Here is an 86,156-nt window from a genome sequence, read left to right as displayed (position 1 = left end):
GTGCTTTTGCCGTTACGCACCACCCCGTCAGTAGCTGAACAGGAGGGACAGCTGATAGAAACAGAAGCCACTGGAGCACCTCAAAAACACCATCATACACTAAATCAGTAAGTTGGCAGCATCACCCCCATAACCTATTTTTTCACGCAGGGATAATTTGTCGTCCTGGGCACGCTGTGCCAAATCAGATGTCGTAATCGGAGCCGAAGTCATAAATAACTCCCGGAGAGGATGTTCAGAAAGTATCCCGCTACGTTGCGGGTTATTTGTTTGTAATTTGCAAAGTACGTTATTTATTCTGCACGAAATGTTTGGGTCAACAAGGGAAGAGAAAAGTATAAAAAGATGACAATTCCGACTTCATTATAAAAATGTGATTTCGATCCAGCGAAAAGCAAGTTTATCGTGAATAATCAATAATAAAGAGCAGTTTAAATAATGCAAAAAGCGGGAATTTGAATATATATGCTCGAATTGTCCATGTCTCTTCCGATTAAAGTGCAAAATGGTGGGCTATTTATTTCCCGAGGTGTGGGAAGCCATCCGGCGCGGCAATTGCAATCCTGGGAAATCATCTTTGTCGAAAAAGGGACATTAACGATTTGCGAAGGTCAGACCGTTTTTTGCGTGAATGCTGGAGAAAGTTTGCTGTTATGGCCGCAGCGTTCGCATATTGGTGTGGGACAGTTTCCGGCTGATTTGAAATTTTACTGGCTACACTTTGAGGTGACAGCAGAAAACGATGCTTCACTTACAGAACCGTTGCTTGCGATTCCTCAGCATGCCCGGGTTAGCGAGCCACAATATATTATTTCGCTGTTTCGCCAGTTCTTACGCGAGCAGGAAAATATTCATCGCAGCGTTGCGCTGGAACTGATCCTACTGCTGATTTTGCAGCAAATCTCCGCGGCGGCTAGCGAGCAACCCGCAGATAGCCCCGGTAATGCGCTGGCATGGAAAGCGCAACAAATAATCCACACCCAGTTCCATCTGCCGATTAGTGCTTCAACTCTGGCGAAAGAGCTGCATTGCAATGCGGATTATCTGGGGCGTGTATTCCGTAGCGCTTTCCGGCTGACGCTAACTGAAGCATTGCATCGTCAGCGGGTAAGGGCGGCAGAAAAGCTGTTGATCAGTGACTCGCTGTCGCTTACCGAAGTGGCGATTAAATGTGGATTTAATGATGTGGGTTACTTTCGTAAAATCTTTCGTAAGCATACCAGCCTGACGCCTGCGGCGTGGAAAAGGCGCTACTGCAAAGAGCATATTAATTCGGCGTAAATGAGGATCGCCGGGTGGCGCTATGCTTACCCGGCCTACAAAAGTGCAGGCAATCCCCCAAAGTCGTTCAGGCACCTGACAATATTTAACCGTTTCCCCTGTCCGATCAAAGCGTCAGGGGCGGTCTCTCTGGCACTCTGTGGTTTTCACGCAGAGGGAGGGGGCAATGAACGCGTTTATTATGGCGGATGCGGCAAAATGTATTGGGTGTCGTACCTGCGAAGTTGCCTGCGTCGTCGCGCATCAGCAAAATCAGGACTGTGCTTCGGTCTCTTCTTCTGCGTTTATACCGCGGATTCGGGTCATCAAAGACGACGCCTTTACCACGGCGGTCGCCTGCCATCAATGCGAAGACGCTCCCTGTGCGAATGTTTGTCCAACTCACGCCATTCGTCGTGAACATGGGCATATCTTCGTTGAACAGGCACGTTGTATTGGTTGTAAAAGCTGTATGCTGGCCTGCCCGTTTGGGGCAATGAATGTCGTTGCCCGTTCGTCGCGGGTGCAGGCGATAAAATGCGATTTGTGCTGGCATCGCGAGGCGGGACCAGCGTGTGTCGAAGCCTGCCCGACCAGCGCGTTGCAGTGTATTGATGTCGTCAGTATTCAGCGCCAGCGCCTGCGTTCACAGCCGCTGTGAAGTGAGCCCGACCCGCACTTGGGTCGGGTTTGCGTTAGCCTTCCAGCCAGGCGCGTTCGATCTCTTCAGCCAGAATCTTCACGCCAGCTTCGATTTTCTCCGGCTCTGGCACGTAGTTCATCCGCATGCACTGATGGGTATGCGGCCAGGGTTTATCCAGCCCCGGGAAGAAGTAGTCACCAGGAACCATCAGTACGCCGCGCGCTTTCAGACGCTGATACAACAGTTCGGTGGTGATCGGTAAATCTTTGAACCATAGCCACAGGAAAATCGCGCCTTCAGGTTTATGGATAAGGCAGCGATCTTCAGACAAGTAGCGGCGAATAATCGCAATCGTCTCCTGAACGCGCTGATAGTAAAACGGCTTGATAACCGTTTCGGACAGGCGCAGCAGATCGTTACGTTTAATCATCTCGCACATCATCGCCGGTCCCATCCCGCCAGGTGCAAGGCTGATGATGCCGTTCATATTGGTAATCGCAGTGATGATTTTTTCATTCGCGATAATGATACCGCAGCGGGAGCCTGGCAGACCCAGCTTGGAAAGGCTCATGCACAACACAATGTTGGGGTTCCACAGTGGGCGTGCTTCGCTAAAGATAATGCCAGGGAATGGTACGCCATAGGCGTTATCAATCACCAGTGGGATCCCATGCTGGTTGGCCAGCCGGTCCAGCTTCATCAGCTCGTCGTCGGTGATCACGTTGCCTGTCGGGTTAGTGGGGCGCGATACGCAGATCATGCCCGTTTCTTCACCGATGTGCAGGTGTTCAAAATCAACGTGATACTTAAACTGGCCTTCCGGTAGCAGCTCAATGTTCGGACGTGCTGAGACGAAGAGATCATCTTCCAGCCCGGAATCGGCATAGCCAATGTATTCCGGGGCTAACGGGAATAACACTTTTTGCGTTGTTCCGTCAGCGCGGCGTCCGGCGAACAAATTGAATAAGTAGAAAAACGCGCTCTGACTGCCATTTGTCAGTGCAATATTTTGTGGCTCGATATCCCAACCCTGCTTCTCACGTAGCAGTTTCGCCAGTTCAGACAGTAGCTCGGTTTTCCCTTGCGGACCGTCATAATTGCAAAGCGCATCAGTGGCTTTGCCGTTTGCCAGCATATCTGTCAGCAGAGACTGGAAGTAATTTTGCATCTCTGGAATTTGCGCCGGATTACCACCGCCGAGCATGATGGCGCCTGGGGTGCGTAAACCGTCGTTGAGGTCCTCCATCAGGCGGGTGATGCCTGAATGGCGGGTAAATTTGTCGCCAAAAAGTGAGAATGTCATAGCAGGGGGTCTGTCGAACTGAGTAGTAAAGTGGCTAACCATAGCGCTACCTATGGCAGGGTGCAAATCAGGGGGAACGAGCTGGATTGATGTTTTGTGCTGCAGATGTTTGCCTGGCTGGTTTTTTATTTTGTGTTGGGCTTCCCGCTGTATGCACAGCGGGAAGCCTGTTGGGATCAGGGCTGACCGGCCCACACCACCATCACCTTATCGTCGCCATGCTCGCGGATAAATCCGTATCCCTGCTTCAATGTCAGCGTGGTCTGTTTACCAGCACCGATGGCGGGATGTCTGGCCCGGAACTGACTGATGCGCTGCCAGTGAGCGACGCTGGCGGCAGATTTCCCGGCCACATCCTGCCAGTTCATTTCTGAGCGCGTACCCTGCAATGGGTCTGAACCTGTTGGTCCAAAGGGCCGGGCCGACTCGTCTCCGTAAAAGAGTTGTACCGCGCCTGGCGCCAGCAGCAATAGCTCGGCGGCTTTGTCTCCACCTTCGCGGAACAGACGCGTATCGTGCGAGGAAAGATAGCTCAGGACGTTGAAATCCTGCAATTTCTCAGCCATCTGTTGCCAGGTGACATCCATATTTGCCAGACAATCGACGGCCTTTGCCGCCTGCTCCTGATAGTCGAAATTGATCATCGCATCAAAGCCGTGACGGTAATAGTCGCTTTGCATCACGCCGTGACCCCAGGCCTCGCCGGTCATCCAGAAAGGTTTGTCATCAAGCGCTTTATCCGGGTTCGCTTTCTTCCATTCAACCAGCGCCGCGCTGGCCTGTGTTTTTAACTGCTGCCAGGCGGGAAGTTCGACGTGTTTGGCGGTATCGACCCGAAACCCGTCAATCCCGTAATCACGCACCCACTGGCTGAGCCAGTGGGTCAGATAATCGCGGGGCGTATAACCAGCAATAGCTTTAGCGTGCGTATCCGGTTTGTGTTGATAAAAGTTTGGCAGCCCGGAAGGCGTGGTGGATTCGGTTTTCAGATCGGGCAGGAAAGCCAGCGACATGGTCAGGTCGTCAAAACCCGGATTGTCGTAATCGCCAATATCGGTGCGGATCCAGTTTTTCCCCCACCATTTTTCCCAGCCTGCTTTATCGCTGAAGTTGATGTAATCATTAAAGCTGTGCCAGCTTTGCCCGGCGGCTGGCTTCCAGTCCGTCCAGCGTTCACCGAGCGTGTTTTTCAGTTCATCGCCCGACAAGTACAGGGCCCCAAACTGATACTCCTGCATATCCGCCAGCGTGGCGTAGCCGGTATGATTCATGACGACATCAAACAGGATGCGAATGCCGCGCTGGTGCGCGCCGTCAACCAGCGCACGCAGGTCAGCTTCATTACCCATATTCGCATCGAGCGTGGTCCAGTCCTGAGTGTAATAGCCGTGGTAAGCATAATGGGGGAAATCGCCTTTGGTGCCACCGCCGACCCAGCCGTGGATTTGCTCAAACGGCGCGCTGATCCATAACGCATTGACGCCCAGTTGTTGCAGATAGTCGAGTTTGCTGGCAAGACCGCGTAAATCGCCCCCGTGGAAGGTGCCAATTTCCTGCATGCCATCGCTGCGCCGACCGTAGCTGTGGTCGTTGCTCGGGTCACCATTTACAAAGCGGTCTGTCAGGACGAAATACACCGTAGCGTTATGCCAGTCGAAAGCGGCCGGGGCATCGGTTTCCGCCCGTTCCAGCAGCAACAGCCCGTTGCTGGCTGCGGCAGGCTGTAGGGTAATCGACCCATTTTTTACCGTTGCCGTTTGCTGGCTGTAGAAATCACGCACCACGGCACCTTCCGGAAAGGTCTGGCTCACATCCAGTGTTAACGGCGAACCATCCCATTTCGGGCACTGGCGAATCTGGGTCGTGACAGGGTCTGCGGCGCTTTTTACCGAGAGCATCAACGTTGGCGTTCCGGAGCGGGTATCCACTTCCAGCGTGTAATCGCCGTCTTTGAATAAGCGCCACTGCGGCGGGGCGCCTTCACACGGTTTTAGCGACAGCATCTGGTTGAGTTTTATCGCATCAGCAGGCTGCCAGCACTGTTGGTCAAAATTTAGGATTAAAGGACGCGTACCCTTCGTCAACGCTGCATGGCTGACGAATTTACCCGTACCTTCCGCTTCGAAGGTGGGGAGTCCCTGAGAAGTCCATGATGAGGCGATGGCAATGCCGGGCATGAGCGCCAGCGCAACGGCGGCAAGTTTCATAATGCTGTCCTTGGTGCTGCGATTTTCGCCAGTTTGCCAGTGAAATCAGGCCGGAAACTCCTCCTTTGAGTCGATTCCGCCAGGAGGAGAAGTGAGGGTGAGCGATCGCGCGCAAAAAATGAACTCATTTTGCGATAACCTCCACATTTTCTTCGAATTAATAGCACCCTGAACCGTTAATGCGTGACATGGTTTCAGAATTGGACTATTCCTTTGGGTGCTCTTGACGGCTATTTTTGATATGATTTGAGATTCATCTCTCATTTTTGTGAAAAATATAAGGTGTTGGAATGTATAAATCCGACCAGGAGACCTAATGATATTGACTCCCATTCGACGATATGGGGCAATGATTCTTATGTTACTCACCGTTGCATTTTCTGGTGAGGTGCTGGCAAAGACACACACGGCGACAACGAGTCACAAGCCCCAGGTAATCAAGACAAGTAATACACAGGTAAGCAGTAAACAAGAGTATTCTCGCAATAGTGCAAAGAGTAGTTCACTTCCTGATTTGCGAAAATACCCTTCCGGAACACCAAGGAAAAAAGCGTTTCTCCGGACGGTTATGCCTTATATTACCAGTCAAAATGCTGCCATTACGGCGGACCGTAACTGGCTGATTTCAAAACAGTACCAGAACCGCTGGTCACCGACTGAGCGTACGCGTATGAAAGACATCGCGAAGCGCTACAAGGTGAGCTGGTCTGGCAACACGCGTAAAATCCCATGGAATACGCTGCTTGAGCGCGTAGACATTATCCCGACCAGTATGGTGGCAACCATGGCTGCGGCTGAAAGTGGCTGGGGTACGTCGAAGCTGGCGCGTAGCAACAACAACCTGTTTGGCATGAAATGTGGCAAAGGTCGTTGTAACAATGCCCCGGGTAAGGTGAAAGGCTACTCACAGTTTGAATCGGTGAAAGAGTCGGTGAATGCTTACGTCATCAACCTGAACACGCATCCGGCTTACTCTTCATTCCGTAAGTCACGTGCGCAGCTGCGTAAAGCCGATCAGGAAGTCACCGCTACCGCGATGATTCATAAGCTGAAGGGTTATTCCACTAAAGGACAGAGCTACAACAATTATCTGTTCGCAATGTATCAGGATAACCAGCGTTTAATCGCCGCGCATATGTAATTCTGTGTGCCGGATGGCGGCTTCGCCGCATCCGGCAATAATCCTCACAGCAACACTTCGCTGTTCACATCGCGATACTCTTTGGGCGTCGTGTCATACTCTTTCTTAAAGACCGAATAAAAATATTGCAGAGACGGATAGCCGCACATCTGTGAGATTTCGTTGATTGAAAGCGTGGTAGATATCAACAGGCTGCGCGCTTTTTCCAGCTTTTCGGCATGAATCACGGCGTGGATAGTCTCTCCGACCTCTTCTTTAAAACGCTTCTCCAGATTCGAACGAGAAATCCCCACTGAATCCAGCACTTGTTCAACCTTAATACCTTTACAGGCATGGTTGCGGATAAAGTGCATCGCCTGAATCACCGCCGGATCGGTTAATGAACGGTAGTCGGTTGATCGGCGTTCAATGACGCGCACCGGAGGAACCAGTGTACGTTGCAGCGGCAGCTCTTCATTTGCCAGTAAACGATGTAAGAGCTTAGCGGCCTGATACCCCATCTGCCTGGCTCCCTGGGCCACGGATGAAAGCGCCACCCGTGACAGATAGCGGGTCAGTTCTTCGTTGTCGATCCCAATCACACACAGCTTTTCCGGTACTGGAATATGCAGGTGCTCGCAGACTTGCAGGACGTGTCGTGCCCGCGCGTCGGTAACGGCGATAATACCGGTTTGCGGCGGTAGTGTTTGTAGCCAGTCCGCCAGACGATTTTGCGCGTGCTGCCAGTTTTCCGGTGCGGTTTCCAGCCCCTGATAGACAACGCCGCGGTACTTCTCTTTGGCAACCAGCTGGCAAAACGCATATTCACGTTCCGCGGCCCAGCGTTTGCCGCTTGACGATGGCAGACCATAGAACGCAAAGCGGTTAATCCCTTTTTCTTTCAGGTGCAGGAAAGCGCTTTCTACCAACGCGTGGTTGTCGGTGGCGATGTAATGTACCGGTGGATAATCTTGCTCCAGATGGTAGGAGCCTCCAACGCCGATGATGGGAACTTCAACATCGGCAAGTAATTGCGCAATATCATCATCGTCATAATCAGCAATAACGCCGTCGCCTAACCAGTCTTTAATATTATCGATACGGGCTCGGAAATCTTCCTCAATGAATATATCCCACTCGGATTGCGATGCCTGTAAATATTCACCCACACCTTCTACCACCTGGCGGTCGTAGGCTTTATTGGCATTAAATAGCAGAGTGATGCGGTGACGTTTATCAAACATAAGAACCTGTCCTGGAAAGGTTAACGTGGGCCTGTCGATACTAGCAAAACCGCAGGTACGACTGCTTGATGAAGCGTGACAAAATTCCTGATTGCCTGAGGCTACGCAAAATTTACATACTGGTCGCGGGATGACAATTGTCATTTTTTATCTGCGCATTACGGTTTTTTGTTTAATGACTAACCTTCGATCGCGATCGCTTTTTTATTTCTTTATTTAGCGCGTTTTTTTGGGAGCCAGCGCACGTTTGGGTATTCTCTTAATGGCGGTGTGAAATAACGTAATTGAGCAATAAATCAGGAAATTCCAGTATAGCCATATCGCAGTTTACTTGCCGTATTACCTGATTATGGAGCTTATTATGCCGGCTTATTTTGACCAACTCGATCGTGTTCGTTTCGAAGGCACTCAATCCACCAACCCGCTCGCATTTCGCCATTACAACCCTGACGAAATCGTATTGGGCAAGCGCATGGAAGATCATCTGCGTTTTGCGGCCTGCTACTGGCATACCTTCTGCTGGAACGGGGCGGATATGTTCGGTATGGGCGCTTTCGATCGTCCATGGCAGCAGCCTGGTGAAGCTTTGGCGCTGGCGAAACGCAAAGCGGATGTGGCATTTGAGTTTTTCCACAAGCTGAACGTGCCTTACTACTGCTTCCATGACGTGGATGTTTCGCCGGAAGGCGCGTCTTTGAAAGAGTACAAAAACAACTTTGCGCAGATGGTTGATGTGCTGGCGGCAAAACAGGAACAGAGCGGCGTGAAGCTGCTGTGGGGTACAGCAAACTGCTTCACTAACCCACGCTACGGTGCGGGTGCGGCCACAAACCCAGATCCAGAAGTGTTCAGCTGGGCCGCCACGCAGGTGGTTACGGCCATGGATGCCACGCACAAGTTAGGTGGTGAAAACTACGTTCTGTGGGGCGGCCGTGAAGGTTATGAAACACTGCTGAATACCGATCTGCGTCAGGAACGTGAGCAGATTGGTCGTTTCATGCAATTAGTCGTGGAACACAAACACAAAATCGGTTTCCAGGGCACTTTGCTTATCGAGCCGAAACCGCAGGAACCGACCAAGCACCAGTACGACTACGATGCGGCGACCGTGTACGGATTCCTCAAGCAGTTCGGTCTGGAAAAAGAGATCAAACTGAATATCGAAGCCAACCACGCTACGCTTGCAGGCCATTCGTTCCATCACGAAATCGCCACTGCTATCGCGCTGGGTCTGTTTGGCTCTGTCGATGCCAACCGCGGTGACGCACAGCTGGGCTGGGATACCGACCAGTTCCCGAACAGCGTAGAAGAGAATGCGCTGGTGATGTACGAAATCCTGAAAGCGGGCGGCTTCACTACCGGCGGCCTGAACTTTGATGCCAAAGTACGTCGTCAGAGCACCGATAAATACGATCTGTTCTATGGTCATATTGGCGCGATGGATACCATGGCGCTGTCGCTGAAAATTGCGGCCCGTATGATTGAAGACGGTGGCCTGGATCAGCGTGTGGCTAAACGTTATGCCGGTTGGAATGGTGAACTGGGCCAGCAAATTCTGAAAGGCCAGATGACGCTGACAGAAATTGCGCAGTACGCTGAACAACACAACCTGGCGCCAGTGCACCAGAGCGGTCATCAGGAATTGCTGGAAAATCTGGTAAACCATTATTTGTTCGACAAATAACGGGTCTCTGAGAACGTCCGTAAGCCCGGTCAGCTAGCGCTACCGGGCCTTTCTTTAAGGAACGATGCCTTATGTATATCGGGATAGATCTTGGCACATCAGGCGTAAAGGCCATTCTGCTCAATGAGCAGGGCGATGTGGTGGCTTCAAAAACGGAGAAACTCACCGTCTCGCGCCCGCACCCGTTATGGTCAGAACAAGACCCTGAGCAGTGGTGGCTGGCAACGGATCGCGCGGTAAAAGCACTGGGTCAGCAGCATTCACTCCGCGAGGTGAAAGCGTTGGGGATTGCCGGGCAGATGCACGGCGCGACGCTACTGGATGAACAACAGAAGGTATTGCGTCCGGCTATCTTATGGAACGACGGTCGCTGTGCTGAAGAGTGCGTGATGCTGGAGAGTCAGGTTCCGCAGTCTCGAGCCATCACTGGCAACCTGATGATGCCTGGCTTTACCGCGCCAAAACTGCTGTGGGTGCAACGCCACGAGCCGGAGATTTTCAACCAGATTGATAAAGTCCTGCTGCCGAAAGATTACCTGCGTTTGCGCATGACCGGTGATTTTGCCAGCGATATGTCTGATGCGGCAGGGACAATGTGGCTGGATGTCGCGAAGCGTGACTGGAGCGATGTCATGCTGGCTGCCTGTAAACTGACTCGCGCACATATGCCTGCGCTCTATGAAGGCAGCGAGATTACCGGAACTTTATTGCCAGACGTCGCTAAAGCCTGGGGAATGCAGGAGGTTGCGGTTGTTGCCGGAGGCGGTGATAACGCGGCGGGCGCGGTTGGCGTAGGCATGATGAATGCCGGTCAGGCGATGCTTTCGCTGGGGACATCCGGCGTCTATTTTGCGGTGAGTGATGGTTTCCTTAGCAAACCGGAAAGTGCGGTTCACAGTTTTTGCCATGCTTTGCCTGAGCGATGGCATCTGATGTCTGTAATGTTAAGTGCGGCATCGTGTCTGGACTGGGCGGCAAAATTAACCGGACTGGCGAGCGTTCCTGCGTTGATTGACGCTGCGCAACAGGCGGATGAACACGCGGAGCCGGTCTGGTTTTTACCTTATTTGTCCGGCGAGCGTACGCCGCATAACAATCCGCAGGCCAAGGGCGTATTTTTCGGTCTGACGCATCAGCATGGTCCGGCAGAACTGGCGCAGGCGGTGCTGGAAGGTGTGGGTTTTGCGCTGGCTGACGGTATGGACGTGGTACATGCCTGTGGCGTTCAGCCCGCCAGCATTACGCTGATCGGCGGTGGGGCACGCAGTGAATACTGGCGTCAGATGCTATCTGACATCAGTGGATTGCAGCTGGATTACCGTACCGGCGGTGACGTTGGCCCTGCACTCGGCGCGGCGCGCCTGGCGCAAGTTGCCATGAATCCGCAAACGTCGTTATCAGAGTTTCTGCCTCAGCTTACGCTGGAGCAGGCGCATTATCCTGACGCGGAGCGTCATGCTCGTTATCAACAGCGTCGAGAAACCTTCCGTCGTATCTATCAGCAATTACAACCGCTGATGTCCTGACCACTTTCCCCTCTGGCTAGCAGAGGGGAATTTGCCGCATACATATATCCACAAAAATAATAAATTACACGTATGGATGTATTCTGAAAGTCCTGTGTAGTCGCTTTTTTCTGTGTTGTCTTTAGCGGGTTATTCATATTGTATCCATGATGGATAAGGAGATCCCAATGAAGACAACCAGGCTGTTGCCATGGATACTATTCCTCTCAGGCATACTGACTTACAGTATCGGTTTATGGCGCGCATGCCCGTTATTGAGCGGCAAGGGGTATTTTTTGGGGGCGCTGATGACGGGGATGTTCGTAACGTATGCCTATCAGCGCGCAGTAAATCTCAATCAAAACGATGAACGCTTCACTTCCGTATGTCAGATGGTGGCGCTCATCACGGCAGGGTTGTTGCTGGTGGGGGTGTGGAATGCCCCGTTGGCGTCCTTCGAAATAGGGTTATACCCGGCAGCATTCTTCGTCTGTTTAATGGGGCAATTTTTACTGCAGCGTTCGCGTAAGAAGGCGCTGCCTGGAGACACCTAACTCACCAGCCTGCGCGTATCAATACGCTGCAACAGAATAGACAACAGTAAACTTCCTGCCAGCGTGGCGCTGAAAATCCACAGCATATCCAGCGGCGGCCAGTTTTTGAGTTCAATTCCGTTGGTACGTAGTGCGTGAATGATCAGCGCATGAAAACCATATATGCCCAATGAATGGCGAGAAATAAGGCCCAGTAGCGGCAGAGTACGTGCGCTGAGCGTATTTTTGACCAGCGTCAGGAGCGAGGTGGCGCAAATAAATACTGCTGGGCCGCAGTAGAGGTACCAGGTGTCGGCAAAATTGCCTCGCCAGCGCAGTTCATGCAACGTGCCCCGAGAAATAATAAACACCGCGGTGATGAACAACGCCGCACAGAGCCAGCTGAGCAAGCGCTTTTGCGTATCCATCATGCCAATCGCCCGGCCCAGCATGCCGTACAGGATGTAATAGAAAGTATCGCCACTGATGTACAGGTTGACTGGGAGCCACTCAAAGCCGCCGATTTTTTGCGAGACGGTGTTGGGATTGGCAATCACCCCAATCACAACCATGAGCGCCAGTAGCATCTTGCCGCTGATATTTTTCACCTGTATCAGCGGAGAAACCAGGTAGATGACGGCGATCGCGAAGAAAAACCACAGGTGATAGAACACCGGCTTTTGCAGTAGGTTCTTCAGCGACAGCTCAGCGTTGATCGAGGTAAACAGCAGAATATAGGCCAGCGCCACGCTGCTGTAAAACAGGATGCAGAGCGCGATGCGCAGGAAATGGCGCGGTTTGGCGCTACGCTCACCAAAGAACAGATAGCCCGAAATCATAAAGAACAGCGGAACGCTGACGCGAGAGGCTGAATTGAGCACGTTAGCCAGATCCCAATTCAACGGGCTGACGCTTTGCGCATTGGTGATGTACCAGGTTGTGGTGTGGATCATCACGACCATTAAACAGGCTATCCCGCGCAGGTTATCAATCCAGAAAATTTTGGGCTGCATCAGTTCCTCTGTGTCCATTAAAAAAAGTCTGACCGATATTTTGCGAACGTAGCTCACTGGAATAATCCGAGTTCTTACGCTAAAGCTTGAGATGGTCTGATGAGATTCTCAAAATAGGATCTGTTTCCAGACACTAATAATAAGACTGACCAGCAAACCAGGCGGTAATAAAATGATGATGAAGTATTTCTTTCCCGCGATCGCTGCCCTTTTGCTGGTAGCGTGCGCTGACACACAATCGTCTGCACCTGCGCAGAAAGCGCAAAAGGTTAAGGTCAGTGCCACACGTTCGCTGGATATGGAGTCATTGTGCAAAAATGAGGCGGCGCAACGCTACAACACTGGCGCGCAGAAAATTGATATCTCCGGCCTGGAGCAATTCCAGGGCAGCTATGAGATGCGTGGTTCTACCTTCCGTAAAGAGAGTTTTGTCTGCTCTTTTGATGCAGACGGGCAGTTTTTGCACCTTTCCATGCGCTAAGTTCCCCCTTTTTCCCGTTTCGTACTGTATATCTTGCAGCCAGCGGGTATACTGATCGCTTCCTTTAAATCCACACGTATCCAGCACGAAATAATATGCAAAAGTTTGATACCAGGACCTTCCAGGGCTTGATCCTGACCTTACAGGATTACTGGGCTCGCCAGGGCTGCACCATCGTTCAACCATTGGACATGGAAGTCGGCGCGGGAACATCTCACCCAATGACCTGCCTGCGTGCGCTGGGGCCGGAACCGATGGCGACTGCGTATGTGCAGCCTTCTCGTCGTCCGACCGATGGCCGCTATGGCGAAAACCCAAACCGCTTACAGCACTACTATCAGTTCCAGGTAGTGATTAAGCCGTCTCCGGACAACATTCAGGAGCTGTACCTGGGTTCTCTGAAAGAGCTGGGTATGGACCCGACCATTCACGATATCCGTTTCGTGGAAGATAACTGGGAAAACCCGACGCTGGGTGCCTGGGGTCTGGGTTGGGAAGTGTGGCTGAACGGCATGGAAGTGACGCAGTTCACCTACTTCCAGCAGGTTGGTGGCCTGGAATGTAAACCAGTAACCGGGGAAATTACTTACGGTCTGGAACGTCTGGCCATGTACATTCAGGGCGTAGACAGCGTTTACGACCTGGTCTGGAGCGACGGCCCGCTGGGTAAAACCACTTACGGTGACGTGTTCCATCAGAACGAAGTGGAGCAATCCACCTACAACTTCGAATACGCCGATGTGGACTTCCTGTTCACCTGCTTCGAGCAGTACGAGAAAGAAGCGCAGCAGCTGCTGGCGCTGGAAAATCCGCTGCCGCTGCCTGCGTATGAACGTATTCTGAAAGCCGCCCATAGCTTCAACCTGCTGGATGCGCGTAAAGCCATCTCCGTCACCGAGCGTCAGCGCTATATCCTGCGCATTCGCACCCTGACCAAAGCAGTGGCAGAAGCTTACTACGCTTCCCGTGAAGCCCTTGGCTTCCCGATGTGCAACAAAGACAAATAAGAGGCGGCCATGTCTGAGAAAACTTTTCTGGTGGAAATCGGCACTGAAGAGCTGCCACCAAAAGCACTGCGCAGCCTGGCTGAGTCCTTTGCTGCAAACTTTACCGCGGAGCTGGATAACGCTGGCATCGCGCACGGCAACGTTGAGTGGTTCGCCGCGCCGCGTCGTCTGGCGCTGAAAGTCGCGAATCTGGCGGAATCTCAACCCGATCGCGAAGTCGAAAAACGCGGTCCGGCCATTGCTCAGGCGTTTGACGCTGAAGGCAAACCGAGCAAAGCGGCAGAAGGTTGGGCACGTGGCTGCGGCATCACGGTTGATCAGGCTGAGCGTCTGACTACCGACAAAGGCGAATGGCTGCTGTACCGTGCGCATGTAAAAGGCGAAAGCGCAGAAACGCTGCTGCCAAACATGATCGCCACGTCACTGGCGAAGCTGCCTATCCCGAAACTGATGCGCTGGGGCGCGTCTGATGTCCACTTCGTGCGTCCGGTTCACACCGTGACCCTGCTGTTGGGCGACAAGGTGATTCCGGCAACGATTCTGGGCATTCAGTCCGATCGCGTGATCCGTGGACACCGCTTTATGGGCGAGCCGGAATTCACCATCGATTCTGCCGATCAGTACCCGGAAATCCTGCGTGAACGCGGCAAAGTAATTGCGGATTACGCTGAGCGTAAAGCGAAAATCAAAGCCGATGCTGAAGAAGCAGCGCGTAAGATTGGCGGTAACGCTGACCTGAGCGAAAGCCTGCTGGAAGAAGTCACCTCGCTGGTGGAATGGCCGGTAGTGCTGACCGCGAAATTCGAAGAGAAATTCCTCGCAGTTCCGTCTGAAGCGCTGGTTCACACCATGAAAGGTGACCAGAAGTACTTCCCGGTTTACGCGAACGACGGCAAACTGCTGCCGAACTTTATCTTCGTTGCCAACATCGAATCGAAAGATCCGATCCAGATTATCTCCGGTAACGAGAAAGTCGTTCGTCCGCGCCTGGCGGATGCCGAGTTCTTCTTCAATACCGACCGTAAAAAACGTCTGGAAGACCATCTGCCGCGTCTGCAAACCGTGCTGTTCCAACAGCAACTGGGTACGCTGCGCGACAAGACTGACCGTATCCAGGCGCTGGCGGGCTGGATTGCTGGTCAGATTGGCGCTGATGTTAACCACGCAACGCGTGCTGGCCTGCTGTCCAAGTGTGACCTGATGACCAACATGGTCTTCGAGTTCACCGACACCCAGGGTGTGATGGGCATGCACTACGCGCGTCACGATGGCGAAGCGGAAGATGTAGCTGTGGCGCTGAACGAACAGTATCAGCCGCGTTTTGCCGGTGATGATCTGCCGTCGAACCCGGTAGCTTGTGCCGTGGCGATTGCTGACAAGATGGACACCCTGGCGGGTATCTTCGGTATCGGTCAGCATCCGAAAGGCGACAAAGACCCGTTTGCGCTGCGTCGTGCTGCGCTGGGTGTGCTGCGTATTATCGTTGAGAAGAACCTGAATCTGGATCTGCAAACGCTGACCGAAGAAGCGGTTCGTCTGTATGGTGACAAGCTGACCAACGCCAACGTGGTGGATGACGTTATCGACTTTATGCTCGGTCGCTTCCGCGCCTGGTATCAGGACGAAGGTTATACCGTCGACACCATTCAGGCCGTGCTGGCACGTCGTCCGACTCGTCCGGCTGATTTTGACGCACGTATGAAGGCGGTTTCGCACTTCCGTACGCTGGAAGCCGCGTCCGCGCTGGCTGCCGCGAACAAGCGTGTATCGAACATCCTGGCGAAGTCTGAAGAGACGCTGAATGACCGCGTGAATGCGGCAACGCTGAAAGAGCCGGAAGAAATTGCGCTGGCGATGCAGGTGGTTGTGCTGCGTGATAAGCTGGAGCCTGTCTTCGCTGCCGGTCGTTACCAGGAAGCGCTGGTTGAGTTGGCGGAACTGCGTGAACCGGTTGATGCGTTCTTCGAGAAAGTGATGGTCAACGTAGAAGATAAAGATCTGCGTATTAACCGTCTGTCTATGCTCGAAAAACTGCGCGAGCTGTTCTTGCGCGTGGCAGATATTTCTCTGCTGCAGTAACGACCCTGCGCTGACTTAGAAAATGCCGGATGGCGGCTTCGCCTTATCCGGCCTACGAGAGAAACACCAGTAGGCCGGATAAGCATTGCGCTATCCGGCATTTTTTTATGTTATTAGCGCAACTGCAATTTTGTCAGACAGGTCTGGCTGTCTTCCATCGTCTTAATAGGATACTCCGCCGTTTTACCGTTGTAGCTCACTGCGATGGTGCCTTCCATATTGCGCGGTAGCCATACCCCGACAAAGCCATTACGGCCGCTCTTCATCGCTTTTTGTACCACCACATCACCCTTGTTATCCGTCACTTTGACATTGAATGTCTTCTCCGGCATTTCGCCCTGGCAGCCAGAAAGGCTGTGGTTGAAGCAAGGATGTGTTTGCCATTCATACGGGGCAAACGACAGATAAAACTTGTCACCGAGCGGCAGGGTATAAACCTGATCGCCCGAAGAGAGCTTCAACGCGGTGCTGGTGATGGACGCTGAGTACGGCAGCGGGCGACTCTGCGGTGACTGATCAATCGTCTCTACGATTTGTTCGACGGATTTCCCGCTAAGCCCGTGTTCGGCCAGAAAAGTAGCTTCCGGCGTTGCCGCGAACGCAGTACCTGTAGTGAGCAAACCTAAAATCAGCAGCAGTGAGGATTTCGACATAGCTTCAATTCCTTGTGAAAATTGTGGAATATAGACTGGCTCACTATAAAGCTTGCCCTTAGGGAAAGGTCAAAGGGGCGACGGGTAAAGTAATGCAAAGAAGCGTTTAGGTGGGATGTGCTGCGAAGTACAGATAAAAAAAATCCCCGCCGTTTGGCAGGGATTCAGAATTTTGAGCTTTTTAAGCTTACAGGCTGGTTACGTTGCCAGCTGCCGGGCCTTTAGCGCCGCTTTCGATGGTGAAGGAAACTTTCTGACCTTCGTCCAGAGATTTGTAGCCATCGTTCTGAATAGCAGAGAAGTGTACGAACACGTCTTTAGAGCCATCGTCAGGAGTGATGAAGCCGAAACCTTTGTCAGCGTTGAACCATTTTACGATACCAGTCATTTTACCGGACATAGTGTATTACCTTTTAAAAAATAAGTGTGCCTTTCGGCGATATGGCGTGCTTTACAGATTTTTTAACAGTAAAGGAAATGCTCACTACGAAGGGTATCAACGATAACTCTTGAAGGGACTTGCCTTACTAACTGCTGTAATGGTCTGTACGTCAAACCGTTGAGGGCATTAACTCATTTTACGCATGTGGATGCAACTACTATTTTCTTTTTTGTGGATAACCTTCGTAAGAGAACGGCCCTGAAACAGGACCGTTCTTAAGCAAAATTGAAAAATAGTTCAATCCATCAGTTGCTTACTTAACCTAGGGTCTGCCTGAATCAGGCGCATTAACTTCAATTCGGTAGTGGAAGGCTTTACGCGTTTAGACTCCCATTCATGAACCATCGCGACCGTCACGCCCATCACTCGGGCAAAATCATCTGTTTTTAAACCTGTCCCTCGTCGTAGCTGTTCAAATTCGGTGAAAGGGTTGGTTTTTTGCGGCAGAGTGACCGTCTGCGATACATCTTTAAAAACAATCTGCTCCAGACTGCTTAGCAGTTCAAACATAGGATCTTTGTATTCCATTGAGAACTCCTACAAATCACACAGCGGGATCGTGAATTTCTTCGAAGCTCATTAAGAGTAGTCGGAAAAAATGAAGCCGGATTTAAGGGTTGTGTGATGGATTCGTTTCAGCGGATCGCTGGTGACAATCTTTTGCTGGCTAACGAACTGATAAAGGTCGGGATCTCCGAACGATCGATTCCGATTGTAAAGATGACTAAAATATGACGCCGAGTGGTGAATGCAGCATTGTTTAGCAAAACGAACGGTGGCGGGAACGGTTATTTTCCCCCACAAGATTACGCGGAAAGGGTATCTTGCGGGGCTGACCTGGACTATCCTTGTCAACGTCAGGCACGCGGGTGTCGTTGTGCGCATTTTTGGGTGAAAGGAGTATTAAAATGGCGACAGGTAAGTCCTGCTCTCGCTGGTTTGCGCCTGTTTTGGCGCTCTTAATGGTAGTTGGCCTGAGTGGGTGTTTTGATAAAGAAGGCGATCAACGCAAAGCGTTTATCGATTTTCTGCAGAATACTGCAATGCGTAGCGGAGAGCGTTTACCAACGCTGACCGCCGATCAGAAAAAACAGTTTGGCCCGTTTGTGTCCGATTACGCGATTCTGTATGGCTATTCGCAGCAGGTTAATCAGGCGATGGACTCCGGTCTGCGTCCGGTGGTTGATAGCGTAAATGCGATTCGTGTTCCTCAGGATTATGTGACTCAGCGTGAACCGCTGCGTCAGGCAAATGGTGCGCTAGGTGTATTAGGGCAACAGTTGCAGAATGCGAAACTACAGGCAGATGCTGCGCATGGCGCGCTGAAGCAGGGCGAAGATCTGAAGCCGGTCTTTGATCAGGTCTACAACAAAGTTGTTACTGCACCAGCAGAGGCCTTACAGCCGCTGATCCCTGCCGCGCAAATTTTCACGCAGCAGCTGGTGCAGGTTGGTGATTTTGTGGCGCAGCAGGATACGCAGGTGAGCTTTGTCGCCAACGGTATCCAGTTCCCAACGTCACAGCAGGCAAGTCAGTACAATACGCTGATTGGCCCGTTGGCTGCTCAGCATCAGGCATTTAATCAGGCCTGGACTGCTGCGGTGAATGCCGCTCAGTAATTAAGATACGGTAATACATGAAAGGCCGGGTGAGCGTAAGCGCTACCCGGCCTTTTGTTTATGATGCGACTTGCGGGTTTACGCAGTTCTTCTCAACGTGTCCTTGCAGCGCATCGATTAAGTTATCCACCGCACAGGCCGCCATGTTGTAGCGCGTTTCGTGCGTGGCTGAACCAATGTGCGGTACGGCCACCACGTTGGGCAGTGACAGCAGCGGTGAGTCTACCGATAATGGCTCTTGCTCAAATACATCCAGGCCAGCGGCATGAATTTCGCCTTTTTGCAGGGCAGCAATCAACGCTTTTTCATCGACCACCGGGCCACGTCCGGCGTTAATGAAAATGGCGGAAGACTTCATTTTGGCAAACTGCTCGGTGCTGAACAGATGATGCGTTTCGTCGGTCAACGGCAGGATCAGGCAGACAAAATCAGACTCCTGCAACAGCGTATCGAGGTCGCAGTAACGTGCATTGAAGCGCTCTTCTGCTTCCTGATGATGACGGCGCGCATTATAGAGAATCGGCATGCTAAAGCCGAAATGCGCACGTTGTGCCAGCGCCAGCCCAATGCGGCCCATACCGACAATCCCCAGCGTTTTGTGGTGTACATCGGTACCAAACCAGTCCGGTCCGATACTTTTGGTCCATTCGCCGACCTTTACCCGTTCGGCAACTTCCACTACGCGGCGAGCGGTGCTTAACACCAGCGCCATTACCGTATCGGCGACGGTTTCCGTCAGCACGGTTGGCGTGTGCATCAACAGCACCTTACGCGCGTTGAGGGCATCGACGTCGAAGTTGTCATAGCCTACGGAAATCGTGGATGTCGCACGCAGCCTGGGCATTTTCTCCAGCAGAGCGGTATTGACGGCTTCACTGGAGCCCAGCAGACCTTCTGCATTGGCAAAAGCGTCGGCGTGCTGTGCGACCGTTTCCGGGCGCAGGTTAGGCACCTGAGTCACAGTAAAATGTTCTTCCAGGCGATGCAGTAAATCGTCAGGTAACGCTTTATAGAGAATAATGGACGGCTTCATGCGAATCTCCGTAAGTTAAAATTTAAGCGTGGCGTGCGCCAATAGGTAGCTGTTGATTATTAGCAGGCTTAACAATGAGAGTTAGCCACACTGAGACAAAAAGCGCTACCCCCATAAAAATGTACGAGGCAGACGGGCTGCCAGTAGCGCCATTGAGGTAGCCGACAAACCATGAACCAAAGAATGAGCCTAGCGCGCCCATGCTGTTGATCAACGCCATTGCCCCACCGGCGACGTTGCGCGGCAGCATTTCCGGGATGATGGCGAAGAAGGGACCATAGGGGGCATACATTGCCGCGCCTGCAATAACCAACAGCGTGTAAGAAATCCAGAAGTGGTCTGCGCCTACGGCCCAGGAGCCGATAAACGCGAACGCCGCGATCAGTAACAGTGGCCAGACAAACAGCTTACGGTTTTGTAGCTTATCGGACGCCCAGGAGACGAGGATCATCGCCGCCGTTGCCGCCAGATACGGTACGGATGACAGCCAACCAACTTCCACCATCCCCAGGTTTGCGCCGCCGTTGCGGATAATCGACGGCAGCCACAGGACAAAACCATAGACGCCAATACTCCAGGCGAAATACTGCATACACAGCAGGATGACGTTACGTGAGCGGAAAGCCTCGCTATAGTTACGTACGGCTTTGATGCCTTGCTGCTCTTTTTCCAGTTGTGCCTGAAGAGCGGCTTTTTCAGATTCTGACAGCCAACCGACCTGAGACGGTTTGTCTTTTACCAGCACCCACCAGCAGAACGCCCAGATGATGGCCGGGAAGCCCTCGATGATGAACATTTCCCGCCAGCCCAGCGCCTGAATCAGGTAACCGGAAACCACGGACATCCACAGAACGGTGACCGGATTACCGAGGATCAGGAAAGTGTTTGCGCGCGAGCGTTCAGATTTCGTAAACCAGTTGCTGATATAAATCAGCATTGCCGGCATCACGGCGGCTTCAACGACGCCAAGAATAAAGCGGATGGCGGCAAGCATTGGAATATTGCTGACCATGCCGGTTAACGACGCGCATGCGCCCCAGAGGATCAGACAGACAAAAATCAGTTTTCGTACGCTGCGGCGTTCAGCGTAAATTGCGCCCGGGATCTGAAAGAAGAAATAGCCGAGGAAAAACAGTGCGCCCAGCAGGGAAGAGATCCCCTTGGTAATGCCGAGGTCCTCGTTGATACCGGCGGCGGAGGCGAAGCTGAAGTTCGCGCGGTCAAGGTACGCCAGGCTATACGTGATAAACACGATTGGCATGATGTACCACCAGCGTTTTGCTGCATTAGTTGAGCTATTCATAGACTGCCCTCTGGTTATGCTGATACGCCGCCTCTGTATGTAGGGTACAGAGTTGGCCGGGAGTTTATTCCCCTAATTGTTCACGTGTGGGTAATCCTTCGCTGTCGCCCTGAACCTGAATGGCCAGAGCGCCAATTTTATTGCCGCGGGTCACCGCCTGATGCAACGAGCGGCCTTCCAGCAGGGCGCTAATAACGCCTACGGCAAAGCCATCTCCTGCGCCGACCGTATCGACCACATTGTCGACTTTTACCGGTGCCACGCAGCCTTGTTCGCCGCTGGTGGTTTTGTACCAGGCGCCATCAGCCCCGGTTTTCACGATCACGGCCTTCACGCCATGGCGCAGATAAAAGTCGGCGATGGCTTCAGGCGTTTGCTGACCGGTTAAAATCATGCCCTCTTTTAACCCTGGTAAAACCCAGTCTGCCTGGAATGCCAGGCGGTTCAGTTTTTCCACCATTTCGGCTTCGCTTTTCCACAATACCGGGCGCAAATTCGGGTCGAACGAGATGGTCTTCCCCTGGGCCTTCATGGTGCGGGCGGTATGCGCCAGTAGTTCATAAGAGCTGGCAGAAAGCGCTGCCGCTACGCCACTCAGGTGCAGGTGGCGCGCGCTGGCGAAATAGTCCTCGTGATAATCTTCAATGCTGAGGTGGCTGGCAGCGGAACCTTTACGGAAATATTCCACAATGGGATCGGTTCCATTTTCGACCTTAGATTTAAGCTGAAAGCCAGTAGCGTAACGCCCGTCCTGGGTGACTCCCTGCGCATCAATCCCTTCTTTTTCCAGCGACTTAACGATAAAACGTCCAAAACTGTCGTTGCCTACACGGCTCACCCAACCGACCTTCAGGCCCAGACGGGCAAGACCGGTCGCCACGTTGAGCTCCGCGCCTGCAACGCGCTTGATAAACTTCTCCACATCCGCCAGTTCGCCGGTTTGCGTGGCGACAAACATCGCCATCGCTTCACCAATAGTGACCACATCCAGTGAATTTTTCATGCGTTACTCCTCGCGTAACAGCTCGACGTAGTGGCGGGTAACCGCCGTCAGATCCTGCCCTTCCAGGGGGAACTCAATGCCGCGCGGGACGTCGTTGGGCAGCGTTTTTAGCAGCGCCATCCAGCGCGAGTCTGTTGCATCTGGCGGTACGGCGCGGTAGCTGTCGCGATGTGTGACAGCGGCTTTGACATGGATATAGCCAACGGTTGACGCCAGGTTTTGTGCTGCTTCTTCCGGGGAGTCGCCCACCCACAGCCAGTTGCCCATATCGAAGGTTAAAGATATCGGCAGGTTTTGCGTCTGACAGGCTTCGTTAAAGCGTTGCATCGGTTGCAGGCGTCCGCAGGCGGTTTGATCGTTCTCAACAACCAGCTCCATTCCGCTGTTGTCGAGCCATTCGCGTAAAACGTTGAACTGTTCGGTATGGGAAAAATGGCCGAGAGAGACTTTTAACCACAGCGCCTGCAGGGCCTGCGCTTCTTCAAGTAGCGCGGGAAGTTGGGGGTTGAGGTTACCGTTCGCAAGGAACAATGGCTCAGGTGCTGAGTAACAGGCCAGCAGGCCGAAGATTTCGATAGCAGAAGCCATCGTAGGGAGCGTTTTCAGCTCGGTATCGGTTAATAACTCGCGGCGGATTTCAACGCCGTCAGCACCGGCTTCAGCGATGATGGGCAGCATTGCCGTTTGCCCGCCTGCGGCCCGTACCTGGTCGTGGCCGTAAGCGGCGGTGACCACCATAATTTTTCTTTTCATGGAAACTCCAGACTAGCGTTCTTGTCATAACGCTAGATGGAACCGGTTCCAAAGAAAAGCCCATGATGTCGAATTTATGATCACCATCACGAAGGTAATTTAACGGCAGGTAGAGCCGCGCACGATCAGCTCGCCGGAGAAGACCTGCTCCTGAATGGCCGCAGAGCCGCCATCGATCCGGCGCACAACCTGCTCAACGGCGGTGTAACCAATCTGCCAGGTGGGTTGTTTCAACGTGGTAATACCAACGCCCGCCAGCTCGGCCCATTCCAGCTCGTCAAAACCGAGTAGGCCAATGTCGCTCCCCCAGTTGAGGCCAATGCGTTTCAGGGCGCGGGCTACTTGTAGCGTGAGGGCACCGTTGGCAGAGATAACAGCTTTGCGCATTCCACGATGCTGCTGGTGAAACTGGCGCAGGGTGTCGTCCAGTTGCGTATTGTCCGTGAGCGGGACTTCGGCATTTTGCGCGATAACGCCAGGGTATTGCGCGAGCGTGGCACGAAAAGCGCTCAGGCGTTCGCGGCGGGTATTCACCATGCCGAGTGGTTCGCTGAGGAACAGGATGGCTTCAAAACCTTGTTCGACCAGATGTTCGGTGGCAACCGTTGCCGCCTGGGTGTTATCCAGCCCGACCATATCACAGGCGAAATCGGGAATTTTACGGTCAATCAGCACCATCGGCAGCGCAGACTGTTGCAGGCGGTTCAGCCCCTCTTCGCGCATCCCGACGGCGTTGACCACAATCCCTTCGACCTGGTAGCTGCGCAGCAGGTCGAGATAATGCAGTTCCTGATCCACTTCGTTGTTGGTGTTACACACCAGCGGGGTAAAGCCTTTATCGCGACAGGCGGCTTCAATACCACTTAGCACGTTGACGGAGTAGGGATTAGTAATATCGGCGATGATCAGGCCAATCAGGCGGGTACGACCGTGTTTCAGGCCTCTTGCCATCAGGCTGGGACGGTAGTCGAGATCGGCAATGGCTTGTTCAATGCGGGCCAGCAGCGCGTCGGAAAGCAGGTGCTTTTCACCGTTGAGATAACGTGAAATGCTGGTCTTGCCGGTTTTTGCAGCTTTCGCCACATCGCTGATGGTTGCCCGTGTTGATTTGCTCATCGCTGATTTCCCTGAGTTTGGTGACAACACCTTAACGCGAAAATCAACGATGGCAAGTGCTTCATGCCGGATGGACGCGGACTGTCTCCATCCGGCACAAAACGTTACTGGATCGGGCTTAAGGTAATTTCTACGCGACGGTTTTGCGCTTTACCTTCCGCTGTGCTGTTGCTGGCGATCGGATTTGCCGGGCCCATACCCTGAGTGCGGATGCGGTTAGCTGCGACCCCTTGAGTGATCAAGGCGCTGGCTACGGAGTCTGCGCGCTGCTGTGACAGACGCATATTCAGATCCTGGCTGCCGGTGCTGTCGGTGAAGCCCAGCACGTTGACGGCGGTTTTATTGTACTCTTTCAGTACCATCGCCACGCCGGTCAGGGTGTTAGCACCCGCAGGCTTCAGGTTGGCACTGCTGCTGTCGAAGGTGACGTTGTTTGGCATGTTCAGAATGATGTTATCGCCACTGCGCGTCACGCTGACGCCCGTTCCCTGCATTTTTTCGCGCAGTTTCGCTTCCTGCACGTCCATGTAATAGCCGATACCACCGCCAACGGCCGCGCCAGCCGCTGCGCCAATCAGTGCGCCTTTGCCGCGATCTTTCTTCGAAGAAGAGAGTGCGCCAATGCCCGCGCCGACCAGAGAGCCAATACCTGCGCCAATGCCGGATTTACCCGCTTCGCGTTCGCCGGTGTAAGGGTTTGTTGTGCAGCCAGAAACCGCCAGGGCGCCGCTCACGATGGCAGCAATAACAAATACACGTTTCTTCATCTTAATTCCTTAATGACTTTTTCTTCTTTGCCACAGCGACCGTGGCGGTTGATTATGACGTGTGAACATGAAGAAAATTCCAGGGAAGACTCTGAAATTTGTAAGTAACATTGAACGGCATAATAAATAATCCGTCACATCGCATTCAGGAGCGCCATCTTGGCTAATTCACCCGCACATTACTCAGTGTTAACCGCCGCCCACTGGGGACCAATCCTCGTCGACACTGATGGTGAGACGATTTTCTCCTCGCGTGGCGCGCTGCCCACCGCTCATCCCAACTCTTTGCAAACCGTGGTGCGCGACCAGGTTCACAGTAAAACGCGGGTACGTTTTCCGATGGTGCGTAAAGGGTTTCTCGCCTCGCCGGAAAACCCACAGGGCGTACGTGGGCAGGATGAGTTTGTTCGCGTCAGTTGGGACGACGCGCTGAATCTTATCCATACGCAGCATAAACGCATCCGTGACAGCTACGGCCCGGCCTCAATTTTTGCCGGTTCGTACGGCTGGCGTTCCAACGGCGTGTTACACAAAGCGGCGACCCTGTTACAGCGTTATATGGCGTTGGCGGGCGGTTATACCGGGCATCTGGGGGATTACTCGACGGGGGCTGCGCAGGCGATCATGCCGTACGTGGTGGGCGGGAACGAAGTTTACCAGCAGCAAACCAGCTGGCCGGTGGTGCTGGAGAACAGCGAGGTGGTGGTGTTGTGGAGCGCCAATCCGCTGAATACCCTGAAGATTGCCTGGAACGCGTCCGATGAGCAGGGCCTCGCGTACTTTGAGGCATTGCGCGACAGCGGTAAACGGTTGATCTGTATCGATCCGATGCGATCGGAAAGCGTCGATTTCTTTGGCGATAAGATGGAATGGATTGCCCCGCATATGGGGACCGACGTAGCGCTGATGCTGGGCATCGCGCATACGCTGGTGGAAAACGGCTGGCATGACGAGGACTTTCTCGCCCGGTGTACCACCGGATATGACCGTTTTGCCGACTATCTGCTGGGTAAATCTGACGATGTTGCAAAAAAGGCAGAATGGGCGGCAGAGATTTGTGGCATTCCGGCGGCGAAGATACGCGAACTTGCGGCGATATTTCACCAAAATACCACCATGCTGATGGCCGGATGGGGCATGCAGCGCCAACAGTATGGCGAGCAGAAACACTGGATGATTGTCACCCTGGCCGCCATGCTCGGACAAATCGGGACGCCAGGCGGCGGTTTTGGGCTGTCGTACCATTTTGCCAACGGCGGCAACCCAACGCGCCGGGCTGCGGTGCTGGCTTCAATGCAGGGCAGCGTTAAAGGCGGCACCGACGCGGTAGATAAAATCCCGGTGGCGCGAATTGTCGAAGCGCTGGAAAATCCCGGCGGTTTTTACCAGCACAACGGCATGGACCGCCATTTCCCGGACATCCGTATGCTGTGGTGGGCGGGTGGCGCTAACTTCACCCATCATCAGGACACTAACCGTTTAATTCGCGCCTGGCAAAAACCGGAGCTGGTGGTCATCTCGGAGTGTTTCTGGACCGCAGCAGCAAAGCATGCCGATATCGTGCTGCCAGCAACCACCTCCTTTGAGCGTAATGATTTGACCATGACTGGCGATTACAGCAACCAGCACCTGGTGCCGATGAAGCAGGTCGTACCGCCGCAGGACGAAGCGCGAAATGATTTTGATGTCTTTGCCGAGCTGAGTGAGCGCTGGGAAAAGGGCGGATATGAACGGTTCACCGAAGGTAAAAGCGAACTGGCGTGGCTGGAGACTTTTTACAATATTGCCGGGCAACGTGGGGCCAGTCAGCAGGTGACATTGCCGCCTTTCGCCGAGTTTTGGCAGCGCAACGCCCTGATCGAAATGCCGGAAAACGCCGCCAGCGCACAGTTTATCCGTTTTGCGGATTTTCGCCGCGACCCGCAGGCGCATCCGCTGAAAACGGACAGCGGCAAAATTGAAATCTACTCCGCGAGGATTGCAGGTTACGGCTACGCGGACTGCGCGGGACACCCGATGTGGCTGGAGCCGGATGAGTGGTTCGGTAACGCTGAACCGGACCAGCTACAGCTGCTTTCCGCCCACCCGGCGCACCGTTTGCATAGTCAGCTTAACTACAGTGCGCTACGTGAGCAGTACGCGGTAGCGGATCGTGAGCCGATAACGATTCATCCGCAGGACGCCCACGCGCGCGGCATTGCGGATGGCGATACGGTCAGGGTGTGGAACCAGCGCGGGCAAGTTCTGGCGGGCGCGGTGGTGACGGCGGGTATTAAACCCGGCGTCATCTGTATTCATGAAGGCGCCTGGCCTGATTTGGATCTCGCAGCGAACGGTATTTGTAAAAATGGTGCCGTCAACGTGCTGACCAAAGATCTCCCCAGCTCGAAGCTGGGGAATGGCTGCGCGGGCAACACCGCGCTGGCGTGGCTTGAAAAATATAGCGGACCAACGTTGGCGCTTACGGCGTTTGATCCGCCTGCCAGCCCATAATCCACGTGGGGTGGTGAGTCTCTTCCTGCCATGCGCCGTCTTCAATACGAAAACCCAGCGCATGGTAGAAGTTCACCGCTGATTGATTCTTCTGGTAGACCTCAAGGCTGAGTATCGAAAAGCGCTGCTGGACATGCTGCACCAGCGCTTTGCCGATCCCGCTTCTGATGGCGGCAGGTGCGACAAACAGCGCGCCGAGAAAGCGGTCGTCAATCACGCTGGCAAAGCCTTTGATCTCGCCTTCTTCTTCCCAAACCCAGGTTTGCGCGGCTGGCAGATAAACATCCCGCACCACGGATTCACTTTCGCGCCAGTAGCGCTCTTCGATAAATGGATGGGCATGGATTGTGCTTTCCATCCACAGCGCCAGAATTGACGGCAGATCGTCAGCCTTGGATTCACGAATCATGTTGTTCTCCCGGATAACAGATGCAGCTGGTGACATGGTCGTTGACGAGGCCGCACGCCTGCATAAAGGAGTAACAAATGGTGGTGCCGACAAACTTAAATCCGCGTTTTTTTAACGCTTTAGACAGCGCGTCTGACGCAGGCGTGGAGGGGGGAATATCGCTCAGGTTGGCGGCGCGAGTCACTTGCGGTTGGTTATCAACAAATGACCAGACGAATTCGCTAAACGACTCTCCGTTTTGCGCCATCGTCAGAAAAGCACGAGCGTTGCCGATAATGGCCTGAATTTTTCCGCGATGACGAATAATGCCTGCATCCAGTACCAGCCTTTCCACATCCTCTTCGGTCATGGCCGCCACTTTTTCCGGGTCAAAATGGTGGAAGGCGTGGCGATAGTTTTCCCGTTTCTTGAGCACGGTAATCCACGATAACCCGGCCTGCTGGCCCTCAAGGCAGATCATTTCGAACAGCTTTTTACCATCGGTTTCGGGGACGCCCCATTCCTTGTCGTGGTAGGCAATGTAAAGTGGGTCCTGGCTGACCCATCCGCAACGCTGCATATTCTTCCTCGCTGTTTTTACTGGCGTAAAAATTTCATTCGGCCCGCCTTGACGCGCCAGCTAAAAAGACAATATTTAATACAGGGCCTGATGGGCCCAATATCCTTCACACAATGACAATAATATCGCCGAATTCGGCTCTTTTCTGGAGTCGCGTTGATGATTATAAGAAACAGTAGTGGTCGCCAAAGGTTAACTCTGGCGAGCGTCGTAGTTTGTGCGCTGTCCATCAATACAGCATATGGCTGGCAACAAGAATATATCGTTGATGCGATGTCAGGGCATACGGCTGAACGTTATACATGGGACAGCGATCACCAACCACGTTATAACGACATTCTGGAAGAACGTATTCGTTCCACTCAGAACGTGGCGGGTCCCGTGGTGAATCTGGCGGATGAGACGCCTATGGATGCGACCAGCGGCATGAGTATGGGCTGGAACTTCCCGCTTTCCGGGCAGGTGACAACTGGTCCGGTTGCCGCTCTGCATTATGACGGTTCAACCACATCTACTTACAACGAATTTGGCGATAGCGCGACGTCGGTAACGCAGAACGATCCGCTGTGGCATGCCAGCGTGAGCTCGTTGGGCTGGCGAGTCAATTCGCAGTTCGGTGATGTGCGACCGTGGGCGCAAATCAGCTATAACCAGCAGTTTGGCGAGAATATCTGGAAGGCGCAGTCAGGTCTCAGCCGCATGTCAGCAGCGGGTCAGGGCGGTAATTGGGTGGATGTCACCGTCGGTGCGGATATGCTGTTGAACCCGCACATGGCGGCTTACGCAGCGCTTTCGCAGGCGGAAAACAGTACCAACAACAGCGACTATATGTACACCATGGGAGTGAGCGCCAAATTTTAACGTAAGTAATCAGCATATAAACATCTTGATTACATGTTGAGATCAACAATCACACGCACTCCAGCGATAGCGTGTACTAACTCATGCGATAAAATTCAGTAACCCGACTTTTTGTCTCGTCATTCATTCCGCATTCCAGGCATTTCATTCCGTCCTGGCGGCATTTCATGCCGTTTTCTCCTGCTCATAAAAGTGCTTCGGTATGGTTGTTGGCAGAGAATTTCCCATTTTGTTTATGCAGGAAGACTGCCATGAAAACTTCTGATTATCAGCGTACCCGCTGGCTGACACTGATCGGCACCATCATTACCCAATTTGCTTTAGGTTCTGTTTATACCTGGAGCCTGTTTAACGGTGCGCTCTCTTCTAAGCTTGATGCGCCGGTGAGTCAGGTTGCCTTTTCCTTTGGCCTGCTGAGCCTCGGGCTGGCAATTTCTTCTTCCGTCGCCGGGAAACTGCAGGAACGTTTTGGCGTGAAACGCGTCACCATGGCCTCCGGTATTTTACTGGGTGTCGGCTTCTTCTTAACCGCCCACTCTGACAGCCTGATTATGCTGTGGCTGAGCGCCGGTGTATTGGTCGGTCTGGCGGATGGCGCAGGCTACCTGTTAACACTTTCCAACTGTGTAAAATGGTTCCCTGAGCGTAAAGGGCTGATTTCCGCCTTTGCCATCGGTTCTTACGGTCTTGGCAGCCTCGGTTTTAAATTCATCGACAGCCAACTGTTGAGCACTGTGGGTCTGGAAAAAACCTTCATGATTTGGGGCGCGATTGTGCTGGTGATGATCGTCTTTGGCTCCACGCTGATGAAAGACGCGCCGAATCAGGAAGTGAAAACGAAAAATGGCGTGGTTGAGAATGACTACACCCTGGCGCAGTCCATGCGTAAACCGCAGTACTGGATGCTGGCAGTGATGTTCCTGACGGCGTGTATGAGTGGGCTGTATGTGATTGGCGTGGCGAAAGATATTGCACAAAGCCTGGCGCATATGGATGTGGCAACGGCGGCAAATGCGGTTACCGTCATTTCTATCGCTAACCTGTCAGGTCGTCTGGTTCTGGGGATTCTGTCCGACAAAATCTCTCGTATTCGCGTTATCACCATTGGGCAGGTCGTTTCGCTGGTCGGTATGGCGGCACTGCTGTTCGCCCCGCTGAATGATGCGACCTTCTTCGCGGCGATTGCCTGCGTAGCATTTAACTTTGGCGGTACCATCACCGTGTTCCCGTCACTGGTGAGCGAGTTCTTCGGTTTGAATAACCTTGCTAAAAACTACGGCGTCATTTACTTAGGTTTCGGTATCGGCAGCATTTGTGGCTCCATTATCGCCTCGCTGTTCGGCGGTTTCTATGTGACCTTCTGCGTTATCTTTGCGCTGTTAATTATCTCGCTGGCACTCTCCACCACCATCCGCCAGCCACAGCGTAGCGTATATACCGAGGCGCACGCCTAAACCTATTAGTAGTCTGATTAATACCTGGCGCATATATTTACAAAAATATATGCGCCATTTGCATTCTCCATAAGCACTTTTTCACCCTCCTGTGGTCTACTTACCCGCGCCCGTAGACATTTCACCTCTGCTGTTGTCGCATTTTCCCCTGCCTGGTCTGTTTGACTACTGCACAGGGTGTTTTTATCCCGATTCCCAGGGTTTGTTTGCATGAGATACATTAAGTCGATGACGCAGCAGAAACTCAGTTTCTTGCTGGCAATCTATATCGGTTTGTTTATGAACTGTGCTGTATTTTTCCGTCGCTTTAGCGGATATGCGCACGAGTTTACCGTCTGGAAAGGACTCTCCGCGGTTGTTGAATTGGCCGGCACTGTGCTGGTGACCTTCTTTTTACTCCGACTTCTCTCGTTATTTGGCCGACGCGCCTGGCGTGTGCTGGCAACCTTTGTGGTGCTGTGTTCTGCCGGCGCCAGTTATTATATGACCTTCCTGAACGTGGTAATTGGCTACGGCATTATCGCCTCCGTTATGACCACGGATATTGATTTATCGAAAGAAGTCGTCGGCTGGCATTTCATCGTGTGGCTGGTTTCGGTCAGTATTATCCCATTGGTGCTGATCTGGAGTAACCGCTGCCGCTATACCCTGATGAAACAGATACGTACGCCTGGTATGAGATGGCGCAGCGTGGCGGTAGTTTTACTGGCTGGTCTGATGGTATGGCTCCCGATTCGCCTGCTGAGTATGCAACAGAGAAGCGTTGAGCGAGCAACGGGGATCGATTTGCCCAGCTATGGCGGGGTAGTGGCGAATTCCTATCTGCCGTCAAACTGGCTCTCCGCGCTGGGTCTGTACGCCTGGGCACAGGTGGATGAATCCTCAGATAACAAATCGTTGATGAACCCGGCGAAGAAGTTTACCTATGTTGCCCCCAAAAACCTCGACGACACCTATGTGGTCTTTATTATCGGCGAAACGACCCGCTGGGATCATATGGGGATTTTTGGCTATGAGCGTAATACCACGCCAAGGCTCGCCCAGGAGAAAAATCTGGCCGCCTTCCGTGGATATTCCTGTGATACGGCAACCAAACTTTCGCTGCGTTGCATGTTTGTGCGTGAGGGTGGGGCAGAAGAAAACCCGCAGCGTACTCTGAAAGAACAAAACGTCTTCTCCGTGCTCGGCCAGTTAGGGTTCAAGACCGATCTTTACGCGATGCAAAGCGAGATGTGGTTCTACAGTAATACCATGGCGGAGAACATCGCCTATCGTGAGCAGATTGGCGCAGAGCCACGTAACCGTGGCAAGAACGTTGACGATATGCTGCTGATTACCGAGATGCAGCAGTCTTTACAGAATAATGAAGATGGTGACAAGCATCTGATTATTCTGCACACCAAAGGCTCGCATTTTAACTACACCCAGCGCTACACCCGCGAATATGCGCAGTGGAAGCCGGAGTGTGTCAATGTTGATAGCGGTTGCTCGAAAGCTGAGATGATCAACTCATTCGATAACTCGGTAACCTATGTTGATCACTTTATTACCAAAGTGTTTGATCAACTACGCGATAAGAAAGCGATCGTGTTTTACGCCGCCGATCACGGTGAGTCGATTAACGAGCGCGAGCACCTGCACGGTACACCGCGTAAAATGGCGCCACCTGAGCAGTTCCGCGTTCCTATGATGGTGTGGATGTCTGACAAGTATCTGGAAGACCCCGACCATGCGAAGGCGTTTGCACACCTTAAGCAAGAAGCTGATATGAAGGTGCCGCGTCGTCATGTGGAACTGTACGACACCATTTTGGGTTGCCTCGGTTATACCTCGCCAAATGGTGGTATTAACGAGAATAACAACTGGTGTCGTATCCCGGACGCGAATAAGGCTACAGCCCAGTAACTGAGCTGCTGACTTTCTCGCCGATCAAATGGCATTTTGATACTAAGGGATTGACGGGCGCGCAGCTGAGCAGTAAGATGCGCCCCGCATTCGGTGATTGGCGCAGCCTGGTAGCGCACTTCGTTCGGGACGAAGGGGTCGGAGGTTCGAATCCTCTATCACCGACCAAATTAGAAAAGCCCGCTCTCAGAGCGGGCTTTTTGCATTTGTGGCTTTTGTAGGCCTGATAAGCGAAGCGCCATCAGGCAAAACATCACGCTATAACAGACACTGCCGGATGCGGCGCAGGCGCCTTATCCGGCCTACAGGCGAAGCGCCATCAGGCAAAACATCACGCTATAACAGACATTGCCGGATGCGGCGCAAGCGCCTTATCCGGCCTACAGGCGAAGCGCTGGCAGGGCGTATTTTTTGTTTTTCCGACCCCACGTTTGACCTTCATTTTATCTGCAAAAATTGTGCACCACTTCCCACTGACTGTTAACGATTCTGTGACATATTCCATTGCCTTTTTTTATATTTGCTTGAAACTTTTTTTGCGCTACTTATGGCTGAAGCTGGCATTTTCCGCTGTGCGCTTTAACGTTCATGGTATTAATCGCTCAGATATGCAGCATTAATTTAGAAAGTTTGAATAAATTGCATAAATGTTAATCACCAAATGTTGCGAAATATGAAGATGTTTATTCTGGCATAGTACGCGTAGCACAAATTTCCCTGCTGAAAATGTCCTTCCGCACTTTTTTTAATCTTTGTTTGTGAATTCTCACCGTTGGCGTAAATCACGGTGACCTGTATTGACGTTTTCACATTCTGTTGACAGATTGTAGGGTATGAGGGGCATTTCATGGAGAATCCGCACTGCAACTCAGTCGCTTATGTGAACGGAATCCCCATCCTCTTAACGCCGACCCGGCCGGGTAAAAAACAAAAAAGGCCAGGCGGTGCAAACCCACTGCAAAGGGTAAAACAACAAACATCACATTGGAGCAGAAGAATGAGTATTTCCTTGAAGAAGTCAGGGATGCTGAAGCTTGGTCTGAGCCTGGTGGCTATGACCGTCGCAGCAAGCGTACAGGCTAAAACTCTGGTTTATTGTTCAGAAGGATCTCCTGAAGGCTTTAACCCGCAGCTTTTCACCTCTGGCACCACCTATGATGCCAGCTCCGTACCGATCTATAACCGCCTGGTCGAGTTCAAAACCGGTACGACTGAAGTGATCCCGGGCCTTGCTGAGAAGTGGGAAATCAGCGAAGACGGCAAAACCTACACCTTCCACCTGCGTCAGGGCGTGAAGTGGCAGGACAACAAAGAATTTAAACCGACGCGCGATTTTAACGCCGATGACGTGGTGTTCTCTTTCGATCGTCAGAAAAATGCCCAGAACCCGTACCATAAAGTCTCTGGCGGCAGCTATGAATACTTCGAAGGGATGGGTCTGCCGGATCTGATCTCCGAAGTGAAAAAAGTGGACGATAAAACCGTTCAGTTCGTGCTGACTCGCCCGGAAGCGCCGTTCCTGGCTGACCTGGCGATGGACTTCGCTTCTATTCTTTCCAAAGAATATGCTGACAACATGCTGAAAGCCGGTTCTCCGGAGAAAGTGGATCTGAACCCAATTGGTACCGGTCCGTTCCAGCTGCAGCAGTACCAGAAAGACTCCCGTATTCTGTATAAAGCATTCGAAGGTTACTGGGGCACCAAGCCGCAGATCGACCGTCTGGTCTTCTCCATTACGCCTGACGCTTCCGTGCGTTACGCCAAACTGCAGAAGAACGAGTGCCAGGTGATGCCGTACCCGAACCCGGCAGACATCGCGCGCATGAAGCAGGATAAAAACATCAACCTGATGGAGCAGGCGGGTCTGAACGTGGGCTACCTCTCTTTCAACACCGAGAAAAAACCGTTTGATGACGTGAAAGTCCGTCAGGCGCTGACCTACGCGGTAAACAAAGAAGCGATCATCAAAGCGGTTTATCAGGGCGCTGGCGTTGCCGCGAAAAACCTGATCCCGCCGACCATGTGGGGCTATAACGACGACGTTAAAGACTACACCTACGATCCTGAGAAGGCCAAAGCGCTGCTGAAGGAAGCTGGTCAGGACAAAGGCTTTACCGTTGAGCTGTGGGCTATGCCGGTACAGCGTCCATATAACCCGAACGCACGTCGTATGGCAGAAATGGTTCAGGCTGACTGGGCGAAAATTGGCGTTCAGGCCAAGATTGTGACCTACGAGTGGGGCGAGTATCTGAAACGCGCCAAAGCGGGTGAGCATCAGGCGGTGATGATGGGCTGGACCGGTGACAACGGGGATCCGGACAACTTCTTCGCGACCTTGTTCAGCTGTGCGGCAGCGAAAGACGGTTCCAACTACTCTCGCTGGTGCTACAAGCCGTTTGAAGACCTGATCCAGCCGGCGCGTGCGACCGACGATCACAACAAACGTATTGAACTGTACAAGCAAGCTCAGGTTGTTATGCACGACCAGGCTCCGGCTCTGATTGTTGCTCACTCCACCGTGTACGAACCAGTGCGTAAAGAAGTGAAAGGCTATGTGGTTGATCCATTAGGCAAACACCACTTCGAAAACGTCTCTGTCGAATAATTAAAAGCAATTAAGGAAGCGCTGCGCCCCGGTGTTGTTTAGGCCGGATAAGCGCAGCGCCCTCCGGCGTAATGCTTTACCCGCGATGCAGTTTGCGTGGGATAAGATTTGTGAGCAATACAGACTCACGGTTCCAGGCCGTGCGTCATTAGAGAGAATCCGGGTTATGTTGCAGTTCATTCTCCGACGTTTGGGACTCGTCATCCCCACGTTTATCGGTATCACTCTTCTCACCTTTGCCTTTGTCCATATGATCCCCGGCGATCCGGTTATGATCATGGCGGGTGAACGTGGGATCTCCCCTGAGCGTCATGCTCAACTGTTGGCTGAACTCGGTCTGGATAAGCCGATGTGGCAGCAGTACCTCCACTATATCTGGGGGGTTATGCATGGTGATTTAGGTATCTCACTGAAAAGCCGCTTACCGGTGTGGGAAGAGTTCGTACCTCGCTTCAAAGCAACGCTGGAACTCGGCGTCTGTGCGATGATTTTCGCCGTCGCAGTGGGTATCCCAGTGGGTGTACTTGCTGCCGTTAAGCGCGGCTCCATTTTCGATCACACGGCAGTTGGCCTGGCGCTGACCGGTTACTCTATGCCGATTTTCTGGTGGGGCATGATGCTGATCATGCTGGTTTCCGTGCAGTTGAACCTGACGCCAGTTTCTGGGCGGGTGAGCGACATGGTGTTCCTTGATGATTCCAATCCGCTAACCGGCTTTATGCTGATCGACACCGCCATCTGGGGTGAAGAGGGTAACTTTATTGATGCGTTGGCGCATATGGTCCTGCCTGCGATGGTGCTGGGTACCATTCCTCTGGCGGTCATTGTGCGTATGACCCGTTCATCGATGCTGGAAGTGCTGGGTGAAGATTACATCCGTACCGCGCGCGCCAAAGGCCTGACCCGTATGCGCGTCATCATTATTCACGCTCTGCGTAACGCGATGCTGCCCGTGGTGACCGTTATCGGCCTGCAGGTTGGTACGTTGCTGGCCGGGGCGATCCTGACCGAGACCATCTTCTCGTGGCCGGGACTGGGGCGCTGGCTGATCGATGCGCTGCAACGCCGCGATTATCCGGTGGTGCAGGGCGGGGTGCTGCTGGTCGCGACGATGATTATCCTCGTCAACCTGCTGGTAGACCTGCTGTACGGCGTGGTGAACCCGCGTATTCGGCATAAGAAGTAAGGGGCCATCATGTCACAGGTTACTGAAAATAAAGTTATTGCTGCACCGGTGCCGATGACTCCGCTGCAGGAGTTCTGGCACTATTTTAAACGCAACAAAGGTGCGGTTGTTGGGCTGGTGTACGTTGTGGTGATGATCCTGATTGCGGTCTTTGCCAACGTCCTCGCACCCTACAACCCGGCAGACCAGTTCCGCGATACGCTGCTGGCTCCTCCCGCGTGGCAGGAAGGCGGAACCATGGCCCATCTGTTTGGTACTGATGATGTGGGCCGCGACGTGCTGTCCCGCCTGATGTACGGTGCGCGTCTGTCGCTGTTGGTCGGCTGTCTGGTGGTAGTACTCTCCCTGCTGATGGGCGTGGTTCTTGGGCTGATCGCCGGTTACTTTGGCGGGATTGTCGATAACGTCATCATGCGTGTGGTCGATATCATGCTGGCATTGCCGAGCCTGTTGCTGGCACTGGTGCTGGTGGCTGTATTTGGCCCCTCGATTGGCAACGCCGCGCTGGCGCTGACGTTCGTGGCATTGCCGCACTATGTCCGTTTGACGCGCGCCGCCGTGCTGGTGGAGGTTAACCGCGACTACGTCACCGCATCTCGCGTGGCGGGAGCCGGCGCGATGCGCCAGATGTTCGTCAACATTCTTCCTAACTGTCTTGCGCCGCTGATTGTTCAGGCGTCGCTTGGCTTCTCTAACGCCATTCTCGATATGGCTGCCCTCGGCTTCCTGGGGATGGGCGCACAGCCGCCTACGCCGGAATGGGGCACCATGCTCTCTGACGTTCTGCAGTTTGCCCAAAGCGCCTGGTGGGTTGTGACCTTCCCGGGGCTGGCGATCTTGTTGACGGTGCTGGCATTTAACCTGATGGGTGACGGTCTGCGTGACGCGCTCGATCCCAAACTGAAGCAGTAAGAGGTTCGAGATGGCGTTATTAAATGTAGATAAATTATCGGTGCATTTCGGCGACGTAGGTTCCGAATTCCGCGCCGTAGACCGCATTAGCTACAGTGTGAATCAGGGTGAAGTGGTTGGCATTGTAGGAGAGTCCGGCTCTGGTAAGTCCGTCAGTTCGCTGGCGATTATGGGACTGATTGACTACCCAGGCCGCGTTATGGCCGAAAATCTGGAGTTTAATGGTCGCGACCTGAAGCGCATCTCTGAGAAAGAGCGTCGCCAGTTAGTGGGTGCGGAAGTGGCGATGATCTTCCAGGACCCGATGACCAGCCTTAACCCCTGCTACACCGTCGGCTACCAGATTATGGAAGCCATTAAAGTGCACCAGGGCGGCAACAAAAAAACGCGTGTTCAGCGGGCAATAGACCTGCTGACGCTGGTGGGGATCCCCGATCCGGCCTCGCGTCTTGATGTATATCCGCACCAGTTGTCCGGTGGGATGAGTCAGCGCGTGATGATCGCGATGGCGATAGCCTGTCGTCCGAAACTGCTGATTGCCGACGAACCGACAACGGCGCTGGATGTGACTATTCAGGCGCAGATCATCGAGCTACTGCTGGAATTGCAGCAAAAAGAGAACATGGCGCTGGTCTTAATCACGCACGATCTGGCGCTGGTGGCTGAAGCGGCACACAAAATCATCGTGATGTACGCCGGCCAGGTGGTAGAAACCGGAGCCGCGCAGGATATTTTCCGCGCGCCGCGTCATCCTTACACCCAGGCGCTGCTGCGCGCGCTGCCTGAGTTTGCTCAGGATAAAGCACGTCTGGCCTCGCTGCCGGGCGTGGTTCCCGGGAAATACGACCGCCCGAGCGGCTGTTTGCTGAACCCACGCTGCCCCTATGCGACCGACAAATGCCGCGCTGAAGAACCTGAACTGAACCTGCTAGAAGGCGGTCGTCAGTCGAAATGCCACTACCCACTTGATGATGCCGGGAGGCCTGGGCTATGAGTACGCAAAAGGCCGCTTTGCCACAGCCGCTGTTGCAGGCTATTGATCTGAAAAAACACTACCCGGTGAAAAAGGGCATGTTCGCCCCGGAGCGCCTGGTGAAAGCGCTGGACGGCGTCTCCTTTACCTTAGAGCGTGGTAAAACGCTGGCGGTGGTAGGCGAGTCGGGTTGTGGGAAATCCACCCTTGGCCGCCTGCTGACGATGATTGAAGTCCCGACCGGCGGTGAGCTGTATTACCAGGGACAGGATCTGCTTAAGCACGACCCGCAGGCGCAAAAGCTGCGTCGGCAGAAAATCCAGATTGTATTCCAGAACCCGTACGGTTCCCTGAACCCGCGTAAAAAAGTGGGACAGATTCTGGAAGAGCCGCTGCTGATCAACTCCACGCTCAGCAAAGAGGAACGTCGTGAAAAAGCGCTGGCGATGATGGCGAAAGTGGGGCTGAAAACCGAACACTACGACCGCTATCCGCATATGTTCTCCGGCGGTCAGCGTCAGCGTATTGCCATCGCTCGCGGTCTGATGCTTGATCCGGACGTGGTGATTGCCGATGAACCGGTCTCAGCGCTGGACGTTTCGGTGCGTGCGCAGGTGCTGAATCTGATGATGGATTTGCAGCAGGAACTGGGGCTGTCATACGTCTTTATCTCGCACGACCTGTCGGTGGTCGAGCACATTGCCGATGAAGTGATGGTGATGTATTTAGGCCGCTGCGTGGAGAAAGGGACGAAGGACCAAATCTTCAATAATCCGCGTCATCCGTACACGCAAGCGCTGCTCTCCGCAACGCCGCGTCTGAACCCGGACGATCGCCGTGAGCGTATCAAGCTGACCGGTGAACTGCCAAGCCCGCTGAATCCGCCGCCGGGCTGCGCGTTTAACGCCCGCTGCCGTCGCCGCTTTGGTCCGTGTACCCAGCTTCAGCCGCAGTTGAAAGATTACGGCGGTCAACTGGTGGCGTGTTTTGCCGTTGACCAGGATGAGAACCCACAGCAATAAACCTGGGTTATGACCCGATAACCGGAGCCTTGTGCTCCGGTTTTTTTATATTTTCTCTTTACGTCCACAATGTGAGTCCTTTGGCAGAACATTATTCCACAGCGTCTAGAATGTAGTCAGATTCCCTCTAGTCACAGAAATATCTATTTCGCAGTTGCTAACTACCAGGAGCAAATGTGGTCACGATACGCTGGGATATTAAAACAATTGATCGTCTGTCGATGGTTGAGGATGTCCTGAAGGAATTTTCCTGCTGTGATATCAATATCATCTCCATGAAAGTCACGCCTGGGCGGATCCTGATTAAATCCTGGTGCCGCCAGCTACAGGATATTTCCTGTGTGCAATCCTGTTTAAGCCAGCGCGCCGATATTATTCATGTCGCTTACCTCTGTGAGGAGATAAGCGAACTGTCAACGCCGGAGCCGGAACGCCCGCGCTATTTCTCTGACATTATTTGCAGCAGCCAGAGCATGCACGCGCTTATCGAAAAGGCGATAAAAATTGCCGACAGCAAATATACCGTTCTGATCCGTGGCGATACGGGGACCGGTAAAGAGCTGCTGGCCCGGGCTATCCATAATTCCGGGCAGCGACGTTTTTATCCGTTTATTCCGGTCAACTGCTCTGCGCTACCTGAGTCGCTAATGGAGAGTGAATTCTTTGGCTATGAGAAAGGGGCTTTCAGCGGCGCGGATTGTAAAGGCAAAAAAGGGCTGTTTGAAATGGCCGATAAAGGCACCCTTTTTCTCGATGAGTTTGGCGAAATGTCGCTGAGCTTACAGGCTAAACTCCTGCGCGTGCTTCAGGATGGCGGGATTCGGCGCGTTGGCGGAGCGCATATTATTCCGGTCAATGTGCGTATTATTGTGGCAACCAATGCCAATCTGGAAGAGATGGTAGAACAACGTCTGCTGCGCGCCGATCTCTATTACCGCATCAACGTGCTTTCACTGACCATTCCACCTTTGCGCGAGCGTCCACAGGATATCAGCCTGCTGATTCGCCACTTTGTGCAGAAATACGCAAAGGAATTCCAGCGGCGGATCATTCTGGATAAAGCCTGTTTTGATGCCCTGCACCATCACACCTGGCCGGGAAACGTGCGCGAACTGGAAAATACCATTATTCGCCTGATGCTGATGGCGGAATCCGATGTTATTACGCGGGAAGAATTAGGGATGGTGAATTTGCCTGCCGTTGAGCGGGGCCCGACAGAACGTCCTTTTAAAGAGCAGGTTCTGTGTGCTGAACGCCAGCTCATTGAACAGATGGTGGAAGATAATGTGTCGTCACGGCATATCGCCAAAGCGCTGGGCGTGTCGCACACCACGGTGCTGAATAAAATTCGCGGCTATCAGCTGGAGAGTGTGAGTTAAGCGCCGCCAGCGTCTGACGGCGCGATATACGTGGGTTATTCAATCAGCTTCAATAAGGGCGACAGGCACAGCAGAATTCCGTACAGCAGGATCAACCAGGTTTTCAGTCCGCGCAGTTTTTCCAGTTGCGTTACTTTATAGATCAGGAAGAACGGAATAATACACGACACAATCCCGTAAAGCGGACTACCTAGCTGGAAGAACACCAGTACCGATACGCGAAATGACACCCAAATGACCAGGGTGATAACAATAAAGGTGCAAATACCCAGCGTAAGCACCAACGGATTAATTTTCTCAATGTCAATGACGCGGCTCAGAACGTTGAGAATAATACCTTTGATCGCTTCGTGGAATCCCAGATAAATACCAAAGAACGCGGTTAATACGGCGAAGATATTTAATACCGTTGAGGTGATATGAATAATCTGCCCAGGAATGACCTGAGCCGCCAGCGCCAGTGCTGAAATATTTTGTTCGAAAGCCGAAACGGCCTCTTCATGGCTAATGGAAAAGGTAAAAGAGAAGGAGAAAAACAGAATGACAGCAATCAGAGTAATGTAACTGATGCGATGCGTACGGATTGCCATACGCGTAGCCAGCACCCGGTCCGCCACCCGTTTGCGGTAGGCGATGTTCATTGGGTTCAACACCTGAATAAACACCGCCGAGAAGAAGCAGAACGGGATGGTTAGCAGTACATCACGAAAGAAGACCGATGCTTCAGGGAAGGCGCTGATATTAGCGAAGTTCCAGTGCGGAACCATCGCAAAACCAAATACGATGATGATACCCACTTTGACCACCACCATCGGGCCGGAGATTTTGAACAGCAGCTTTTCTCCCCCGGAAGCAATGGCGACCAGCACGGCAAAAATGGCCACTTTATAGATTATCGACTGCGAAAGATCGGCCTCGGTCAAGCCGAAGGTTTTGATATATGAGGCGCTGTCAAAAACCACGGATAAGGAATAAATAAATATGCCGTGAATAATCATCAGAAAATAGATGACGCCAAGAAATACGCCCCAGTTTTTTCCCAGATAATGACTTATAATATCCGTGTAGTCATTACAGGTTTCGCTTTCTGATAATGTTTTTAAATAAATATCCTGCACAATATAAGTTGCCGGATAAGCAATAATAAAGGCAACGATAAATACCCAAATGCCTGTTAAGCCAATTTGTACCGGCATCAGTACCGTTCCGGCACCAATGGCCATGCCGATGCACAGTAATACCCAGCCAAAATCGTATTTCGTAAACGGTATTTTTTTTGAGAATGGTACGGCGGTTGCTGTATTGTTGCTTAATTGTAATGTGTTGTCCTGCATAGAACCCCCTGCCCAAAATACACGTTCTCCCCGAAAGAGGATCGCGTGTATTGCCAGACTGTTGTGCCTTGATTCTCAACAACCTGAACCGAACGGCGTCGGTTCAGGCCATATTGGTCAGAATGTTGCCTTTCTGATGGCGTGTTCAAGGTCGTTAATAATATCTTCTGGATCTTCAAGACCCACAGAAAGACGGATAAGCCCGTCGGTAATACCTGCTTTGAGCCGTTCCTCAGGTGCAACGGGCGAATGTGTCATAGACGCTGGGTGCTGAATGAGGGTTTCGGTATCACCGAGACTGACCGCGAGGAGGCACAATTCTACAGAATTGATCATCCGCCTACCAGCCTCGAGGCCGCCGGCGATTTCGAAGCTGATAATTCCACCTGGCAGGCTCATTTGCCGCTGGCCCAGCTCATACTGCGGATGCGAAGTCAGGCCAGGATAATACACCCGAGTAATAGATGGATGCCCTTCGAGGTAGCGGGCGATTTTCAGCGCATTTTCACAGTGGCGTTCCATACGAATGCCCAGCGTTTTAACGCCGCGCAGTGTTAACCACGCATTGAAAGGACTCATGCAGCCGCCGGTGATATCTTTCAGGCCTACAAACCGCGCCTGGTCGATAAACTCCTGCTTACCAACAATGATGCCGCCAATCACATCCCCGTGACCGTTGATATATTTGGTGACGCTGTGAACCACAATATCCGCGCCCAGTTGCAAAGGCTGCTGACAGTACGGCGACATAAAGGTGTTATCCACCACCAGCAATGCGCCCTGTTGATGGGCGATACCGGCAACCGTTTCAATGTCGACCAGCGACAGCGTTGGGTTGGCGGGCGTTTCGATATACACAACTTTGGTTTCTGGTCGCATGGCGGCGCGGATTTCTTCAGGCTTTGCCGCGTCGACAAAGCTGACGTTAATCCCAAACTTCGGCATGCTGTGCGACAAAAACGCGTGGGTGCAGCCGTAAATCGCGCTGGCGGAAACGATATGGTCACCCTGCTGGCAAAGCGTCAACAGCGTTGTGGTGATAGCAGAAATACCGGACGCGGTTGCCAACCCGGCTTCACCTCTTTCCAGTACAGCCAGCTTTTTCTCCAGCGCATCTGTGGTGGGGTTACCCAAGCGGGTGTAAATGTACCCGGACTCTTCGAGCGCAAAGCGGGCGGCACCTTGTTCGGCGCTGTCAAAAACAAACGTTGAGGTCTGGAAAATAGGCGTACTAAGCGCGCCAGTTGAAGGGTCGGGTTGTTGCCCCGCGTGAACGATCTGGGTGTTGAATCCGTAAGTACGACAGTCAGACATGATATCTCCTTTAATTCGGAACAGAACAGCTCACAGTCAAATAGCAATCGCTGTGCCAGAAAATGAACTGATAGATATCAATGTGTTATGTTTTTGTCTGAACTAATGGTCGGCAGGAATATTGCCAACTGGAAAGAATCTTTCCAGCGTGCTGGTAAGAAAATGGGTGAATTGCGAGGCGCTACGCAGAGCGCAATATTGCGCAGTGATATGGCAAGTGGGCTGCCGTAGAATCAGCGGCAAGCCGGGAATTCCCGGTGAGGCGCAATGTTGCGGGGGCTTGATCCCCGGCGGCATCGGTTGCTGGAAAGAGAAAACCCCCGCACGTTGTTCGGTATAAACCAGGCAACAAGACGGGGGCTAACTTGACTCCAGACAAGTTAAGGATAGCCGCGAACAGTTGCCATTGCAACACAGGCGGCTATATGACGCTCGCACAGTTAGGCGTGGCCTTCTGGCACGATTTAGCGGCTCCCATCATCGCTGGCACCATTGCCAGCCTGATTGTGAGCTGGCTGCGTAACAGGAAGTAATGCGCTTTGTGGGCGTCTGCCTGCCGTGATGGCAACATGCGCCCGAACCAGGCCGCAGGGGGCGACCTTGCGGCCTTTTTCGGCTTAAATGCAGATAAATCTCGTCGCCAGGTGCCTATCCTGTCGCGATAATGCACGCTGGGAAGTTTTCAGATACCGCCTCTCTTAATACCGCTACGATCGGGTATACTCTGACGGCAGTTTCGTCTATCCGTGGAGAGTCAGTTTGCGTGTCAGTCGCTCGTTAACAATTAAGCAGATGGCAATGGTTGCGGCCGTTGTTATGGTGTTCGTTTTTATTTTTTGCACCGTTTTGTTGTTCCATCTGGTCCAGCAAAACCGCTATAACACGGCTACGCAACTGGAAAGTATCGCTCGCTCCGTCCGTGAGCCTCTGTCGGACACTATCCTGAAAGGGGATATTCCCGAAGCGGAAGCCATTTTAAAAAGTATTCGGCCAGCGGGCGTGGTAAGTCGCGCCGATGTGGTGCTGCCCAATCAGTTTCAGGCGTTGCGGATGAGCTTTATCCCTGAACGCCCCGTTCCTGTTACGGTGACTCGCCTGTTTGAGCTTCCGGTACAAATTTCGCTGCCGATCTATTCTCTTGAGCGTTCAGCTAACCCGCAACCGCTGGCGTATCTGGTACTGCAGGCGGATTCGTACCGCATGTACAAATTCGTGATGAGTACGCTCTCGACGTTAGTGACCATTTACTTACTTTTGTCGTTAATACTGACCGTCGCCATCTCCTGGTGCATTAACCGCTTGATTGTGCACCCCTTACGTAAAATTGCCCGTGAGCTGAACGACATCCAACAGCAGGATCTGATTGGCTATCAACTGGCATTGCCGCGTCTACATCAGGATGATGAGATTGGTATGCTGGTGCGTAGCTACAATCTTAATCAGCAGTTGATTCAGCGACATAGCGAAGAGCAAAGCGACTTTGCAATGCGTTTCCCGGTTTCCGAACTGCCCAATAAGTCGTTTTTAATGGGGTTGCTGGAGCAGGTTGTTACCCGCCAGCAGACGACGGCGCTGATGATTGTCACCTGCGAAACCCTACGTGACACCGCGGGGGTGTTAACTGAAACTCAGCGGGAAATCCTGCTGCTTACGCTGGTCGAAAAACTCAAGTCGGTATTAGCCCCCAGGATGGTGCTTTCCCAGGTGAGTGGCTATGACTTCGCCATCATCGCCCATGGTGTAAAAGAACCCTGGCACGCTATTACTCTAGGTCAGCAAGTACTCACTATCGTTAACGAGCGATTACCTATTCAGGGTATTCAACTGCGTCCTACCTGCAACATTGGGGTAGCGATGTTCTATGGTGATTTGACCGCAGAACAGCTTTACCGCCGCGCCCTGTCGGCCGTGTTAACCTCGCGCCATAAGGGTAAAAATCAAATTCAGTTCTTTGATCCGTTACAGATGGAAGAGGCGCAGCAGCGTTTGACGGAAGAGAACGATATTCTCAGCGCGCTGGATAACCAGCAGTTCGCGCTTTGGATGCAGCCGCAGGTGGAAATGTCCAGCGGTAAGGTATTGAGCGCAGAAGCATTATTGCGGATGCAGCAGCCGGATGGAAGCTGGGAGCTGCCCGAAGGGTTAATCGACAGGATTGAGTCCTGCGGCCTGATGGTGACGGTTGGTTACTGGGTGTTGGAAGAGACGTGTCGCCAGCTGTCAGCGTGGCAGGAACGGGGTCTGATGCTGCCGCTGTCGGTGAATTTGTCCGCACTACAGCTGATGCACCCGAGTATGGTCTCGGACCTGCTGGAGTTGTTAAACCGCTATCGTATCAAGCCTGGTACGTTGATCCTGGAAGTGACTGAAAGCCGACATATCGATGATCCCCACGCCGCGGTGGTCATTTTGCGCCCATTGCGTAATGCGGGAGTACGTATCGCACTGGATGACTTTGGCATGGGGTATGCGGGCCTGCGACAGCTGCAGCACATGAAGTCGCTACCGGTGGATGTCCTCAAAATCGATAAGATGTTTGTCGACGGAGTACCTGAGGATTGCAGCATGATCTCCGCCATCATTCAGTTGGCCCACAGCCTTAATTTGCAGATGATCGCCGAAGGTGTCGAAACCGAAGCGCAGCGTGAATGGCTATCACAAGCCGGGGTGGAAGTGGCACAAGGGTTCCTGTTTGCCAGACCGGTTCCGGCAAATATCTTCGAAGAACGTTATCTGGCGCCGGAAAGCGCTGATTACAAAAGTTAAAAAAGGTCTCGCTTGTGCGAGCCAGCTCAAAATTTTTAACATTTTTGTATCAATTATGATCCAGGTACATTTCTGTCAAGTTGTGTGGGTGTTACTTTAAGGCCGCAGGTTAAACAAAACCTTACAAGACCTGTGGTTTTTACTTTAAGGACACCCTATGAAAACCTCTATATTCAAAAGCCTTTACTTTCAGGTCCTGACAGCGATTGCCATTGGTATTCTCCTTGGCCATTACTACCCTGAATTAGGCGCCCAAATGAAACCGCTTGGTGATGCCTTCGTTAAGCTCATCAAGATGGTCATCGCACCTGTCATCTTCTGTACTGTCGTTACCGGCATTGCAGGCATGGAAAGTATGAAAGCTGTAGGCCGCACCGGTGCGGTTGCACTGCTTTATTTTGAAGTGGTCAGTACGATTGCGCTGATCATCGGTCTTATCATTGTTAACGTGGTGCAACCCGGTGCCGGGATGAACGTCGATCCGGCGACGCTGGATGCCAAAGCGGTTGCGATTTACGCCGAACAGGCAAAAGACCAGGGGATCGTAGGTTTCCTGATGGATATTATCCCGGCGAGCGTCATTGGCGCGTTTGCCAGCGGTAACATCCTGCAGGTATTGCTGTTTGCAGTAATGTTTGGTTTTGCGCTGCATCGTCTGGGCAGCAAGGGCCAGATGATTTTCAACGTGATTGAAAGTTTCTCGCAGGTTATTTTCGGCATCATCAATATGATCATGCGCCTGGCGCCTATCGGTGCTTTCGGTGCTATGGCCTTTACCATCGGTAAATATGGCGTCGGAACGCTGGTGCAACTGGGTCAGCTAATCATCTGCTTCTACATCACCTGTATTCTGTTTGTGGTGCTGGTGCTGGGTTCAATTGCGCGCGCAACCGGCTTCAGTATCTTTAAATTCATCCGCTATATCCGTGAAGAGCTGCTGATCGTTCTAGGTACTTCTTCTTCCGAGTCTGCGCTGCCGCGTATGCTCGATAAGATGGAAAAACTGGGCTGTCGGAAGTCGGTTGTCGGATTGGTTATACCCACGGGCTACTCGTTTAACCTTGATGGGACATCAATCTATCTGACGATGGCGGCGGTGTTTATCGCTCAGGCGACCAACAGCCACATGGATATCTTCCATCAGATAACCCTGTTGGTGGTGCTCCTGCTCTCCTCAAAAGGTGCAGCGGGTGTGACCGGGAGTGGCTTCATTGTTCTGGCCGCGACTATCTCTGCGGTGGGGCATTTACCGGTTGCAGGCCTGGCACTGATTCTTGGTATTGACCGCTTCATGTCTGAAGCCCGTGCGCTGACCAACCTGATTGGTAACGGTGTTGCAACTGTCGTTGTGGCTAAATGGGTGAAAGAATTGGATACCAAAAAGCTGGATGACACGCTGAATAATCGTGCGCCGGATGGCAAAACGCACGATTTATCCTCTTAATCTCGTCACTTATGCCCGTAGTCCCTTCCAGGACTGCGGGCGTTTGCGCATAATTACCCCCTGTGCCTGAAACCGTCGATTCGGCGGCTCGGGATTTTTTCACTTCTTCCGTGACATTTTTATGTTCTCGCGGTCTAACACGAAGTGTTTTTAACGTCATATTCAGAGAGTCCTTTCGAGGGCTGTCTTTTTATTTCCAGGATAGTTGATCAGGGGTTCACATGCAGGGCACAAAAATTCGACTTTTAGCGGGCGGCTTGCTGATGATGGCCACTGCCGGCTATGTGCAGGCAGATGCGCTCCAGCCTGATCCAGCGTGGCAACAGGGCACGCTGGCAAATGGTTTACAGTGGCAAGTGTTAGCCACTCCCCAGCGTCCGAGCGACCGTATTGAGGTTCGCTTGCTGGTCAATACCGGTTCACTCACCGAAAGTGCGCAACAGAGTGGTTTCAGCCATGCGATCCCGCGTATCGCGCTGACGCAAAGCGGTGGCCTCGATGCCACGCAAGCCCGTTCACTGTGGCAGCAGGGGTTCGATCCCAAACGTCCCATGCCGCCGGTTATCGTTTCCTATGATTCAACGCTGTATAACCTCAGTCTGCCTAACAGCCGTAACGACCTACTGAAAGAGTCACTTTCTTATCTGGCAAATATCTCCGGTAAACTGAGCATCACCTCTGAAACGGTCAATCATGCGCTGAATAGCGAAGACATGGTTGCAACCTGGCCGTCAGATACCAAAGAAGGGTGGTGGCGTTACCGTCTGAAGGGATCGACCCTGCTGGGGCACGATCCCGCCGATCCGCTGAAAACGCCGGTAGACGCGTCGAAAATTCAGTCTTTCTACCAGAAATGGTATACCCCGGACGCGATGACGCTGATCATCGTCGGTAACGTTGATGCACGCAGCGTAGCTGAGCAAATCAATAAAACCTTTGGCGAGTTAAAAGGAAAACGCGAAACGCCTGCACCGGTTCCCACGCTCTCTCCGCTGCGAGCAGAAGCCGTGAGTATTATGACCGATGCGGTACGCCAGGATCGCCTGTCTATTATGTGGGATACGCCGTGGCAGCCGATCCGTGAATCTGCCGCGCTGTTACGTTACTGGCGCGCTGATTTAGCTCGTGAGGCGCTGTTCTGGCACATTCAGCAAGAGCTAACCAAAAACAATGCCAAAGACATTGGCCTCGGATTTGACTGCCGGGTGCTGTTCCTGCGCGCGCAGTGCGCGATTAACGTTGAGTCGCCGAACGATAAGCTGAACGCCAATCTGGGTACGGTTGCGCGTGAGCTGGCGAAAGTGCGTGATAAGGGACTGCCGGAAGAAGAGTTCAATGCGCTGGTAGCGCAAAAGAATCTGGAACTGCAGAAGCTGTTTGCCACCTATGGTCGTACCGATACCGATATTTTGATCAGCCAGCGTTTGCGCTCGCTGCAAAATCAGGTGGTGGATATTGCGCCTGAACAGTACCAGCGTTTACGCCAGAGCTTCCTCAACAGCCTGAGCGTTGAGATGCTGAATCAGGACCTGCGTCAGCAGCTGTCGCAAGATATGGCGTTAATTCTGCTGCAGCCGAAGGGTGAACCTGAATTCAATATGAAGGATCTGCAGGCGACGTGGGATAGCATTATGGCGCCCGTTACCGCAGCGGCAACGTCTGTTGAAACGGATGAATCACACCCTGAAGTGACGGATATCCCGCCTGTACAGTAAAGGGTATCGTAACCTGTAAGCCGGGCAAGTGAAGCGCTCCCGGCTTACCCAGTGCCGGATGCGGCGTTAACGCCTTATCCGGCCTACAGGAACAATAAATTATTGCGGCATGGCGTCGCGGGGGATAATCGCCCCACGATGCTGAATGACGGTGCTTGCCGTCAGGTGGCCGCGTTTTGCGGCTTCGGCGGCATCGCCACCGGTCAGACGGACCGCCAGATACCCGGCGCTGAAGGAGTCTCCGGCCGCAGTGGTATCGATCACTTTCTCTTTCGGCAATTTAACGGCCGGAACGTCGATCAGTTCTTCGCCTGCAATGGAAACCAGGCAAGAGTCTGCGCCGCGCTTCACTACCACTTCCTGAACGCCAGCTGCGTGAGTACGGGCAATCACCTCGGCAACGGGTTTTTCACCCCACAGTGCGTCTTCATCGTCCAGCGTCAGGAATGCGATATTGGTGCATTCCAACATCTGCTGATACACCTGCTGGGTTTCTTCTTTGCTGCTCCACAGACGTGGGCGGTAGTTATTGTCAAAAATGACCTTTCCGCCGTTGGCACGGCATTCACGCAGCAATGACAGCAGCTTGTCACGGCTTGCCGGGCTTAAAATCGCCAGGCTGATTCCGCTCAGATACAAGTAGTCAAATGTTGCCAGCTCTTCGCAAATCGCGGCAGACTGCTCGCTCTCCAGCCAGAATTTTGCGGCGGCTTCATTACGCCAGTAATAGAAGGTGCGCTCGCCAGTGCTGTCGGTCTCAATGTAGTAGAGACCTGGCAGGCGGTTTTCCATGCGCTGGGTTAATGAAGTGTCTACGTTTTCACCCTGCCAGGACTCCAGCATTTGTTGGCTAAAACTGTCGGTACCCAGTGCAGTCACATAGTGTACGGAAAGTGCCGCCGCATCGACCTGACGGGCGATATAAACGGATGTATTCAACGTGTCGCCACCGAATCCGCGCTGAACGTCAGCGCCTTTCTGTGACAGCTCAATCATGCATTCGCCAATCACGGCAATCTTTCTGGACATAGTCGTAACCTGCTCTGAAAAAAATTAGCGTTAGTGTGCGCTGTGGGTGTTAAGTGGTCAACTATATTAAAACATCGTTCCATTATTTTTTTGAGCCAGCACGTGTTCTGCGTTGTTTTTGCCGCTTAGTTTTTATTTTTGCGCACAGCTGAACGTAAAGTTCTTCGTCTGAGCGCCGATAACCTTTGACGAGTCCGGTCAGTCACACTCTTATTTACAGGACATCTCAGATGATAAAGCAGGTTACCCAGCAGCTCATTACGCCCGATGCGAGTATTGAAAGCTTGCTGGAAAGACGCTATTGGCTGCAGTGCGAGCGTGCTTACACCTACCAGCCAATTTACCAGACCAACGGACGGCTGATGGCCGTTGAACTGCTGACCGTCGTGAGCCATCCTGATAACCCTTCCCAACGTATTGCACCAGACCGCTATTTTGCTGAAGTGGCTGTACGGCATCGTGTTGATGTAGTGAAAGAGCAACTTCTGCAGCTTGAGCTGAAAGGGGGCTTTTTCAGAGCCAACAACCTGCTGGCTTCAGTGAATGTCGATGGACCAACACTCATTGCGATGCGTCAGGATCCCGAAATCCTGAAAATAATTGAAGGCCTGCCGTGGCTGCGTTTTGAGCTGGTGGAACATATCCGCTTGCCGAAGGGGTCGTCGTTCGCCTCAATGTGCGAGTTCGGCCCGCTCTGGCTGGATGACTTTGGTACCGGAATGGCGAACTTCTCGGCGCTAAGTGAAGTGAGTTATGACTATATCAAAGTGGCGCGGGATCTGTTCGTCATGCTGCGCAAGACGCCGGAGGGACGTAATCTCTTCACACTACTATTACAGCTCATGAACCGCTATTGCCGCGGTGTCATTGTCGAAGGCGTTGAAACGCTGGAAGAGTGGCGCGATGTGCAAAACTCACCGGCTTTCGCTGCGCAAGGCTATTTTCTCTCTCGTCCAGTGCCTCTGGATACGCTTGAAGAGGTGATCCTGTCGCTTTGATGAGGGCGTAGTGCACCTCCTTTTCATCCTGCTGGACTATCTTTAGGACAGGCAAGGAAGGAAGTAAGGAGGTTAGACATGACGAGAACAGGTAAAATAACCACTTCAGTAATAGGGGTTTTCTTGTTGTTGATCGTCGTACTCATCATTGTGATTGCGACATTTGACTGGAACCGGCTCAAACCGACCATCAACCAGAAAGTCTCTACAGAACTCAACCGGCCCTTTGCTATACGGGGTGACCTGGGCGTGGTTTGGGAACGCCAGAAGCAGGAAACTGGCTGGCGTAGCTGGGTTCCGTGGCCGCATGTTCATGCTGAAGATATTATCCTCGGCAACCCGCCGGACATTCCCGACGTCACCATGGTGCATCTTCCGCGTGTTGAAGCTACGCTCGCCCCGCTGGCACTGCTGACAAAAACCGTCTGGCTCCCGTGGGTCAAGCTGGTCAAACCCGATGCGCGGCTGATCCGCCTGTCGGAGAAAAACAATAACTGGACCTTTAACTTAGCTGGGGACGAAAACCGCGATCCTGATGCGCCGCCATCAGCATGGTCTTTCCGGCTGGATAACATTCTGTTCGACCAGGGACGTATCGCCATTAACGATAAGGTGACGAAGTCGGAGATTGAGATCCTGGTCGATCCGCTGGGTAAACCGTTGCCCTTTAGCGAAGTGACCGGCGCAAAAGGTAAAGAGAGCAACGCCCGCGTCGAGGACTACGTGTTTGGGCTGAAAGCGCAAGGGCGATATAACGGCGAACCGCTAAGCGGTAGCGGAAAAATAGGCGGAATGCTGGCGCTGCGTGGCGAAGATACGCCTTTCCCGATTCAGGCTGATTTCCGTTCGGGCAATACGCGCGTAGCGTTTATCGGCACGATAAACGATCCGATGAATATGGGCGGGGCGGATCTGCGGCTTAAATTCTCGGGAGATTCGCTAGGGGATTTGTACGATTTGACCGGCGTACTGCTCCCGGATACGCCGCCGTTTGAAACCGACGGACGTCTGGTGGCGAAAATTGACCCGGAAAAATCCTCTGTTTTTGATTATCGCGATTTCAATGGCCGCATTGGCGACAGCGATATTCACGGAACGCTGGCCTACACCACCGGTAAGCCGCGACCCATGCTGAAGGGCGATGTGGAATCACGCCAGCTGAGGCTGGCCGATTTGGGGCCGCTGATCGGGGTGGATTCAGGCAAAGGGGCGGAACGGGCAAAACAATCTGAACAGCGCAAAGGTGAGAAGAGCGTTCAGCCAGCGGACAAGGTCTTGCCGTATGACCGTTTTGAAACCGATAAATGGAACGTGATGGACGCTGACGTGCGTTTCAAAGGACGGCGTATTGAGCATGGCAGTAGCCTGCCGATCAGCGATCTCTCCACTCATATCATCCTGAAAAATGCTGACCTGCGCCTGCAACCGCTGAAATTTGGTCTTGCGGGAGGCAGCATTGTCTCCAGCATCCATCTGGAAGGGGATAAAAAGCCGATGCGGGGGCAGGCGGATATTCAGGCGCGGCGGCTGAAGCTAAAAGCGCTGATGCCCGATGTGGAACTGATGCAGAAAACGCTCGGTGAAATGAACGGGGACGCCCGGTTTAGCGGAAGTGGAAACTCGGTAGCGGCGCTGCTGGGTAACAGCAATGGCAACCTGAAACTGCTGATGAATGACGGCTTGATCAGCCGGAATCTGATGGAAATTGTGGGCTTGAATCTGGGGAACTATCTTGTCGGGCAGATATTTGGTGATGACGAAGTGCGGGTGAACTGCGCGGCGGCGAATCTGGATATTGTTAACGGCGTGGCGCGTCCGCAGATTTTTGCTTTCGACACGGAAAACGCAGTCATTAATGTCACTGGTACGGCGAGCTTTGCGTCGGAGCAACTGGATTTAACCATCGATCCGGAGAGCAAAGGGATTCGTATTATTACTCTGCGTTCGCCGCTGTATGTTCGCGGCACCTTTAAGAATCCGCAGGCTGGCGTGAAGGCCGGACCGCTGATTGCGCGCGGTGCGGTTGCTGCCGCATTAGCCACGTTAGTTACTCCCGCGGCAGCCTTGTTGGCGCTGATTTCGCCGTCAGAGGGTGACGCGAATCAGTGCCGGACGATCCTGTCACAGATGAAGAAGTGATGTCTGGCCGGATGTTTATCCGGCCTGGATTTCATGCTCAACCCAGGCCGGATAAGGTGGTTACGCCGCATCCGGCAAAAGAATTACAACGACTGATGGCGGGTTTCGTGGGTCAACAGCAGTGCAATCAGCGTTAATGCCGCCATCGATGCCAGATACGTACCAACAGCCGCCAGACCATAATTCGCCTGCAACCATGCAGCAATGTATGGGGCAACCGATGCGCCGAGAATCGACGAAACGTTGTATGAGAACGACGCCCCCGTGTAGCGCACTTCGGTCGGGAACAGCTCCGGCAGCAGTGCGCCCATCGGGCCAAATGTCAGACCCATCAGGCTTAAGCCCAGCAACAGGAAGGCGAACACCAGCACCGGATTGCCAGAGCCGAGCAGCGGTTTAAAGGCAAAAAGCGCAAACAGAATGATCAGCGTGGTGATGATGAGCATGCTCTTGCGGCGACCAAACGCATCGGCCAGCAGGCCCGCCACCGGCACCATGACGCCAAAACCAATGACCGCCATCATCAGCATCCACAACACTTCATTACGCGGCAGGCCAAGCCCTACAGGCGCTGCGGCGGTACTGAACGTCATCGAATAGACGGTCATGATATAGAACAGCGTATAGGTCGCCAGCATGATGAACGTGCCGAGGATCGTCACGCGAACATGTTTTGTCAGTAGAGTACCCAGCGGGATTTTCACCTGTTTTTTCGCCGCGGCTACTTTGGCGAAGACCGGGGATTCATGCAACGAAACGCGGACGTACAGACCGATAATCACCAGCACCGCGGAGAAGATAAACGGTACGCGCCAGCCCCAGCTCATGAACTGTTCGTCGGTCAGCAGCCAGGAGAGCAGCAGAAAGGTACCGTTGGCGAAGAAGAAACCGATAGGCGCGCCCAGCTGCGGAAATGATCCGTACAGCGCGCGTTTGCGCGGTGGCGCGTTTTCCGTCGCCAGCAACGCTGCGCCGCCCCATTCACCGCCCAGACCTAAACCCTGACCAAAACGCGCCAGCGCCAGCAGCAGTGGGGCGAAAATGCCGATAGTTTCATAGCCCGGCAGCAGGCCAATGACGACTGTCGAGATCCCCATGGTAAGCAGTGAAGCAACCAGCGTGACTTTACGGCCGACACGATCGCCGAAATGTCCGAACACCGCGGAACCGATTGGTCGGGCCACAAAGGCGATAGCAAAAGTGGCGAGGGACTGTAGCGTAGCCGCGGTCGGATCCCCCTGCGGGAAGAAGATATGCGGGAACACGATCACCGCGGCGGTGGCGTAAATATAGAAGTCGAAGAACTCAATGGCGGTGCCAATGAGCGAGGCGACGACAACTTTATTGCGCGAGTTGACCGGGGTGTGTTCCTGTTCGATGTCGAGTGTTGTGGCTGTTGCTTGCATAATATTTTCTTATTTTTGGCCGAACGAAAGGTCATATTACGCACAGCAAAAGAGACATTTCAATCTGTAACAAACTTTGAGATCGGTCAAAAATAGAGCAAAAAGGGGATAATTTTTAGGCTTGAGATTTCACTTCCATGAAATGCTTCACACAATTTAAAACTTGGATGATAAAACTGGTTTTTGGTTAAATAAAAGTTACGGGTTGGATTTATTCACTAAATCAGTGAGAGCAGGCGGCATTATAATTGCCGGATGGCGCTGCGCTTATCCGGCCAACAAAACTCTCCCGTAGGCCAGATCAGCGCAGCCCCATCCGGCCAGTTAACAAAGATTAGCGGTGTGTTTTCCCCGGCATACGCGGGTCGTCTTTGTATTCCGCCGTGGCAATCCAGGCTGCGCAAAACAGGGTCAGACGAGCGAAGAAGTAGAAGAACGCCATCAGTCCAAGCACGGAACCAAATGCCGCGCCCGACGGCGACTGCACCAGTGATGGCAGCGTATACGTCATGATCATTTTGATGACTTCAAACCCCAGCGCCGCGATAAAGGTACCTCGAATGAGCGCTTTCTTACGCGGTCGGTGACGCGGTAGCCGCCAGAAAATCCAGAAGAACAGCAAGTAGTTGGCGAAAATAGAGATGGTCAGGCCGATCAGCCGCCAGGCGGGCTTCAGCCATTCGATGCCGTCGAGATACAGCGCAGAGATAATCATCTGCTGGGCGGAACCGGCGATAGAGGTAATGGACAGAGTAACAATCAGCGCAACCAGTAAGCCAATCAAGGAAACAAAATCACGCAGATATTTGACCCAAATTTTTTCCTGATCCTGCGGCGTACGTTCCCAAACATCCCGCGACTGGGCACGAATCGCTTCGCGCAGGTTCCCCATCCAGTTAATGCCGGAATAGAGCGCGATACCCAGCCCAACCAAACCTACGGTCGTACGCTGCTGAACGGCGGTATTGATGGTGTTTTTCAGCGTAGAGGCGAGCGTCGGATCGCTGACGTTCAGCAGAATCTTGCTGAAGATATCCTGCAACAGCGTAGGGTGCGAAGCGAGAATAAAACCCGCGGCGGCAAACGACACCATCAGGATTGGGATCATCGACAGAAACGAGAAGTAGGTAATGGCGGCGCCAAACTGATTTCCCATACGATCGTTAAACCGCTCTGCGGCACGAATAAGATGGGCGATGATGGGCTGGCGTTGAATTTTATCGGCGAAGGTCAGCGCGGTTTTCAGCGCCTGGTTCGCTTTAGCGTTTTTCTCCGGCGAGGCGGAGGCTGATTTATGTTCTGGCGTAGGGTGTTTTGCGTCTTGTTCCTGCGTCATCCGATCGGTTGTCCTTATTTTGTTCACTCATGACATTATAGCCTGCTCAGGGGCGCATCCTGAAAAATGGACTAATCCACATAGTCTTTCATCACGCCAGTCAGCCATTCCATAAACAGATGTACCCGGCGGGAGAGGTTGCGCCGATGCGGATAAAGCAAAGAGACTGGCATTGGCTCGGCGCGATATTGCGGCAACACTTCGACCAGCGTACCGGCGCGCAGGGCATCACGCATGCCAACGCGCGGCACCTGAATAATGCCCAGACCGGCAAGGCATGCCGCGTGATAGGTTTCGGTACTGTTTACCGTTAGCATGCCGCCGGTTTTAACCCATTGCGTGCCGTTTTCTGTCGCCACTTCGAAACCTTGCGCACGCGTTCCCAAATTGACCGAGTAATGCACCACTGCATGCGAGGCAAGATCCTCCAGATTTTCCGGATAACCAAAGCGGGCGAGGTATTGCGGGCTGGCGCAGTTAATCTGCGTGAGTTTCCCCAGTGGGCGCGCAATCAGCCCTGAATCTTTCAGCGTACCCACGCGTACCACACAGTCGAAACCTTCGCGGATCAAATCCACCAGACGGTCGCTGCTGCTGAGTTCGAGTTCCAGGCCTGGATACTGATGCAAAAAGCTCGGTAAGCGGGGCATCACCAGGTTTCTTGCTACACCGACCGGCATATCAACGCGCAGCTTGCCGCTGATGCTGGACGGATCGTGATGGAACAACCCATCCAGCTCATCCAGATTACTCAACAGATCTTTCGCGCGTTCGTAATAGATCATGCCGTCTTGCGTGAGCTGAACGCGGCGTGTTGTGCGGTGCAACAACTGCGTGCCCAGATGATTTTCCAGAGCCTGGATCTGGCGCGATACGCTACCTTTAGGAAGTCCGAGGGTGTCTGCGGCACGCGAAAAGCTCTCCAGTTCTGCGACGCGGATGAACAACTGCATTGCGTGAATTTTATCCATTCTCATGCCCTATTGTTGTTCTAAATGAAACAGTAATGCGCAGTTAGCAGTATTTATTGTTCTTCTATCACCTAATAAGCTTTGTCTCAATCTTCACAACACCTGAAATGAGGTTTCTTATGACGCAACGTATCGCATTGTTGACTGGCGGCGGCCGTGGACTCGGTAAAAACGCGGCGCTGAAGCTGGCGAGTAAAGGAATCGGTATTATCCTGACGTGGAACAGTAATGAAAAAGAAGCGCAGCAGGTTGTGGATGAAATACGCCAATCTGGCGGTAAAGCAGCGGCATTACCGTTGAATGTCGGTGATATTTCTACATTCCCTCAGTTTGTTCAACAGGTGCAGGGAACGTTACAAACGCAGTGGCAAAGTAACGTGTTTGATTATTTATTGAACAATGCCGGAATCGGCATTAACGCACCGTATCCGGCATTTACTGAAGCGCAATTTGACCAACTTTTGAACATCCATTTTAAGGGCCCCTTTTTCCTGACGCAGAGCCTGCTACCGCTGATGAATAAAGGTGGTCGCATCCTCAATGTCTCGACCGGACTTGCCCGCTTTGCGCTACCGGGTTACAGCGCATACGCAGCCATGAAAGGTGCGATGGAAGTGTTAACCCGTTATCAGGCAAAAGAGCTGGGAGAGCGCGGTATAACGGCGAATATTATTGCGCCAGGCGCAATAGAAACGGATTTTAGCGGCGGAAATGTGCGGGATAATGCGCAATTGAATGCGTACATTGCATCGCAAACGGCGCTGGGACGCGTTGGTTTGCCGGATGATATCGGCGATGCCATTGCTGCGCTGCTCAGCGATGAACTGGCCTGGATGACGGCACAGCGTATCGAGGTATCCGGCGGAATGTTCCTGTAAACCCATAAGGTGCTTATTCAACAGGTCACGGCATGCGTTGAATAAGCACTTAATGCTAGATTGTATTTTGTAACAGATTTATCCATTGTCGTAGATATCTTATTTTTAGCTAAAAATATAAAATCATATTAATTAATATTCATTGTCTTATCATGAGCGTCGAATATTAAGACTTTCCCTAATTTTCGAACCTGTTTTTGCTCCTTTGTATGATCCTTCGGGTTGAGCTGTAACTATTCATAACTTCTGCTTCTTTCTTCTCCGTCTATCGGTAAAATGGCCCCCTGCCAAATGGTGACTTCTTATTTTACCCTATGGGTAATACCCTTCCGCATGTTAAGGCTAATATCCTATTCGGATGGAGATAAATAATGCAGGTAGTAATGTTTGACAGGCAGTCAATATTTATTCATGGAATGAATGTAAGTTTGCAGCAACGTATTCCAGGAGTGGATGTTCAGGGTGTCAGTCAGGCAGATGAACTTTGGCTGACGCTGGAAGATAAACCCGAGGCATTAGTTATATTGGATGGCGACCTTGATGCTGAGTTCTGCTGTAGCTTGCTGCAACAGATAGCAGAGCGCTTTGCGATGGTGAAGGTGCTGGTGACCGCAACGGACTGCCGTAAAAAATGGCTGCAAGAGGTCACTAAACTGAACGTGCTGGCCATTGTTCCGCGCGATTCTGACGTGGAAACCTTTACGCTGGCCCTCAATAGCGTCGCGATGGGTATGATGTTTATCCCCAGAGACTGCATAACCGCTACCGAAAGCGGTGGGCAAAATATCAGATTGCTCAGCGCGCGTCAGCGGGAGATTTTGACCATGCTGGCCGCCGGAGAATCTAATAAACAAATTGGTCGACTGTTAAATATCAGTACCGGAACGGTAAAAGCCCATCTTGAATCGTTGTACCAGCGCCTGGAGGTAAAAAACCGTACGCAGGCGGCAATGATGTTAAACAACACCATTTACTAGGAACATATTTCACAGTCAGAATGTTTCTGGCTGTGAAATAGACACTGGCCAGATATTTTTAGCGCAAAATTGGGTAATTCCCACACTGAATATCCACGTAATTAATGCTTCCAGCTGAAACCTGTCTTTTATTTGCGTCATTTCCTTATGAATGAATGCCTCGCAGATCCTCATATCTGCGAGCAGCAATGTTTCTGCCTGCATCACCGTAATTGGGGTATCAAAGGATTCATTGGCGGTGATTTCGTGTCCGTAGCCAATGACCCAGATGCCTTTTTTGTCCTGATACTTTTCCAGCGACAAGCCCTGCCATTGCTTAATAAATGCAATACAAGCGGGCGTGAAATGCGTCGAACGCAGCGGCATAATAGTCTCTGTGCAAAGAGACCTATTCTAAAAAAAACACGCCGTTACGCTAGTTGCCTGACAGCCAGTATTTACCGCAAAACGACCTATGCCGTGGGCGGCTGATATTCCTGTTTTAACAGACCAAAAATCCAGTCATCGTGCCAGGTATGATGTAGCCAGTAGCTTGCGCGTAGCGTGCCTTCATGAATGAACCCGACCTTTTCCAACAGACGCCGTGAGGCTTCGTTTCCTGCGGTGACACAGGCGGTCAGTCGCCGCAGACCGCCGCTGGCAAATGCGTATTCACACACGGCATGCAGAGATTCAACGCCATACCCTTTACCCTGCGCCTCTGGGGCGAGCAGAAAGCCAACCTCGGCACACTCATTGCTCTCCTGAATGTATCCTGTCACGCCAAGCGGTGCTCCCGATGTCTTATCGCACAGGAGCAAACATAGCCAGTGCGGGCTGCCGGGAAACCATTCAGGCAGGCGGGAGTCGAAGGCTGTCCGTATTTCCTCTTCAGTACGTGCGTCAGCGACAAACCGCATCACATCTGGGTTCTGCTGTAGCGTTAAGAAGAACGTCCAGTCATTTTCTGTCAGTGGGCGGCAGAGCAGACGTGATGTTTGCAGTACAGGCACAGGCTTATCTCCAGAATAATTTTCAATGATTGTGCGGAAGTCACTGTAAAACTTATTTATTTGCTATATGAATGTGTTCTAGTCTACATCGGCACAACGTTGCGTTTAAAAAAGATAATTACATACCATGGTGAGGCCGCACGTTTTGGGTCCTTTTAGGGAAGATGATGACCAATAGCGCGTTACAAGCGACATGTACACCCTTTGAACATTGTCTGGGGATTATCCGCCAGGCGTCGGTAGAAATATTACTGCTGCTAGGCGTACATGCCGCAGAAGGCAAAGACCCACGGTGGTTTCTCGAACAACTGGATCAGGCACGACTGAATCTGGGCGGCTGGGGGGCTGTCGCCAGACGGTTGCAGATGAATGATGCGCAATTGAGCCAGTTCACTCTGCGGCTACGTCATCTTCAACAGAGTGTACCCCAATATGAAAATGGCCAGGACGTCAGTGAAAACCAGCTGATTTCAGCGCTGCGCTTTGTGGCTTCTCTGGAACAATTACGCCAGCAACAGCCCATCCTGAAGTATCAAACCGAAATTGCACCTGTGGAGCCGGATGCTCAGATGCGGGCGCAGCGTCAACTTCGCGCAATAGAATTAACCCTCAAATCTCTGATTGCACGGGTATGGCCGGATCAACATCCTCTCAACAGCTTTCTGAAACAGCACTTTGGTGGTGAACGTCTGCGTCGCTGGCTAAAGTTGGGCGAAGGACGAGATGCGCTGGACGGTATGATGTTTAGCGAGCTGGCGCTGATGGTCGTCGATAAGAAATTATTCGTTCGCCACTTTACGCAGATTTTTAACGATACTTCGGTGCTCATGTCATTTGTTGAGCCGCGTATCACGCTACGCATGTTTTTGGATGATTGCCGCCTGGCTCGTAACTGCGTTATCGCGCAGCAGCCGCTGACGTCGGTACAACTGATGTTGCTGGACTACCAGTACCGACAGATAACTCATCCTGTGCAACGGGCATTTGAAGAACGGCGTACGCGCATTAATCCTGCGTCGTATCTGGAATCTGATGAGGCCATGGTCCGCCAGTTTTGGGAAACAGCAAAGCAAAAAGACGAGCAAGCGGGAGGCGATAAGCATGAAATCGCAGACAGTATTGATCCGCCGGAAAAGCGGGCCAAGCGCACGGCGGAAGAACGTGAACAGCTGATTTCCGGTATGTTGTGGGTAGCGGTCGGCGTGATGGTGCTGGCGATTTCGCTGGGTGCGTTCTGGTTATTCACTTCGCCGGCGCCACAGTCGTCTTCCGGACAATCCGTTGAAATTGTGCAGGAGGAACCGCGACGCGATGCCCCCAGCGCACGGGAGGCGGTGACCCGAATGGGCATCACCTGGGATGCCTTTAACATGCGGGCGGCTATCGATCGCAATGACACCCGCGTGACGTCACTGTTCCTGCAGGGCGGGATGGACTGGAAGCTGGCGTGGACGGAGCAGGCATTTTCGGCGGGCAATACTGAGGTGTTGAGACTGCTGCTGCGTTACCCTTCGCAGATGGATGAAAGCAAACCATGCCGACAGTTTATGACTACGCTCAGCCATGCGATGTCGAATGGGGCATCGCTCACTTCGCTGCATAAAAGTTATCTGCAAAGTTTTTGTTCCGTGCCTGCGGTCGTTGCGCGTCAGCAATATGATCTTGAGCAGGCCGAGCTGCGTGTTCGCGCCCAGCCAAGCCCTGAGAACAAGAAATGGCAGAAAATTCACGCCGAGCTGTACGATGCGATTAACTGAAAGCCTGATGACTCAGACCGTCAGCTGCTAGGGTTCGCCATACAAACCGATGAGTCGGCGCACCACGCCATTGGTCCAGCCAAAGCCGTCCTGCAACGGATATTCCCCGCCGCCGCCTTCACGCGGCGCGGCGTCGGCTATGTGGTATTTTTCGATAAGCTTGTGGTGTTCCTGATAAAAGAGATTCACCGTTTTCAACCAGTTACGGGCAATTTCATCCCCGAGATGGTCGTCACCGTACAGTTTGAAGCCCTGGATCGCCATCCACTGCAGCGGCGCCCAGCCGTTGGGTTTATCCCATTGCTCACCGGTTTCATGCTCCGTGGCTAAAATGCCACCGGGCGTGAGCAGGCGACTGCGAACTGCGTTAGCAAGCCGATCGGCTTGTTCATGCGTTGCCATACCGACATACAGCGGCACAATACTGGCGGCAGAGAACAGGGCCATTTGTTCGCGCCGCCAGTCGTAATCGCGATAGCAGCCGTTTTCATCGTCCCAGAGATAGCGGTTTACCGCATCACGACGATCGCTGGCTTTCTGGCGAAACAGCGCTTCCGTTTCTTTGTCACCTTTCAGCGCGGAAATATTGGCGATAGTGCTTTCCAGCTTGTAGAGGAATGCGTTCAGGTCAATTGGGATGAACTGCGTGGTGCGTATGCTGGCAAGGCGGCCTGCGTCGCGCAGCCAGCGCGATGAATAATCCCAGCCAGAAGCCGCGCCCGCGCGTAAATCCCGATACACTTCATTGGGCGGGCGACCCGAATGCTTGGCGGTCTCGACGTCTTCAAGCCATGACTCATCGCGCGGCGTATCACGATCGTCCCAATAGCGGTTAAGTAGAGAGCCGTCCGACATTCTGATCACGTGGCGGTAGGCCTGGTTGAGTACCAGGGAATCGGCGCCATCCATCCAGAACGCGTACTCCATTTTTAGATGATCAAGGTAACGACGCGCGCCGCGTACACCATCTTCTTCAAACAGCTCCACCATCAGGGCAAAAACGGGCGGCTGTGAGCGGCTCAGATAGTAAGTACGGTTGCCGTTCGGGATGTGACCATAGTTTTCAATCATCCAGGCAAAGTTATCTGCCATACATTTCAGCAGATCTTCGCGGCCGCTCTCTGCCAGACCCAGCATGGTAAAGTAGGAATCCCAGTAGTAGGTTTCGCTAAAACGCCCGCCTGGCACAATGTATGACTGCGGTAACGCCAGCAGCGAGGACCAGGGTATGTGATCCTGCGGCTCGCGCGTCAGCACCGGCCACAGTTGATCGATATGTTCTTTCAGCGAACTTTCCGGGTCAGAAACGTATTCGCTGGAGGGCGTTTCCGGGAGCCAGAAATGGTTCTCGACGAAGCGTCGCAGATCGAAGTCCCGATGGCGTTTAACCTTGCGATAGCGAATTAAAATGTCGAGCGGGTCCATTTTGGGCGCACAATCTGGGAAGGTTTTACTATCCGCAAACAGTTTGGATGACTGGACGTGTTCGAACAGTTCGAGATAACGATCGGCAGGGGTTAACGCATCTGAAGCGGGAAGTCCTTCAATCATCTCCGGCTCAGGCTCCGCCTCAATCATTTCATCCAGCTTTAACTCGCACGGATCCATTTCATAAAGCAGATCGATGTCGATCGTCATTTCTTCAGAAGGGGCGTGGGGTAGTTTCTGGTTGAGCATAATGAGAAAGACCTCCGATGGACGTTGAAAGATGAAGGCTATTGCCCGGTCGTCAGTTAAGCGTAGACATTCGCTTCGGTGTCGGGTGAGTAAAGCGTGCGGTTGATCACGTTTTAATGCTGAGCAAAATTTAAAGAATCAGACTATCCCAATGAAAATAATGGATAATTCAAAATTCTGCATGATCTGAATATATTCCATTTTCAGAGCATTCGATTGCAACGAGGTGTGAACAGAGACAGGTAACGCCTTATCTCTATAATAGGCGCAGGCTATTCTATTGATAGTTCTCCTCCATGTAATTGCTTGATACTTATCAAAATAGTAATCCCCTTATTTCCTATGATGGTCAGGTCTGACAAAGACTGTGCATTAATTATTCTAATTTTTCTGGGTCACAATAACTCACAACGGTGAGGGTAAAATAATGAAAATCATTACCCGTCTTACCGCGATTGCCATAGCTGGCATCGTGATTTGTTATTTTGGATTATCCGGTTATGTGTGGTATCACGATAATCAACGTAGCAAACAGGCTGATGTTCAGGCCTCTACGCTGGAAGAAAATAATAAGGTATTAGGATTTTTACGCGAAAAAGGATGCGATTATTGTCACACGCCTTCAGCTGAATTACCTTTCTATTCTTCTTTTCCTGTCGCTAAGCAGTTGATGAATTATGATATTCAACTGGGATACAAATCATTCAATCTTGAAGCCGTTCGTGCGGCGCTGGTCGCAGATAAACCCGTTTCGCAAAGCGACCTGAATAAAATTGAATGGGTGATGCAGTACGACACCATGCCGCCAACGCGATATACCGCGCTGCACTGGGCCGGGAAGGTCAGCGATACGGAGCGAGCCGAGATCCTGGGCTGGATTGCGAAACAGCGTGAGCAGTATTACGCCAGTAACGATACCGCCGCGCAGCATCGTAATGAACCGGTACAACCGATACCGGAAAGCATCCCAACCGATGCCCGCAAAGTAGCGCTTGGCTTTACGCTTTACCACGACCCGCGTATTTCAGGTGACAGCACGATTTCTTGCGCGCATTGCCACGCCCTGAATGCAGGCGGCGTGGATGGCCGGAAAACGTCGATCGGCGTAGGCGGCGCCGTTGGCCCGATTAATGCGCCGACGGTGTTTAACTCGGTCTTCAACGTTGAACAATTCTGGGATGGTCGTGCGCCAACATTGCAGGCGCAGGCAGGCGGCCCGCCGTTGAACCCTATCGAAATGGCGTCTAAATCCTGGGATGAAATTATCCAAAAACTGGATAAGGATCCACAACTCAAGCAGGAGTTTATCGCGGTTTATCCGCAGGGATTCAGCGGGGATAATATTACCGATGCGATTGCTGAGTTTGAGAAAACGCTAATTACGCCAAATTCGCCGTTTGATAAATGGCTACGCGGCGATGAAGCGGCGTTAACTGCTCAGCAGAAACATGGCTATCAATTGTTTAAAGATAATAAGTGTGCGACCTGTCATGGCGGTATTATTTTAGGCGGGCGCTCATTTGAGCCATTGGGGTTGAAAAAGGACTTTAATTTCGGTGAGGTCACTGCCGCAGATATTGGCCGCATGAACGTCACTAATGAATTACGTGACAAGCTGCGTCAAAAAGTCCCGGGCTTGCGTAACGTTGCGCTGACCGCGCCTTATTTCCATCGCGGTGATGTGCCTACGCTCGATGGCGCGGTAAAACTGATGCTGCGTTATCAGGTGGGTAAAGAACTGCCGCAGGAAGATATCGACGATATCGTGGCGTTCCTCGAAAGCTTAAACGGCGTGTATACGCCATATATGCAGGGTAAATAACCTCTGGCGTTATCCAGCCTGACGCGTTTTGCAGGCTGGATAATTCTTCTTTACCTGGCGAGTATTTACCTCTGCTCATCCACAAATATTCCCCACAATTCTTCTACTGCTCTGGACATTCTGCCCGCAGGCCGAAACAGTCGGATATCAATGGGTATCCATAACCCGCTCTTCTGTGAAGCCGCCGCGGCGATCGTCCCGGCCTGAACGTCCGGGGCCGCCAGACTTTCCGGCAGCCAGGCAATGCCGTCCCCGGCTTTGACCATTGCCAGCAGCGTGGCGGCCAGATCGGCGGTGAATGCGATGTCCATACCGCGTCGGGCATGATTCACCGATGACGTGTTCGAGAGGATCCTCCCCAGACCGGATTCTGCAGAGAAGGAGAGAAACGGAAATTTTTTGCCCCCCGTAGCCTGCCAGAGCGGCTGATGAGAGCGGGGATCGCATTTGGAGTAAGGTAATAACATTTCTCGACCGAGACGGACGCTAAGATATTTCGTCTGATCGAGGTTGATGTGCATGTGAGGGTGGTAATAACACAGCAGAAACTGCGCATCCCCTTTTTCAATCATCCGTTCACAGGCGCTGAGCGTGTCTGACAGCAGGCGAAATGAGCCGAAACGGGCGATTTTTTCATTATTGCGCATCAGCGCCGGAAAAAATGAGAACGACAGGGAATGCGTTGCGGAGAAAATAACATCCGGTCGGGAATTTCCCGCCGCTTCGATGGTTTCATTTCTCAGGGTGTATAGCGCCCGGATCAGTTCGGGCACCTGAGCGACGAAAACTTCCCCCGCACGAGTCAGGCTGACGCCACGGCGGTTACGTTCAAAAATCGGCGTTCCAAGCCACTCTTCCAGTGAAACAATGCGCCGACTGAATGCGGGCTGCGTCACATATCGGGAAGCGGCTGCGCGGGAGAAATTGAGTGACTGCGCCAGCGCAACGCAGTCTTCAAGCCAGGTGAGTTCCAGGTGATGCCGATTTTGCATTACAGCCAGCCTCTTTGGCATTAGATCAGTAAATAGGCACTGCTTAAGATGGAGAAATACAGGACGATGGCGTCCTTAAATGCTGCCTGAGTGCATTATGCCAATAATAAACCGGCATGAGTTATCACTTTTTACAGGCGCGTAAGTGCAAGCATAACTGACCAAGAACCCGCCGGAGAAAACATGCGTATCCTCGATGTTGTAGAAATTACCAAACCCATCGCTTCCCCTATTCGTAATGCCTATATCGATTTCAGCAAGATGACGACCAGCCTGGTGGCCGTTGTGACTGATGTTGAGATAGAGGGCCGCCGTGTGGTGGGATACGGATTTAACTCTAATGGCCGTTACGGCCAGGGGGGATTGATCCGCGAACGCTTCCGTAACCGCATTCTGGACGCTGACCCGGAAAGTTTGTTGAATGCCGAAGGCGATAACCTGGATCCGCATAAAATCTGGGACGTCATGATGAGTAATGAGAAGCCGGGGGGCCATGGTGAGCGTTCGGTGGCTGTGGGTACGCTGGATATGGCTATCTGGGATGCCGTTGCCAAAATTGCCAACAAGCCGTTGTTCCGTCTGCTGGCTGAGATGAAGGGTGTTGAGGCGAATCCACGCGTCTTTGTCTACGCGGCGGGGGGTTACTATTATCCGGGTAAAGACCTGAGCGCGCTGCGTCAGGAAATGCGAGGCTACCTGAACCGCGGCTACAACGTGGTTAAAATGAAAATCGGTGGCGCATCGTTGGAAGAGGACCGTCGCCGTATCGAAGCGGTGTTGACTGAAATTGGCGATGAAGCGCGTCTTGCCGTTGATGCCAATGGACGCTTTAATCTGGAAACCAGTATTGCCTATGCCAAAATGCTACGAGATTATCCATTGTTCTGGTACGAAGAAGCTGGCGACCCGCTGGATTATTCTCTCCAGGCCGCGCTGTCAGAATTTTACCCAGGTTCGATGGCGACGGGTGAAAATCTCTTTTCTCATCAGGATGCGCGCAACCTGCTGCGCTACGGCGGCATGCGCCCGGATCGCGACTACCTGCAATTTGACTGTGCGCTTTCCTACGGTCTGGTCGAATATCTGCGTACCCTCGACGTACTGGCGCAGTTTGGCTGGTCCCCATCACGCTGCATACCGCATGGCGGTCATCAGATGTCGCTGAACATTGCGGCGGGTCTTGGTCTCGGTGGGAATGAAAGTTATCCGGATCTGTTCCAACCGTACGGCGGTTTCCCGGATTCAGTTAAGGTGGAAGAGGGTCATATCGTCATGCCAGAACTGCCGGGCATAGGGTTTGAAGGTAAATCTGACCTGATTAAAGAGATGCGCGCGTTGGCCGAATAGCGCGGGCGGCGGTGACATAACACCCCTCCGGTTGCCGGAGGAGTGTTACTTAAGCGTGTAGTGAATAACGTCTACACATGGGCAATTAGCGCATAGTGACGAATTCTTCTGCCGCAGTCGGGTGAATAGCGACGGTGTTATCGAAGTCTTTCTTAGTCGCGCCCATTTTCAGCGCCACCGCGAAGCCTTGCAGCATTTCGTCCATGCCAAAACCGATGCCATGAATACCAACAATCTTCTCTTCCGGACCCACGCAAACCAGCTTCATGCGGCACGGCTGGCGGTGTGAAGTCACGGCAGTGTACATCGCGGTAAACGAGGATTTATACACTTTCACCTGGTCATCGCCGTGCTGTTCGCGAGCCTGCTGCTCGGTCAGGCCCACGGTGCCAATTGGCGGGTGGCTGAAGACCACGGTCGGGATGTTGTTGTAGTCCAGATGCTCGTCCGGCTTGTTGTTAAACAGACGCTCGGACAGGCGACGGCCCGCGGCAACGGCAACCGGCGTCAGCTCAACGGCACCGGTATTGTCGCCGACGGCATAAATACCCGGCACGCTGGTGTTCTGGAATTTATCAACGACGATGTAGCCTTTTTCGTTGGTTTTCACGCCGGTAACAGCCAGATTGAAGTTGTCCGTTTCTGGCTCACGACCAATCGCCCAAATCAGGCAGTCTACCGTTTCGCTACGACCATCTTCCAGTTGCAGGGTCAGGCTGCCGTCAGCGTTTTTAACAACCGCTTTTGGAATCGCGTGAGTATGCAGAGTCGGGCCTTCGGCGTTCATCACCTCAACCAGCGTGTCGACGATCATCGGATCAAAGCTACGCAGCGGCGCGTGTTTGCGTACGAACAGGTGCGTTTGGGCACCCAGGCCGTTAATCACACCAGCCAGCTCAACGGCAATGTAGCCTGCACCAACAACAGCCACGCGTTCTGGTAACGCTGGCAGCTCAAAGAAACCATTAGAATCAATACCGTATTCCGCGCCAGGGACAGCCGGGCGACTCGGGCGACCACCAGTGGCAATCAAAATATGATCGGCAGTGATGATTTCACCATTCACTTCAACGGTTTTTGCATCAACGAAGCGCGCAAAACCTTTAATCACATCGACATTATTTTTGCCCAGCACGTTGTCGTACGAGGTATGAATACGATCGATATAAGCGGTACGCGTGGCGATCAGTTTATCCCAGTCGAACTTATTGATGGTGGTGTCGAAACCGTAATCCGGACCGTACATGTGGATCGCTTCGCGGACCTGTGCGGCATGCCACATCACTTTCTTCGGTACGCAGCCAACGTTAACGCAGGTGCCGCCTAACTCTTTGGCTTCAATCAGTGCGCATTTTTGACCGTACATTGCTGCACGGTTAATGGAGGCAATACCGCCGCTGCCGCCGCCAATAGCGATGTAATCATAGTGCTTGGTCATGACCGCTCCTTTATGTTCATTGTAGGGCGGAGAAGCGTTACGCCATCCGCCAAAATATTCGCGATTGTATACCTGATATTAAAAGGTTCCACCGATGGCTGCGATTACTCCGGCACTATCCAGCTTACGGAAGTATGCCCGGTTCCTGTCGGAACCAGTTTGCTGTGCAACCACGGCAGGACGTTGTTCATCTGCTGCTCCAGCTTCCACGGTGGGTTAATCACAATCATGCCGGATGCCGTCATGCCGCGCTGATCGCTGTCCGGGCGTACTGCCAGCTCAATTTGCAGAATTTTGCGGATGCCGGTGTCTTCCAGTTCGTGGATCATGCGCTTGATTTGTTGGCGCAGAACCACTGGATACCACAACGCATAGGTGCCGGTCGCGAAACGTTTGTAGCCTTCGTTAATACCGGTCACTACTGCCTGGTAGTCGCTTTTGATTTCGTAGGGTGGATCGATAAGGATCAACCCACGACGGGAAACCGGCGGTAATTTTGCTTTCAGCTGCTGATAACCATCGGCTTTGGCCACGCGAGCGCGCTCATCTTTCTGGAATTCGCCGCGCAGCAGAGGGAAGTCGCTCGGGTGCAGTTCAGTTAATTGCAGGCTGTCCTGTTCGCGCAGCAGCTGGCGAGCAATTAACGGAGAGCCCGGGTAGTAGCGCAGCTGACCGCTACGGTTGAAGTGTTGCACCACGCCAATGTAGGGTTCCAGCTCGGCAGGCAAATCGTCCTGCTGCCAGATACGCGCGATCCCTTCCAGGTATTCACCGGTGCGTTCGGCATGCTCACTGCTCAGCTGATAACGGCCAGCACCAGCATGGGTGTCCAGATAGAGAAACGGTTTTTCTTTCTCTTTGAGCGATTCAATGATCAGGCTCTGAACGGTGTGTTTAAGGACGTCGGCGTGGTTGCCTGCGTGATAACTGTGGCGATAACTGAGCATGGGTAATGAAATTCCGCTGAAATGACGATTTGCCACAGTTTACAGCAGATCGACACGGATTACCCGTAGGCCCGGTAAGCGTAGCGTCACCGGGCGTCTTTCCATCACGGTTAGCATTGAAATCCTCTACACTTAACCCCATTGTACAAATTAATATGCACAGCGCCGGATACGCGCTTCATTCACTCTTTTCAACAGGACCGCGCTAATGACCAATCCATTGCTGACTCCCTTCGAACTGCCGCCGTTTTCTAAAATTCAGCCAGAGCACGTTGTGCCTGCCGTCACTAAGGCGCTGAACGATTGCCGTGAAAATGTTGAGCGCGTGGTTGCGCAGGGCGCGCCGTACACCTGGGAAAATCTCTGCCAGCCGTTGGCGGAAGTCGACGATGTGCTGGGGCGTATTTTCTCTCCTGTTAGCCACCTGAATTCGGTGAAAAACAGCCCGGAACTGCGTGAAGCCTACGAACAAACGCTGCCGCTGCTGTCTGAATACAGTACCTGGGTTGGACAACATGAAGGCCTGTACAAAGCGTACCGCGACCTGCGTGATGGCGATCATTACGCCACCCTGAACACCGCACAGAAAAAAGCGGTTGATAACGCGCTGCGCGATTTTGAGCTTTCTGGTATTGGTCTGCCGAAGGAAAAACAGCAGCGCTATGGTGAGATTGCCACCCGCCTGTCTGAGCTCGGCAACCTGTACAGCAATAACGTCCTCGATGCTACGATGGGCTGGACCAAGCTGGTGACCGACGAAGCGGAACTTGCCGGGATGCCGGAAAGCGCGCTGGCCGCCGCAAAAGCGCAGGCTGAAGCCAAAGAGCAGGAAGGCTATCTGTTAACCCTGGATATCCCAAGCTACCTGCCGGTGATGACCTACTGTGATAACCAGGGGCTGCGTGAAGAGATGTATCGTGCATACTCCACGCGCGCATCTGACCAGGGGCCAAACGCGGGCAAATGGGACAACAGCCCGATAATGGAAGAGATCCTCGCGCTGCGCCACGAACTGGCACAACTGCTGGGCTTTGAGAGCTACGCCTTTAAATCTCTGGCTACCAAAATGGCGGAGAACCCGCAGCAGGTACTCGACTTCCTGACTGACCTGGCGAAACGTGCCCGTCCGCAGGGTGAGAAAGAGCTGGCTCAGCTGCGCGCCTTCGCGAAAGCGGAATTTGGTGTTGATGAGCTACAGCCGTGGGATATCGCTTACTATAGCGAGAAACAAAAACAGCACCTCTACAGCATCAGCGACGAGCAGCTGCGTCCTTACTTCCCGGAAAACAAAGCCGTTAACGGTCTGTTTGAAGTGGTTAAACGTATTTATGGCATCACCGCCAAAGAGCGCACCGATGTTGACGTCTGGCATCCGGAAGTTCGTTTCTTCGAGCTGTACGACGAAAACAACGAGCTGCGCGGCAGCTTCTATCTTGATCTGTATGCCCGTGAACACAAACGCGGTGGGGCGTGGATGGACGACTGTGTCGGCCAGATGCGCAAGACAGACGGCACATTGCAAAAGCCGGTCGCTTACCTGACCTGTAACTTTAACCGTCCGGTGAACGGTAAACCTGCGCTGTTTACCCACGATGAAGTGATCACCCTGTTCCACGAGTTCGGCCACGGTCTGCACCATATGCTGACCCGTGTCGAAACCGCGGGCGTTTCCGGTATCAACGGTGTGCCATGGGATGCGGTCGAACTGCCGAGCCAGTTTATGGAGAACTGGTGTTGGGAGCCGGAAGCGTTGGCGTTTATCTCTGGTCACTTTGAGACCGGTGAGCCGCTGCCGAAGGAACTGCTGGATAAAATGCTGGCGGCGAAAAACTACCAGGCAGCGCTGTTTATTCTGCGTCAACTGGAGTTCGGTCTGTTTGATTTCCGTCTGCACGCGGAGTTTAACCCGCAGCAAGGGGCTAAAATCCTCGAGACGCTGGCGGAAATTAAAAAACAGGTCGCCGTGGTGCCGGGCCCAACGTGGGGCCGCTTCCCGCATGCTTTCAGCCACATTTTTGCTGGTGGCTACGCAGCGGGTTACTACAGCTATCTGTGGGCAGACGTACTGGCGGCAGATGCCTTCTCTCGCTTCGAAGATGAAGGGATTTTCAACCGTCAGACCGGACAATCGTTCCTCGATAACATCCTCACCCGTGGCGGTTCTGAAGAGCCGATGGAACTGTTCAAGCGCTTCCGTGGCCGCGAGCCACAGCTGGATGCAATGCTGGAGCATTACGGGATCAAAGGCTGATTATTCACGTGAAAATCTGCTTAGTAGATGAAACAGGCGCCGGAGACGGCGCCTTATCTGTTCTTGCCGCCCGCTGGGGACTGGAACACGATGAAGATAACCTGATGGCACTGGTGATGACGCCGGAACATCTGGAACTGCGCAAACGTGATGAACCCAAACTCGGCGGTATCTTCGTGGATTTCGTGGGCGGTGCGATGGCCCATCGGCGCAAATTTGGCGGTGGACGCGGTGAAGCGGTGGCGAAGGCGGTTGGCATTAAAGGCGATTACCTGCCGGATGTGGTCGATGCAACCGCAGGGCTGGGGCGCGATGCGTTTGTACTGGCCTCGGTAGGCTGCCGCGTACGAATGCTGGAACGTAATCCGGTGGTTGCGGCACTGCTCGATGATGGCCTGGCGCGCGGCTATGCCGACCCGGAAATCGGTCCGTGGCTGCAGGAACGTTTACAGCTGATCCATGCGTCGAGTCTGACGGCGTTAACCGATATCACGCCGCGCCCGCAGGTGGTGTACCTCGATCCGATGTTCCCACATAAGCAGAAAAGCGCGCTGGTGAAAAAAGAGATGCGGGTGTTTCAGTCATTGGTGGGGCCGGATTTAGATGCGGATGGGCTGCTGGAGCCTGCGCGTCAGTTGGCCACCAAACGTGTGGTGGTGAAGCGCCCAGACTACGCGCCGCCGCTGGCGGATGTCGCCACGCCGAACGCGGTAGTCACGAAAGGGCATCGGTTTGATATCTACGCTGGGACAGCATAGTTTGTAGATCTGTGCGCTGTGCTGCCTGATGCGCTGCGCTTATCAGGCCTACGGCAGCGTGTGGTTTGTAGGCCGGATAAGGCGTTAGCCGCATCCGGCTTGGTGCGCTGTGTTGCCTGATGTGCTGCGCTTATCAGACCTACGGCAACGTGTGGTTTGTAGGCCGGATAAGGCGTTAGCCGCATCCGGCTTGGTGCGCTGAACTGCCTGATGCGCTACGCTTATCAGGCCTACGGCAGCGTGTCTTTGTAGGCCGGATAAGGCGTTAGCCGCATCCGGCATAACCTATTAAACAAACGGTGCCAGCGGGTCGGCAATCTCAAATGCTACTGCTCGGTCTGCTTTCGGTGGGTAAATCAGCTCGCTGACAATCGACACCTTCAGCTTCTTCGCTTCTGCGCGCGTCAGTTTCACCTGTTGATCCCATCCTTCGCTATACACTGCACCCCAGGCACCAAGATCCAGGCAGGTGACGTAGTTTTCCTGACGATATGGCAATGGCGTTACGTCTAACAGATCTGCCGCAGCGTTATTACCGGCAAATTTACCCAACAAAATCGCGTGCTGACAGGTCATTAACGCATGGTTGCCTTTGTCGTCGGTGGCGGCATAGGCTACATCGCCAGTGGCGTAGATATCATCGTGACCCACAACCTGCAGATTGGCATTCACATGCAGACGGCCCTGGCGATCGCGCGGGGCATTAATCTGTGCTGTCAGGTTATTAGCCTGCACGCCGACGGTCCAGATAACCGTCTGAGAGGCAATCACCTGCCCATCTTTCAGCGTGACGCCGGAGGCATCCACACACTCTACTTCCGCATTGACCAGCCACTCGACGCCCAGCTCAGCAGAGGCTTCGATAATCACGTCACGTAATTCCTGGCTCCAGCGTCCGCCCGGCTGAGCACCGCGTTCAACTACGACAACTCTGGTCTTAGCATCAGTGCCCAATATTTCACGCAAACGACCCGGTAATTCCAGCGCCATCTCTATCCCGGTGAAACCACCACCACAGACCACCACAGTATTACGAGCCTCACTTTCCGGTTGTAATGCCAGATTGTTAATGTGCTGCTCCAGTACGGCGGCGCTCTCGAGTTGGTCGAGGTCAAACGCGTGCTCGGCGGCACCGGCAACGGCGTCGCGGTTTACGTGACTTCCGCTGGCGAGCACCAGGCGGTCATAGCGACGCAGATGAGTGTCACCGTTGGCATCTTTCCAGCTCACCTCTTTAGAGTCCGGGAGGATTTGCTCGACGTGACCTTGCAGGAAGTTGACGCCGGTAACGTCAAACAACGGTTGCAGTGGTGCGACCAGCGTATGAACGGCACTTTCATAAAAGCGTGGGCGGACACGCAGCTCCGGTTGTGGCGCAATTACTGTAATATCAATGGCCTGCTGATGTTTATCCGCCAGTCGTGCGGCGCTTAATGCTGCCCACATACCGGCAAAGCCGGCGCCCACGATCAGAATTTGTTTACGCATTGGGGTTTTCTCACTGGTGACTACGAATCATTTACTCGGATTTTATTTGTCGTAGTTATGAATTGCAATGCGATCGAGATCCTTTTTGCCTCAAAGGGTGGTGTTTTTTGATTATCTGATTGATAAATATGCATTTAAAGTTCTGTTGTGAAAAGGGGTTACTTTGCTGTCTGGAATGAATGAGATGAAAAAGCTACAATAAACTCAGATTCATTTTGGCTGAGATAAGAGGATGGCATTCTACAGTTCGGGAGTTGAGTACGGCATTCATAGCCTGATGTGTATGGTCGACAGTAAGGGCGACGCGCGGGATATGAGCGTGCGGGAAATAGCCGAACTGCAAAGCGTACCGTATGACTATCTGGCAAAAATTTTCACCCGTCTGTCCAAAGCGGGTCTGGTGCGCAGCATTGAAGGCAAAGGTGGCGGTTTCCAGTTAGCTAAACCCGCTGAACACATCACGGTGCTGGATGTGGTGAATGCTATTGATGGCGATAAGCGCATCTTTGAATGTCGTGAAATTCGCCAGCGGCTGGCGGTATTTGAGGAGCATCCACCCGAGTGGGCCTGTGAAGGCATTTGTGGTGTGCGTTCGGTAATGGACATGGCTCAGCAGCGAATGGAAGAAGCGCTCGGCCAGCATACGATTCTGGACTTGGCGCGCAAAATGTACCGTAAAGCACCGGATACCTTTGTGGTGGAAGTGCAGGAGTGGATAGACGCGCGTAAAGGGTAGTGAGTGAAAATGCCCGATAGCGCAAGGCGATCGGGCATGTTGAATGTAGGCCGGATAGGGGCAATAGCCGCCATCCGGCACTGAAGGTTATTGCTCGGTACTCGGCGTATTAATCATGCGGTTCAGCCATGGCACCATAATCGCCATCACAACCGTTACGGCCAGGGTGACAAGGCCAATCTTACTGAAGACGTTGGTATAGATAGGCAGCGTTTGCAGCGGGTCGGTGATGTTCTCTGGTACGGCGGTGAACGTAGCGACATAACCCCCCATCAGGAAGGCTGCGGCTTGTGTCAGGAACCACATCCCAAGAATGAAGCCCATCAGGTGTTGTGGCACGAGAGCGGCGACCATAGCCAGTCCCAGGGCGCTAATCAGCAGTTCACCCAGGCTCTGGAACAGATACACCAGCACGATAAACCACGGCGACGTCAGCCCTTGTGCATCGGCAAACCACATCCCGGCAGCGGCGGCCGTCAGGAAGCCCAATGAGCACAGGAACATACCGAGCGTAAATTTCATCGGCATGGTCAGGTCTTTGCCTTTGTTGCCCAGACGGGTATAGATTGCGGCCAGTACCGGACTCGCCAGTACCACCCAGAACGGGTTCAGCGCCTGGAAGCTCACCGGGTTGATGGCGAAACCAAGAATTTCATGGTGTACGTTATTGATCGCAAAGAAGTTCAGCGATGTCGGCATCTGCGCGTACAGCACGTAGAACACCACCGCTTCCAGCATCAGGATAAAGGCCACGAACATCTTGTTGCGCCCGGTTTTATCCAGTTTGAATGCCTGACGGAAGAAGATGATGGTCACGACAATCGACAGGACGATCAGCACCAGGTTGGCAATCTGCACGTTGTGCATCAGCCAGGCGCAGATAAATACCATCACTACCGTACCGGCCAGCACGTACAGCAGGTTACGGAAGTTCAGTGGCTTATGGTCTGGCTCAGAGCCGATATTTTTCACCATTCCGCGGCAGGCAAAGTATACCAACAGCGCGACGATTAGTCCGGCTCCGCACAGGTTGTAAGTCACAGCGTAGCCAAACTTATCGGCAATCACCGGCGCCAGCGACAGTGACAGCAGCGAACCGATGTTAATCGACATATAAAACAGGGTGAAAGCACCGTCCAGACGGGCGTCTTTCGGGGGATAACATTTTGACAGCAGGCTTGCCGGGTTGGCTTTAAATAGCCCGTTACCAACGGCAATGGTACCCAAAGCAATAAAGATCAGATCCGGCTTAAGCAGCGACATCCCGGTCATGAAGTAGCCGATTGCCAGCACAATGGCACCGAGTACCAGCGTGCGCTTGGTGCCTAACAGGTGGTCGCCGACGTAGCCGCCGATCGAGATCAGGCCGTAAACCAGTGCGGCAAAGGCACCAAAGGTGACAAATGCCTGTTCTTGTGAAAATCCGAGCTGCTTAACAAAAAATACCGCCAGGATGCCCTGTACGCCGTAATAGCCAAATCGTTCCCATAATTCCACAAAGAAGATCATGAAGAACGGACGAGGTTGCTGCAGCAAGCCCGTAGGTGCAGTTTTATTCATATTCCATCGCCTTTCAAAGCCATCCCGAAAAGTATGAACGCGTATGCTTAAACGCGCCGAAAAAGTCTTATTTTGTTATAGACTGCGGTTATTGGCCGCAAGGGTAGAGTATTATAGAGATAGTTTTCGATCCAATTAGTTGATCACACTAATTATGATTTATTTGTTGGATTGATGTACTAATTGTGACCGAGTGATAAAAACAAAAACGCCCGCGAAGGCGGGCGTTTACAGGCTTAACGACTTGCAGTGGGCCGGGTTAACTTCCGGCGGCAAGCATTTTATGCTTCTTCGTCGTCACGCAGCGGAACAATCAACATGTCGACGTGGACGGTGTTGATCAGTTGGCGCGCGGAGGACATCAGTTTGCTCCAGAAATCCTGGTGGTGACCACAGACGACCAGATCCATGTCGTATTTTTTGATGGCATCAACCAGAACCTGACCCAGGTCGCCGCTACCGCTCAGGGTTTCGGTGATAGGGTAGCCTGCATTGGTGGACAGCTCGGTTAACGCGTGGTGGGTTTCTTCAGAAATGCGTTTCTGCATGTCGCCCAGATTCACGTCGATAAGCCCGGTGTACAGGTCGGAATAGTTTACGTCAACGTGGATAAGGGAGACTTTAGCATTGTAAGGTCGCGCCATAGAAACCGCTTTTTCAACCAGAACTTTGCTTTCCGGAGAAAGATCAACCGCGATAAGAATGTGTTTATAAGCCATAGTGTTACTCCTTCCATAAGTTGTCGATGACTAGCCTGCTGGCGTTATATGCCGCCGCGTCATCCGCGTCCTGCGAACCTTGTGCGCGGGGCTAGCCCAGTCGTAAAAAACGTACCATATAAGGACTATCCTTACATTATAGCGACCAGGATAATCCGTCAATCCGCCTTGCTTGCCAAATAGTTAAACAAATTTTTTAGTTAATTGCATTGATAGCGATTAACCTTATGGCAAAAAAATTAACTAATCTCCTACACTATCTAAAGAGGCGTTCGGATGCGTGATACTAACACGAACGGTTTCGGCTGCACTCTTCATTGAATGGTTTGGCAGGGTATCGGGGAGCGGTAGTCCCGGAAAGGAGTTCCGTGGGCGGGTCGCCGGGGAGGAGGTATGATAAGCACCATTGCATTATTCTGGGCTTTATGTGTCGTTTGCATTGTTAATATGGCGCGCTATTTTTCTTCGCTACGCGCACTGTTAGTGGTACTTCGTGGTTGCGATCCATTACTTTACCAGTATGTAGATGGAGGGGGCTTTTTTACCTCGCATGGGCAACCGAACAAGCAGATGCGTCTGGTGTGGTATATCTACGCTCAGCGTTACCGCGATCATCATGATGATGAATTTATTCGCCGCTGTGAGCGGGTTCGCGGTCAGTTCATTCTCACCAGCGCGCTATGCGGCCTGGTGCTAATCAGCATGGTTGCGCTGATTATCTGGCACTGATGCCAACAACAGATACAAAAAAAGCGGGTCAGCTTCCTGACCCGCTTTTTTACTGTGCATTCGCTTAGATAAGCTTCAGGGAGAGCCAGTACAGCACCCCGGAAAGAATAATCGCAGCTGGCAGGGTGAAGACCCAGGCCATCAGAATGCTGGTTACCGTTTTACGCTGCAATCCGCCGCCATCAACAACCATCGTCCCCGCAACGGAAGAAGAGAGAACGTGGGTGGTGGAAACGGGCATACCGGTGTAGCTGGCGAGACCGATAGAGACTGCGGCGGTCATCTGAGCCGACATCCCCTGGGCATAAGTCATGCCTTTCTTACCGATTTTCTCGCCGATGGTGGTGGCAACGCGACGCCAGCCAATCATCGTACCAATACCCAGCGCCAGTGCGACGGCCATAATGATCCAGATAGGCGCGTACTCAATGGTGCTCAGCATGTCAGCTTTCAGTTTTTTCAGCAGACGCTGATCGTCAGCGCTTACGCCAGGCAGCTTAACCACTTTATCGGTGGTATCAGAGATGCACAGCATAATACGGCGCAGCTGACCACGCTGTTCGACGCTTAATTTGTCGTAGGTTTCCAGGTTCGCCAGCATACCTTTCGCACGTTCCAGCGCGTTGATGGTATTCGCCGGGTGGCAATGGAACTCTGTCGTCGTCGCGGGTGCCGCGTCCGTCGGGGACGGAATCAGCTGGTCTACGCCTGTGGCCTGTTTAAGCAGGTCAGGGCGCTGCTGGAAGAAGACTTCGACGTTATTGATTGCATCACGGGTACGGGTAATCTCGTAACCGGAAGCATTCATATTCACCACGAAGCCTGCAGGCGCTACGCCAATCAGCACCAGCATCACCAGACCAATGCCTTTCTGCCCGTCGTTAGCGCCATGAGAGAACGCTACGCCGATAGCGGAGAGGATCAGTGCAATACGGGTCCAGAACGGCGGCTTTTTCTTGCCATCTTTCTTTTCACGTTCTGCTGGCGTCAGGTGGATACGGGCACGTTTTTTTGTACCGCTCCAGTAACGACGCAGAATGAAAATAAGACCGCCTGCAACCACCAGACCAACAATTGGCGAGATGATAAGCGAAGCAAAAATACCGATAACTTTCGGAATGTTAAGTGCGTCCACCACCGAGGTACCGGTCATCAGTGCATTGGTTAAACCAATACCGATAATGGCGCCAATCAGCGTGTGGGAGCTGGATGCAGGTAAACCAAAGTACCAGGTACCCAGGTTCCAGATAATTGCCGCCAGCAGCATGGAGAACACCATGGCAAGGCCATGTGACGATCCCATATTAAGCAGCAGATCCGTTGGTAGCATATGCACGATGGCATACGCCACGCTGAGACCACCCAGCAAAACACCAAAGAAGTTGAACAACGCAGCCATGACCACCGCCAATTGCGAACGCATTGCACGGGTATAGATCACGGTTGCGACAGCATTGGCTGTGTCATGGAAGCCGTTAATTGCTTCGTAGAACAGCACAAAAGCCAGAGCAAGCAATAGTAAAAGCCCGGTATGTAAATCCAGGCCAGCAAACAAATGTAGCATAGGACGTTACGCCATTTTGAGGACATGAACGCGGCGCATTATCAGTGACTTTGGCGGCGCGGGCAAAGTGAAATATAGAGTTTTTTTGATTTGTCTCCTGCTTTGTTTTACACCACTAAAGAATTATCCTATATATTTCAGTTAAATACCCTTTATCGGTAGTTTGGTGCTGGTGCGACCACTGAGGAATCTTTACAATTCACACCCGCTTTTTAGAGAGGATCGCAACGTGGAAAGGTTTGATACCGTTATTATAGGCGCTGGCGCAGCGGGTATGTTTTGTGCCGCGCAGGCAGGACAAGCAGGTAGTCGAGTACTGCTTATTGATAATGGTAAAAAGCCAGGACGCAAGATTCTCATGTCTGGCGGGGGACGCTGCAACTTTACCAATCTTTATGTCGAACCGGCCGCCTATTTGAGCCAAAACCCCCATTTTTGCAAATCGGCACTGGCACGCTATACGCAGTGGGATTTTATCGACCTGGTGGGCAAACACGGTATTGCCTGGCACGAAAAAACGCTGGGTCAGCTGTTCTGCGATGATTCCGCTCAGCAAATTGTCGATATGCTGGTAGACGAGTGTGAAAAAGGTAACGTAACTATGCGGTTACGGAGCGAAGTCCTGAGCGTGGTGCAGGATGATGAAGGTTTCACCCTCGAACTGAACGGCATGACGGTCGGCACGAAAAAACTGGTTATCGCTTCCGGTGGGCTTTCCATGCCGGGTCTGGGGGCAACGCCGTTTGGTTATAAAATTGCCGAACAGTTTGGTCTGAAGGTGTTGCCAACGCGCGCGGGACTGGTGCCCTTTACGTTGCATAAGCCACTGCTGGAGCAGCTTCAGGTGCTCTCTGGCGTGTCGGTCTCCTCCATTATCACCGCCGAAGACGGCACCGTATTTCGTGAAAATCTGCTCTTTACACACCGAGGACTTTCGGGGCCAGCTGTTTTGCAGATTTCAAGTTTTTGGCAGCCAGGCGAATTTGTCAGCATTAATTTGTTGCCGGATGTTGACCTGACGAGTTTCCTCGACGAACAACGTAGCGCACACCCTAACCAGAGCTTAAAGAACACCTTAGCAATGCAGTTGCCAAAGCGTCTGGTGGAATGCTTGCAGCAGTTAGGGCAAATTCCTGACGTGTCTCTGAAGCAGCTTAACGTGCGCGATCAGCAAACGCTGGTTGAAACGCTGACCGAGTGGCGGGTGCAGCCGAACGGTACGGAAGGGTATCGTACCGCTGAAGTCACGTTGGGCGGCGTCGATACCAACGAGCTGTCATCGCGCACGATGGAAGCCCGCAAAGTGCCAGGGCTCTACTTTATCGGCGAAGTGATGGACGTCACCGGCTGGTTGGGAGGCTATAACTTCCAGTGGGCATGGTCGAGCGCCTGGGCATGTGCGCAGGATTTGGTATCTGTCCGAGGACAATAAAGTTGTACACAAAGCACTAAAGTTGTAACCATTCTCAAAAAACGACGCTAATGTTGTATACTTACTGAATGTGTGGTTATAGGGTTGGAGACTATAAAATGCACATATAGGTACGTATCAATGTCGTTTTTAGGGTACGATCATGGCTAGGGGTAGGCGTCTCAAATCCTATTTGGATTATGAAAATGCGCTAGGTGATGGCATAGGAGTGGGCTATGGCCAAAGTTATCAGCCCTGGCTTAGAGCTCAGGACGTTAAATCCCGTGGAAACCGTTCGATAGTCTTTGGCCTTAAGACGTTTCGAAACCATCATCTCCTTTCTTCTGTCGAAAGTAACTTTTTCTATCTGGCTGAGTTTAATGACTCGGTGATTGATATCCGGGAACAATTCCCACTCTTTCCTCTCCGGCTTACCCAACAAATAGCAAATCATCTACATTTTCAACATCCTATGGTGAGGGGAGTAAGAGGAGTACCTGTCGAAGTTCTGAATGTTATGACAACCGATTTTTTACTGACCTTGAGAACTCCTGAAGGCGGACTTCGATACAAAGCTATAGCAGTAAAACATAACGAGAGCATACCTGAACGCGAAGCCCAAAAACTTGAAATAGAGAGGATGTTTTGGCAGTTGATTGATGTTGAGTTTCAAATTTATGTTGGCTCGGAACTCAATAACGTCGTCGGTAAAAACATTTGCTGGGCTACTTCTGTATTAAGAGATGGTTCTGAATTTTATGATAAATATCCTCTTGATAAAATCCTATGGAAGCTTAAACCAGATGTTTATCCCATAGTAGGACTACGTGCAATGATTTCATCAATCTTTGGGGTAGATGCACAAGAAGCGATGATGTTATTGCAGGCAATGATTGGATTAAAAATGATAAATGTTGATTTATCATATCCAATACTCGAAACCGGTCTGATAAAGATAATTTCCAATGACCACTATATAGGACTGAACGCAAATGGATATTATTAGGAATTCAGTCTGGCTCTCTCAAGGCACTGATTTGCTTGCAGAGGGACTTTACCGTGTTTTGGATTTTGACAGAAAGGTCGATTTGTTAATTTTGTTTAAAATAAAATCAGAAAGAACGGGTAAGCCAATCCCTTTCTCATTTTCAATGTTTAAATATTATATTGAATCAAATAGCATAACTTGTAAAGATTATATATATCCTTCATATATGTTAGTAGATGAGAAAGAATTAACAGATAAAGACAGAGGAAGGCGAGATGAAAATTACAATATCATTAAAGATCTTGTAGATGACAGAATGTTTCTGTTCGACTATGCATTACATAAAAAGTCGCACCTTTTAATGGATTACTCAAGAAATAAAAAAATATCACAATATACTATCAGAACGCTTCTGGCGTTGTATTGGCGACATGGGCAGGATATTTATGCATTGCTACCCGCATTCTCGAACTGTGGCGCCGCTGGGAAAAGTAGAATCAAACATGAAATTAAACTTGGGAATTCCAAAAAAAACAGAGCATTACCTAATGAACGATCACGTGTTTTCATTCTTAATGAAAGAGATATAAATAATATTAGAAAATCTCTCATTACGTATCATTATAAAGTTAACGGAGATACGATAAAGAAAACATTAGAGAGACATATTGATTTGTATTTTAGGGATGAAATTAAAACAGCAAACCTAGAAAATAGAGCTCCATATGTTCCTTCTTTAAAACAATTTTCATACTGGAATAAAAAACTCTTCACTAAAGATTTCTCGATAAATAAGAAGAACACGAAAAAAGAAATAGACCTCAAAATGCGGGCGCTTTTAGGTAGTGTGGCTAATACAACTGTTTTGCCGGGTGATGTTTTCGAAATAGACTCAACTGTCGCTGATGTACATCTTATTTCGAGTTTAAACAGACGAAAAGTCATTGGGCGTCCTACTATTTATACAGTGGTGGATCGTGCAACAAGAATGATTGTTGGCCTTCATGTTTCTTTATACCATGCTTCATGGCGAGCCGCCCGACAAGCGTTAGCAAATTGCTTTATGCCAAAAAAAGAATATTGTAGATTATTTGGAATCTCTATTACTGATGATGATTGGCCTTGTTCTCACATTCCATTAACATTGATGTGTGACAACGGGGAGATGATTGGTCTTAAACCTCAGGAAGAGATGACCCCCCTGACAAAACTTGAGTTTGCGCCAGTCGGTAGAGGCGACAGAAAAAGCATTGTTGAACGCTGTTTCGGCATTCTGAATGATGAGGTTATTCATAGGCTTATTGGAACAACACGAAGGGGAAAGATTGTTAAAGGAGAGCCAACACCGCAATCCAGGGCTTGTTTAACGATTCAGGAGGTCACGTCTTTACTGATTCGGGAGATACTTGCACATAATCAGAGAACGTATGAGGAACTGGCTTATATCAATCCCTTACTGATTGAAAATGATCTCGTAATATCACCAAAAAATAGTTGGATGATAAGCTTAAAGCACGGGAGATTCAGCGCAAGAGCCGTTGGGGCCGACGAAGTGATCGCACGATTGTTAATCCCTGTGAACGCTAACATTACCGCCGGTGGGATTCAGTACAATAATCTTTTTTATGAATGTGATCCTGAAATTGCATCAGGTGTCAGAGTATTTGGAAGAACCACTTGTGAAGCAAGAATAGATGACAATTGCGTAGATTATATATATGTAAGATTTGACAAAAATAGCATTTTCAAAAAACATTACCTACTTAAGAAAAGAGATGTATTTAAAGGGAAAGCTCATCTTGATACAGATGTAATGGCTGATTGGGTAGATACTCAAAAAGAAATTAATTTATTTACTCTGGATTCGCTCAGCAATATCAATAATAAAGATGAATTTAACAGGAAAGGTAACGAAAGATTAAATGAAATATACGAATCTCGCCGGGTACATGGTAAAGATATTAAAAAGAACAGGAAAAATGAACTTGATTCATTAGGGCGAACTCATGTTGCTAATGGAAGATCTGAACCCCTACTTCCTTCATCCAGTAATGTTCTGCTTTTGCCTGGCCGGGAGGAGAAACAAAGATGGTTAAAAGGTAAGAAGAAGACTGAGGACGCAGAATAATGAATCTTATACGGCGCGTTTCAGCGATATATAAAGAACAGGAGTTACCTGAGTATCGTGGCAATCCCTTAATTGAAGCACTTCCTGAAGCGCTTACGGAAGATGAAGTACTTCTGGAAATGAGTTATTTCCCCGAAATTGACGAAAAAATCCGCTGGACTGCCCCGGCGAATGTTAGAGAGCAGTATGTCGAACGTATAAAGAAATTCCGTTGCCCTCAAACCAATCTTATCCAGGCTTATAAGATGATCTTACGGGCACTTAGGGAAAGCTATGCAGCTCGTAATCCTTTAAAAAGCGGAACAATTCAATATCTTCATTACTATGGAAATGAGCGTCCTGATATTGAGCCAGAAAGTGGATATTTTAAATCCCAGGCTGAAACTATTACGATAGTTGGAATGAGTGGTTCTGGAAAAACTACCATGATTGAGCAAGTCATGGATCATTTCCCTCAGATTATAGAACACAGCAGCTATAAAGGAGTTTTTCCCGGCTTCAGTAAGCAAATTGTATGGGTAAAGATTAATTGTCCATACAATTCAAGTGTGAGAGACCTTTGTGAAGAGATTTTACAAAAATTAGATGATGCAATTGGTATTGAACGAACTACACCTGAGATTAGAAATGGTGCTCTGGCTCGCCAGATTGCACAAAGAATTAAATCATCATTTTTGGGTATCCTTGTTATTGATGAAATGCAGAGGCTTAAATTTTCAAGAACCGGGGGTGAGAGTAAGTTGATTGATTTTTTACATGAAATTGTAGATTCCATGGGGGTATCTATGGTTTTTTGTGGAAATCATCCTTTTGACGAGACGCTGACAAAGAAAATGAGAATTGCCAGGCGGGCAGAGTCTGGTGGTTACATGAAAATTAAGAATGTTAGATACGATTCACAAGACTGGCAATCGTTTATTCATTATTTATGGCCATTACAATGGACAAATGTTGAAACTCCATTAAATGATGAGTTAAACGAAAAATTATTCATTTTATCTAAAGGCAATATTGGATTGGCTCAGATGATTTATCGGGGGGCACAATTAAAGGTTATCGGTAGCGGCAATGAAATCATCACTGGCGCAGTCTTGTCGGCCTCTGTACCGGTACTCGTGAGTCATACGGAGGAATATAAGGATACTCCACTCCCGGGGGCCGCGACTGAAGATGAGGAAGCTAAATGGCTCTCTGCATCTAATGAGGGTGATGCTTCGGCTAAAATCATGGCAGAGAAGTCCCTAAAGTCTTTGATCCCTGGGGATATAGACAGGCCACAGCACAAGGAATTCGTAGGAAAAATAGACGAGGTTTTGCGCAATTTCGACGAGAAAATACTGTCTCTTGACCACGATCTTGTTATCAACAGAACAGCTGAAAAGAAAAATACCTACGATGCTCTTCAGCGTTGCGGGCTTATAAATATAGATCCACTTAATAAATTGTAATGAGGTAACAGTTCGTAACGGTCAAAGAGAGGTGTGGGAAATGAGAATGTTGCCTGTTTTGCCTGATGAATCCTTGTTCAGCCGGTTTTGTCGGACAACTACCGTGTACGGTATGTCCCTATCTTCTCTGTTAACGATCATTTTCAACAAACCTGATATGAACGTCCATCCAATTCTCAATTCAGGATTAAAGGCTATTTCTCTTCATACATCCGAAAGTGCAGATCAGCTCTGGCATGAACAGACTTTACTCCCTCTTTTTGCCTGGGCACTACCAATCAGTCGTAATGAAATTATGGATTTCAACACGACCCCTGCCAGGCTTAATCGATTGTGCCGCCTTAGTAATTTTTCACTAGGGCAGCGCACACTATTGAAGTTTTGCCCGGTTTGCGCTCGTGAAGATACTTTTCATTATGGTGTTACTTATTGGCATCTGGCGCATGGTAATGACTCCAACTTATTGATAGTGTTTTATGTTCAGATAATGCCCGATGACTTTGTCATGCAGCTCCACCGATTTTGAGAACGACAGCGACTTCCGTCCCAGCCGTGCCAGGTGCTGCCTCAG

At 52.0% G+C, this 86,156-nt stretch carries 72 protein-coding genes, 1 tRNA gene and 1 pseudogene; 41 read left to right on the top strand and 33 right to left on the bottom strand.

All coding sequences use genetic code 11. From position 1 onward, the window contains the following. Positions 1-71 (bottom strand): IS1 family transposase (locus ACHHZ7_RS18875; protein ID WP_001568368.1); only part of this gene is annotated, 71 nt, incomplete at its 3' end. A gap of 394 nt (positions 72-465) precedes the next feature. On the opposite strand from ACHHZ7_RS18875, the gene ACHHZ7_RS18870 reads away from it, so the two are divergent. Together ACHHZ7_RS18870 and ACHHZ7_RS18865 are read left to right on the top strand one after the other, a co-directional pair. Continuing rightward, positions 466-1,281, top strand: coding sequence for a helix-turn-helix domain-containing protein (locus tag ACHHZ7_RS18870; RefSeq protein WP_060682938.1), 816 nt, complete (start codon positions 466-468; stop codon positions 1,279-1,281). A 166-nt stretch (positions 1,282-1,447) separates the two neighbouring features. Further along, positions 1,448-1,921 (top strand): 4Fe-4S dicluster domain-containing protein, encoded by a 474-nt coding sequence (locus ACHHZ7_RS18865; protein WP_060682937.1) that lies wholly within the window; start codon positions 1,448-1,450, stop codon positions 1,919-1,921. Between the two features lie 34 nt (positions 1,922-1,955). On the opposite strand, the gene avtA is transcribed toward ACHHZ7_RS18865, so the two are convergent. Beyond that, on the bottom strand, positions 1,956-3,206 hold the full coding sequence (gene avtA / locus ACHHZ7_RS18860; protein WP_060682936.1) for a valine--pyruvate transaminase: 1,251 nt from the start codon (positions 3,204-3,206) through the stop codon (positions 1,956-1,958). A gap of 176 nt (positions 3,207-3,382) precedes the next feature. Beyond that, positions 3,383-5,413 carry an alpha-amylase gene (gene malS / locus ACHHZ7_RS18855; RefSeq protein ID WP_060682935.1) on the bottom strand — a complete coding sequence of 677 codons (2,031 nt, stop codon included), beginning with the start codon at positions 5,411-5,413 and terminating at the stop codon, positions 3,383-3,385. 316 nt (positions 5,414-5,729) lie between these two features. Here malS and ACHHZ7_RS18850 point away from each other — a divergent pair, with 316 nt between their 5' ends. Then, positions 5,730-6,554 carry a protein bax gene (locus tag ACHHZ7_RS18850; RefSeq protein ID WP_008786441.1) on the top strand — a complete coding sequence of 275 codons (825 nt, stop codon included), beginning with the start codon at positions 5,730-5,732 and terminating at the stop codon, positions 6,552-6,554. Between the two features lie 44 nt (positions 6,555-6,598). Here the strand turns inward: ACHHZ7_RS18850 and xylR are convergent, their stop codons facing one another. After that, positions 6,599-7,777, bottom strand: coding sequence for a D-xylose utilization transcriptional activator XylR (xylR, locus tag ACHHZ7_RS18845; protein ID WP_008786439.1), 1,179 nt, complete (start codon positions 7,775-7,777; stop codon positions 6,599-6,601). A 361-nt stretch (positions 7,778-8,138) separates the two neighbouring features. Between xylR and xylA the strand changes: the two genes are divergently transcribed. The 3 genes from xylA (at position 8,139) to yiaB (ending at position 11,520) form a co-directional block, all read left to right on the top strand. After that, positions 8,139-9,461 carry a xylose isomerase gene (gene xylA / locus ACHHZ7_RS18840; protein WP_048236992.1) on the top strand — a complete coding sequence of 441 codons (1,323 nt, stop codon included), beginning with the start codon at positions 8,139-8,141 and terminating at the stop codon, positions 9,459-9,461. 71 nt (positions 9,462-9,532) lie between these two features. After that, positions 9,533-10,987, top strand: a complete 1,455-nt coding sequence (xylB, locus tag ACHHZ7_RS18835; RefSeq protein WP_192464011.1) for a xylulokinase — start codon at positions 9,533-9,535, stop codon at positions 10,985-10,987. A 167-nt stretch (positions 10,988-11,154) separates the two neighbouring features. Next, entirely contained in the window at positions 11,155-11,520 is a 366-nt protein-coding gene (gene yiaB, locus ACHHZ7_RS18830; RefSeq protein ID WP_008786436.1) for an inner membrane protein YiaB, read from the top strand. Here yiaB and ACHHZ7_RS18825 read toward each other — a convergent pair. After that, on the bottom strand, positions 11,517-12,512 hold the full coding sequence (locus ACHHZ7_RS18825; protein WP_008786435.1) for an acyltransferase: 996 nt from the start codon (positions 12,510-12,512) through the stop codon (positions 11,517-11,519). The two genes, yiaB and ACHHZ7_RS18825, sit on opposite strands and share 4 nt — an antisense overlap. Positions 12,513-12,684: 172 nt before the next feature. Here ACHHZ7_RS18825 and ACHHZ7_RS18820 point away from each other — a divergent pair, with 172 nt between their 5' ends. From ACHHZ7_RS18820 to glyS, 3 genes are all read left to right on the top strand, one after another. Next, positions 12,685-12,993, top strand: coding sequence for a YsaB family lipoprotein (locus ACHHZ7_RS18820; protein ID WP_020996059.1), 309 nt, complete (start codon positions 12,685-12,687; stop codon positions 12,991-12,993). Between the two features lie 95 nt (positions 12,994-13,088). After that, the gene (glyQ, locus tag ACHHZ7_RS18815) at positions 13,089-14,000 is read left to right on the top strand and encodes a glycine--tRNA ligase subunit alpha (protein WP_001168551.1); all 912 of its coding nucleotides are present in this window, start codon (positions 13,089-13,091) and stop codon (positions 13,998-14,000) included. 9 nt (positions 14,001-14,009) lie between these two features. After that, on the top strand, positions 14,010-16,079 hold the full coding sequence (gene glyS, locus ACHHZ7_RS18810; RefSeq protein WP_008786433.1) for a glycine--tRNA ligase subunit beta: 2,070 nt from the start codon (positions 14,010-14,012) through the stop codon (positions 16,077-16,079). Between the two features lie 113 nt (positions 16,080-16,192). On the opposite strand, the gene cueP is transcribed toward glyS, so the two are convergent. From cueP to ACHHZ7_RS18795, 3 genes are all read right to left on the bottom strand, one after another. Beyond that, on the bottom strand, positions 16,193-16,732 hold the full coding sequence (cueP, locus tag ACHHZ7_RS18805) for a copper-binding periplasmic metallochaperone CueP (RefSeq protein WP_032945331.1): 540 nt from the start codon (positions 16,730-16,732) through the stop codon (positions 16,193-16,195). Between the two features lie 187 nt (positions 16,733-16,919). Further along, a complete protein-coding gene (cspA, locus tag ACHHZ7_RS18800) occupies positions 16,920-17,132 on the bottom strand; it encodes an RNA chaperone/antiterminator CspA (protein WP_000014594.1) in 213 nt (70 codons plus the stop codon). Positions 17,133-17,411: 279 nt separating this feature from the next. Beyond that, a complete protein-coding gene (locus tag ACHHZ7_RS18795) occupies positions 17,412-17,702 on the bottom strand; it encodes an HTH-type transcriptional regulator (protein WP_003827383.1) in 291 nt (96 codons plus the stop codon). A 380-nt stretch (positions 17,703-18,082) separates the two neighbouring features. Between ACHHZ7_RS18795 and ACHHZ7_RS18790 the strand changes: the two genes are divergently transcribed. Continuing rightward, on the top strand, positions 18,083-18,793 hold the full coding sequence (locus tag ACHHZ7_RS18790) for a DUF3053 domain-containing protein (protein WP_003827386.1): 711 nt from the start codon (positions 18,083-18,085) through the stop codon (positions 18,791-18,793). Positions 18,794-18,851: 58 nt separating this feature from the next. Here the strand turns inward: ACHHZ7_RS18790 and ghrB are convergent, their stop codons facing one another. The 6 genes from ghrB to ACHHZ7_RS18760 all read right to left on the bottom strand — a co-directional run bounded on the left by ghrB (position 18,852) and on the right by ACHHZ7_RS18760 (position 24,768). Further along, a complete protein-coding gene (gene ghrB / locus ACHHZ7_RS18785; RefSeq protein WP_003827388.1) occupies positions 18,852-19,826 on the bottom strand; it encodes a glyoxylate/hydroxypyruvate reductase GhrB in 975 nt (324 codons plus the stop codon). Between the two features lie 22 nt (positions 19,827-19,848). Then, positions 19,849-21,129: an MFS transporter gene (locus ACHHZ7_RS18780; RefSeq protein ID WP_003827389.1), complete on the bottom strand. Its 1,281-nt coding sequence runs from the start codon at positions 21,127-21,129 to the stop codon at positions 19,849-19,851. A gap of 64 nt (positions 21,130-21,193) precedes the next feature. After that, on the bottom strand, positions 21,194-22,132 hold the full coding sequence (locus tag ACHHZ7_RS18775) for a sugar kinase (RefSeq protein WP_060682933.1): 939 nt from the start codon (positions 22,130-22,132) through the stop codon (positions 21,194-21,196). A gap of 3 nt (positions 22,133-22,135) precedes the next feature. Continuing rightward, positions 22,136-22,885, bottom strand: a complete 750-nt coding sequence (locus ACHHZ7_RS18770; protein ID WP_060682932.1) for a sugar phosphate isomerase/epimerase — start codon at positions 22,883-22,885, stop codon at positions 22,136-22,138. Positions 22,886-22,984: 99 nt separating this feature from the next. Then, positions 22,985-24,001, bottom strand: a complete 1,017-nt coding sequence (locus ACHHZ7_RS18765; RefSeq protein WP_048215331.1) for a LacI family DNA-binding transcriptional regulator — start codon at positions 23,999-24,001, stop codon at positions 22,985-22,987. 104 nt (positions 24,002-24,105) lie between these two features. Beyond that, positions 24,106-24,768, bottom strand: a complete 663-nt coding sequence (locus tag ACHHZ7_RS18760) for an OmpA family lipoprotein (protein WP_003827397.1) — start codon at positions 24,766-24,768, stop codon at positions 24,106-24,108. 159 nt (positions 24,769-24,927) lie between these two features. Between ACHHZ7_RS18760 and ACHHZ7_RS18755 the strand changes: the two genes are divergently transcribed. Further along, complete coding sequence (locus ACHHZ7_RS18755; protein WP_060682931.1) at positions 24,928-27,261, top strand: molybdopterin guanine dinucleotide-containing S/N-oxide reductase; 2,334 nt, start codon at positions 24,928-24,930, stop codon at positions 27,259-27,261. On the opposite strand, the gene ACHHZ7_RS18750 is transcribed toward ACHHZ7_RS18755, so the two are convergent. Beyond that, entirely contained in the window at positions 27,230-27,670 is a 441-nt protein-coding gene (locus ACHHZ7_RS18750; protein ID WP_060682930.1) for an N-acetyltransferase, read from the bottom strand. The genes ACHHZ7_RS18755 and ACHHZ7_RS18750 overlap by 32 nt on opposite strands. Further along, complete coding sequence (gene tag / locus ACHHZ7_RS18745; protein WP_060682929.1) at positions 27,660-28,229, bottom strand: DNA-3-methyladenine glycosylase I; 570 nt, start codon at positions 28,227-28,229, stop codon at positions 27,660-27,662. The genes ACHHZ7_RS18750 and tag overlap by 11 nt, the downstream gene beginning before the upstream one ends. A gap of 159 nt (positions 28,230-28,388) precedes the next feature. Here tag and ACHHZ7_RS18740 point away from each other — a divergent pair, with 159 nt between their 5' ends. From ACHHZ7_RS18740 to ACHHZ7_RS18695, 10 genes are all read left to right on the top strand, one after another. Next, entirely contained in the window at positions 28,389-29,090 is a 702-nt protein-coding gene (locus tag ACHHZ7_RS18740) for an autotransporter outer membrane beta-barrel domain-containing protein (RefSeq protein ID WP_060682928.1), read from the top strand. A 251-nt stretch (positions 29,091-29,341) separates the two neighbouring features. After that, a complete protein-coding gene (locus tag ACHHZ7_RS18735) occupies positions 29,342-30,544 on the top strand; it encodes an MFS transporter (protein ID WP_020996062.1) in 1,203 nt (400 codons plus the stop codon). A 210-nt stretch (positions 30,545-30,754) separates the two neighbouring features. Continuing rightward, complete coding sequence (eptB, locus tag ACHHZ7_RS18730; RefSeq protein WP_008786420.1) at positions 30,755-32,449, top strand: kdo(2)-lipid A phosphoethanolamine 7''-transferase; 1,695 nt, start codon at positions 30,755-30,757, stop codon at positions 32,447-32,449. Positions 32,450-32,540: 91 nt separating this feature from the next. Then, positions 32,541-32,617 (top strand) — tRNA-Pro (locus ACHHZ7_RS18725). An 829-nt stretch (positions 32,618-33,446) separates the two neighbouring features. Further along, entirely contained in the window at positions 33,447-35,054 is a 1,608-nt protein-coding gene (gene dppA / locus ACHHZ7_RS18720) for a dipeptide ABC transporter periplasmic-binding protein DppA (RefSeq protein ID WP_003827414.1), read from the top strand. Positions 35,055-35,220: 166 nt separating this feature from the next. Beyond that, entirely contained in the window at positions 35,221-36,240 is a 1,020-nt protein-coding gene (gene dppB / locus ACHHZ7_RS18715; protein ID WP_060682926.1) for a dipeptide ABC transporter permease DppB, read from the top strand. A 9-nt stretch (positions 36,241-36,249) separates the two neighbouring features. Then, positions 36,250-37,152, top strand: coding sequence for a dipeptide ABC transporter permease DppC (gene dppC / locus ACHHZ7_RS18710; protein ID WP_003024315.1), 903 nt, complete (start codon positions 36,250-36,252; stop codon positions 37,150-37,152). 10 nt (positions 37,153-37,162) lie between these two features. Continuing rightward, positions 37,163-38,146: a dipeptide ABC transporter ATP-binding protein gene (dppD, locus tag ACHHZ7_RS18705; protein WP_048236981.1), complete on the top strand. Its 984-nt coding sequence runs from the start codon at positions 37,163-37,165 to the stop codon at positions 38,144-38,146. Further along, entirely contained in the window at positions 38,143-39,147 is a 1,005-nt protein-coding gene (gene dppF, locus ACHHZ7_RS18700) for a dipeptide ABC transporter ATP-binding subunit DppF (protein WP_003827418.1), read from the top strand. The genes dppD and dppF overlap by 4 nt, the downstream gene beginning before the upstream one ends. Before the next feature lie 176 nt (positions 39,148-39,323). Further along, positions 39,324-40,526 carry a sigma-54-dependent Fis family transcriptional regulator gene (locus ACHHZ7_RS18695; protein ID WP_057067482.1) on the top strand — a complete coding sequence of 401 codons (1,203 nt, stop codon included), beginning with the start codon at positions 39,324-39,326 and terminating at the stop codon, positions 40,524-40,526. A 35-nt stretch (positions 40,527-40,561) separates the two neighbouring features. Here the strand turns inward: ACHHZ7_RS18695 and ACHHZ7_RS18690 are convergent, their stop codons facing one another. Next, entirely contained in the window at positions 40,562-41,860 is a 1,299-nt protein-coding gene (locus ACHHZ7_RS18690; RefSeq protein ID WP_008786415.1) for an amino acid permease, read from the bottom strand. A gap of 117 nt (positions 41,861-41,977) precedes the next feature. After that, the gene (gene megL, locus ACHHZ7_RS18685; protein WP_060682924.1) at positions 41,978-43,174 is read right to left on the bottom strand and encodes a methionine gamma-lyase; all 1,197 of its coding nucleotides are present in this window, start codon (positions 43,172-43,174) and stop codon (positions 41,978-41,980) included. 425 nt (positions 43,175-43,599) lie between these two features. Here megL and ACHHZ7_RS18680 point away from each other — a divergent pair, with 425 nt between their 5' ends. The 4 genes from ACHHZ7_RS18680 (at position 43,600) to ACHHZ7_RS18665 (ending at position 49,099) form a co-directional block, all read left to right on the top strand. Further along, the gene (locus tag ACHHZ7_RS18680) at positions 43,600-43,707 is read left to right on the top strand and encodes a type I toxin-antitoxin system toxin Ldr family protein (RefSeq protein WP_003827426.1); all 108 of its coding nucleotides are present in this window, start codon (positions 43,600-43,602) and stop codon (positions 43,705-43,707) included. A gap of 226 nt (positions 43,708-43,933) precedes the next feature. Continuing rightward, positions 43,934-45,940, top strand: coding sequence for a biofilm formation regulator HmsP (hmsP, locus tag ACHHZ7_RS18675; RefSeq protein WP_071845232.1), 2,007 nt, complete (start codon positions 43,934-43,936; stop codon positions 45,938-45,940). A gap of 157 nt (positions 45,941-46,097) precedes the next feature. Then, positions 46,098-47,384: a C4-dicarboxylate transporter DctC gene (gene dctA, locus ACHHZ7_RS18670; protein ID WP_008786411.1), complete on the top strand. Its 1,287-nt coding sequence runs from the start codon at positions 46,098-46,100 to the stop codon at positions 47,382-47,384. 221 nt (positions 47,385-47,605) lie between these two features. Beyond that, positions 47,606-49,099: a pitrilysin family protein gene (locus tag ACHHZ7_RS18665; protein WP_032945317.1), complete on the top strand. Its 1,494-nt coding sequence runs from the start codon at positions 47,606-47,608 to the stop codon at positions 49,097-49,099. A gap of 99 nt (positions 49,100-49,198) precedes the next feature. Here ACHHZ7_RS18665 and ACHHZ7_RS18660 read toward each other — a convergent pair whose 3' ends face one another. Beyond that, positions 49,199-50,128 (bottom strand): sugar kinase, encoded by a 930-nt coding sequence (locus ACHHZ7_RS18660; RefSeq protein WP_008786409.1) that lies wholly within the window; start codon positions 50,126-50,128, stop codon positions 49,199-49,201. 230 nt (positions 50,129-50,358) lie between these two features. Here ACHHZ7_RS18660 and pdeH point away from each other — a divergent pair, with 230 nt between their 5' ends. Both pdeH and ACHHZ7_RS18650 read left to right on the top strand, forming a co-directional pair. Then, entirely contained in the window at positions 50,359-51,126 is a 768-nt protein-coding gene (pdeH, locus tag ACHHZ7_RS18655; RefSeq protein WP_008786408.1) for a cyclic-guanylate-specific phosphodiesterase, read from the top strand. Positions 51,127-51,204: 78 nt separating this feature from the next. Further along, on the top strand, positions 51,205-53,265 hold the full coding sequence (locus ACHHZ7_RS18650) for an AsmA family protein (protein ID WP_032945315.1): 2,061 nt from the start codon (positions 51,205-51,207) through the stop codon (positions 53,263-53,265). Positions 53,266-53,348: 83 nt separating this feature from the next. Here the strand turns inward: ACHHZ7_RS18650 and ACHHZ7_RS18645 are convergent, their stop codons facing one another. From ACHHZ7_RS18645 to ACHHZ7_RS18635, 3 genes are all read right to left on the bottom strand, one after another. After that, the gene (locus ACHHZ7_RS18645; protein ID WP_060682922.1) at positions 53,349-54,671 is read right to left on the bottom strand and encodes an MFS transporter; all 1,323 of its coding nucleotides are present in this window, start codon (positions 54,669-54,671) and stop codon (positions 53,349-53,351) included. 334 nt (positions 54,672-55,005) lie between these two features. Next, the gene (yhjD, locus tag ACHHZ7_RS18640; RefSeq protein ID WP_020996065.1) at positions 55,006-56,007 is read right to left on the bottom strand and encodes an inner membrane protein YhjD; all 1,002 of its coding nucleotides are present in this window, start codon (positions 56,005-56,007) and stop codon (positions 55,006-55,008) included. A gap of 71 nt (positions 56,008-56,078) precedes the next feature. Next, a complete protein-coding gene (locus tag ACHHZ7_RS18635) occupies positions 56,079-56,978 on the bottom strand; it encodes a LysR family transcriptional regulator (protein ID WP_060682921.1) in 900 nt (299 codons plus the stop codon). A gap of 119 nt (positions 56,979-57,097) precedes the next feature. Here ACHHZ7_RS18635 and ACHHZ7_RS18630 point away from each other — a divergent pair, with 119 nt between their 5' ends. Then, positions 57,098-57,856, top strand: a complete 759-nt coding sequence (locus ACHHZ7_RS18630; RefSeq protein WP_192464010.1) for an SDR family NAD(P)-dependent oxidoreductase — start codon at positions 57,098-57,100, stop codon at positions 57,854-57,856. A 371-nt stretch (positions 57,857-58,227) separates the two neighbouring features. Next, positions 58,228-58,833, top strand: a complete 606-nt coding sequence (locus ACHHZ7_RS18625) for a response regulator transcription factor (protein WP_060682920.1) — start codon at positions 58,228-58,230, stop codon at positions 58,831-58,833. A 15-nt stretch (positions 58,834-58,848) separates the two neighbouring features. On the opposite strand, the gene ACHHZ7_RS18620 is transcribed toward ACHHZ7_RS18625, so the two are convergent. Both ACHHZ7_RS18620 and ACHHZ7_RS18615 read right to left on the bottom strand, forming a co-directional pair. Then, positions 58,849-59,199, bottom strand: coding sequence for a glycoside hydrolase family protein (locus tag ACHHZ7_RS18620; RefSeq protein WP_060682919.1), 351 nt, complete (start codon positions 59,197-59,199; stop codon positions 58,849-58,851). 86 nt (positions 59,200-59,285) lie between these two features. Continuing rightward, entirely contained in the window at positions 59,286-59,825 is a 540-nt protein-coding gene (locus ACHHZ7_RS18615) for a GNAT family N-acetyltransferase (protein ID WP_060682918.1), read from the bottom strand. 167 nt (positions 59,826-59,992) lie between these two features. Here ACHHZ7_RS18615 and ACHHZ7_RS18610 point away from each other — a divergent pair, with 167 nt between their 5' ends. Beyond that, complete coding sequence (locus ACHHZ7_RS18610; protein ID WP_060682917.1) at positions 59,993-61,582, top strand: STY4199 family HEPN domain-containing protein; 1,590 nt, start codon at positions 59,993-59,995, stop codon at positions 61,580-61,582. A 27-nt stretch (positions 61,583-61,609) separates the two neighbouring features. Here the strand turns inward: ACHHZ7_RS18610 and ACHHZ7_RS18605 are convergent, their stop codons facing one another. Continuing rightward, entirely contained in the window at positions 61,610-63,259 is a 1,650-nt protein-coding gene (locus ACHHZ7_RS18605) for an alpha,alpha-trehalase (protein WP_003827453.1), read from the bottom strand. A 427-nt stretch (positions 63,260-63,686) separates the two neighbouring features. Here ACHHZ7_RS18605 and ACHHZ7_RS18600 point away from each other — a divergent pair, with 427 nt between their 5' ends. Next, positions 63,687-65,081, top strand: coding sequence for a cytochrome-c peroxidase (locus ACHHZ7_RS18600; RefSeq protein ID WP_008786400.1), 1,395 nt, complete (start codon positions 63,687-63,689; stop codon positions 65,079-65,081). 65 nt (positions 65,082-65,146) lie between these two features. Here ACHHZ7_RS18600 and ACHHZ7_RS18595 read toward each other — a convergent pair whose 3' ends face one another. Next, positions 65,147-66,073, bottom strand: coding sequence for a LysR family transcriptional regulator (locus ACHHZ7_RS18595; protein WP_020996067.1), 927 nt, complete (start codon positions 66,071-66,073; stop codon positions 65,147-65,149). A 183-nt stretch (positions 66,074-66,256) separates the two neighbouring features. Between ACHHZ7_RS18595 and ACHHZ7_RS18590 the strand changes: the two genes are divergently transcribed. Then, positions 66,257-67,420: a mandelate racemase/muconate lactonizing enzyme family protein gene (locus ACHHZ7_RS18590; RefSeq protein ID WP_008786398.1), complete on the top strand. Its 1,164-nt coding sequence runs from the start codon at positions 66,257-66,259 to the stop codon at positions 67,418-67,420. An 85-nt stretch (positions 67,421-67,505) separates the two neighbouring features. Here ACHHZ7_RS18590 and gorA read toward each other — a convergent pair whose 3' ends face one another. Then, positions 67,506-68,858, bottom strand: a complete 1,353-nt coding sequence (gorA, locus tag ACHHZ7_RS18585) for a glutathione-disulfide reductase (protein ID WP_008786397.1) — start codon at positions 68,856-68,858, stop codon at positions 67,506-67,508. Positions 68,859-68,962: 104 nt separating this feature from the next. Then, positions 68,963-69,805, bottom strand: a complete 843-nt coding sequence (locus tag ACHHZ7_RS18580; protein WP_048236971.1) for a 23S rRNA (adenine(2030)-N(6))-methyltransferase RlmJ — start codon at positions 69,803-69,805, stop codon at positions 68,963-68,965. Positions 69,806-70,013: 208 nt separating this feature from the next. Here ACHHZ7_RS18580 and prlC point away from each other — a divergent pair, with 208 nt between their 5' ends. Next, a complete protein-coding gene (gene prlC, locus ACHHZ7_RS18575; RefSeq protein WP_060682916.1) occupies positions 70,014-72,056 on the top strand; it encodes an oligopeptidase A in 2,043 nt (680 codons plus the stop codon). 8 nt (positions 72,057-72,064) lie between these two features. Further along, on the top strand, positions 72,065-72,814 hold the full coding sequence (gene rsmJ / locus ACHHZ7_RS18570) for a 16S rRNA (guanine(1516)-N(2))-methyltransferase RsmJ (protein ID WP_003827462.1): 750 nt from the start codon (positions 72,065-72,067) through the stop codon (positions 72,812-72,814). Positions 72,815-73,102: 288 nt separating this feature from the next. Here rsmJ and ACHHZ7_RS18565 read toward each other — a convergent pair whose 3' ends face one another. Then, positions 73,103-74,302, bottom strand: coding sequence for an NAD(P)/FAD-dependent oxidoreductase (locus tag ACHHZ7_RS18565; RefSeq protein WP_032945295.1), 1,200 nt, complete (start codon positions 74,300-74,302; stop codon positions 73,103-73,105). Positions 74,303-74,534: 232 nt separating this feature from the next. Between ACHHZ7_RS18565 and ACHHZ7_RS18560 the strand changes: the two genes are divergently transcribed. After that, entirely contained in the window at positions 74,535-75,038 is a 504-nt protein-coding gene (locus ACHHZ7_RS18560) for an Rrf2 family transcriptional regulator (RefSeq protein ID WP_003023361.1), read from the top strand. An 87-nt stretch (positions 75,039-75,125) separates the two neighbouring features. Here the strand turns inward: ACHHZ7_RS18560 and dtpB are convergent, their stop codons facing one another. Beyond that, a complete protein-coding gene (gene dtpB / locus ACHHZ7_RS18555; RefSeq protein WP_003827469.1) occupies positions 75,126-76,598 on the bottom strand; it encodes a dipeptide/tripeptide permease DtpB in 1,473 nt (490 codons plus the stop codon). A 281-nt stretch (positions 76,599-76,879) separates the two neighbouring features. Then, the gene (gene uspA / locus ACHHZ7_RS18550) at positions 76,880-77,317 is read right to left on the bottom strand and encodes a universal stress protein UspA (protein WP_003023368.1); all 438 of its coding nucleotides are present in this window, start codon (positions 77,315-77,317) and stop codon (positions 76,880-76,882) included. A gap of 393 nt (positions 77,318-77,710) precedes the next feature. On the opposite strand from uspA, the gene uspB reads away from it, so the two are divergent. Then, complete coding sequence (gene uspB / locus ACHHZ7_RS18545; protein WP_003023371.1) at positions 77,711-78,046, top strand: universal stress protein UspB; 336 nt, start codon at positions 77,711-77,713, stop codon at positions 78,044-78,046. A 64-nt stretch (positions 78,047-78,110) separates the two neighbouring features. Here uspB and pitA read toward each other — a convergent pair whose 3' ends face one another. After that, a complete protein-coding gene (pitA, locus tag ACHHZ7_RS18540; protein WP_003827471.1) occupies positions 78,111-79,610 on the bottom strand; it encodes an inorganic phosphate transporter PitA in 1,500 nt (499 codons plus the stop codon). Between the two features lie 229 nt (positions 79,611-79,839). On the opposite strand from pitA, the gene ACHHZ7_RS18535 reads away from it, so the two are divergent. The 5 genes and pseudogenes from ACHHZ7_RS18535 to ACHHZ7_RS18515 all read left to right on the top strand — a co-directional run. Further along, positions 79,840-81,042, top strand: a complete 1,203-nt coding sequence (locus tag ACHHZ7_RS18535; RefSeq protein WP_060682914.1) for an NAD(P)/FAD-dependent oxidoreductase — start codon at positions 79,840-79,842, stop codon at positions 81,040-81,042. 142 nt (positions 81,043-81,184) lie between these two features. Beyond that, a complete protein-coding gene (locus ACHHZ7_RS18530) occupies positions 81,185-82,027 on the top strand; it encodes a TnsA endonuclease N-terminal domain-containing protein (RefSeq protein ID WP_000090707.1) in 843 nt (280 codons plus the stop codon). Next, the gene (locus ACHHZ7_RS18525; RefSeq protein WP_000351437.1) at positions 82,014-84,137 is read left to right on the top strand and encodes a transposase; all 2,124 of its coding nucleotides are present in this window, start codon (positions 82,014-82,016) and stop codon (positions 84,135-84,137) included. Before ACHHZ7_RS18530 ends, ACHHZ7_RS18525 begins: the two co-directional genes overlap by 14 nt. Further along, positions 84,137-85,585, top strand: a complete 1,449-nt coding sequence (locus ACHHZ7_RS18520) for an ATP-binding protein (RefSeq protein WP_001049180.1) — start codon at positions 84,137-84,139, stop codon at positions 85,583-85,585. Before ACHHZ7_RS18525 ends, ACHHZ7_RS18520 begins: the two co-directional genes overlap by 1 nt. Before the next feature lie 40 nt (positions 85,586-85,625). After that, positions 85,626-86,030 (top strand): annotated as a pseudogene (locus tag ACHHZ7_RS18515) (TniQ family protein); the annotation flags it as partial. Between the two features lie 15 nt (positions 86,031-86,045). Here ACHHZ7_RS18515 and ACHHZ7_RS18510 read toward each other — a convergent pair. Beyond that, the coding region (locus ACHHZ7_RS18510) for an IS1 family transposase (protein ID WP_001691633.1) at positions 86,046-86,156 on the bottom strand (111 nt) is incomplete at its 5' end.

Origin of the sequence: Citrobacter freundii complex sp. 2024EL-00216 (genome assembly GCF_043945515.1) — a bacterium.
In the GTDB taxonomy this organism is placed as follows: domain Bacteria; phylum Pseudomonadota; class Gammaproteobacteria; order Enterobacterales; family Enterobacteriaceae; genus Citrobacter; species Citrobacter portucalensis.
Note: the sequence above shows the minus strand (reverse complement) of the source record. Positions and strands in the feature narration are given on the sequence as shown.

Excerpts from the sequence above, each read along its gene's own strand:
- ACHHZ7_RS18665 (WP_032945317.1), top strand. The coding sequence starts at position 47,606 with ATGCAGGGCACAAAAATTCGACTTTTAGCGGGCGGCTTGCTGATGATG.
- xylR (WP_008786439.1), bottom strand. The coding sequence starts at position 7,777 with ATGTTTGATAAACGTCACCGCATCACTCTGCTATTTAATGCCAATAAA.
- ACHHZ7_RS18740 (WP_060682928.1), top strand. The coding sequence starts at position 28,389 with ATGATTATAAGAAACAGTAGTGGTCGCCAAAGGTTAACTCTGGCGAGC.
- ACHHZ7_RS18760 (WP_003827397.1), bottom strand. The coding sequence starts at position 24,768 with ATGAAGAAACGTGTATTTGTTATTGCTGCCATCGTGAGCGGCGCCCTG.
- xylA (WP_048236992.1), top strand. The coding sequence starts at position 8,139 with ATGCCGGCTTATTTTGACCAACTCGATCGTGTTCGTTTCGAAGGCACT.
- dppA (WP_003827414.1), top strand. The coding sequence starts at position 33,447 with ATGAGTATTTCCTTGAAGAAGTCAGGGATGCTGAAGCTTGGTCTGAGC.
- dppC (WP_003024315.1), top strand. The coding sequence starts at position 36,250 with ATGTCACAGGTTACTGAAAATAAAGTTATTGCTGCACCGGTGCCGATG.
- ACHHZ7_RS18870 (WP_060682938.1), top strand. The coding sequence starts at position 466 with ATGCTCGAATTGTCCATGTCTCTTCCGATTAAAGTGCAAAATGGTGGG.
- ACHHZ7_RS18820 (WP_020996059.1), top strand. The coding sequence starts at position 12,685 with ATGATGATGAAGTATTTCTTTCCCGCGATCGCTGCCCTTTTGCTGGTA.
- ACHHZ7_RS18530 (WP_000090707.1), top strand. The coding sequence starts at position 81,185 with ATGGCTAGGGGTAGGCGTCTCAAATCCTATTTGGATTATGAAAATGCG.
- ACHHZ7_RS18560 (WP_003023361.1), top strand. The coding sequence starts at position 74,535 with ATGGCATTCTACAGTTCGGGAGTTGAGTACGGCATTCATAGCCTGATG.
- ACHHZ7_RS18735 (WP_020996062.1), top strand. The coding sequence starts at position 29,342 with ATGAAAACTTCTGATTATCAGCGTACCCGCTGGCTGACACTGATCGGC.
- ACHHZ7_RS18775 (WP_060682933.1), bottom strand. The coding sequence starts at position 22,132 with ATGAAAAATTCACTGGATGTGGTCACTATTGGTGAAGCGATGGCGATG.
- pitA (WP_003827471.1), bottom strand. The coding sequence starts at position 79,610 with ATGCTACATTTGTTTGCTGGCCTGGATTTACATACCGGGCTTTTACTA.
- ACHHZ7_RS18680 (WP_003827426.1), top strand. The coding sequence starts at position 43,600 with ATGACGCTCGCACAGTTAGGCGTGGCCTTCTGGCACGATTTAGCGGCT.
- malS (WP_060682935.1), bottom strand. The coding sequence starts at position 5,413 with ATGAAACTTGCCGCCGTTGCGCTGGCGCTCATGCCCGGCATTGCCATC.
- gorA (WP_008786397.1), bottom strand. The coding sequence starts at position 68,858 with ATGACCAAGCACTATGATTACATCGCTATTGGCGGCGGCAGCGGCGGT.
- yiaB (WP_008786436.1), top strand. The coding sequence starts at position 11,155 with ATGAAGACAACCAGGCTGTTGCCATGGATACTATTCCTCTCAGGCATA.
- cueP (WP_032945331.1), bottom strand. The coding sequence starts at position 16,732 with ATGTCGAAATCCTCACTGCTGCTGATTTTAGGTTTGCTCACTACAGGT.
- ACHHZ7_RS18660 (WP_008786409.1), bottom strand. The coding sequence starts at position 50,128 with ATGTCCAGAAAGATTGCCGTGATTGGCGAATGCATGATTGAGCTGTCA.
- ACHHZ7_RS18630 (WP_192464010.1), top strand. The coding sequence starts at position 57,098 with ATGACGCAACGTATCGCATTGTTGACTGGCGGCGGCCGTGGACTCGGT.
- glyS (WP_008786433.1), top strand. The coding sequence starts at position 14,010 with ATGTCTGAGAAAACTTTTCTGGTGGAAATCGGCACTGAAGAGCTGCCA.
- glyQ (WP_001168551.1), top strand. The coding sequence starts at position 13,089 with ATGCAAAAGTTTGATACCAGGACCTTCCAGGGCTTGATCCTGACCTTA.
- ACHHZ7_RS18795 (WP_003827383.1), bottom strand. The coding sequence starts at position 17,702 with ATGGAATACAAAGATCCTATGTTTGAACTGCTAAGCAGTCTGGAGCAG.
- ACHHZ7_RS18620 (WP_060682919.1), bottom strand. The coding sequence starts at position 59,199 with ATGCCGCTGCGTTCGACGCATTTCACGCCCGCTTGTATTGCATTTATT.
- yhjD (WP_020996065.1), bottom strand. The coding sequence starts at position 56,007 with ATGACGCAGGAACAAGACGCAAAACACCCTACGCCAGAACATAAATCA.
- eptB (WP_008786420.1), top strand. The coding sequence starts at position 30,755 with ATGAGATACATTAAGTCGATGACGCAGCAGAAACTCAGTTTCTTGCTG.
- ACHHZ7_RS18770 (WP_060682932.1), bottom strand. The coding sequence starts at position 22,885 with ATGAAAAGAAAAATTATGGTGGTCACCGCCGCTTACGGCCACGACCAG.
- megL (WP_060682924.1), bottom strand. The coding sequence starts at position 43,174 with ATGTCTGACTGTCGTACTTACGGATTCAACACCCAGATCGTTCACGCG.
- ACHHZ7_RS18790 (WP_003827386.1), top strand. The coding sequence starts at position 18,083 with ATGGCGACAGGTAAGTCCTGCTCTCGCTGGTTTGCGCCTGTTTTGGCG.
- ACHHZ7_RS18520 (WP_001049180.1), top strand. The coding sequence starts at position 84,137 with ATGAATCTTATACGGCGCGTTTCAGCGATATATAAAGAACAGGAGTTA.
- dtpB (WP_003827469.1), bottom strand. The coding sequence starts at position 76,598 with ATGAATAAAACTGCACCTACGGGCTTGCTGCAGCAACCTCGTCCGTTC.
- ACHHZ7_RS18605 (WP_003827453.1), bottom strand. The coding sequence starts at position 63,259 with ATGCTCAACCAGAAACTACCCCACGCCCCTTCTGAAGAAATGACGATC.
- ACHHZ7_RS18645 (WP_060682922.1), bottom strand. The coding sequence starts at position 54,671 with ATGCAAGCAACAGCCACAACACTCGACATCGAACAGGAACACACCCCG.
- dppB (WP_060682926.1), top strand. The coding sequence starts at position 35,221 with ATGTTGCAGTTCATTCTCCGACGTTTGGGACTCGTCATCCCCACGTTT.
- avtA (WP_060682936.1), bottom strand. The coding sequence starts at position 3,206 with ATGACATTCTCACTTTTTGGCGACAAATTTACCCGCCATTCAGGCATC.
- ACHHZ7_RS18650 (WP_032945315.1), top strand. The coding sequence starts at position 51,205 with ATGACGAGAACAGGTAAAATAACCACTTCAGTAATAGGGGTTTTCTTG.
- dppF (WP_003827418.1), top strand. The coding sequence starts at position 38,143 with ATGAGTACGCAAAAGGCCGCTTTGCCACAGCCGCTGTTGCAGGCTATT.
- ACHHZ7_RS18865 (WP_060682937.1), top strand. The coding sequence starts at position 1,448 with ATGAACGCGTTTATTATGGCGGATGCGGCAAAATGTATTGGGTGTCGT.
- prlC (WP_060682916.1), top strand. The coding sequence starts at position 70,014 with ATGACCAATCCATTGCTGACTCCCTTCGAACTGCCGCCGTTTTCTAAA.
- cspA (WP_000014594.1), bottom strand. The coding sequence starts at position 17,132 with ATGTCCGGTAAAATGACTGGTATCGTAAAATGGTTCAACGCTGACAAA.
- ACHHZ7_RS18600 (WP_008786400.1), top strand. The coding sequence starts at position 63,687 with ATGAAAATCATTACCCGTCTTACCGCGATTGCCATAGCTGGCATCGTG.
- ghrB (WP_003827388.1), bottom strand. The coding sequence starts at position 19,826 with ATGAAGCCGTCCATTATTCTCTATAAAGCGTTACCTGACGATTTACTG.
- ACHHZ7_RS18565 (WP_032945295.1), bottom strand. The coding sequence starts at position 74,302 with ATGCGTAAACAAATTCTGATCGTGGGCGCCGGCTTTGCCGGTATGTGG.
- ACHHZ7_RS18635 (WP_060682921.1), bottom strand. The coding sequence starts at position 56,978 with ATGGATAAAATTCACGCAATGCAGTTGTTCATCCGCGTCGCAGAACTG.
- pdeH (WP_008786408.1), top strand. The coding sequence starts at position 50,359 with ATGATAAAGCAGGTTACCCAGCAGCTCATTACGCCCGATGCGAGTATT.
- ACHHZ7_RS18765 (WP_048215331.1), bottom strand. The coding sequence starts at position 24,001 with ATGAGCAAATCAACACGGGCAACCATCAGCGATGTGGCGAAAGCTGCA.
- ACHHZ7_RS18780 (WP_003827389.1), bottom strand. The coding sequence starts at position 21,129 with ATGAATAGCTCAACTAATGCAGCAAAACGCTGGTGGTACATCATGCCA.
- ACHHZ7_RS18690 (WP_008786415.1), bottom strand. The coding sequence starts at position 41,860 with ATGCAGGACAACACATTACAATTAAGCAACAATACAGCAACCGCCGTA.
- ACHHZ7_RS18590 (WP_008786398.1), top strand. The coding sequence starts at position 66,257 with ATGCGTATCCTCGATGTTGTAGAAATTACCAAACCCATCGCTTCCCCT.
- ACHHZ7_RS18580 (WP_048236971.1), bottom strand. The coding sequence starts at position 69,805 with ATGCTCAGTTATCGCCACAGTTATCACGCAGGCAACCACGCCGACGTC.
- tag (WP_060682929.1), bottom strand. The coding sequence starts at position 28,229 with ATGCAGCGTTGCGGATGGGTCAGCCAGGACCCACTTTACATTGCCTAC.
- uspB (WP_003023371.1), top strand. The coding sequence starts at position 77,711 with ATGATAAGCACCATTGCATTATTCTGGGCTTTATGTGTCGTTTGCATT.
- ACHHZ7_RS18825 (WP_008786435.1), bottom strand. The coding sequence starts at position 12,512 with ATGCAGCCCAAAATTTTCTGGATTGATAACCTGCGCGGGATAGCCTGT.
- ACHHZ7_RS18850 (WP_008786441.1), top strand. The coding sequence starts at position 5,730 with ATGATATTGACTCCCATTCGACGATATGGGGCAATGATTCTTATGTTA.
- ACHHZ7_RS18595 (WP_020996067.1), bottom strand. The coding sequence starts at position 66,073 with ATGCAAAATCGGCATCACCTGGAACTCACCTGGCTTGAAGACTGCGTT.
- xylB (WP_192464011.1), top strand. The coding sequence starts at position 9,533 with ATGTATATCGGGATAGATCTTGGCACATCAGGCGTAAAGGCCATTCTG.
- ACHHZ7_RS18750 (WP_060682930.1), bottom strand. The coding sequence starts at position 27,670 with ATGATTCGTGAATCCAAGGCTGACGATCTGCCGTCAATTCTGGCGCTG.
- ACHHZ7_RS18525 (WP_000351437.1), top strand. The coding sequence starts at position 82,014 with ATGGATATTATTAGGAATTCAGTCTGGCTCTCTCAAGGCACTGATTTG.
- dctA (WP_008786411.1), top strand. The coding sequence starts at position 46,098 with ATGAAAACCTCTATATTCAAAAGCCTTTACTTTCAGGTCCTGACAGCG.
- ACHHZ7_RS18610 (WP_060682917.1), top strand. The coding sequence starts at position 59,993 with ATGACCAATAGCGCGTTACAAGCGACATGTACACCCTTTGAACATTGT.
- dppD (WP_048236981.1), top strand. The coding sequence starts at position 37,163 with ATGGCGTTATTAAATGTAGATAAATTATCGGTGCATTTCGGCGACGTA.
- ACHHZ7_RS18625 (WP_060682920.1), top strand. The coding sequence starts at position 58,228 with ATGCAGGTAGTAATGTTTGACAGGCAGTCAATATTTATTCATGGAATG.
- uspA (WP_003023368.1), bottom strand. The coding sequence starts at position 77,317 with ATGGCTTATAAACACATTCTTATCGCGGTTGATCTTTCTCCGGAAAGC.